Raw genomic sequence first — 112,957 nt, forward strand, 5'->3', positions numbered from 1 at the left:
GATCCCCTTGCCGTCGGCCACCCGGATCCAGAGGGCCACGCCGAGGAACACCGGCGACAGCAGGAGCAGCGCGACGGCGGCGACGAGTTGGTTGAGAAGGTTCCAGATCGGGCGCAGGTGGTCCACGATTCCCCCAGCTCAGAGCGATTCCACTGTGTCGCCGGTGAGGCGGTGACGGGTGTCCAGCACGTACCTGGCGTGCTCGACGACGAGGTCCAGGTCGAACGCGTCGTGGTCGGCGAGCAGCACCACCGCGTCGGCGGCGGCGAGCACCTCCGGGCTCAGCCGCACCCGGGTGACCCGCTGGTCGACGCGGGCGTCCTCGACCACGTGCGGATCGGCGGCGAGCACCTCGGCGCCCATCTCGAGCAGCAGCGTGGCGACCCGCCGGGCCGGCGACTCGCGGGCGTCGCCGCTGTTCTTCTTGTAGGCCAGCCCGAGCAGCAGCACTGTCGAGCCGTTCACCGCCTTGCGCCGCTCGTTCAGGGCGGCGACCAGCCGGCGGACGACGTAGTCGGGCATGTGGTTGTTGATGTCGTTGGCCAGCTCGACGAAGCGGAAGCTCTGTCCGAGCGTCCGCTGCACCCGCCAGGACAGGTAGGACGGGTCGATCGGCAGGCAGTGGCCGCCGACGCCGGGCCCGGGCACGAACCGCATGTAGCCGAACGGCTTCGAGGACGCGGCGTCGATCGCCTCCCAGACGTCGATGCCCAGGTCGTGCGCGTACACCGCGAGCTCGTTGACCAGCGCGATGTTGACGTGCCGGAACGTGTTCTCGAGCAGTTTGGCCAGCTCGGCGACCTTGGGGTCGGAGACCGGCACGATGGTCTCCACCACCGAGGCGTAGAAGGCGCGGACCCGCTCCAGCGACGCTGGGTTGATCCCGGAGACCACCTTCGGCGTGGTGACCAGGTTCCACTGCTGGTTGCCCGGGTCGATGCGCTCCGGGCTGAAGCCGAGGAAGAAGTCCTCGCCGGCGATCAGGCCGGAGCCCTCCTCGAGCAGCGGCGCCACCAGCTCGGTGGTGGTGCCCGGATAGGTGGTCGACTCCAGGGCCACGGTGGCGCCCGGCCGCAGGTAGCGGGCCAGGGTGCGGGCCGACTCCTCGATGTAGCGCAGATCCGGGGAGCCGTCGCGCAGCGGGGTGGGCACCGCGATCACCGCGATGTCGAAGCCGGCGCAGGCCCGCGGATCGGACGACGGCAGGAAGCCGCCGCCGGCCAGCACCGCCTGCAGCTGGGCCGAGCCGACGTCGTCGACGTAGGACTCGCCGGCGGCGAGCCGCTTGATCCGGTCGTCGTCGACGTCGAAGCCGACAACGGTGTGCCCGACCTCGGCGGCCCGGACGGCGAGGGGCAGTCCCACGTAGCCCTGCCCGGCGACGACTACTCGCATCGGTGCGCTCCTGTCCCCCGTACGAAAAGTGGGTGTTGATCTGGCTTTTCTCATGGATGCCGGCCCAGGCGCATGGTGAACTCGGCCTGGCGCCTGCCGGAGCGCCCGCCGGAGCGCGGCGCCGGAGCGGGCGTCTCGGCGCGGCCGGGCAGCGCGGGACTCTCGGCGAGCCAGCGCAGCACGGCGATCAGGTCCTCGCGGGGCGCGGCCGGGTCCATCAGCGAGAGCACCGCGCCGTCCAGCGGCGGCACCGGCGCCTGCGAGATCAGCGGATGGTGCGGCCGGTGGTCGGGCTCGGCCGGGCCGAGCAGCACCTCGGCCAGCTTCTCGCCGCGCCGCAGCCCGGTGTAGACGATCTGGATGTGCCCGCCGGCGCTCTCCGCGATCCGCTTCGCCACGTCGGCGATCCGGACCGGCTCGCCCATGTCGAGGACCAGCACCTCACCGTGGCTCTCCACCGCGCCGGCCTGGATGACCAGCCGGACCGCCTCCTGGACGGTCATGAAGTACCTGGTCACGTCGGGGTCGGTCACGGTGATCGGGCCGCCCGCCTCGACCTGCGCGGCGAACGCGGTGAGCACCGAGCCGCGGCTGCCGAGCACGTTGCCGAACCGGACGCTGGTGTAGGTGCCGGGGGCTGCCGCGTCGGCGGCGGCGGTGAGCCGTTCGGTGATCCGCTTGGAGTAGCCGAGCACGCTGCACGGGTCGGCGGCCTTGTCGGTGGAGATGTTCACCAGGCGGTCCACGTGGTGCCGGATCGCGGTCTGCAGGATCTGATAGGTGCCCAGGATGTTGGTCTTGAGCGCTTCGGACGGGTGCATCTCCAGGAGCGGCAGGTGCTTGAGCGCCGCGGCGTGGAACACCACCTGCGGCTGGTGCTCGGCGAACACCTCGTCGAGGCGCTGCTGGTCGCGGATGTCGGCGACGACCAGGTTGCGGTCGTCGAGCATGCCCCGGCCGTCCAGCGAGAGCTGCACCGCGTGCAGGCCGGACTCGTCACGGTCCAGCATCACCAGCCGGGCCGGGTTGAACTGGGCGACCTGCCGGCACAGCTCGGAGCCGATCGAGCCGCCGGCGCCGGTGACCAGGACCCGGCGGCCGGCCAGGTAACCGGCGACCGCCGCCAGGTCGATGCTGATCTCCCGGCGGCCGAGCAGGTCGGCGTGGCTGACCGGGCGGATGTCCTCGACCCGTACGGTCCGGCCGAACAGCTCGACCACCGGCGGCACGACCTTGACGTCCACGTTGAGCGGGGCGGCCAGGTCGGTCAGGTTGCGGACCAGGTCGGCGCCGGCGCTCGGGATGGCGATCACCACGGCCTCGGCCCGGAACCGGCGGACCACCTCGGCCATCGCGTGCCGGTTGCCGGCCACCGGCACGCCCATGATCTGCAGGGTGCGCTTGGTCGGGTCGTCGTCGAGCAGGGCGACCGGCACGTACGGGCTGGACGGGTCGCGCAGCATGGCCCGGATGACCTGGGTGGCGCCCTCGCCGGCGCCCATCACGACGATCCGGGTGCCGGACTCCGGGCTGGGCCGCAGTCGCTGGTCCTGCAGCAGGCGGACGGCGTACCGGACGCCGGCCGCGAGGACCAGGCCGATCAGCCCGGCCGCGATGATCGCCGAGCGCGGGGCGAGCCGGCCCAGCACGGTGTCCAGGGCGAACACCACCGGGATGGTGACCGCCGTGGTCTTGGCGAGCGCCAGGATCTCCTCGAAGCAGCCGTACGACCAGCGGCCGGTGTAGAGGCCGAACCGCAGCCCGGCGACGGTCTGCACCGCCACGGCCACCGCGGTGAGTTCCGTCAGGCCGCCGCCGTCGAGGTACGCCAGGTGCCCGTCGTAGCGGAGCAGGGTGGCCACCAGCAGGGCGGTGGCCAGGGCGAGCGCGTCGGCGCCGGCCCGTGCCGCCCGGCCGGGCAGCGCCGCGCGGAACCACGGCGCCGCCCGGCCGGGCCAGGCGCCAACTGATGCGTCCGCTGCCGGTTCGCCGGCAACGGCTCGCCGTGTCTGCATGGGATTCCCCCTCGTACGATGCCGGCGACAACCGGCCGTGGATCCGTTGCTTCGGCGTATTTCCAGGAGCCGGAAATGGCGTTTCAAGATTCGCTTCGGCCGCACTCAGGGCCATTCGTGGCATTCAGCGTTCCAGCCGCTGGGGAGTCGATTACAGTAGCAATTGTCACGGCCTACGCGAGAACTTCTCATGTTCCGCTATCTGTCCAGGGCAGGCCCTCGATCGCTATTTCGCCAACACCATTCGGAGCCGCCGCACCGGCCATTCGGCGGAGGATGTCATATCGACGGTGAATGATCCTCACCTTAGACGTGACATCTGCGACTTCCGCTTCGAGTTCCATTCCGGCACCGTTCTCGAAGGAGCCGTCGCAAGCGTTCTGTCGTCTATGCGACTGGGGGAACGACATGAGGGTGCTGCATGTGATCAGCACTGCGGCGGAGGGCGGTGCCGAGCATCAGCTGCGGCTGCTGCTGCGCCGGCTGCCCCACGACAGCGAGGTGGTCACGCTCTCCCCGCCCGGTACCGAGGCCCGCGCCATCCAGGCCGGCGGGATCCCGGTGCACGAACTGAACACCGGCTGCGACCGGGACCTGGCGGCGATCGTACGGTTGCGCCGCCTGATCCGCCGTGGCCGTTTCGACCTGGTGCACACCCACCTGTACCGGGCGTGCGTGCAGGGCCGGATCGCGGCCCGGCTGGCCGGCGTCCCGCACATCGTCGCCACCGAGCACCACCTGGGCCGGGCCGGCGCCACCCGGCTCGGGCCGCTCTACCTGCTCAGCGAGCGGCTCGGACAGATGACCATCGCGGCCACCGCGGCGATCGCCGGCCGGCTGCGCGGCTGGGGTGTGCCGGACGAGCGGATCGCCACCATCCCCCGGGCCATCGACCCGGCCGAGTTCCGGTTCGACCCGGCGCTGCGGGCCGCGGCGCGGGCCCGGCTCGGCGTGGCCGGCGACGTCCCGGTGATCGGGGTGACCGGCCGGCTCACCCCGGCCAAGCGGTTCGACCTGCTGATCCGGGCGGTGGCCGAGGTGCCCGGCGCGGTCCTGCTGCTGGTCGGCGACGGCCCGGCCCGGCTCGCCCTGGAACAGCTCGCGATCATCGAGGGGATCGCCGACCGGGTGCTGTTCGCCGGCACCGTGCGGCACCCCCGCGAGATGCTCTGCGCGATGGACATCTTCGCCTCACCGGACCGCAACAGCTGGGGACTGGCGGTGCTGGAGGCGATCGCCGCCGGGCTGCCCGCCGTCTACGCCGCCTGCCCGCCGCTGGAGGAACGCGCCGCCGCCCGGGCGCCGGTCCGCGGCACCCACCGGCTCTCCCCGTACGACAGGGAGTCGCTGCCCCGGTCGCTGCGCGCCGAGGTGCTCTGCCACCAGGAACGACGCGGGGCGCGGTTGCCGGCCCGCACGGCCGGTCCGCGGTACGACGCGGACCACCTGGCCGCCGCTGTCGAGCAGGTCTACGAGCGGCTCACCCTGACCGCACCACTTCCCGGGTGCCCGTCACTGCCCGGCGGAGGCGGGTGGAACGCATGAGCCGGTGCCAGGCGACGTACCCGAAGATCGTGCCGATGGTGTTGGAGAGCAGGTCGTTCACGTCCGTCCACCGGGTGCCGTGCACGGTCAGGATCAGCACCAGCTGCGTCAGCTCGACGCACAGGCTCAGGAGGAAGCCGATCCGGACCACCCGCAGCCGGCTCACGATGCCGAAGTTGAGGTGCAGCAGCGCGGCCAGCGGCAGGGTCATCAGGGTGTTCAGGACGAAGTCGCGGCGGCGCATGCTGAGCGTCGGGACCAGCAGGATGCGGTAGGTGTCCGCCGGGCCGGAGTCCGGGCCCCAGACGAAGTGCGCGGGGAGCATGGTGGCGCCGAGCACCGCCACCGCGTACCACGACAGGGCCCAGGCGGCGAGCAGGCGGCGGGTGGTGAGCCGATCCCGCCGGCGCAGCCACCACCAGGACAGGACCATCAGGATGCCGCCGAGTGGCAGCAGCACCGGCAACGCCGGGATGTCGAACTGTTCAACGCGCATCGAAACCCACGCTACGCGACCCCGGTGGCGTCGCTCCTCGCGCTCGCGAACCCCACCCCGGCGCGCCGGGTGAGCTCCCCCACCGAGTCGGTCCGTCGCTCTGAGGTCACCGGAGCCAGCCCTCCTTGCGGGCGATCCGGATGGCGTCGAGCCGGTTGCGGGCGCCGGTCTTGGCGATCACCGCGGACAGGTAGTTGCGGACCGTGCCACCGGAGAGGTAGAGCCGGCCGGCGATCTCTTTCACCGACTCGCCCTCCGCGGCCAGGCCGAGCACCTCCAGCTCCCGGGTGCTCAGCCCACGGTCGGTGTTCAGCGAGGCGGCCTGGAGCATCGGCGAGACCACCCGCTCGCCGGCGGCCAGCCGGCGCACGGTGTCCGCCAGCGAGGACGAGGCGGCGCTTTTCACCAAGAAGTTCATCCCGCCGTTCCACCGGCGGGGCGGGAGCATGCCGCGCTTGGACGGGTCGCAGAGCAGCAGCATCGCGCAGGACGGGATGGCGGTGTGCAACTCGTCGGCGATCGGCAGCACCTGACTCACCATGTACTCCGTGTCGATCACGATCACCGCCGGCCACAACTGCGCCGCGCGGGGCGCGAGATCGGCATTGATCGGCAAGGTGGTCACGTAATGCATGTCCGGTTCCGTCTCCAGGAACGTGCGCACCGGGACGCCGAAGTACCCCTCGTCTCTGACCACCACGACCCGGATCATCACACCACCCATCGTCGATGGGCACCGGGCCGAGACCCGGCGCCGAACCGTCTGGAACGCTCGACGCACCAATTCTTAGACGACTCGCGGTCCATTCTGCGAGTGCGGCACAAGTCGATCCGATAAAGATCTTCAACGGTACGCCGTGGGGCAGGTCAAAAGGGTTTCGTGCCACCGCCGACGAGCGCGGGTCACCTACCTAACGTAACCGCCGGGCACACTCTGCGCACCTTCTGTCGGCCGTTCGACGGAGTCAGGTCCACCGGATCAACGAATCCGGCGACCGGAACAGGCGGTTCATCCCGACTCCCCCTTCCGCATTTGCCCACCAAGCTATACAAATAGGGGGTTCCCGGACATCGGTCGTTGATCAGGCCCCGCCGGAAAAGAACCGTCCCGGCGCACATTCCACGAAAGAGATCACCCTTTCGCGACCGTTTTCGATAACCATATTGATCATTTCTCGGGCCGCCGCCTCGCGCCCTGGTCAGGTCGAGCGAGCACATCGGAAGCCGATGTTGCCGGTGCTGCTGTCCGGGGTGTTGCCCATCCGGGCCGAGACCCGGTAGCGGAAGCAGTAGGAGGAGTGGCACAGGTACGACCCGCCGCGCAGCGCGCGACGATCATCCGCGAGCCGGTCGCCGCCGAACCGGTCGGCCGTCCACTCCCAGACGTTGCCGGTCATGTTGTACAGGCCGTAGCCGTTGGGCGGGAACGCGCCGGCCGGGGCGGTGCCGAGGTAGCCGTCGGCCAGGGTGTTGCGGGCCGGGAAGTCGCCCTGCCACACGTTCATCCGGTGCTCGCCGCCGGGCCGCAGCTGATCGCCCCACGGGAAGCGCATGCCGTCCAGGCCACCGCGGGCGGCGTACTCCCACTCCGGCTCGGTCGGCAGGCGCAGTCCCGCCCAGCGGCAGTACGCCACGGCGTCGTCCCAGCTGACGTGGACGACCGGATGGTCACCCCGGCCGTCCAGCGTCGAGGCGCCTCCCTCGGGACGCCGCCAGCACGCTCCGGGCACCTCCCGCCACCAGGGTGCCGCGGCCACCGCGGCGGTGGGCGGGAAGTCGTCCGGGAGCAGGCCCGCGAAGACGAACGACGTTCCGCAGCGCTCGGCCGTCGTGCGGTGGCCGGTCGCGTCGACGAAGGCGGCGAAGTCGAGGTTCGACACGCAGGTGGCCGCGATCTCGAAGGGCGCGACCCGCACCCGCCGGACCGGTCCCTCACCGTCCTCCTGGTAGGCGTATCGGTCGTCGCTGCCCATCCGGAACGTCCCCCCGCCGAGCGCGACCAGGTCCGCGACGACGGACCCGGCCGGCGGGGGCGACGGTGGAGACGTCCCCGCTCCGTCCGTCACCACGCGCGCCGGGCCGCAGCATCCTCCGGGACCGTGTTCCGCCATCCCGCTGACCTCCCTCGGTGGCTACTGGCGCGCCAGCGCCACCCGGATCTCGCTCTCGGTGTCGACGATGAGGTCGCCGCTCACGTCGACCGTCACGCTGTGCAGGGTGCCGGTGAACCGGAACGGCGACCGGTAGGCCGGGGTGACCGGCGACCCCGGGTTGGCGCCGCAGGCCATGCCACCCGGGCTGAACATGATCGGGGTGGTCACCGGCAGGTCGGACTGAGCGATCAGCTCACCGTCGATGTAGAGCTGCGCCCGCCCCGGCGTCCCGATGCCTCGCGCGATGTCCGGCTTGTCGGTCGGCTCGAACTCGAAACGCAGGGTGTGCCGTCCCTCCGGCACCCGGTCGGGCGACGAGACCGAGTGGACCGCCCGGCCGACGTAGTTGTGGTCGTAGTGCAGCCGGCCGTCCTTGAGGTAGAACGAGTAGCCGCCGGTGTTGGCGCCCTGGCTGAGCAGCACTCCCTCGGCCCCGCCGGCCGGGATGTCGACGTCCGCGCTGATGTGGTGCGGGCGGTTCAGCACCCGGGGGGCGACCGCGTACGGCAGCGACTCGGTGCCCGGCCAGAACGTGTAGCTGGTGCGGTCCCTGGTGAGCTGCGGACGCTCGGTCATCAGCCGCTCCACGGCGCTGCCGTCGATCGGCAGGACACCGAACTGTCCGGCTTGGACGTACCACAGTCCGATCAACGCGATCAACCGGTCCCGATGCCGGTCGGCGACGTTGTGGTTCTCGGCGAAGTCCTCGGCCACGTGGTAGAGCTCCCACGATCCCGCGTCGAGCCGGCTCAGGGCCTCCGCGGTGATCGGGGCGCCGAACGGCCGGCCGGCCTCGGCGAACGAGGGTCCGGGCCACGGGCAGACGGCTCGCCACCCGTCGTGATCGATGGCCCGGTGACCGAACATCTCGAAGTACTGGGTGTGGTGCCGGGTCGCGGCGGAACCGTCGTCGAAGGTGTGCGCGAAGCTGACCCCGTGGATCGGCGCCTGGCTGACGCCCCGGATGGTGGGCGGCGGCTCGACGCCGAGCGCGTCCAGCACGGTCGGCACCATGTCGACGATGTGCGCGTACTGGTACCGGATCTCGCCGCGGGCCCGGATGCCACGCGGCCAGTGGACCAGGAACGGGTCGCATGAGCCACCCCGATAGGTCTCCCGCTTCCAGCGGCGGAACGGCGTGTTGCCCGCCCAGGCCCAGCCCCACGGATAGTGATTGAAGGTGCTCGGGCTACCCAGCTCGTCGATGCGCGCCACACTGTCCTCGACCGGCTCGGGGGCGTTGTTGAAGAACTGCGTCTCGTTGGTCGTGCCGCCCGGCCCACCCTCGGCGCTCGCGCCGTTGTCGGAGACCACCATGATCAGCGTGTTGTCCAGCTCGCCGATCCGGCGCAGGAAGTCGATCAGGCGGCCGATGTGGTGGTCGGTGTGGGACAGGAAACCCGCGAAGACCTCCATGCTGCGGATCGCCAGGCGGCGGGCGTCCGCCGGCAGCGAGGACCAGTCCGGTACGTCCGGGTCGTGCCGGGACAGCTCCGCGTCCGCCGGGACCACGCCCAGCTCCTTCTGCCGGGCGAAGACCTGCTCGCGGTACGCGTCCCAGCCCTCGTCGAACCGCCCCCGATAGCGGTCCGCCCACTCCCTGGCCACGTGATGCGGGGCGTGCGTCGCGCCGGGGCAGAAATGGAGGTAGAACGGCTTGTCCGGGGCCACCTGCTTGGCACCGGCGATGTAGGAGATCGCCTGGTCGGCCAGGTCGGCGGTCAGGTGGTAGCCCTGCTCGGGGGTGGCCGGCGGCGCGATCTGCTGATTGTCGCGGACCAGGTCCGGGTACCACTGGCTGGTGTCGCCACCGAGGAAGCCGTAGAACCGGTCGAAGCCCCGGCCCAGCGGCCACCGATCGAACGGCCCGGCCGCCGACTCCTGCTCGGACGGCATCAGATGCCACTTGCCGACCAGGTACGTGTTGTAGCCCTGCTGGCCCAGGATCTCCGACAGCATCCCGTTCTCGAACGGGATCAGCCCGTCGTACCCCGGATAGCCGGTCGCCAGCTCGGTGATGGCGGCCATCCCGTTCGCATGGTGGTTGCGACCGGTGACGATGCACGAGCGGGACGGCGAGCAGAGCGCCGTGGTGTGCATGTTGCTGTAGCGCAGGCCGTTCGACGCGAGCGCGTCCAGATGAGGCGTCTCGATCGGGCTGCCGTAGCAACCGAGATGCCCGAACCCGGTGTCGTCCAGCACCACCACCACGACGTTGGGCGCGCCGGGTCTTGCCCGCCGCGGCCGCGGCCACGCCGGACTCGACTCGTCGGTGGTCCGTCCGATCACCCCGGTGAACGCGCTGCCTGGCTGGTACTCGGTGAATGCCATCTGAGCCTCTCCCCCACGGCCGGGCCCGGCCTCTCCCGCTCACCGAACACCTGATGTCCCGGCATCACCTCACCCCGTCGGGACGAATCGGGGAACGACGAAGGCGCCCCCGGCCGGAGCCGGGAGCGCCTTCGTGGTGAAGCCGTCAGTGCAGGACGATCGGGGTGGCCGCGGCGGCACCCTGGTCGTCGAGCAGCTGGGCCGCCTGGCGCCTGCGGGGCAGGAAGAACGCCGGGATCAGCGTCAGCAGGGTCAGCGCGAAACCGACCCAGAACGTCGTCGCGAACGAGTCGGCGGCGAAGTTCAGCCCGCGCTCCAGCAGGTCGGGCGGGACGGCGGCGGCGATCTGCGGGTTCTGCTGTGCGGCGATGGCGGCACCCGCCTCGGTGACCGGGTCGCCAGTCGGGGAGGCCATGCCGGGGATCACCGGGGAGTCGTTGAGCTGGTTGGTGAGGATCACCGACATCATCGCGGTTCCGACCGAGCCGGCGATCTGCTGCAGGATGTTCAGCAGGGTGGAACCCCGGGCCACCTCGTGGTGGGTCAGCGTCTTCAGCGCCGAGGTCATGATCGGCATCATGGTGCCACCCATGCCGAGGCCCATCACGAACAGCGAGCCGCACAGCAGCACGTAGGACGTGTCGGTGTCGACCTGGGTGAAGGTGAAGAAGCCGGCGGCGATCAGCAGCAGCGCGAACGGCACCGTCCGGCCCACCGGGATCTTGTCGGCGAGCATGCCGGCGATCGGCATGGTCACCATAGCGCCGATGCCCTGCGGCGCCATCAGCAGGCCGGCACTCAGCGTCGACTCGCCACGGATCTGCAGGAAGTAGCTCGGGAAGAGCAGGCCGGCGCCCATGAACGCGATGGTGAACACGGCGAGGGTGATCGTCGAGACACTCAGGTTCCGGTTGCGCAGCAGACGCAGGTCGAGCAGCGGGTGCTTCGGCTTGAACGAGTACACCACGAAGCCGATCACCAGCAGCGCGCCGGCGAGCATCGGCGCCCACACCTTGGTGGCGGTGAACTTGCCCTCCCCGGGCAGCGACGACACGCCGTAGAGGAACGAGGCGAGACCGGGCGAGAGCATCAGCATGCCGAGGAAGTCGAACGACTCGGACGGCTCCGGGCTGTCCTTCTCCAGCGCCCACCACGCGTAGACCAGCGCGACAGCGCCGATCGGCAGGTTGATCAGGAAGATCCAGTGCCAGCTGGCGGCCTCGATCAGCCAGCCACCGAGGATCGGGCCACCAATCGGGCCGAGCAGCATCGGGATGCCGAGCACGGCCATCAGCCGGCCGATCCGCTCCGGACCGGCGGCCCGGGTCATGATCGTCATGCCGAGCGGCATCAGCATGCCACCGCCCAGGCCCTGGAGCACCCGGTAGCCCACCAGCTGGCCGATGTTGTCGGCGGTGGAGCAGAGGACGGAGCCGATGGTGAACAGCAGCAGCGCCGTCATGTAGAGGCGCTTGGTGCCGAACCGGTCGGCCGCCCAGCCGGTCAGCGGGATGACCGTGGCCAGGGCCAGCGTGTAACCGGTCATGGTCCACGCGACCTCGGCATAGGTCGCGTCGAACTCGCTCTGGAACGTGGGCAGCGCGACGCTCACCACGGTGATGTCCAGAATCGACATGATGGCGCCGAGGACGACAACCCCGGCGATCTTCAAGACGGCCGCGTCGAGCTTGGCTGGCGCAGCCTGGGCTTGACTACTCAAAAGAAACTCCCATGGCCGCATGGGCCCATGCGGCGGATTGTCCGGACAGATGCGGCGGGCTCAGCCCCCTGGGCCCGCCATGTCACGGCGTGAGCGTAGTCCCCGCCCGCCGGGGGCCACCTCCCCATTATCCGGCACCGGACTGTGTCGCTCCCCACTGCGGCGCGGATTCGCGCACCCGGACCGCGGCCGCCACGCCGAGCCCGTCGGCGGCCCAGTGCACCAGGGCCGGAGCGAGCAATCCGCCACCGAGAAACCGCAGGGCACCGAGCACCACACCGGCCACACCGGTGACCACCGCGTCGGTCCACGGGCGTCCCGGACCCAGGTGCCAGAGCCCGAACAGCACCGCCGTCACCCCGGTGGCCCAGACCGGCCCGTGGTCCCGGTCGATCGTCCCCCACAGCACGCCGCGGAACGCCACCTCCTCGAAGACCACCGTGGCCAGCGGAATCGCGACCAGCGAGGTGTACCACGGGCGCTCGTAGGAGGTACCGAAGAAGCGCCGCGCCGCCGGCACCCGGATCGCCACGGCATAACCGAGCCCGATCGCCAGGACGCCGCCCAGCGCGTACCGAAAGCCGGAAAGCGCGAGTCCCACCTGCCCGGACGTGAGGCCGGAGACCGCGACCAGCGACGCGGCGGCCAGCGGCCCGGTGACGGGCTGGGCCCAGCCCGGCCCGAAGCCGGTCCAGAGGCGCACCGCCACCATGATCAGCAGGAGCACCGCCAGCGCGGAGGACATTCCTCAGAATAAATCGCTCGACTCCGGCCGGCCGGGCGCACTACCTTGCAGCGAGTTCGGAACAGCGGAGAGAGGGGGACCCGATCATGTGGACCCCCGTGTCGCGATACGACCTGATCCTCGTGTCTGGTGTGCCCGGTCCCGGCCGCGCCACCGGGGCTGGACGTCCCTGACCGCCTGAGTGTTCCGACCTCGGCGGCCGGGCGGGCGCGCGTCCCTCGACCGATCCGCATCGAAAGAACCGACCATCATGCGTGTCCGCAATCTCGGCATCCTCGCGCACGTCGACGCCGGCAAGACCACGTTGACCGAGCGCGTCCTCTTCGCCACCGGCACCACCCACAAGCGCGGTGAGGTGCACGACGGCACCACCGTGACCGACTTCGACCCGCAGGAGCGCGACCGTGGGATCACCATCTTCGCCGCGGCGGTCAGCTGCGACTGGGCCGGTCACCGGCTGAACCTGATCGACACTCCCGGGCACGTGGACTTCTCCGACGAGGTGGAGCGGTCGCTGCGAGTGCTCGACGGGGCGGTCGCGGTGTTCGACGGGGTGGCCGGCGTCGAGCCGCAGTCCGAGGCGGTCTGGCGGGCGGCGGACCGGCACCGCGTGCCGCGGATCGCGTTCGTCAACAAGCTCGATCGGGCCGGCGCCTCGCTGTCCGGCGTGGTCGCGTCCATCCGGGAGCGGCTGGACGTCGTTCCGCTGGTGGTGCAGGTGCCGATCGGCGAGGAGGCCGGGTTCCGTGGCGTCGTCGACCTGGTCGGCATGCGGACGCTGACCTGGGACGACGGCGTCCTGTCGGAAAGTCCGGAGATTCCGGCCGACGCCCGGGAGGCACGACAGCGGCTCGAGGAGCAGGTCGCCGAACTGCACCCCGATGTCCTGGCGGAACTGGGCGAGGTCGCGGACAGCACACTGCGCACCGCGCTGCGGGACCTCACCCTCAGCGGCGAGGCGGTGGTCGTCCTGTGCGGCTCCGCCTATCGGGACAAGGGCATCGAGCCCCTGCTCGACGCCGTCGTCGACTATCTCCCGGCCCCGGCCGGCGACCGGCACCACGGCCTGGCCGCGCTGGTCTTCAAGGTGGACACCGGGAGAACCGGCCGCCTCACCTACCTGCGCGTCTACGACGGCACGATCACGAAGGGGGACACCGTGGTGGACGTGGGCGCCGGTCGTACCGAAAGAATCGCCCGCATCCTGCGGGTCCAGGCGGACCGGCACACCGAGATCGACCGGGCCGTGGCCGGCGACATCGTCGCCGTCGCCGGGGTCAAGGCGGCCCGGGTCGGCGCCACGCTGGCCGGCCGGGACAATCCCGTGCTGCTGGAGGCGCCGCGCGGCAGCGAGCCGCTGGTCTCGGTCGCCGTCGAGGCCCGGACCCGCCAGGACGCCCTGCGACTTCCGGCAGCGCTGGCCGCGCTGACCGAGGAGGACCCCGCCCTTTCGGTACGCCTGGACGCCGAGACCGGCCAGACCCTGCTCTCCGGGCTGGGCGAACTACACCTGGAGGTGGCGGTGGAGAAGCTGCGCCGGCGCACCGGCGTCGCGGTGACCATGGGCCGCCCGCGGGTGGCGTACCGGGAGACCGTCCGGCGCGGCGTCACCGGCCTGCTCTACCGGCACGTCAAGCAGGACGGTGGCGCCGGCCAGTTCGCGCACGTCGTGCTGGACGTCGCCCCGGCCGAGGGGTTCACCTTCGCCTCGGCGGTGACCGGCGGACGGGTCCCGGCCGAGTACATCCGCGCGGTCGAGGCGGGCTGCCGGGAGGCGCTCGCCGAGGGGCCGCTCGGCGGTCACCCGGTGACCGGCCTGCGGGTCACGCTGACCGACGGCCAGACCCACCCGAAGGACTCGTCCGAGATGGCGTTCCGCGCGGCCGGCCGGTTCGGCCTGCGGGAGGCGCTGCGCGCCTGCGAGATGCGGGTGCTGGAACCGGTCGCGGAGGTGACGGTGAGCGCTCCGGCGGAGACGCTGGGCGCGGTCCTCGGCGACCTCGCGGCCCGGCGCGGCCAGATCGCCGATTCGGGGGTACGGACGGTGACGGCGCTCGTGCCACTGGCGGAGTTGTTCGGCTATGCGACGCAGTTGCTCAGCAGGACGCATGGCCGGGGGACGTTCACCAGCCGGCCGGCGGGTTATCGCCCGGCGGCGTGATCGGTTGGCCCCTCTCGTGTCTGGTGACTCGGGAGGGGCCTCTGGTGCGGCGCTGCTTTCGCATGGAGGCGGTTTCGCGCGGGGCACTCTCGCGCTTTCTCGCGCGCTGGCTCACTCGCGCCTTCACACGCGCTGGCTCAATGGAGGCGGTTTCGCGCGGGGCACTCTCGCGCTTTCTCGCGCGCTGGCTCACTCGCGCTTTCGCACGCGCTGGCCCACTCGCGTTTCTCGCGCGCGGGTCTTCTCAGGCCGCGGTGATGCCGCCGGTGGTGACCGGAGGGAACGTGGGGCCGAGGTGCACCTCGGTGCGGGCCGGCTCGACCGGGATCGGGGCCGCGCCCGCGCCGGCTTTCGGCAGCGGGCGGCGCGGCTGGACCCGGCCGGAGCTGCCACCGCGCCCCGGATAGACCAGCAGCCCGTTGACCGGATCGGGCACCGCGTCGAGGGCGGCACGCACGGCCGGCAGCGCACGGAAGTCCGCGAACCGCTCGTCCGTCCGGAAAGCGATCTCGAAAAGCACTCCCCAGGAGTGCCGATGCCAAGCCCAGTCGTAAGCCCCGTGCGTGACGGCGGCCTCGACCAGCGCGTTCCCATACGAGTCCTGCCAGCGGGCGGCGGAGAGCCGCGGCCCGTCGAAGACCTCGATCGACCACCAGTGCAGCTCCATGCGATCCAGCGTACGACCGCGGCGCATCGATGAACGCGCCAAATAATCTGTCGCAGGCCCCGGTGTCGATCCGGGCGAACCACCCTTATGAGGGGCGGGTGGGCAGCCGGCCCGCCTGCGGTGATCCCACAGTGGATGACACACTCCGCGCCCCGGCCGGACTCGAACCGGCGAGGCATCGCCGCCTTCCACCGCGTACGCGGCGGCGGCCGGCGCCCATCGGCTGGCGTCTCCGACGTCGGGCCGACCGGATGCGAACCGGCGGCCTCTCGCTCCCGGGGCGAGCGCGCTGCCAGGCCGCGCCACGACCCGTTCCTTCTTCTGCCACGTCGGGATGGCGGGATTCGAACCCACGGCCCCCGGCACCCAAGGCCGGTGCGCTGACCAAGCTGCGCCACATCCCGTGCGGAGAGTGAGAGATTCGAACTCTCGGTGAGGGTCGTGACCCCCACTACGGATTAGCAATCCGCCGCCTTAGACCACTCGGCCAACTCTCCCTGTGGACCCGGCCGGATTCGAACCGGCCACCTCCGCTGTGCGAGAGCGGCGCTCTACCAAGAATGAGCTACGAGCCCTTGCGTACCCGGAGCGCGATTCGAACGCGCACTTCCACCGTCCTGAGCGGTGTGCCTCCTGCCGTTTGGGCTACCCGGGCATTGCTGCGAGCGGAGGACTCGAACCTCCAACCTTCCGGTTCAGAGCCGGACGTGCTGCCAGATTGCACCAGCTCGCAATGCGTGGAACCAAGTCGTCACCGGCGTTCACCGTGCCCACCACGCGAGCCGGTGACGGCTCGCTGTCGCGTCGCCCGTCCGGTGGTCCGGCCTTTCGCAGCCGCGGGCGATGACATGTGACGCGTCCCCGGAGAGATTCGAACTCCCGACACCCGGATCCGTAATCCGGTGCTCTGTCCGCTGAGCTACGGAGACTTGAAAGAGTGCGTGGACCTGGGCGGATTCGAACCGCCGACCCCCGGTCTGCCGAACCGGTGCGCTACCGGACTGCGCTACAAGCCCATTGTTCCGCCCGGCCGCCGGCGGGATGCCGGCGACCGGAACCGATGATGATGTGTGTCATCCACTGTGGAGTTGTCAAGGATCACGAGCACCGGCGAAGAGCCGGGATCAGACGCACGGGCAGCAGGATTCGAACCCGCATCCAACAGATTTGGAGTCTGTCGCTCTGCCGTTGAGCTACACCCGCAAGGGAAAAGGAAAACCGCCCGGTCCCGGATCGGGAGGGCGGCTGATCGACGCTAGCGGGATTGCTAGCCTCGCCACCACTCCGGACCACGCCACGGCTCACTGAGAACCGGCAGGCCGACGATCAGGGCTGCCTGGAGACGACCGGGTCGCGCCATGGCACTCGCACCGCGCGGCATCTGTCGCTGCGCCATACCGGCGATCGGCCACCGCATGATCGTCTCACCCCTCCCCTGATCGGTTCGCCGCCGGCCTTTCGGCCCGTCCGGCTCGCTGTTGAAGCACACAGTATTAGCGGCCTCCGGGACCGGCAACGCATTTAACCGGCGGTATCCGGTGAGGTATCCCGGATCAACGCATCGCCGCGGGCCGGCTGGGGTATATCGGAGGCATGAGCGATCTTGAGCCTGAGAGCTTCGCCGAGTTCGTGACCACTGATGGGCCCGGTTCGGCGGATGTCAGTGAACAGCCGGTGGACGGCGAGGACAGTGCGCGGCCGGAGCCGACGGAGGACATGATCGAACGCGGCGCTGCCGACGACTCGGTCGAGCGCGGTGCGGCGGCCGACTCCGGTGAGCCCGGTGGAGGTGGCGCGGTCGAGCCCGAGGCCGCTGACGACCTGATCGAGCGGAACACGGAAGAGCCGGATGACGAGGGGTCGTACCGATGAATTGACGCCGGGCCCCTGAGCCGGGGCCCGGCGTCGCGGTGCGGCTCAGACCTCGACCGGAGTGAGCTCCGGGAGGGTCGTCGGCGCGGGGGCCGGGGACGCGGTGACGGCGCGCCGGGCCGGGACCAGCAGGGCGACCAGGAAGGCGGCGGCGCTGGCGGCCGCGAGCAGCAGGAACGCCTCGGTGTAGCCGGACTCGGCGGGCAGGCCCTGCGGGCCGTGATGGCCGGTCACCACGGAGCTGACGACGGCGGTGCCGATCGAGGCGCCGATCGTCCGGATGTTGGTGTTCATGCCGCTCGCCACGCCGGTCTGGTGCATCGGCACGCTCTGCACGATCAAATTGATCATCGACGAGTAGAGCAGGCCGAGGCCGATGCCGAAGACCGCACCGGTGACCGCGACGACGGCCCGGTCGTGGTGGGCGAGCGCCAGACTCAGCGCGGCCAGCGTGCCGAGACCCGCCCCGATGAGCAGCTGCGCCTTGTTGCCGACCCAGCGGGTGAGCGGGCCGCTGAGCGAGCCGAACACCGCCATGGTCACCATCATCGGCAGCATCAGCAGGCCGGCGGTGGTGACACTGGCGCCGAAGCCGTAGCCGGTGCTGGACGGGACCTGCATGAGCTGCGGGACGAAGGCGAAGACGCCGAACATCGCGGCGCCGAACAGCAGCGAGACCAGGTTGGTCGTCCAGACCGCGGGCAGGCGCATCATCCGCATGTCGATCAGTGGCTCGGCCGAGCGCAGCTCGGTGACCATCCAGGCGGCGAAGAACACCACGGCGAGAGCAAAGGATCCGACCGTACGCGTGGCGGTCCAGCCCCAGGTGGTGCCCTTGCTCAGCGGCAGCAGCAGGGCCACCAGCCAGCCGGCCAGCAGCCCGGCGGAGATCCAGTTGATCCGTCCACGCACGCCGGCCGGGGACGGCGGGATGACGCGCCAGGCGGCGATGCCGACCAGGGTGACGGCGACCATCGGGATCCAGAACAGCCAGCGCCAGTCGAGCCAGCCGACGATCGGGCCGGCCAGCACGATGCCGAGCCCGCTGCCGCTGGCGATCACCGCGGCGAGGATGCCGATCGCCGAGGAGACCCGGTTCGGCGGATAGACGTCCCGGATGATGCCGAACGAGACCGGGAAGACAGCGGCGCCGAGGCCCTGCACGACGCGGGCCACGATGAGGACCGTCACGTTCGGGGCGACCGCGGCGAGCAGGCAGCCCACCGCGATGGCGGCGAGCGCGACGAGCAGGGTGCGGTCCTTGCCGATGGTGTCGGCGATCCGGCCCATCAGCGGGGTGGCCACCGAGGCGGCGAGCAGCCAGGCGGTGAGCACCCAGGTGACCGTACCGGTGCTGGTGTGCAGGTCCTGCTGGATGGTCGGCAGCACCGGGGTGACCAGGGACTGCATGAGGGCGAACGCGGCAGCGGCAGCGGCCAGCACCGAGAAGGTGACTCGCGGGGTCGCCTGATAAAGTCGAGGCATGCCTCCAGATTAGTGGAGGGGTGCCTCCGTTTTGCAAGTCGACGGCGGCCGGAGTGATGTGAGGAGGGTCTCCATGCCTGACGTGCCGGTCGCGGTGCGGCGCCCGCAGCGGGCGGACGCGCGGCGCAACTTCGACGCGCTGCTCGCCGCGGCCCGGGAGATCTTCGCGGAGCAGAGCACCGACGCGTCGCTGGAGGAGATCGCCCGGCGGGCCGGCGTGGGCATCGGCACCCTGTACCGGAACTTTCCGACGCGGCGGGATCTGTTCGAGGCGGTGTACGTCGAGGAGATCAGCCAGTTGAGCGCGGCGGCCGAGACGGTGGCGGAGCTGCCGCCGTGGGACGCGCTGCGCGCCTGGCTGGACCGGTTCGTGGGTTACGTGGTGACCAAACGCGCCGTGGTGGACGCGCTGAACCGGGACTCGGAGCTGTTCCAGGCCTGCCGGGTCACCATGTACGCCGCCGGCGAGCCGCTGATGGCGCGGGCCCGGGAGGCCGGCGCGGTGCGCGCCGACGCCAGCTTCGACGACGTGCTGCGGATGATCTCCGGTCTGGTGTCCGGCGCGTTCGTCGACGAGGCGCAGCGTGACCGGGTGCTGAATTTCGCCCTCGACGGGATCCGCGCGCGGCCCTGACAAAGCCCCGACGCATCCCCGCGCGACCACGGCTCGCCACCCACGGTCCGCTACTCGCAGTCCGCCGCCAGCTCCGCTGCCCACGGCCCGTGTCTCGGCCCGCGCGCCAGCCCGTCGCCCCAGCCGGACAAGAACTCGCCGCACCAGCCAACCCCGGGCTGGTCCTCACGGTCCCCTCCCGGACCCTGACACCACCACCACGACCAGCCAAGACCACGGCTGGTCGCCACGACCCCCTCCCGGGCCCCGACACCACCACCACAACCAGCCGGGCAGTGCGGAGTGGGCCGGACAGCGCTGGGCCCTACCGGGTGGACGGGAACCGGGTTGCCTCGGGCCGGCACCGCATTGGACATCTCGGGCAGCAGCCGACGAGAGCGGCACCCGCCCCGACAAATACACGAGGCCGGCTCACTCCCGGGACGGCCTCGTGACTCGCGCCGGCATCACCTTTTCGGACCGGTCAGGCGCTGTGGGCGTACGCCACATCGGGTTTCCGGGCGGCGAAGCCGGTGACGATCAGATAGAGGGCGGCGGCGTAGGTGGTCATGATCAGGACGCCGGAGGCGGGGAGGTGCAGACCGGCGGCGCCGACGCCGATCATCAGGTCGGAGAGCAGGAAGAGGGCGCCGCCGAGGGCGGTGCGGCGGGAGACGCCGACGGCTGCGGCGGCCATCGCGGCCAAGGCCAGGCTGTAGATCAGGATGGGGAGGCGCAGGGCGCCGAGGCGGCTCCAGAGCAGCGCGTTCACGGCGGCCCAGACGATCGCGTAGGCGGCGAAGGCGGGTACCCGCGGCCGGGCGCGGCGCAGGAACGCGGTGAGGAAGCAGAGCTGGGCGCCGAGGAAGAAGAGCATCCCGGCCAGGAAGGCCGGCCGGCCGTCGAGCAGCAGGGCGACGTCGCCGAGGAACGCGAAGGCGAGGGCGGCGCTGAGCCGGTTCCGCTCCCCGACATACCAGATCAGCAGGGGCGCGAGCAGGGGCTTCGTGAGCCACTGCAGGGCGGGCCAGTCGGCCGCCACCGCGATCACCTCGAGGATCGCGACGGCGATGAAGACTTTCCGCTTCATCCGGCCGGCTGCCAGCCGGGACGGCCGAACACGTAGCCGAGACGGTTCCGCCAGGTCGTCGCGGCACGCAGGTCGCGCCAGATCGCCGCGTACTCATGGGTCGCCACCTTGAGCGGGTTGTAGGTGGTGATGTTCGTGGTCAGACCGTAGGTGACCGGCTCGCCCTCGGGCTCGAAGCTGCGGAACAGCCGGTCCCAGATGATCAGGATGCCGCCGTAGTTGCGGTCCAGGTACGGATCGTTGGACCCGTGGTGCACCCGGTGGTGCGACGGCGTGTTGAAGAACCACTCGATCGGCCGGGGTAGCCGGTCGACGCGCTCGGTGTGCAGGAAGAACTGGTACGCCAGGCTGATCGACTGCTGCAGGAAGATCATCCACGGTGGGAGGCCGAGCAGCGCCAGCGGCAGCCAGAACGGCAGCGACGTCATCGGGGTCCAGCTCTGCCGCAGCGCGGTGGACAGGTTGTAGAACTGGCTGGAGTGGTGCACCACGTGGCTGGCCCAGAGCACCCGGACCTCGTGATGCAGCCGGTGGAACCAGTAGTAGGCGAGGTCGTCGGCGAAGAACAGCAGCACCCAGACCCACCAGTGGTGCGGGTCCAGCTTGATCGGGCTGAGCACGTAGAGGCCGGCGTAGACAACCGCGGTGAACAGCTTCCACGGGAAGCCGATCACCTGGCTGCCGGCGCCCATGGTCAGGCTGGTGGCGGTGTCGCGGGCTTCGTAGCCGCGCTCCTCGTCGTCGGGCAGGAAACGGTAGGACAGCGCCTCCATGACGATCAGCAGCAGGAACGCCGGGACGGCGTAGAGGACGGCGGGGATCATCGGACGGTCTCCTTCGCTTGCAGGAGGCCGCGCGCGGCCTCCTCGGCCTCGGCGGCGTCGCCGGCCTCGATCAGGGCGGCGAGCTTGCGGTGGGCGGCCACGTTCAGGACTTCTTCGGTACGCAGGTGGGCCGGCACCTGCCCGACCGCCAGCGTCCCGGCGGTGAGGCTGTTGAAGGCCAACAGGTACGCGATGTTGCCGGAGCCCTCGATGATCCGCCGCCACAGCGCGAGGTCGGCCAGTCGCATCGTGGGCAGGTCGGGAACCGCGGCGGCGTAGGCCTCCACGGCGTCGCTCACCCGTCGTTTCGCCTCCGGCGTCGCCCGCAGCGCACAGAGCCGGGCGGCGTCGGCGCCGATGCAGGCGCGCATCTCCAGCACGTCGCGGGCCAGGGTCTCGACGGGCAGCACGTCCTCGGCCGTGGTCAGCGCCATGGCCAGGTCGAGCCCGGCGGTGGCCCGCCAGTCCAGCACCCGGGTGGCGCCGCCCTGGCTGACCTTGACCAGCCCGAGCTGCTGCAGCCGGCGCAGTGCCTCCCGGATCGCGTGCCGGTTGACCTCGAAGGTCGCCGCGAGCTCACGCTCGCTGGGCAGCGCGTCGCCGGCCGGGTAGCGGCCGCTCACGATGGCGTCGCGCAGCTGCCCGAACACGTGGTCGGAGACGGACTGCCGGGGTGCGGGATCGAAATCCATGGACGGCAGTGTGCCGGGCGACACATCAACCCGTCAACTGGTTGGACCAGTCGAGGCACGAGAAAGCCGGGGTGTCGCCACCCCGGCTGTCGTGTCGGCGGCGGATTCCGATCAGCCGCGGCCGAACCAGCGACGCCACCCACCGGGACGCCGTTCCCGCTGGACCGGCGCCGGCTCCGCCGCCACCTCGTCCTCGTCCTCGTCGTCCGGCTCGCTCTGCCGCAGGACCGCGCGGGCCAGCTCCTTCTCGCCCTCGGCCGCGCCCGGCGTGATCAGCATCAGGTGTGCCAGCGACGTCCAGATCATCACCGGCCGGGGCGCCTCGGTCGCCGCCACCAGCCGGTCCCGGACCAGCACCCGCACCTCGTCCCGCAGTCCCGGTTCCCGGTAGGCGGCGGTGACCAGAGCGAACAGGGCCGCGTCGGAAACCCAGTCCTCCACACCGAAGGCCAGGTCGACCAGCACCTGCCGCCGGGTCGAGGTCTCCCACGGCTCGTCCGCGCGGTGGTGCAGGATGCCGAGGCAGACCCAGGGCTGCAGCAGCCGGTACCAGTACACCGGGTCGGACTTGGCCAGGATCTGGTAACGCCTGATGTCCGGCGCCTGTGGCGGATGCACCAGCAGGCCCAGCAGGTCGTCCAGGCTCAGCTCGCCGAGCGGTTCCGCCTGCAGGTAACCGGAGAGCGGCGACGGCCACGGCTCCGCGCCGACCCGGTAGAGCGTCTCGACGGCCGCCGCCGAGGGCGGGGCGACAGCGGGTACCGCGTCGTCGCCCTCGTAGCGCCAGACCGCGTACTTGCCGGGCCGCAACGGGACCCGCATGTCCGGCTCGCCGAACTCGGCGATGCCAACCTTCACCGGCGCGCCGGCCGCCCGCAGGAACGCGGCGAGCGCACTGGCCGGCTCGCCACCGGAGAGCCCCAGTTCGGTGATCGTGCCGGTCTCCCCGGCGGCCTGGCGGCGGGCCATGTCCCGGGCCATGTTGCTGACCGCCTCCTCGGGCATCGGCACCCAGTTGAGCCAGGTCTTCCGCTGGCCGGCCATGGCGAACAGCATGTCGGTCGTCGCGCAGCCGTGCGGGTCGTCGGCGATCGCCACCAGATCGGCCACGTCACCGGACTCCCGGAACCGCAGCGCCCGCCGGGCCGCCTCCTGATGCGGGAACTGCGCGTCTCCGGCGAGCTCCCGGAGTTTGACTTCCACGTCTTCGCTGGCCATGGCGGCAGAGCCTAGACGATCAAAAAGGCCGGCCGCCAGCGAATGTATCGGGAGTGGACGGACCACTCTCCCGCCGTACGCGGTGCCCGGCGCCGGGCCGTGCACCGGGGGGAGGCGCCGCCTGCCGGAGCGCGCCGACCGGCGTACCGGAAACCGCTCTTGATCGTGATGGTCGGCGGACCGTCAGGCGCGGCGGGTGAGCTGCTCGATGCAGCGGGCCTCGTGCTTGTCCAGCAGCGGGCCGAGGTCGGTGGTGGCGGACGCCTCGAACAGCTCGAACACCTTGTGGTAGTGCCGCACGTCGGTCGGCCCCCGGGACACCAGCCCGGTGTTGTACACGTCGATCAGGACCAGCCGGTCGTCGAGCAGCGTGAACCCGTGCAGCGGCGGGAACGCCAGCGGCCCCTCGTCGGGGATGACGGCGAACCGCACGTTCGAATGCCGGGCCAGCAGCGCGCGCAGGTGACTGAGCTGCGCCAGCATCTCGGCGGGCGGGCACACCTGGCTGCGCAGCACCGACTCGGTGATGACGAACCGGAACGACTTGGCCGGATCGCCGAGCACCTCCTGGCGCCGGATCCGCGCGGTGACAGCGGGCAGGATCGCGGTCTCGGCCGGCTCGTCGTCCACCGGCCGGGCCAGGGTCTGGAAGGAGAGCAGGGCTTCGCGGGCATATCCGCTGGTCTGCAGCAGACCGGCGAGCAGGGCGGGCTGGAAGTCGCGGACCTCGACGGTGTCCGCCTCCCACTCCGCGAGGCTTTCCTGCCGGCTCACCAGCGGCGACACCGTCGGACGCCAGTCGGTCATCCGGTCCTGAGCGTCCTCGGCCCGCCGGACGAGATCCCTGATCTGCGCCTCGTCGGCACCGAGCGCCCGGGCCACGGTCGCCACGTCGGCCGGGTCGGGCAGGCCCTTGCCGCGCTCCAGGCGGGAGATCTTCGGCTGGCTCATCCGGACCATGTCGGCCAGCTGGGTACCGGTGAGCCGCCGGGCCCGGCGCATCCGGGCGAGGGTGGCGCCGACCGGCTCCGGTTCGAAGGGGGCGTCATCACCGATCGACAAGGCGCCCCCTTCGCTTCACGTCACGACAGGCTGCCGAGCACCTCGCGCAGCAACTCGGCCGGGATTTCCACCAGCATCTCACCTTCCGGCAGATCAATGCCGGCCCGCTCAGCGGAGACGGTGAATCCCTGGACCACATAGCGCCCCGAATCGGTCCGATAGATGGTCGGACAAGATCCGGCGGAACAGCGGTTGGCCACCACTTGAAGGGAGAGCGGCGCCTGCTTGCCGCTCTCGCACGACGCATTATTCACAAGGGGAGAATAGGGCATAAGCGACAGCCTCCGCGGTAGAACGCTCCAGACGGGCCCAGCGTGTCAAGAGCCGCCCGAGGCGTTGCGCACAGCCTGTCCGTCCCGGCCACACCCTCACCGACCTGGGTAATACCGCGGTAAAGTGCCACCTGCCTGTCCGCCACATTGCCAGATCGAAATATGGAGAACGGGCTTCATTTTTTGCAGTCCATGAATGTGGGTGGAAATTCACGAGCCGTGAATAGAGGATCGGCGTATCACTTCGCCGCACCCTCCGGGGGTCGCAATGATCGGCACGTTGTCACCTTTCTACCTGGCACTGGCCGGACTACTGCTCATCATCGGACTTCGATACCTGAAACGGGCGCTCGCGCCGATCGGGGTGATCGTCGAGGTCGTCGCCTCGGCCGCCGTGGTCGCGTTCGCGCTCGGCGCGGCACTGGCGCTCATCGTCGCCGCCGCGTTCGCCGGCTGACCGGCGCACCGGAGCCGCGCACCGGGAGCTGGCATCGCCGTGACAGCGTGCTGTGCGGATCATGCCAGCGGGCCGGCCCATCCTCGATCCGGTAACCACATGAGGGGGAGCGAGGATCGTGGACGATCTCGTAGTGCGCGCCGAGGGCTTGCGCAAACGCTTCGGTAAGACGCAGGCGCTCGACGGGGTGGACCTGGCGATGCGCCGGGGCACGGTGCTCGGCGTGCTGGGGCCCAACGGGGCCGGCAAGACGACCGCGGTGCGGGTGCTGGCGACCCTGCTGCGCCCGGACGAGGGCACCGCGTACGTCGCCGGTGTCGACGTGCTGCGCGAGCCGCAGAAGGTACGCCGGCGAATCGGCCTGACCGGCCAGTACGCCTCGGTCGACGAGGACCTGACCGGCACCCAGAACCTGGTGCTGATCGGCCGGCTGCTCGACCTGCGCGGGCGGGAGGCCCGGAAGCGGGCGGCCGAGCTGCTCGACTGGTTCGACCTGACCGAGGCGGCCGGGCGGCCGGCCAAGACGTACTCCGGTGGCATGCGCCGCCGCCTCGACCTGGCCGCCAGCCTGGTCGGCCACCCCGAGGTGATCTTCCTGGACGAGCCGACGACGGGTCTGGACCCGGCCAAGCGCGAGGACATGTGGGGTGTCGTGCGCACCCAGGTCGCGCAGGGCTCCAGCGTGCTGCTGACCACGCAGTACCTGGAGGAGGCCGATGCCCTCGCCGACGAGATCGTGGTGGTCGACCACGGCCGGGTGATCGCCCAGGACACCCCGGACGGTCTCAAGCGCCGGGTCGGCGGGCAGACCCTGCGGATCCGGCCGGCGGATGCCGCACGGCTGCCCGACGTACTGAAAATCCTTGACGCGGTGGCCGCGCCCGGCACCAACGCCGCGCCGGACGACGCGGCCGGATCCCGGCCCGGTGCCGGGTCGGTGCCGGTCGCCTCGGACAGCGCGCTCGACGACGTGATCCCCGCGCTGCGCCGGGCCGGCATCGAGGTGAACGAATTCGGGCTGCACCTGCCCAGCCTCGACGAGGTGTTCCACACCCTGACCGGGGGCACCGGCGAGCACAAGAAGAAGACGGAGGCCCTGGTATGACCACGGCAGTTCTCGCCGGGCCGGTCGGCTCGGACACGCCGCGGCGCGGCGGGCTGTTCCGGCACAGCGCCGCGCTCGCCCAGCGCAGCCTGATCAAGACCATCCGCACGCCAGAAGCCCTGATCGACGTCACCATCCAGCCGGTGATCTTCCTGCTGATGTTCACGTACCTGTTCGGCGGCGCCATCGCCGACGGCAACCGGCACGGATACCTGCAGTTCCTGCTGCCCGGCATGCTCGCCCAGTCACTGGCGATGGGCGGCATCGCGCTCGGCCAGAACCTCAACGCGGACATCGAGAAGGGCGTCTTCGACAGGTTCCGGTCCCTGCCGGTCTCCCGGTCGGCGCCGCTGGTCGGCGCGGTCGGCGCGGACATCGTCAGGTACATCACGGTGTGCCTGGTGACCCTCGGCGTCGGCACCGTCATGGGCTTCCGGATCCAGACCGGCGCGGTGCCCACCCTCGCCGCCGTCGCCCTGGCCATCGGGTTCGGCCTGTGCTTCGGCTGGGTCTCGGTCTGGGTCGGCATGCTGGTGCGCACCTCCGGCGCGGTGCAGGGGGTGATGTTCCTGCTGGTCTTCCCGCTGTCGTTCGGCAGCAACGTGTTCGTCGAGACCAGCACGCTGCCCGGTTGGCTGCAGGGCTTCGTGCACGTCAACCCGATCACCCACCTGGTCGGGGCGGAACGCGGCCTGCTGGTCGGCGGGCCGGTCGCCGACCACCTGCTGGCCACCCTGGCCTGGATGGCCGGGCTGCTGGTGGTCTTCGTACCGCTGGCGCTGCGCGCTTACAACAAGCGCACCTAGGAGTTCAACGCGCGGTTCAGCTGGCCCGGGTCGATCCGGGCCAGTGCCGTGTTCGGGTCCAGGCCGAACCCGGCGGCGTAGGCCTCGGCGAACGCCTCGTCACCCAGCACCGCCCGGTTGCGCCGGGTCAGCTCGGCCACCTGCAGGTCGGTCGGGTCGTGCGCGCCGCGCAACCGGGCGCCGGCACCCAGCAGCTGCACCGCCTCCCGATGCCGGCCGAGCAGGTCGGCCAGGCTCGCCGCGCCGATCGCGACCAGCGACAGGATCGGCATGTCCCGGGTCGCCTGGGCCGCGGCGTAGGCCTGGACCAGCGCCTGCTCGGCCCGGACCGGGTCACCGCGGCGCAGCGCCAGCGCCGCCCGCACCCCCTCGATGATCGCGGTGCCGTGGTCGCCGTTCATGAACTCCAGCTCCTGGACCCGCAACCCGGACTTGGCCTTGCCGACCAGTTCCTCGGCCCGGTCCAGCTCGCCCAGCGCCACCATCATGCCGGCCTCCAGGGCGTCGATGAGCAGCATCATCTCCGGGGAGGCCGCCCGGCCGGCGCGGTCCCGGGCGGCACGCAGCGCGGCTCGGGCCTCGTCCTCCTCGCCCCGGCGCAGGTGCAGGTCGGAGCGGCGCAGGTCGATGAACACCTCGTCGCCGAGGTCCAGCGACCCGAACTCGGCGGCCAGCGCCTTGGCGGTGGTCAGGTCGGCGAGCGCGCCGTCCAGGTCGCCGTCGTACTGGCGGAGCAGGGCGCGCAGCGGCAGCACGGTGGCCTGGCCCCAGCGGTCGCCGGCGGCCCGGAACCCGGCGAGCGCGTCGGCCACGTCGATCCGCACCTGGGCCACGTCGCCGTTGTTCTCCGCGACCTGGGCCCGGAACAGCATGGCCAGCGCGGTCACCCAGCGGTCCGGCCCGGCGACCAGCTCGTCCATCCGGGCGCGGGCCGCCTCCGGCTCCTCGGCCATGTAGAGCACCACCGCGACCAGCGCGCCGACCAGCCCGGGCAGGTGCGGGTGGGCGACCAGCCGCTGGGCCAGGTCACGCAGCCGCTGCCGGCGCCGCTCGGCGGTCTCCATCGCCATCGTGGACTCCGAGCCCACGCGGTTGAGGACGAGCACCGCCTCGGCGCAGTCGAGGGTCAGCGGGTCCCGCTCGCCGGGCACGTTCAGCGCCTCGCGCAGCCAGAACGCGGCGTCGGCGTGCCGGCCGAACATCTGCCAGTACCAGACCAGGCTCATCGCCAGGCGCAGCGCCCGCTCGGCCTCGCCCTCGTCGCACAGGTGGCGCAGGGCGGCCAGCGCGTTGTCGTACTCGGCGCGCAACACCCGCAGGGCGTCCAGTTGCTCGGCGGTACGCAGGCGCGGGTCGTGCTCGGCGACCAGGGCGGCCAGGTAGCGCGCGGCCAGGCCCCGGACGGCGGTGAGGGTGCCCTGTTCGGCGAGGCGGTCGATGCCGTACTCGCGGAGCGTCTCCAGCATCCGGTAGCGGCCCTCCGCGGCCCGCTGCAACAGCGACTTGTCGACCAGGGCGGCCAGCAGGTCGTGGATGTCGGGCGCGTCCGGGCAGACCGCGCTCGCCGAGCCGGCGGTCACCCCGCCGGGCAGCACCGACACCCGCTCGGCCAGCGCCCGTTCGTCGTCGGCGAGCAGGTCCCAGCTCCAGGCGATCACCGCGCGCAGCGTGCGGTGCCGGGGCAGCGCGGTGCGGCTGCCGGTGGTGAGCAGCCGGAACCGGTCGTCCAGGCCGTTCGCCAGCTCGGTCAGGCCCAGCGTGCGCAGCCGGGCGGCGGCCAGCTCCAGCGCCAGCGGCAGCCCGTCGAGCCGGCGCACGATCTGGACCACCGGTGCCACCGTCGTCTCGTCGACGGTGAAGCCGGGCAGCACCGCGGCGGCCCGCTCGGCGAACAGCCGTACCGCGGGTGACCGGCCCGCCTCGTCCGGCTCGGTGCTCTCCGGCACCCCGAGCGGCCCGAGCGGGACCAGCGACTCCCCGTCCACCGCCAGCGGCTCCCGGCTGGTGGCCAGGATCCGCAGCCCCGGGCAGCGCACCAGCAGCGCCGTCACCAGGTGCGCCACCGCGTCGATCAGGTGCTCGCAGTTGTCCACCACGAACAGGCACTCGCGCCCGGCGAACTGGTCGACCAGCACGTCGACCTCGCCGCGCCCCTCGAACCGGATCCCGGAGTTCTCGAAGATCGCCGCGGCGCGCAGCCCGGTCGCGGTCAGCACCGCGGCGGGCAACTCGGCCGGCGCGGTCACCGAGGCCAGGTCGATCAGCCACACGCCGTCCCGGTACTCACCCCGCCGCCGGCGCGCCGCCTGCGTCGCCAGCCGCGTCTTGCCCGCCCCGCCCGGTCCCAGCACGGTGATCAGCCGCCCGCCGGTCAGCAGCTCGTCGACCCTCTCCAGATCGGCCTCCCGGCCGATGAAGCTGGTCAGCGGTTCCGGCAGGTTGCTCGCCGCCGGGTGCGCTTCCCCGCTTTCCGGTACGCCCTGGGCCTCGTCCCGCCACGCCCCGGATTCGCGCGTGTCGCCGCGTCCCCTGGTGTCGTCACGTCCCCTGGTGTCGTCACGTCCTTTGGTGTCGTCACGTCCTTTGGTTTCGTCACGTCCTTTGGTGTCGTCCGGCCGCGCCCCGGGTTCGCCCCGGTCCCCCGCCGCCCCGCCTCGCCCGCCGGCCTCGCCCCGCCAGCCGGGCGCCTCCGCCGGCTCGGCACCGCGCAGCAGGCGCAGGTGCCGCTCCCGCAGCGCCGCGCCCGGGTCCGCGCCCAGCCGGTCCGCCACCTGCTCGCGCACCCGCTCGTACAGGTCGAGGGCCTCCGCCTGCCGCCCCTGCGCGGCCAGCGCGTCCATCAGCAGGGCCACCACCCGCTCGTCCAGCGGATGCTCCTCGCGCAGCCGGCTCAGCCGCGCCTCAGCCACCTCCGGCCGGCCCAGCCGCAGGTCGGTCTCGGCGGCGTCGGCAAGGGCCGCCGCGACCGCCCGCCCGAGCCGCACCCCGACCGCCTCGGCCACCGCGCCGACCTCGGCCGCCACCGCCCCGCGCACCAGCGCGGCCGCCTGACCGAGCAGCTCGCCGGCGCCGGCCACGTCACCGTCGCGCAGCCGCTGCCGCCCGGACGCCGCCAGCCGCTCGAAGCGGATCACGTCCACGTCGTCGCCGCTCACCGCGAGCCGGTAGCCACCCTCGTCCTGACTGACCGCGTCGGCGTCACCGAGCACCCGCCGCAACCGCGACACCAGGGACTGCAACGCGTTCGCCGGATCGGCCGGCCGGTCCTGCGGCCACAGCGCGTCGACCAGCGTCGCGGCCCCCACCGGCCGCCCGGCGGCCAGCGCCAGCCGCACGAGCAGCCCCCGCAGCCGGGCACCCGGCACCGCCAGGTCGGCCGCACCCCGGCGAACCCGCAACGCCCCGAACAGCTCGACCCGCAGCCGGCCGGCGCCCTCCCCGTGCTCGCTCACACCGCCGATCCTCTCGCGCCCGGCCAGCCCGGACCAAACCGGTTCCGGCCGTGGCTGAGGTTGTCCACAGCCACGGGTTGTCCACAGGCGGCACGGCCAGGTCCCGGATTCTCCGCCACACTGTCTTGCGGGGGTTCCCCCAGGGAAGGGCGGGGTCTGACGATCTTGCGTTTGAGCTGTTCAGAGCTTTTTGGAACCGCCTCATTCGGGGATTGAGCAGCGCCGCCCCCGCCGTGGGCCACGCAAGTAGCCAGCCACGGTCCGGCCGCCAGCCACGACCCCGGGCATCAGCCGGCCGCGACCCCGGCCGCCGGTCTCGGCCGCCAGTTGGCCGGTCAATGCGAGCGGCCACGGTCTGTCACTTGGACAGTCGATGCGACCGGTCACGGTCTGCCACCTGCGCCGTCAGTGCGAGCGGTCACGGTCTGCCACCTGCGCCGTCAATGCGGGCGGTCACGGCCGCCAGCCGAGCGGTCCATGCGAACAGTCACGGCCGCCAGCCGGGCACTCAGTCCGCCCTCCACCCCGGATCGCGGTCCGGTTCCCGGTACGCCCGCAGCACCCGAAGCGACCCCCAGCCCAACTGACCATCCGGACCAGGGATGTCACACCGGCCAGCATCCGGACCGCGGCGAGCGATCCGGCTTCACACTGCCATCCACCGGCGGGAGTACAGGGTGATGGCGACCGACGTGGCCAGGTTCAGGCTGGACACGTCCGCGCGCATCGGGATGCGGACCCGCACGTCCGCGCGGGACAGCAGTTCCGCGGAGAGGCCGTCGCGTTCGGTGCCGAAGGCGAGGACGGCCCGGTCCGGGATCGCCGCCGGGGAGATCTCGACGCCGTCCGGATCGAGCGCCACGATCGGGCGGCCGGTCAGTGCGGCGACGTCGATCCTGGCGACCGGGAGGGCGTAGTGCAGGCCGGCCGCGCCGCGGATGGCCGCCGGGTCCCAGGGGTCGCTGACGCCGCTGGTGAGGACGGCGGCGGCACCGGCCGCGGCGGCCACCCGGATGACAGCGCCGACGTTGCCGAGGTTGCGGGGATCCTCGAGGAGGACGATCGGCTCGGCGGACGTGGCGCGCAGCACGGCGGCCACGTCGACGGGCGGGCGGTCCGCGACGGCGATCACCTCGGTGCGGACCGGGTTGCGGGACAGCCGGCGGAAGTCGTCGCGGGACACCGGGCGGGCCAGCTCACGGAAGCGGCCGAGCAGGTCCGGGGCCAGGCCGGCGGCCATCGACTCCAGTTGCTCCGGGTCGACGGCGAGCACGGTGCGGACGGTGGCACCGAACCGGAGCGCGTGCTTGAGGGCGTGGAATCCCTCGAGCACCGCTAGGCCACGGTCGGCGCGTGCCTGGGTCAACTCGGCGGGGGTCATCGCTGACGAGTATGACGAGCGTGTTCGGACCGTACGCCAAAAGGGGGTTGCCGGTCACCCGGAAGTCACTTTCGATAAATAACGTGCCCCGCCGTGACCAGCGTGGATCGACGTAAATTCTTGCAGATGCTGGGTGTACCGGCGGTCGCCGCCGCCATGCCCGCCGGGCTGGAGAAAGCCCTCGCCATTCCGGCGAACAATCGCACCGGGTCGATCGAGGACGTCGAGCACGTCATCTTCCTGATGCAGGAGAACCGTTCCTTCGACCATTATTTCGGTACGCTGCGCGGCGTGCGCGGGTTCGCCGACCCGCACCCGGCGACCCGGCCGGACGGGCGCAGTGTCTGGCATCAGGCCGATCTGCTCCCGTTCCGTCCGGAGGTCAAGGACCTGGGCGGCGCCTTCCTGCCGGACCCGCCGCACGGCTGGAACGACGGGCACGCGGCCTGGAACGCCGGGCGGTTCGACCAGTGGGTGCCCAACAAGGGCGTGCAGACGATGACCCATCACACCCGCGCCGACCTGCCCTACCATTTCGCCCTCGCGGACGCGTAGTACTACAAACGCAAGCGTACACTATCGGGGTGCCAATGCCTCCAACGCTTGCGAAACCCCAGGTCATACCGTCAGGCCCTAAGGTCACAGCGATCTACCTCCGGCTCAGCCGCAAGTCCAAGCGGTCCGTATCCCTGGAGGTCCAGGAGCAGGAGTGCCGGGCGCTCATCGAACGGATGAATTGGCCGGAAGCCATCGTCATCTTTGCCGACAAGAAGTCGGCATCCGACAGGTCAAAAACCCGTGAAGGGTATGACCTGCTACTTGCATGGTGTAAGGCCGGCAGAGTCGCCCGCATCGTTAGCCGCGACGATGACCGACTAGTTCGGCAACCGCTTGAACTAGAAGGCTTGATCGACCACCTTGAGCCTCATGCTGTACCTGTCTACTTCTACGTTTCCGGCTACCTGGACCTCGCATCGTCACCAGGTCGGGCAAATGCTCGGATCCGAGGTGCCATCGCTCGTCAGGAAGTAGAGCGCAAGTCGGAGCGGCAAAAAGAAAACAATCTATTTCGCGTAAAGCATGGAGAGCCAATAGGCGGACCTTCCCCTACAGGCCTCCAGTACGTCAAGCGTGACGGGGATTCCCCGGCGACGTATAGGCATGAGCCGAACGGCGCAGACGCAATCCGCTGGGCACATGACTTCGTCATGCGAGGCGGAACCGTCACTGATGTATGCCGGGAGTGGGAACGACGGGGCATCACTACAAAGACGGGAAAACCCCACACATGGAGGTCCGCGAAAAACGCGTTGTGCAATCCGGCAATCGCTGGCTATCTCGCCTATCAGCCTTCATCCATTCTCAGTGACACCAATCGTCCCGGCGGAGAGAGGTGGGTTTCTCACCGCCACAAGCTCGAACTAACCAAGGGCAATTGGGAACCGGTGATCAGTTCTGACGACTGGCACGCAATGGTTGCCGTTCTAACCAACACGCGTCAGCAACCGGGCAATAATCTTAAGTGGCTTCTGTCTGGGCAAGCATTGTGCGGGGTATGCGCCGGAAGCGAGAAGATCGTGTGCAGAAACTACAGCGATGGCCGGCAGGCGCGGATGTATATCTGCAAAAAAGGCCGACACATTGATATTCCCGCAGAGCCGATCGATGACTACATCATCTCAATTGCCGTAGAAATAGTGCGCTCGCGCGACTTTCACGACCAGGGCAAGGAGGAGATCGATCTAGCGAGACGGGAATTGCTTCTCACCAGAAAGCATGACCTGGAAGGCGAGCTTGAGGCTCTAACACGAAGCTATACACAGCGAAAGATCAAGCTTCCCCAGTTAGTCTCAGGCAGCGAATCGCTTAATGCACAGCTCGACCGCGTCGTTCAAGAGCTAGAAGGCGGTATTGAGGCGCATCCAGCGGCGAACTATTCAGAAGGCTTCAGCCGTCAAGATTTCCAGGCGTTGTCACTGGAACAGAAGCGACTTCTGGTCGCCGATGTACTCCCTGAAATTCGGATTTTCCCCCCATTACGGGAGCGCGGAGGTCCGTACCCACCTGTCGCTAGCTACGTTCACGCCTACGACCGACGCGGCCGGTTGCGCCCGCTCCCCACCGATCAGGACATCTACGACCAGGTCACCGTGAAGCAGTACGAACATGCCGCCCGCTACGGCCGGCCGGTACTGATTGACGGCGAGCCGGCTACTGGTGAAGCCGTTCCATCGACGAGCCAGCGTGAAACACTCGCCGAGTAGAATCCTCATCCGAGTTTGTGGGTCTGCTGTGCCAAAACTGCCAACGGACTCCAGGAGCTTAAACGGATAAAGCTCGCAGCAAGATCAGAAGGGCACGCTTCGGCGTGCCTTTCCTTAACTCCAGGGAGGAAAGCTGTTCACCGAAGACGCACCGTGGCCTGATGACGCTACAGATAACGAGGTTGCAGTGGCGCCGGTCACTGCCGCTGTGGTGGCTGATGCTGGTCACTATGGCGAGCCACCTTTGTGCGGCCACCGGAAGCCGAAGAGGCTTGAAGAGTGGATGCCAGGCGTGGTGCGTTGGTGTTGCTCACACGGCGGAGATGGTGGGCCGGCATGTTTTCCTACTGGAGCTACGAAGGCGCAACCAACTGACACGCAATTTAAGGTGCCTGAGAGGGAAGCTGGAGACGTAAAAGCTCACGGTGCACCCGAGGTGTCCATGGGGGCGGTAAGCCGCTCTGAGGGCGTTTCAGAGGCTACGGGTGGAACCGATGACGACGGCAATTCGGATGTCGTTGTTTACGGACCGGTTCAGACGCTGACTTGGCAACGCCATGTTAGGGAGTCCAAGACTCTTCGCGGTCAACTCCTGGCAACCGCTTTCATCGTCAGCACCTACTCAACCGGGAACACTGGCCGTGACGTTCGGCCGGCCATGGCGACCGTGGGCGAAGCGTTGGGGATCAACCGGACGGGTGCCGGACGGTATGTCAGCCGGTTGGTCACGCTTGGATGGCTTCGTGAGGTCGGTAAGCACGCTAAGGGCGTCAAGGTCTACGAACTGACCTCACCGACGCCTATCGGTAGCTAGGTGTGCAACAACTACGCACACTCAGGTGTGCACCTAGAGCGCACACAACCTCCTCAGAGACCCCCTCAGGGGTCTCTATTAGTAATGACTAAGGGGACCCCAGGTCCCCAACTGTTGAGTAGTGGTGCCTCAGGGCGGCACCATCTGAGTAAGGCAGACCTCGAAGGTCTGCTACCTAAGTCAGTAATCAGGCTTGATGCCTGAGCATCACAACACTTAGGGAACCTCAGTACCTTCGGCTTCGGTTCTGCTGCCTTTCGCTGCCTGTCGGCACCTCAGGGTTACTTCACCTCGGCCAGCATTCCGCCTCAGGTGCTGGGTTAGCACCCTCAGTTTGCCTTAGAGGGGCGAACGCTAAGCGCTCTAGGATTCTAACCTCCTCGGCCCTTTGCTGCCTCAGAGAGGCTTACAGCGGCCTTGTTGCTAGAAGTCTGGGGACCGAAGGCAAGCTCACTGCCCTCGGTCCACCTCTAAGGCTACCGCCGGCCAGTGGCTAGTACCAGGGGGGATCGAAACTTTAGAACCAGACATTCCCCCACCCATCGAATTAGGGAAGTTTGCGTGCTCGCGGTCGCCTGTCTTTGTGGGAATTCAAACGGCGTACAGAAGCGTAACCGTAACTGTGACCCAAGTCATGATGGAAAGTGACTCCAGACGTCAGTGCTTGGAGTCCGAACGTCTAGGTGAGGAGGCCAAATGAAGCCTCGTTACTTCCTGAGGAGGGAACTCATGGAGCCTTCTCGGCTTTGCTTCGTCTGTAACGGTCCTGTGCAGCGTGCCGGATCAACCGGTCGCATCCCCCGCTTCTGTTCCGCCGAATGTAGGCGCCGCGCTCGTGCGCTCCGTGCTGCGGAAAGCCGGCGACAGTACTGGGATGCCGTCTACGGCGTAGACCGTCTCAAGTTTCGTTCCAAGTTCGTAGCCGCTGAGCGGCCACCAGCTTAGGGACGACTTCTAAGCTTCCCGGTCCAATGCCGGGAGGAATGCACAAGATGAGAATAGGCCGTTGTCGTGACTGCCTTCTGATGTTGTGTCGAACAGGTTGCCGTCACCGCGCCACGTGATTTAGAGCAGCCGGTGCACCCGTCTGGAGTGCCGCCAAAATCCAGAATCGCCGCAGTCGTGCTCGGCGTAAGAATAAGCCGAATACGCAGAGCATCGGGTTCTCTTCGGAATCCTCTTTCGCCCCTTGTTCGCTAAGCCCGACTTCACGCGGGTGCGGATTCGTGAAGCCTTAGAAGGGCCAGCCATGCTGGCCCTTCTTCGTATATACGCCCGGACTGCGCGCCTAAGCAGCCAACACCCTCAAAGGGCCAGCCATGCTGGCCCTTTTTCTTTTCCCGCTTTCCGGCTGATGCCGAAAGATCACCCCTGGAGTAACACCTATGAGCTTTGTGGCTCAGGCTGAGGCTGCCCTGGAGCAGCGTGCCGCACTTTTTGAGCAACGTAAGGCGGTTGCTGCGGATACCAGTATTCCGCGTTCCGACATCCTTACGAAGCTGAAGGCCATTGATGACCAGATGGACGCCCTTGAGGCTGAGGCGCGTTCCCACTTCGAAGCGCATAAGCGCGAGGTCAAGCTGATTGAGGAGCGCGCCGACGCGGCGCGTCTGGCCGCTGGCCGCGACATTTCGACGTTCAATCGGTACGCCCCCTCCGTTAATCAGTGGAGGAGCCTGTTCCCGACGGAGCAGGAATACCGGGCGACCGTCGCTGAGGCGACTTCAACGACCGGCGGCGTAACTGTTCCGGCCCAGGTTGCGAACTACTGGATTGACAAACTGCGATCCCAAAGCGTCTTCATGAAGGCGCCTGGACTCAACGTCATCCACTTCAATACCAACAACTTCACCATTCCTCAGCTTTCAACCAGTACCGACCTGAGCGGCACCACCTACTCTGAGGGTGCGGTCATTGGTGAGGGCGCCATGACGTGGAGTGGCGTTCAGCTCGCCCCGGTCAAGTATGGTCGAATCTACGTTGCATCGAGCGAAATCATCGAAGATTCGGCGATCAACATTGAGCAGATGGCGGCTGATGTTGTCAGTCGTGACCTGGCTCTCGCACTCGATAAGGATTGCTTCCAGGGTGCTGGTGGCACCACTGCTTTGGGTGGCCTGTCGCTGCCGGCCAACTCCACCGCTACCACGTTGTCCACGGGCAATACCTCGGTGACCTGGGACAACATCATCGATGCGTACGCTGCGATCGTTTCGACCGGCGCCACTCCCACCGTGGTTTGGGCGAGCCCCGACATGTTCAAGGGTCTCGCAAAGGCTCGCGAGAACGGCTCGACCGGTGGCTATCTCGCGGCTTCGGTTACGTCGAATCCGGTCAGTGAGGCTCTGGGGCTGCCGCTTCTGGTGAGCGGCAATCTTCCGGCCCGGACGGTCATCGTTGCTGATGCTACTCGTCTTTACATCGGTATCCGGCGGGACGTGAAGGTGGAGCGTTCTTCGGACGCTCGTTTTGCTGAGGACCTGGTGAGCTTCAAGGCCACCTTCCGGGTGGCGGGCGTAAAGGCGGCTGAGGCCACCTCGATTCAGCGCATCGTCGCGAGCGCTACCTAAGATTTTTGGATTGGCCCCGGGATTCTGTCCGGGGCCTTTTCTATGCCTTCTCATCGCATCACAGGCCTTCCGTCTGTGGCGTGTTGTGGGCGCATAGAACGCCCGGGGTGAGGGTCAGGGTGGGGATCGGTGGAGAGCTTCGGCTCTCCACCCTTTCTTTTTGAGTCCTTGAGTTGTAATCGAATGCAGGAGAAATGATATGGGTAGGGGCAGGAAGGTCATTGAAACTCCGATTGTTGAGCGGATTATGGCCAAGGTTGTAAAGACTCCTGGTGGATGCCACCAGTGGGAGTACACAACCAATCATGGTGGCTACGGTGTAATCAGTTGGAACAGGAAACAGTACTATGTGCATCGGTTGATCGCTGAGCATGCCTACGGCTGGAAGATAGACGGATTGACCATTGATCATCTGTGCCGCAACCGGACATGCGTTCGTAGGGAACATCTTGCGGTCGTTCCGAACGAGGTCAACTCTTGGAGGAGGAACAATAAGGCTTTCCAGGACATGATGAACGCCCACCTAGCGGAACTTCACGCCTTGGAGCTAGCCGCTGAAGAGGATTCGAACGGCGGCAACAAGTGAGCCACCGAGACGGTATCCGCAGCAAAGCGGCTGAGGATGGGATATTCCAGGCTGCGAAGACAGCTCAGCATGATTCGAGCTACGGGGTCCGAACTTCGAAGGAGATCGAAGAAGAGTATCTTCGCTCGGCCGGCTGCCCCTGTCATTCGTGGTGGCCTCGGTCACGATGCCACCAGCTCCAGGAGGAGCAGTCTTCTGCATATGTTGCTGATAGACGGCTGATTTACCGCTAATGAACGTAGATGGCGTCTTTGACTATGTGCTCGCTGCGGCGAACGGGAGGCTTGCGGCGGGCAAGCCGATTAGTCCGGCTCAAAAAGCTACGCTCGATAAGCTTTTGATCGGCTTAGAGGTATGTGACCGCTGCGGTCGGGACTTCTACCGATTCCTCGGCCTGGTTCTGCTCGATCGGGAGTGGGCGTGCCCTGAATGTGACCCGCTTTTGAACGCCTGAGAAGGCTAATGGGGGCATAGAAAAGCCCCGGCTACGGGGCTTCGGCCGGGGCTTTCTGATGAGCGTAGCGAGACGCTCAAGGCGTCTCACAGGGGGTTCAGATATGCTCTCACGAAGAAGTCCCTAACCCATAGTTCGTGAGCGTGACCGGCCACAATCAGATCCTCGCCGGCTAACCATGCGTGGATGTGGACTTCGCCGTTCACGATTTCGCCGGTACCGCTCATTTCAAATGGCTGAGCGTATGAACGCATCCGATCCACCATGGCATCGTCGCGATGCATCACCGAGACCCGTGCCTCATGGACGGCCCCAATGAGGGTTAGCGATCCGTTCGTTACGCCTAGGTTGGCGACTGCTTCCCCGATCGTGGCTAGCACTTCCTGATCTTTCTCGACCTTGATTAGGTGCACATGTTCCCCTAGATGTTCAGTGGGCTGATCCCGGCCAAAGCTGCGCCGATGGCCCGGATATTTTCGCTGGAAGCTTCGGTTCTGAGGGCAGCAAAGAGAGAGGCGTTCACCGCTCCCATGTCAGCCTCACGGTCCCGGTAGAGGGCAACAGTGGCGCACCACCTTGCCCCGGCGTCGTAGTTATTCGACAGTTCAGCGGCTAGCCGGCTGACCTGGACGTCTGAGAGGCCTCCAGAGGTTGCCAGATTGGCGGCTGCATCCCAGGGGACGCCCAGGACCCGAGACAGCACAGCGGTCAAATACAGGTCTCTGACGTCACCATCACTGCGAAGCACGGCAACTGCCTCGGACCCGATGGCGGGTGAGGGCACCTTGGCCAGGATCCCAGCGGCATTGACCCTCAGGACCGGCTTGCCGCGACTGCTCCATTTTGACAACGACGCCAGGGCGGCTGTGTCCTGACCAACCAGGGCAGCAACGCCCTTGTCTGTAGCGTGGCTTGTTTGTAGCTCCATCAGGAGATTGCTTCGACCATTGGTGATTTCATGGGCAATAGCGGTTGCTGTTTGGTCTGCCGGACCGGCGGCCAGAATGCCGAGAGTGCCTAGCAAGAGGCTACGGCGGTCCAAGTCTTCCCCTAACGCCTTCTCGTACGCTCGAATGACGTCAGGGGTTGCCTGACGGGTGCCGTTTTCCACGTTGCCGATATGCGAACGGCTGTAGCCTGTCCGCTTCGCCATGCCGGCCAGTGACAGGCCGGCTGAGGTTCGGGCCTCTTTCAAGATCCGCCCTAGCTCGCTCATGCCGCTACCCCTGCTGCCGGTTTGAAGCACGCTGAAGACACCCGCTGCCTGGCTTCCGACTGTCGCTCGGAAGACGCTGTGTCCACAACGAATCTTCACCCGCCGGGGGGCGGCGGGGCTAGTAGGTCTTCTTGTGTTGGCTCAGGGGTGGTGGCGCGATGCTGGTAGTGGGACCACGAGAGTTACCGGATGACGGTCACGTGACTGTCTGGATTGACACCGGTAGCGGCCCCGGCCGTGAGATCACGGTGCCGGTGAATGATCTTGATGCGACTGATGACCACCAGGACGACGGTCGCGCAGCTACCTACGTTCTCGGCGATCGCGAGTGCGAGGGATGAACAGCGATGGGCGTTCACAATCCGATGCCACGAGGGCCGATTCAGGGTGCGAGGCAGAACGCGATACCGCCGGAGAGGTTCCCGGACGTCAGCCGTAAAGAGTCGGTATGTCAGTGCCAAGCCGCCATCGTAACGACGTGCTTTGGCTGGGTGCACAAATCGAACATGTGGGTCAACACCGACAGGTGCAGTAAGGCGGAACCACGTGCCGCTTCCAGGGCGCCGAGGTCTGAGGGTGAGAGACCCCCGGAGTCCGAGGGTCTCCGTTAATCAGTCGTCTTCGGGCCGGACCCGCCACCAGCGATACCGGCCGGGAGTGCCGTCCTTCACCTGGATCAACTGGCCTGCCCTGCTGCGCAACCATTGCTCAACGGTGGCGACTTCTGCTGCATCCACGTCAGCAGTGAAGCTCAACTGGAAGGCCGTACCTTCGGCTGCCTCCCAGGACTCCAGGGTGTAAACCGGCCCATCCTCGATGTAGATGTGGCCGGCTGCTTCCATGGCTTCCGGGTACCCGTCGATGATGGCGAACAGGTAGGGGTCGGTGCGGTCGGTAGAGGGAGTCACAGTTAGGACGCTCCGGAGCTAGCTAGGACAGCACGGACACGGCGTGCACTGAGCCCCAAACGATCTCCCAACTCGGCCTGAGTCAGGGTCGGCTCTGCGGTCAGAAGATCGTCAACCAGACGGCGGGTTACATCGATCGGCCGGCGTACACGCGGCCGCTTCGGTCGATCCACAGCCACCGGTTCCGCTTGTTCCGCTTCTTCCTGTGGCGCTTGAAGGTCGCCCCGAGGGAAAGGCTCGGGGCGACCAGGTGCAACGTAGCCGGTCACATCCTGGTCCTCGGCGACTACCGGCGCTGTTTCCGGTGTACCCCCGGAACCTGAGAGAACAAGCTTCGTCAACGCCATGAAGGCGACGGCTGGAATGGAGGACAGCACCCGTCCGGAGATGCTTGGTTCCGCCACCGCCAGTTGGGCAGCCAGCGACAGGCCACCAGCGGCGAACACGAGGAACAGCGGGTAGCGGAACTTCTGTCCTACCCTCCGGCGTCGCCGGATCTCCAGGAGTGCAGCGACAGGTACCAGGTCTGCAACGGCGCTGTTGACCCAACCGAACGCCTCCGGGGTTTCGGCAGGGCTGTGAGCCAAGGTCCAGTCCTTCGTATGCGTGAAGGACACCCAAGCTGCCGCACCACCAACCCCCAGGAGGATCAGCACCAGGACGACACGTTCCGCTCGTTCGGTGCGACTCACAGCCCACCTCCCAGCGCCTCGGCGCGGCAGGCTCCGCAGTTCCGGGCGAGTTGACCGGGGTGCCGGTGGCACTTCTGTTCACCAGCCGCTGGGGGGAGCGCAGCGCCTCGCCGTTCCCATGGCTTCACCGGTGAGGTTTGGGGGTTGGATACCCGCGAGGGGAAGAAGCGGCGGAAGCCGCCCTTAGAGCTTCCCAACTTCGAACCAACTTCGGGCGACACCTCTTGAGTGTCGGGGGTAGTTGCTTGATCTGTTGGGGGTGTTGCCTCGTTCTGACGGGGCTTGACTACGCGATTGATGGCCTCCACGGTCAGCCGGTAGACCGTCGTGGCGCCCTTGCGGATCCGGGCGACCAGCCGACCGAGGGCAACCAGCTTCGCGAGCACTCGGGACACGGTGCGCTCACTGACCCCTACGTAGTCGGCGATTGTGGCGACCGAAGGGAACGCGTCGCCCATCCCATTGCCGTGTGCTGCAACGGTCACGAGGACTGCCCGCTCTGTCTTGCCGAGGTCTTTGGATGCCAGCAGGGCGGCTTTCACTAGTTGGCCGCTGGCGTACGGCTGAACTGCGGTCACTTGGTCACCGCCACGAGGCGGACCACAGCGGCGATGTCGTCGGCCGTCAGCCTCTTACGGTTCTTCCAGCACTCCAGGAGTGTCCGGATACCGTCTTCGTCCAGTTGGCCAAACGGCTTAAGCGCAGTAGCGGCCTGGCTCACGTTAGAGTCGTGCACGTCGGGGCTTCCTCCCGGCTACTGCCCTGGTCGACGCTGCAACGTCGGCCGGGGCTTCTCATTTCGCGCTTCAGAGCGCATGATGACAGTCTGTCGTAGTACGCGGACGCGTTCACCGTGTGCGACAGCTACCACTGTTCGCTGCTCGGGCCGACCGACCCGAACCGGTATCACATGTGGACCGGCTGGGTCGGCAACGACGGCAAGGGCGGCGGCCCGGTGATCACCAACGCCGAGGCCGGTTACGACTGGACGACCTATCCGGAACGGCTGGAGAAGGCCGGCGTCTCCTGGAAGGTCTACCAGGACATCGGGCTGGGACTGACCGCCGCCGGGTCCTGGGGCTGGACCTCGGACCCGTTCATCGGCAACTACGGCGACAACTCGCTGCTCTACTTCCACCAGTATCAGAACGCGACGCCGGGCAACCCGCTCGCCGACCGGGCGAAGACCGGCACCGAGGTGAACAAGCTCGGCCGCAGCCCCGACCAGTTGCTCACCGACTTCCGCAGGGACGTCGAGAACGGGACGCTGCCGCGGGTCACCTGGCTGGTGGCGCCGGAGGCGTACACCGAGCACCCGAACTGGGAGCCGCACAACGGCGCCTGGTACGTCTCCCAGGTCATCGACATCCTCGCGTCGAACCCGGCGATCTGGTCGAAGATGGCGCTGTTCGTCACGTACGACGAGGAGGGCGGCTTCTTCGACCACCTGGTGCCGCCGACCCCCGACCCGGCGCGCTCGACCGTGTCCACCGTCAACGAGATCTACCCGGGCGGCGACGGGCACCCGGCCGGCCCGTACGGTCTCGGCATCCGCGTCCCGATGATCGTGGTGTCGCCGTGGACCCGGGGTGGCTGGGTGAACTCGCAGACCTTCGACCACACCTCGCTGATCCGCTTCCTGGAGCGCCGGTTCGGCGTCACCGAGCCGAACATCACCCCGTGGCGACGGGCCGTGGCCGGCGACCTGACCAGCGCGTTCGACTTCAGGACGCCGAACCGCCGGCCGGTCGACCTGCCGGACACCACCAGGTTCAAGCCGGCCGACCTGACCCGGCAGCCGGACCTGGTCCCGGTCCCGCCGGCCGACCCGGCGCTGCCCAGGCAGGAGCGCGGGGTGCGCCCGGCGCGGGCCCTGCCGTACGCCCTGCACGCCGACGCCGTCGCGGACACCGTCGAGCTGCGCAACACCGGTAGGGCGACAGCGGTCTTCCAGGTGCGGCCGGCCGGCGCCGACCCGTTGTCGATCACCGTCGGTCCCGGGAGGCACTTCGCCGAGAAGCTCACCGCCGGCGACGTGGAGGTGCACGGCCCGAACGGCTTCTACCGCCACTTCCGGCGCGGCACCTCGGCCGTCCAGGTCCGGGCCCGCTACGACGAGCACCGCGACACGGTCTTGCTGGAGATCCGCAACGCCGGCCGGGGGCGGGCCGAGGTGACTGTGGCCGACCGCTACACCGGCCACGCCGCGACGCTGTCGCTGCGCCCCGGCACCGCCCGGACCTCCCAGGTCACCGCGGCCCGCACCCGCGGCTGGTACGACGTCACCGTCACCTCGGGCGACACTGTCGCGCAGTACGCCGGCCACCTGGAGAACGGCCGGGACAGCATCACCGATCCACTCATGGGCGGCCTGGTCTGAGGGCTGGACGACCTGCTCCGCGGCCGTCGCCGCCGGGACTCAGCCGAGCTGGGCCCAGGCGCCGGGCGCGGAGCGGATCGCCTGCACCACGGCCGGCGCGGCGCGGTAGGTGACGTGCCCGCGCGGGCAGGTCAGCTCGTAGATCAGGTCGGCGTGGTGGCGCAGCAGCATGTCCCGGAGGGTGTCCGGGTCCGGGTCGCCGGGCAGGCTCCCGGCGAGCAGCTCCCGTTCCAGGGCCGCGCTGCGCCGGGGCATCACCTCGTAACCGGCCGGGGCCCGCACCGTGAGCATCGCCGGGAACCGCCGGTGGACCGCCTCGGCGATGAGGTCCCCGCAGGCCGGGCAGAGCAGTTGCTTACGCACCGTCCATCCCATCCGTCCAGGGTGCCCTCCCGGCCCGCCGCCCGCCACCGGGCGGCGGGTTGACGCCGCCGGGGGTGGGGTATCCGGAGATCGTCAGTGATCTTCACCAGGACGGAGGTGGGCGCCGTGACCACGCCGAGCGCCGGCATCGCGCTGATCGAGCTGGGTGACAGCGACCCGGTGGTGGCGGATCCGGCCGAGGACATCCGGGGCCGGCCGGTGCGCGACCGGGACGGGCACGAGCTCGGCCGGATCGACGATCTGCTGATCGATCCCGAGGAGCGCAAGGTGCGGTTCCTGCGGGTGGCGCACGGCGGGATCCCCGGGTTCGGGGCGACCGCGTCGTTCGTGCCGGTGGAGGCGATCCGGGCGATCGACGACGAGGTCGTGCACGTGGCCGAGCCGAAGCAGATCGTGGCCGAGGCACCCCGGTACGACCCCGGGCTGGTGGACGCCACCGAGTACTACCACGACCTGTACCGGCATTACGGGTACTCGCCGTTCTGGAACGCCGGCCACACCCACCCCGGAAACCCGTATTACCGCATCTGATCCGCCCGGTGCCAGGAGCGCCACAGCGACGCGTACGACCCGCCCGCCGCGAGCAGCTCGTCGTGCGTGCCGAGCTCGATGATCCGGCCGTCGTGCATGACGGCGACCCGGTCGGCGTCGTGCGCGGTCTGCAGGCGGTGCGCGATGGCGATCACGGTACGCCCGTGCAGCACCGCCGCGAGTGCCCGCTCCGCGTCCCGGGCCGCGGTCGGGTCGAGCAGCGCCGTCGCCTCGTCCAGGATCACCGTGTGCGGCCCGGCGAGCAGCACCCGGGCCAGCGCCAGCTGCTGCGCCTGCGCGCCGTCGAGCGGATGTTCACCCAGGTCACGGTCCAGGTCGTCGGCCCAGTCCGCGCCGACCGTGGCGAGCGCCCGGCGCAGCTCGTCGTCCGGCGCCGGCACCATCAGGTTGTCCCGCACCGTCTCCCGGAACACGTGGAGTTCCTGGGTCACCAGCACCACATGCTCGCGTAGCGACTCCGGGGGCAGGTCGGCGATCGGCACCCCGCCGACGGTGACGCTGCCCGCCGTGGGCCGGTCGACGCCGGCCAGCAGGCGACCCAGCGTCGACTTGCCGGCCCCGGAGAGGCCGACGACGGCGAGGCGCTCCCCCGGGCGTACCGTCAGCTCGATGTCGTGCAGGACGTCGCGGCCGCCGTCGTAGGCGAAGCGGACGCCGCGCACCTCGATCCGGTCACCATCCGGCGGGTCCGGTGCGTAAGCCGGCGGCGTCGGCGCCGCGGCCAGCCCCTCGACCCGGGCGAACGACGCGGCCGCCGCCTGCAGCTGTTCGATCCGGATCAGCAGGGTGTCCAGCGGGTTCGCCAGCTGCCGCAGGTAGAGCACCGCCGCGCTGAGCACCCCGAGGCTGATCCGGTCGTGCAGGTAGAGCAGGCCGCCGGCCAGCAGCACCAGCACCAGCGGGACCGCGTAGGACGCCTCGACGCCGGGCAGGAAGACGCTGCGCAGCCCGAGGGTGACCAGCCGGGTGCGGCGGGTCTCGGCGATCGCCGCGTTCCCGGCCGCGAGCCGCCGGCCGGCCAGCCCGAACGCCTCGACGGTGCGCGCGCCCGAGGTGGTCGCGGCCAGCTCCTCGGCCAGCCAGGAGTTGGCGTCGCCCTCGCGCAGGTACGCGTCCCGCGCCCGCTTCAGGTACCACCGGGTGACGATCCAGATGCCGGTCAGGCCGAGCACCCCGAGCAGGCCGAGCAGCGGGCTGAGCAGGCACACGGCGATCAAGATGAAGATCATCTCGACCAGGCCGATGAGGATCCGCGGCAGCAGGTCGCGCAGCGTGCCGGCGACCGTGTCGACGTCGGTGGTGCCGCGGGCGGCCACGTCACCGGCCGGGATCCGCTCGATGACCGACGCCGGCAGGTCGAGCGCCCGCCGCAGGAACGTCTCGCGGATCCGGGCCGAGGTGCGCTCGCCGAAGCGGTAGGACTGGGCGAGCGCCAGCCGGGCGACAAGGGTCTGCGCCAGCGCGCAGACCAGCACGGCCAGGGCGAGCCGGTCCACGGCGGCCACCCCGCCGCCGGCGGCCACCGTGTCGATCACCCGGCCGAGCAGCCACGGGCCGCCCAGCCCGGCGATCGCCGCGAGCGAGTTCAGCCCGATCATCACGAGCACCGAGCGCCGGTCGGCGGCGATCAGGCGCAGCGTGGCGCGCAGGACGAGGCGCTGGTCCGCGATCGGCAGGGTGGCGCTCATCCGGCGAACACCCGGGTCACCAGGGCCCGGTAGCCGGGTTCGGCGGTGAGCAGCTCGTGGTGCGTTCCGGTGGCCGCGACCCGGCCGTCGACCAGGTAGTGCACGGTGTCGGCCTGCTCCAGCAGCACCGGCGAGGTGGTCGCCACCACCGTGCCACGACCGGCCCGGTGCCGGGCGAGCCGTTCGGCGATCGCCGACTCGGTGTGCGCGTCGACCGCCGAGGTGGGCTCGGCGAGCAGCAGCATCTCCGGGTCGGCGTGCACCGCGCGGGCCAGCCGGACCCGCTGCCGCTGCCCGCCGGAGAGGTTGCGGCCACCCCACTCGACCGGGTGGTCCAGGTCGCCGCCGGCCACGTCGCCGGCGACAGCGGTGTCGATGGCGGTCCGGATCAGGTCGTCGTCCGGATCGTGCCGGCCGGCCACCACGTCGCGCAGCGAACCGGCGAACAGGTCGGCGCCGTTCTCGGCGACCAGGATCCGCTCCCGCACGGTGTCCCGCGCCAGGGTGTCCAGGCGGCGGCCGGCCCAGGTGGTGTCGCCGGGCAGGTACCGGCCCAGGCGGTCGAGCACCTCGACGGCATCGGCGGGGCGGGCGCCGGCCAGGGCGGTGAGCCGGCCCGGCTCGGCGGTCACCCCGGACACCGGGTCGTGCAGGCCGCCCGGGGCGGGCGGGCCGGCGTCCCCGGCCGGGTCCTCCAGGGGCAGGCCGAGGAAGCTGATCACGCGGCGGGCGGCGACCAGGCCGTACGTCAGGTCGAAGCCGCAGAAGATCAGCACGCTGATCGGGACGACCAGCAGCGCGGTGTAGCCGTACACCCCGACCAGCTGACCCACGGTGATCTCGCCGCGCGCCGCCATCCGGGCGGCCACCCAGATCACCGCGGCCAGGAACACCATCGGCAGGCCGTCGCCGAGCGCGCCGACCCAGCTGGCCGGCCGGCCCACCCGGTAGCCCTGGTCGCGCAGCGTGGTGGAGTCGCGCACGTAGCGGGCCAGGTGGGTGTCGGCGCCGCCGAGCCCGTTGAGCACGCGCAGGCCGCCGAGCACGTCGACCAGCCGGGCGTTGAGCGCGCCCTGGCGTTCCCGGTACCGCGAGCCGGCCCGCTGGGTGGCCAGCAGCAGTGGCGTGATCAGCAGACCGAAGCCGGGTACGCCGAGCGCCACGACCAGCGCGAGGGCCGGAGCGGTGCGGTACAGCATGGTCGCGACGACGGCGCAGGAGCAGAGGCAGGCGATGCCGATCCCGGCGACGTTCATGGCCCGGCCGATCAGCCACACGTCGGAGATGCCGATGGTGACCACCTCGCCGGCGGTGATCCGGCGGGGCAGGGACGCGCCCAGCCGGGTGGCGTGGGTGAGCACCAGGTCGGCGGTACGCAACGCGGCGGCCAGCCGCAGCTTGGTCATGTTCCGGTGCCGCAGGATGCCGAGCACCGCGTTTACCAGGCCCATCACCAGCACCGCAGCGGCCCAGGCGACCAGCGGGCCGGCCCGGCGCGGGGTCAGGCCCCGGTCGATGGCCTGGGTGAGCAGCCACGGCATCGCGGCCAGGCTGGCGAACCAGAGCGCCCCGCACAGCCCGCCGAGCGCCACCCGGCCCGTCAGCTGCCGCGCCAACCACCAGAGGTAACGACCGGGTCCCCGTTCCACACCGACATCCTGCCGGTACCGCGGCCCCGCCGAAACCGATTAGTCGAGCAGGCGGCGCATGCGCAGGCTGCGGATGTGGTCGTCGGCCCGGGACAGGCCGGCCTGCACCGTCTCCATCGGCTGGAAGCCGCGCGACCGGTAGAAGCCGATACCGGCCGCGTCACCCAGGAACACCGACAGCCACACCTCGGTGCCACCGGCCGCCCGGATCTGCTCGATGACCCGGTTCAGCAGCAGAGTGCCGAGCCCGCGGTGCCGCTCCCGCGGATCCAGGTAGATCAGATACAGCTCGCCGACGCCGGGGCCGGTCAGCCCACCACCCGCCGCACCGACCAGCCGCCCGCCCTCCTCGGCCACCTGGTAGCCGAACCACCTCGGCGGGTCGGCCGGCACCTGCCGGGCCACCCGCTCCGCACCGAAGTAGACGGCGACGGTCCGGTCGATGTAGCCCGGCGGCAGCAACTCGCGGTAGGCCGTCCGGTACGCGGTAACGCAGATCTCCGCGACGCGGGAGGCATCGGCGCTGGTCGCGGGACGGGCAACGGCGGTCAACGAGGTTCCGGGCACGCGGATGAGGGTAGATCACCGCCGACTGGCGGCCAGTGCCTCGCCCAGCGCGGCGACCACCCGGTCGGCGTCGGCCTCGCCGGTGCGCCAGTTGGCGAAGGCGGCGCGCAGGGCCGGGACGCCCTGGTGGACGGTCGGCGTCAGGAACGCCTCGCCGGAGCGGGCCACGGCGGCCAGGACCTCGGGTGCGCCGTCCACCGCGAAGCAGACGACATTGAGACGTACGGGTGCCAGCAGCCGTACCCCGGGCAGCGTCGCCACCCGCGCGCCGAACCGGCGTGCCGCCGCGACGTTGCGCTCGACGATCTCCCGGTGGCCGTCGGCGCCGTACGCGGCAAGCGTGAACCAGGCGGTGAGGGCGCGCAGCCGGCGGGAGTTCTCCGGGGTGAGGTGGAACAGGTCGGGGTCGCCCTCGGGCGGGGTGAGGTACGCGGCCGCGTTCTGGAAGACGTTGAGCTGCAGGTCGCGGTGGCGGGTGAACTGGACCGCCGCGTCGTACGGGACGTTGAGCCACTTGTGCAGGTCGACGCAGACGGAGTCGGCTCGGTCGAGCCCGGCCACCAGGTGTGCGTGGTCCGGTGACAGTGCCGCGAAGCCGCCGAACGCCGCGTCGACGTGCAGCCAGAACTGATACTTCTCCTTGAGCCGCGCGACAGCCCGCAGATCGTCGAAGTCGACGGTGTTCACCGTCCCCGCGTTGGCCACCACGATCGCCGGGCCGTCCAGTGCGGCCAGAGCGGCTTCCAGCGCCGCCACGTCCACCGCTTCCCGGTCCGGCAACAGCGGGACGGTCCGGAGCTGATCACGCCCGAGGCCCAGCACGGCGAGCGCCTTGTAGATGCTGGAGTGCGGCGCACCGGACAGCACCGGGACGTCGCCCAGCGCGCCGACCCCCTGCCGGGCCACGCTGACCCCCTGCCGCGCCCCGAGCCACTCCCGTCCGATCGCCAGCCCGACCAGGTTCGACATGGTCGCCCCGGAGACGAACGTCCCGCTGTGCCCGTCGCCGAGCCCGAAGAGCGACCGCAGCCACCCCACCGTCTCCCGCTCCAGGTCGACAGCCGACGAGTCCTGCCGGGTCACCGCGTTCTGGTCGAACGTCCCGGTCAGCCAGTCACCCACCAGCGCCGCCGGCGTGGCCCCGCCGGTGACGAACCCCAGATAGCGCGGCCCGGCGCTGCCGGAGAACCCGGGCGCCCACCGCTCCCGGAACATCTCCAGGGCCCGGGCCGCACCCACCCCGGTCACCGGGAGCGGCTCGGGCACGAGGTTCGCGGGCGGCGCCGCGGCCGGCCGCTCGTCGAGGCCGTCCAGCACGCCGGCGGCGTAGTCACGGGCGGCAGTCAGCAGATCGGGCAGGCCGGCCAGGTCGGCGGCGAGGCGAGAGTCCACCAGGGCACGGTAGGCGGGTGCCGGGCACCGCGTCGCGGTCCAGTCCGGCGTCGCTGGCCTCAGTCCTGCGCCAGTGCCGGCACACCACCGGCGCAGGTCACCCGGATCCGCACGCGGACGTGGTGGTCCCGGACACTGCGGAACTCCCCTTCGCGATCGCGCTGCTCGTGCACGGCGAAGCCCTGGGCCGGCGCCATCGAGACGATCCCGCCGCAGCCGGCCACCACGATCCCGCCCCGGGTGGTGAAGGAGCGGCCGGTGTCGCGGACGGGCACGGCCGGTGAGGTGGCCACCGACCGCGACGGCAACGGCGACGGGGTCAGCTCCGCCAGCTTCCGCTCCACCTGCGCCTCGCTGACCGCGTCGTCGGCCCGGGTGGTCAGGTCCGCGCCGACCAGCCGGATCCCGATCACCCCCACCAGCACGGCGAGGACCGCCGCCACCACCCAGCCCGCGCCGATCACCACACGCTGCCCGATCCGACTCACCGGGCCACTATGCGTCAGGCGAGGTCAAGGCGTACCCAGGACACCGCTAAGAGAGGGTTAAGAACCGCCCGGACCCCCTGGTCAAGCCGTTACCGTGCAGCCGTGGCGAGACTTCTGCTGATCGAGGACGACCCGGCGATCCGGAACACCCTGCTGCGCGCCCTGAAGGAGCGCGGGCACGCGGTGGCCGCGTCGGGCGCCGCGATGGAGGGCCTGCGGACCGCCCTGGCCGACAAGCCCGACCTGCTCGTCCTGGACCTGGGCCTGCCCGACCTGGACGGGCGGGAACTGCTGCGGATGCTGCGCGCGGTCAGCCGGGTCCCGGTGATCGTGGCGACCGCCCGGGACGAGGAGAGCGAGATGGTCCGGCTGCTCGACGCGGGCGCCGACGACTACCTGGTGAAGCCGTTCACCGCCGCCCAGCTGGACGCGCGGATCCGGGCGGTGCTGCGGCGCGGCACGGCGCCCGGCGAGACGCCGGTGCTCGCCGTCGGCGGCCTGCGGATCGACCCGGCCGGGCGCACCGTCACCCTGGACGGCGCTCCGGTCGAACTCACCCCGCGCGAGTTCGACCTGCTGCACCACCTCGCCGGGCGGGCCGGTCAGGTGGTCACCAAGCGGGAGCTGCTCAGCGAGGTGTGGCAGGTGCCCTACGGCGGTGCGGACAAGACCGTCGACGTGCACCTGTCCTGGCTGCGGCGCAAGCTGGGCGAGACCGCGCAGGAGCCGCGCTACCTGCACACCGTCCGCGGGGTCGGGGTCAAGCTGAGCGAGCCGGCGTGAGGACCCGGCTGACGCTGCTGGTCGCGGCGACCACCGTGCTCGTGCTGCTGGCCTTCCTGGTGCCGACCGGCCTGCTGCTGCGCCAGGTCGCGCGGGATCGCGCGCTCGGTCAGGCGGACGACGTGATCCAGACGATAGTTCCGCTGGCCGGGAGCGACCCGGGGACGTTGCGGCTGGTGGTGACGGCTCAGGCCGTACCGGTGACGGTCTTCCTCCCGGATGGGACCACCGTCGGCGCGCCGGCGACCGCGACCCCCGCGGTCCGCCTCGCCAGAGGCGCCAACCAGGCGCTGACCGTGGCCACCGGCGCGGGCCGTGAGCTGGTCGTCCCGGTCGTCGGCGCGGCCGGTACCAGCGTGGTGCGCACCGTCGTCACCGACGCCGAACTCTCCCGTGGCGTGACCCGCTCCTGGCTCACCCTGGGCGGCCTCGGCGTCGCGTTGCTGCTGCTCGGCCTGCTCGTCGCGGACCGCCTGGCGCGCACCATCACCGCCCCGATCACCCAGCTCGGCGCGGTCTCCCACCGCCTCGCCAACGCCGAACTGACGGCCCGCGCGACCCCGGCCGGCCCACCCGAGCTGCGCGAGGTGGCCGGTGCCCTCAACCATCTCGCGGACCGCATCCACCACCTGCTCGCCGCCGAACGCGACCGGATCGCCGATCTCTCGCACCGCCTCCGCACGCCGCTCACCGCGCTGCGCCTGGAAGCCGAGTCGCTGCGCGACCCGGACGAGTCGGCCCGCGTCGCCGCCGCCGCCGACGGCGTGGCCCGCGCGGTCACCGCGATCATCCGGCAGGCCCGCCGCGACGTCACGACCCACCCGGCGAGCTGCGACGCGACGGCGGTGGTCCGCGACCGGGTGGCCTTCTGGCGCGTCCTGGCGGAGGACACCGGCCGAGCCGTCACCGGATCACTCCCGGACCGTCCGCTGCGTGTCGCGGTAGCCGCCGACGACCTGGCCGCCGCCCTGGACGCGCTGCTCGGGAACGTTTTCGCACACACCCCGGACGAGACGCCATTCTCGGTCACCCTCGCTGCCCGCCCGGACGGCGCGATCCTCACGGTCGCCGACCGGGGCCCCGGTTTCCCCGCGTCGGCCGCCGCCCGCGGCACCTCCGGCGGCGATTCCACCGGCCTCGGCCTGGACATCGCCCGCCAGATCGCGACAACCTTCGAGATCGCCGGTGGCCCGGGTGGCGCCGTGGTCTCGCTGTCCCTCCCCACCCCCTGACCCATTTCGTACGCCTGTGCACGGTCCCGTGGCCACCCGCGACGCCCGCCAGCACGCACGGCCCGCCCGGCGACCGCCGGGCTGAATCCCGGCGCGAGGAACCCACGCGCCGCCCGGCACGCGTCCGGGATGGACTTTCCGCATGCCTTCGCAGCCGATATATTGCCTCGCGTGGAAACGCCCCTGCGCGAACCGACCTTCCTGATCCTCACCGCCCTGGCCGGCGAACCCCTGCACGGCTACGGCCTGATCGCCGAAGTCGACCGTCTCTCCGAGGGCCGCATCGCCCTGCGCCCCGGCACCCTCTACGGCGCGCTCGACCGCCTCACCGACGCGGGCCTGGTCACCATCGACCACGAGGAGACCGTCGACGGCCGCCTGCGCCGCTATTACCGGCTCTCCGGCCAGGGCACCACCCTGCTCGCCGCGGAGACCGACCGGATGCGCCGCAATGTCGAAGCCGCCGCCGCCCGCCTCCGCACCCGCCCCGCCCCGGCCCCGCGCCTGGCCCGCCTCGCCCAGCACTCTCCCCGCCTCACCGGAGGAATGGCATGACCGAACTGGAACGCCGCTACTCCCGTCTGGTCCGCTGGTTCTACCCAGCCGCCTATCGCGAGGAGCGCGGCAGCGAGATCGTCGGCACCTACCTGGAGGTCACCGACCCGGCCCGCAGCCGGCCCGCGCTCGCCGACGTGGCCGACCTGGCCGCCGCCGGCATCCGGGAGCGGGTCCACGCCGCCGGGATCACCGACCTGGCCCCGGCCTTCCGCCTGGCCGGCACGCTCGCCCTGATCACCGCCACCGGGGTGGCCGCCGCCTGGACCGTCCTGGAAGTGGCCCCCCAGCCGCCGGAATCACGCGCCTTTCATTGCGGCCCGTTCGCCTCCCTCGGCGCCGTCGTCTGGCTCGCCTGGCTGCTCGCCGCGATGGTGCACGTCGTCGCCCCGGGCCGCTGGACCCGGCTCACCATCGGCGCGGCCCTGCTGGTCACGGTCGGGATCGTGCCGATCACCCCGCTCACCACCGAGTTCCGGCCGCCGCTGTTCGTCCTGCTGCCGCAAGCCGCCCTGGGCGTGGTAGCGCTCGCCGGAGCCGGCCGCCGGCCATTGCCGATCCGGTTGCTGCCCGTGGCCGTCGCCGCCACGGTCTTCACCCCGAACGCGATCGCGATGACCCGCGACTACTTCGACCTGAGCTACTACGGCCAGACCGGGGAACAGGTGCTGTCCTCCACCGGCACCGCCCTGCTGACCGTCACCCTGCTGCTCACCGTCAGCCTGGCCATCCGCGGCGACTACCACGGCGGCTGGACCCTGCTGGTCCTCGCCGCCCCGATCGCCACGCTCTACCTGCAGCGCCTGGCCGCCATCGTCAACGACGACCTCACCGGCTCCCCCAACCCCACCTACCGAACCATGGCCGCGATAGCCGCCGTCACCACCCTGCTCGGCCCAGCCCTGCTCCTGCTGGCCCTCCGCACCCGCCGCCCTCGCCGCACCTCCACGCCCACCCCACCCGTCTGCACCTCCTGCGGCGCCCACCTCCAGTCCACCGCCGAACCCCACTGAGCCCCGACAAGTCACCGCACCGCCGCCGTCGGACGACCCGGCGCCCCGTCGACCGACCGCACCGGCTGGAACACGCGGTGACGTCCCTGCGAGAGTGGCAGTCCCCGCAGTGCCGCCTCGGGAAGCCGGACGAACCCGCGCGGCCGACCGACCCGGCCCGGCCGGCGTTACGCACCGCCTCGAGAGCTGCCCCCGTGCTCGGCGACGGGCATGACCGGGCACGGCCCCCGGACCCGGAGATCCGGAGCAGTACCGATGACAGGCCCGCCGGCGAGCCCGCGGACGGTGGTCAGGCGTCGGGGGCGGTGGCGCTCAGGTAGGTGAGGACGGCTCGGACTCGGCGGTTGGTGTCGTCGTCGGCGTGCAGGCCCAGCTTGGCGAAGATGGACGTGGTGTATTTGCTGATGGCGCCCTCGCTGAGGAAGAGCCGGGCGGCGATCGCGGTGTTCGAGATGCCCTCGGCCATCAAGGACAGCACCGAGCGTTCCCGCTCGGTGAGGGTGGCGAGCGGGTCGGCGCGGCGGGGGCGGCCGAGCAGTTTGGCGACCACCGCCGGATCGAGGGCGGTACCACCGGCGGCGACCCGGGTGAGCGCGTCGATGAACTGGTCGGCGTCCAGCACCCGGTCCTTGAGCAGGTAGCCGACGCCGCCGTCCCGGTCGGCGAGCAGCTCGCCGGCGTAGAGCTGCTCGACGTGCTGGGACAGGATCAGCACCGGCAGGCCGGGGACCTCCCGACGAGCGGCGAGCGCGGCCTGCAACCCCTCGTCGGAGAACGTGGGCGGCAGCCGGACGTCCACGATCGCCACATCCGGACGCTCCTTGAGCAGCGCCTCCAGGGCAGCCGGCCCACTGTCGACAGCGGCTACCACCTGATGGCCGTAGGACTGGACCAGGCGCACCAGCCCGTCCCGCAGCAGGAACAAGTCTTCAGCGATCACAACACGCATGGCACCGACACCGTAGCGCGCGTCGGCCCGCCCGCCGGACTCGAGATCTCCAGCCGCCCACCGAAGGCCGCCATCCGCCGCGCGATCCCGGCCAGCCCCGACCCACCCGAGGACGAGCCGACGCGGGAGGACGAGGTGGCCGGGGCGGGGACGCCACCGACGCCGTTGTCGGTCACGGTGGCGGTGAGCTCGCGGCCGGCGTAGCCGAGGTCGATGGTCACCTGGGAGGCGTGGGCATGCTTGGTGACGTTGGTCAGGAGCTCGGCCACCGCGAAGTACATCGCCGACTCCACCGGGCGCTCGGGGCGCGACGGGACCGCGGCGTGCACCGTCACCTGGACCGGCACGTCCAGCGCCAGCGCCCGGACCGCGTCGACCAGGCCCCGCTCCACCAGCACCGGCGGGTTGATCCCGCGCACCAGCGACCGTAACTCCTCCAGCGCCACCCGCGACGACGCCCGCGCCTCGGCCAGGATCGCCTTGGCCGCCTCCGGATCCGCGTCGACCATCCGCTCGGCCGCCTGCATCGACATCCCCATCGCCACCAGCCGCGCCTGCGCCCCGTCGTGCAGCCCGCGCTCGATCCGCTCCAGCTCGGCCGCCTGGGTCTGGGTCAGATCGGCCTGCAACGTCTCCAACTGCCGCAGCCGCGCCCCCGCGGCCGGCCCCAGGAACCGGACCGCGACAGGCCGGAAGACGCCCCCGGCGAACACCCCGGCCACCAGCGCGACGATCAAGATCAAAAGCCCGATCACGGTACGCCCGGAGCCCGCCAGCCACACCCCCACGCCCGCCGCGACCAGCGGCAGCGCCGTCACCGGGAACACGGTCACGCCCGCCACGAGCGCCCACAGCCCGTCCCACTTCACCTGCGGGTCGTGGAAGCGGGCGTTCATCGCCGCCCGGCGCCGCGCCTCGCGCTCCGACTTGTGGTACTCCCGGCCATCCCACCAGAACCCGGTGGCCATCCGGGTGACCGGGGCGGGCGCGGCGTACCCAACCGTGAGATCCAACCCGAACCACCGCCGCGCCCGCCGCCGCGCCGCCTCCGCGAGCGGCCGGCTGGTCAGCGCGTGGGTCATCCACAGCGCCGAGGCCACCCACAGCAGCACCACCAGCACCTGACCGATCGTGACCAGCGCCCGCACGGCCCACGGCGCGTGCCGGCCGTCCGTCCAGGTCGCCACGAACAGCGTCCCGAACCACCCGACCGGCACCGCGACCACCGGCAGCGGCGCGGTGAGGCCGGCCAGCACCAGCGACCGATGAAGCCCCTGCCAGGCGTGCCGCAGTCCCATCGTCCCCTCCATGTCCACGTTCGACATCGGAGGTGCCCGCTGTCGACATCCAAGAAGGTACGGCCGAGCGGCGCCGCTCGACACCCGCTGAGCCCCCGGCTTCGGTGGGCCCAGCCCCACCGGGCCGGCCCCGCCACCGGAACAGCTGCTGGCCCTCGCCGCCGGGCTGACGGCAAGCGCGTTCCTGGCCCGGCGGTTCGGCACGCTGCGGACGTACCTGACGGCTCTCGCCGGTTTCGTGGTCGCGTCCGCGGCCTGCGCCGCCGCGCCCACCCTGCCGCTTCCTGCTCCCGGTCTTCGCCCAGGCGGTGCCGGGGCACTCCACGCTGACCACCGGCCTGGCCCTGCTCCCGCAGGGTCTGATCACCGGGATCGGCACCGCGATCGGTCAGCGGCTGGCCACCCGGATCTCGGTGCGCACGCTGGTCACCGGCGGTTTCCTGGTGCTCGGCGGGACGAGCGCCGGCCTGCTGCTGCTCCGGGCGGACACCCCGCTCTGGGTGACCGCGATCATCCTGTCCGGGCGGGCCGTGGCGATCGGGTTCGGGATCACGCCGCTGCTGTTCGCGATGCTCGCCCCGCTCGGCGACGCCCAGCTGGCCGACGGCAACACCATCTTCAACATCGCGCAGCGGCTCGGTGGCGCGCTCGGCGTCAGCCTGCTCTCCACGGCGTACGCCGCGCAGGTCGCCGCCACCGATCCGGTGACCGGATTTCATCACATTGGCGTGATCCTCACCGGTGTCGCGCTCGCCGCCGCCCTGCTGGCTCTGTTGCTCGCCCCGATCCGGCAACCAAGCACCTGACCCGATCGTTTCCGAGCACGTGAACCTCGCGATCTTGCTGTCCACCGTCCTGTTGGCGGCCCCCGTACCTCATGGATCTGCAATGCCGGATCTGCGGTGCACCGGCAACCCCGCGGCCAGCGCCCGAGCCGGCCGCACCCCGGTCCTGCTGATCCACGGCACCACCTCGAACTCCCGGGCCAACTTCTCCTGGAACTGGGCCCGGGCGTTCGACCGCGAGGGCCGCGCGCACTGCGAGATCGACCTGCCGGACAGCGGCAACAGCGACATCCAGGTCGCCGCCGAACGGGTCACCCACGCGATCCGGCACCTGTACCGCGCCGCCGGGACCCGGATCGACCTGGTCGGGCACAGTCAGGGCGGGATGATCGGCCGCTGGGCGCTGAAGTACCACCCGGACACCCGCCGGATGGTCGACGACTACGTCTCGCTGGCCGCGTCCAACCACGGAACCAACGAGTTCGTGGTGCAGTGCGCGGCGCAGACGGTCTGCTCGGCGGCGTACTGGCAGCAGCGGACCGGCTCGGCCTTCCTGTCCGCGCTCAACAGTGGCCCGCAGACCTGGCCGGGCATCGACTACACGCAGCTCTACACCCGCTACGACGAGATCATCCTGCCCTACCGCCGATCCGCGCTGCCGCCCGCGCGCAACGTCAGCAACCTCGCCGTCCAAGATCTCTGTCCCACCGAGACGGTCGAGCACTTCGGGATGGCCTACGACAACGCGGCCTGGCTGCTCGGCATCGACGCGATCCGGCACCCCGGCCCGGCCCGGCTGTCCCGGGTGAGCCGCGCGACCTGCGGCTGGCCGCTGATGCCGGCCGTCGACCCGATCCAGTTCCCGTCGAACGCCTCGGCCGCCCTGGTACAGAGCGCCCGATCGATGCTGACCACCCCGCAGCTGACCGCGGAGCCGCCACTTCGGCGCTAATCACCTTGACTTCAACCAAGGGTCAGGTGCCACCGTGGCCGGCATGAGCATGGAGATGGCGGCCTGGAACTCGATGTATCACGCGATGAACCAGCAGGACGACAGACGTCCGTTCTCGCTGGCGACCCTGCGGCGAATAGCCGGGTTCGCCCGGCCACACCGGCGCGCACTCACCGGCTTCCTCCTGGTCAGCGTGGTCACCGCGGTCCTCGCGGTGGCCGGCCCGGTGCTGGCCGGGCGGGTGGTGGACGCGATCGTCGAGGGCCGGGCCACCGACCTGGTGGTCAAGCTCGCGGTGGCGATCGCGCTGGTGGCGCTCGGCGAGTCCGGGCTCGGCCTGGTGCAGCGGTGGTACTCCGCCCGGATCGGCGAGGGGCTGATCCTCGACCTGCGTACCGCGGTCTTCGACCACGTGCAGCGGATGCCCATCGCGTTCTTCACCCGGACCCGTACCGGCGCGCTGGTCAGCCGGCTCAACAACGACGTGATCGGGGCGCAGCGGGCGTTCAGCGACACGCTCTCCGGCGTGATCGGCAATCTCGTCACGCTGATCCTCACGCTGATCGTGATGGTCGGCATCTCCTGGCAGATCACCCTGCTCGCCCTCGCCCTGCTGCCGGTCTTCGTGCTGCCCGCGCGGCGGATGGGTGGCCGGCTGGCCAAGCTGGAGCGGGAGGCGGCCGAGCACAACGCGGCGATGAACACCCAGATGACCGAGCGGTTCTCGGCGCCCGGCGCGACGCTGGTCAAGCTCTACGGCCGCCCGGAGGCGGAGTCCGCCGAGTTCGCCGCCCGGGCCCGCCGGGTCCGCGACATCGGGGTACGCACCGCGATGGCCCAGTGGGTGTTCCTCACCGCGCTGGTCTCGGTCTCCGGGCTGGCGGTCGCGCTGGTCTACGGGCTCGGCGGCTACTACGCGCTGCGCGGCACCCTCGAGCCCGGCAACGTGGTGGCCCTCGCCATCCTGCTCACCCGGCTCTACGCTCCGCTCACCTCGCTGGCGAGCGCCCGGGTGGAGGTGATGAGCGCGCTGGTCAGCTTCGAGCGGGTCTTCGAGGTGCTGGACCTCAAGCCGCTGATCGAGGAGAAGCCGGACGCCCGCGCGGTGCCGGACGGGCCGGTGTCGGTGGAGTTCGACGCGGTGACGTTCGCCTACCCGGCCGCCGACCAGGTGTCGCTCGCCTCCCTGGAGGAGGTGGCGACGCTGGACAGCCGGGGCGGGGCGGAGGTGCTGCACGGGGTGTCGTTCAAGGCCGAGCCCGGGCAGATGGTCGCCCTGGTCGGCTCGTCCGGTGCCGGCAAGTCGACGATGGCCGGCCTGCTCCCCCGGCTCTACGACGCCGGGTCCGGCGCGGTCCGCCTCGCCGGGGTGGACGTGCGCGACCTGACCGCCGCCTCGCTGCGCGCCACGCTCGGCATGGTCACCCAGGACGGGCACCTGTTCCACGACTCGGTCCGGGCCAACCTGCTGCTGGCCCGCCCGGACGCGACCGAGGAGGAGATCTGGGAGGTGCTGCGCCGGGCGCACATCGCCGACCTGATCGCGTCGCTGCCGGACGGGCTCGACACGGTCATCGGCGAGCGCGGATACCGCCTCTCCGGGGGCGAGCGCCAGCGGCTCACCATCGCCCGCCTGCTGCTGGCCCGCCCCCGGGTGGTGGTCCTCGACGAGGCCACCGCGCACCTGGACTCGACCTCCGAGCAGGCCGTCCAGGCCGCGCTGGGCGAGGCGCTGGCCGGCCGCACCGCGGTGGTCATCGCGCACCGCCTGTCCACGGTCCGCGCCGCCGACCAGATCCTGGTGATCGAGGACGGCCGGGTCGTCGAGCGCGGCACCCATCCGGAGCTGCTGGCCGCCGGTGGCCGATACGAGGAGCTTCACCGCACTCAGTTCGCCGCGGTCTGATCCCGGAAGCCGTCCGGGCGGACGCGGATCCCGTCGATCACCTTGCGGCGGCCGTCGTGCAGCAGGCTGAGGTCCAGGCCGGGCACGCGGTCGCCGTGGTCGAGACCGGCCACCCGCTCGGCGAGCGCGCGGGCGTCGATCAGCTCGGTGAACACCTCGCGCAGCGCCACCACGTCCTCGTCCGGCAGGAACAGCACCCCCTGCGCGCGGCTCGCCTGCAGGACCCGGGCGGCGACCGGATGCCGTTCGGCGTGATAGGTGTCGAGCAGTTCGTCGCCGGACTCGCCGCGGATCACCTCGGCGAGTTTCCAGCCCAGGTTGACGGCGTCCTGCAGGCCCAGGTTGAGGCCCTGGCCGCCGGCCGGCGAGTGGATGTGCGCCGCGTCGCCGGCCAGGAACACCCGTCCTGACCGATACCGCACAGCCTGCCGGGTGGCGTCGGTGAACCGGCTGGCCCACCGCACCCCGGTCAGCGTCAGGCCGTCGCGGGCCAGCGCCTCGGCGAGCTCGCTGTCCGGGATCGGGTCGTCCCGCCCGGCGGCCGCCTGCGTGGGCCCGGCCGCGAGCATCCGGAACACGCCGTCGCCGAGCGGCAGCACGGTCAGCAGGCCGTCACCCCTCGGCGCCGGCAGCTCCCACTCGCTCGGCCCGGTTTCGGCCAGCGTCACGTCCGCCACCAGCGCACACACCCGTGCGTCCCGACCTTCAAAGGCCACACCCAACTGCTTGCGTACGACGCTCCGCGCCCCGTCGCAGCCGATCAGCCAGGATGCCCGTTCCCCGTCGACTGTCACTCCCGCCTCGTCCTGCTCGAACGCTGTCACCGCGGTGCCGTAGCGGATCTCGGCGCCGAGCGAGACCGCCCACTCGGTGAGCCGCTCCTCGACCCGGGCCTGCGGGATGCCGACCTGGTAGGGATAGGGGGTGTCCAATGTCGAATAGTCCAGTGGGATCCCGGCGAAGTGACCGCGGGGCAGCAGGACCGGCGCCTGGGCCAGGATGTCGTCGAGCAGCCCGCGCGCGGCGAGCACCTCGGCCGAGCGGGGTTGCAGGTTCAGCGCCTTGGACTGCCCGGTGCGGGCGGTCAGCCTCTCCCGCAACGACACCCGGGCGCCGCCGAGGGCCAGCTCGCCGGCCAGCATCAGCCCGGTCGGCCCGGCGCCGGCGATGATCACGTCGTAGTCGTTCATGCGATGCTCCTCTTGACCTGCGGCTGCGGCGGTCATGCCCGCAGGCCCGCCTTCTTCGTGTAGTAGAGGTGGAAGATCAGGGTCGGGACGAGAATCACCGGCCAGCTGGCGTTGAGCACTGCCGGCGCGAGGTCCAGCGGCAGGAGGTAGGCCGCGAGCAGGGTGACGACCACGTTGACCACGCTGGCGCAGCCCCAGACGAAGGTGATCACCCGCAGGCCGTGCCGGAAGGCCGGGTCGGTGTCCCACCTGGCCTGCCACGCCCGCAGGCCGTCCGGGCCGACCTTGGCGAGCACGAACGCGCGGAACAGGTACATCAACGCGGGACGGCCGACCCGGACGGAGGCCAGGAGCCAGACCCCGATCAGGCCGCCGAGCAGGCCGCCCCAGGCATCACGGATCAGCATGGTGCGCGGGTCCCCGGTCATCGCCGAGACGCCGACGCTGAGCGCGACGACGGAGAGCACGAAGAGGGCCAAGAAGTCGATCTCGCGGGAGCGGAGGAACCGGATGACCACCACGGCGGCCGGGACCAGCGCGGACAGCAGCAGCGACCACCACTGGTCGACGCCGGCGGCGCGCAGGCCGTAGAAGACGGCCAGCGGCAGGCCGAAGTCGACGATCAGCGGGAGCAGGAGGGCGACGCGTCTCGGCGTCTTCACGGGAGTGGCTGACGGGGTCATGCGGGACTCCTTCAGGAGGCAGTGGTGTGGCGGCGTCGCTCCGGTGTGGCGGCGTCGCTCCGATGGCTCAGGGTGTGGCGGCATCGCCCCGGGTGGCTCAGGGCGTGGCGGTGTCACCCCGGGTGGCTCAGGGCGTGGCGGCATCGCTCCGGATGGCTCAGGGCGTGGCGGCATCGCTCCGGATGGCGCGGGTGAAGAGGGCGACCAGTTCGGCCGCGTAGGCGTGCGGGTCGAGGTCGGGCTGCTGGGCGGCGGCGTCGATGGCAGCGCGCACGGTGGTCGCCATGACGACCGGGTCGAACCGGCGGAACTCGCCCGCCTCCTGGCCCTCGCGGAACATCGCGGCCAGCCGGGATCCCGGGTCGTCGACCTCCTCGGGCCGCACCAGCGGGGCACCGTCGTCGGTGCGGGCGCTCATCGCGATCTCCAGGTACGCCCGGATCGCTGCCGGGCGCTCGGCGAAGAACTCAAGGTTCGACTCGATGTAGGTCGCCAGCAGCTCGGAACGGTCGCCGGTGACCGCCCGGAGCCGCTTGCCCATGAAGTCGGCGGCGTCCGCGAAGACGGCGGCGACGACGGCGCGCACCAGGTCGGCCTTGTCGTCGAAGTGATACGAGATCAGCCGGGTGCTGCTGATCCCGGCCCGCTTGGCGATCCGGGCGAACGAGGCGTTGCCATAACCCAGCTCGGCGATCGTGTCGATCGCGGCGGCGACGATCTGCGCCCGGCGCGCCCCGGCGGTCACCGTGTCGTTTACTCGCATGAGTAATTTTTTACTCGCTCAAGTAACAGATGTCAAGCCGGTCGATGCCTCCGCCACTCACGCGCGTCATCGAGAGCAGTGCTCTTGACAGAGAGCGTCGATGCCGATTCACTGTTAACGAACGAGAGCAGTGCTCTCGCCAATGCGGAACGAGGAGGACCACATGCGGTATCTGGCCCCGAAGCGTGCGTCGAACGCGTTCAACGACCTCGCGAAATGGCTGACGGCGCACGGGATCAGCCTGCTGGGCAGCCGGGTGCTGGCGGTGCGCGGGCGCAAGAGCGGCGAGGTGCGGACCACCATCGTCAACGTGTTCGACCACGACGGGCAGCGCTATCTGCTGGCACCGCGAGGACACACGCAGTGGGTGCGGAACCTGCGGGCGGCCGGGACGGGCGAGTTGCGGCTCGGGCGGCGCAGCGAGCGGTTCACGCCGGTCGAGGTCGCGGACCGGGAGAAACCCGAGCTGATCCGGCTCTACCTGCGCAAGTGGGCGTGGGAGACCGGCGCGTTCTTCGACGGGCTCAAGGCCGACTCGCCGGCAGCCGACATCGAGGCGGCGGCTCCCGGCTTCCCGGTGTTCCGGATCGTGCCGAGCTGAGGCTCAGCAGACGGCGTTCACCTTGCCGTCGTTCCAGTACCAGATGGTGCCGTGCTGGAAGTGCTGGTAGCGGCCACGGCGATCGGGGGTGTCGGACTCGTCGTCGACGGGGTAGCCGACGCAGCCGGTTTCGCCGCGGGTGCCCTGCCAGAGTTCGAGGATGCGACCGGAGACGGCGTGCGCTCCGGTGGCCTGGGACCAGTAGATCGAACCACCGTCGAACTGCTGCATGCGGCCACCACCGGCGGCGGCCTGCTCGATGCCGAGCGGGCAGCCCAGGCGCCCCCGGTCGGCGCCGAAGCTCACATACCTGGCCAGGATCCCGCCGTGCACCCGGAGCCGGCAGTAGGTCGCGCTCGGGTCCCAGGGCTTGCTCGCGCCGGCGTGCGCGGCCGGAGTCACGCAGATCACAGCGGTGAGTCCGAGCGCGGCGGCGGTCAGTGCTCTGAGTTTCATGAGGATCCATAGTGGTTTGGGGTTATTACCCCCCATTCGTACCATCGACCGCCGGGTGAAGTGCGAGTTTCGTCCCTGGATCATCCGACTTGTCGCTCGGTGGGCGCATGGCCGGCGACCAGGGATTCAGCCCGGCGGTCGCCGGGCGGCCCGGTGTCCGGCGGACCTCGCGGGTAGGCACGGGCGGGGATGGTGCGGTGGGGGCGGCGCCAGGCGTACCGAAAGGGCGGGTTTGGCGTCTTGCGGAGTGATCACCGGAACCATCGGCTTGGCTCCGGCGACTAGCATGGCCCGGTGCTTGCCCCGGGGATTGTGCTCAACGGCCGCTATCAGCTGAACCAACGCGTCGCGGCCGGCGGGATGGGCGAGGTGTGGCGCGGCGAGGACCTGCTGCTGCGCCGTGAGGTCGCGGTGAAGGTGCTGCTTCCGGCGCTGATGAACGACAGCGAGTTCATCACCCGGTTCCGGTCCGAGGCGCGGATGATGGCCCAGCTGCGGCACCCGGGGATCGTGCAGGTCTACGACTACGGCGAGAACGCGGTGGTCGACGGGGAGCGGTTCGACTACCTGGTGATGGAGTTCATCGACGGGACGTCGCTGTCGAAGAAGATCCAGCAGGCCGGGCGGCTCAGCCCCGCCGAGACCATGTCGATCATGGCGGGGATGGCCGACGCGCTGCACGCGGCGCATCAGGCCGGGATCATCCACCGGGACGTGAAGCCGAGCAACCTGCTGGTCCGGCCGGGCGGCGCGCTCGTGCTCGTCGACTTCGGGATCGCGCGGTCGGTCGGGATCAGCGGGATCACCAGCACGAACGTGGTGATGGGCTCGGCGCACTACATGGCGCCGGAGCAGGCGGAGGGGTTGCCGGTGACGGCGGCCACCGATGTCTACGCGCTGGGGGCGGTGGCGTTCACCTGCCTGGCCGGCCGCCCGCCGTATGTCGGGGACAATCCGCTCGCGGTGCTGGCGCAGCTGGTGCACGGGCAGCCTCCGGTGCTGCCGCCGGACGTGCCCCGGCCGGTGGCGTCGGTGGTGCTGCGGGCGCTGGCCAAGGATCCGGCTCAGCGGTTCCCGAGCGGGGCGGCTCTCGCGGATGCGGCTCGGAGCGCGGGGCGGCCGGCGGGCGGGCCCGGGGGCTGGGGGACGCAGACGGTTCGGCAGCAGATGTCCGCACCGACTTTCCCGACATTTCCGGTTCAGCAGCAGGGTGGCGGGTTCCCGCCGGGGTCGGCTACACCTCAGGGCGGGTTCTCCGGTGCGGCTACACCTCAGGGCGGGTTCTCCCCGACGGGTACACCTTCGGGTGGCTACTCCTCGACTGGCACTCCTCAGGGCGGGTTCGCCTCGGGGAGCGGCGGGTTCTCCGGGGGTGCTACGCCCGGCTCCGGGGTTCGGGCAGCACCGCCTTCCCGCCCCGACAAATCCGGCAAGTCGCGAAATCTCGCGCTTATTGGTGGCGCATTGGTGCTTGTCTTTCTCGGTGTCGGCATCATGCTGGCGACCAAGCCGGACATGAGCGAGGCGGGCGACCAGGGCGGCCCGGTCGGCGGGATCGAGGCGCAGGGCGGCGGCGATCAGCAGGTGCAGGACCCGACCGGCGACGACGTGCTGCCGGCACCGAACCAGACCCGCAAGAACGGGAAGCGGGACAAGGACCAGAAGCCGAAGCCGGGCACCAGCCAGCCGTCGCCCGACCCGGTGCCGTCGCAGTCGCCGTCGGAGTCCCCGTCGACCGACCCGGCCACGGCCGGGCCGGAGGAGACCGAGGAGCCGAACAGGTACCGCCCCACCGACGTGTGCGGCAACGACTTCACCGTCGCCGACCAGCACAACCTGAAGTCCGCCGCCGGGGTGGTGAAGGGCAAGATCTTCCTGCTCTACCGCGCCTCGGACGGGGCGAACTGCGTGGTGACGCTGCGGACGGCCGGGCTGGACCGCAAGGGCGCGGCGTCGGCGTACCTGGAGGTGCAGGGCAAGGGCGCCAAGACGGACAGCGGCTCGTTCCAGTACTACGCCGGGCCGGTCACCGCGGTGGCCAAGGCGACCTGCGTGAAGTGGGGCGGTTCGGTGGGCGCCCTGTCCTGGACCAGTGGATTCGAGCACTGCGGGTAGTTCTCTCAGGGCCGCCGGGTGCCGGCCGATCAGAGCGGCATGAGCGGTGGACGGGTGCGTGCGGCGCGGGCCGCGCTGATCGGCCTGACCGTCGGACTGTTCGCGCTGGCCGCCGCGGGTGGGGCCGGTCGCTGGGTGCTCGGCGGGGTGCTCGCCGCCGACCTCGTGCTGCTGGCCGTCTGTGGCCGGGCACTGTTCCACCGCCCGGCCGACGAGCGCCAGCTACCCTCCCACGACGGGCTGACCGGCCTGCCGAACCGGGCCATGATGGTCGCGACAGTGGAACGCGCCCTGCCGGTCGCCGCCGCCGAGCAGCAGTCGGCGGGCCTACTGGTGTTCGACCTGGACGACGTGGGCGACGTGAACTACGCACTCGGCCAGCGGATCGGTGACCTGCTGCTGGCCGAGGCGGCGTCCCGGCTGTCCGCCGCGGTGCGCGACACCGACACGGTGGCCCGGATCGGCGACGACGAGTTCGCGGTACTGCTCCCCCGGATCGGCTCGGCGGCGGCCTGCCTGGAGACCGCCCGCCGTCTGCTGGACGCGCTGCGGGGCCCGGCCGACCTGGACGGTTTCCAGGTCCGGATCGACGCCGCCGTCGGTGCCGCCGTCTATCCGGCGCACGCCGCGACGCCGGCGGAGCTCTTCCAGCGGGCCGAGGCGTCGACGCGGGCGGCCAAGCAGACGCGGTCGGCCACGGCGATGTTCGGCTCGCCGGCTCCGGGGGATCGCCCGGCCCTGCCGTTCCGCTAACCGAGCAGTTCGGGGCGCTGCCAGGGTGCGCCGTGGACATGGTGGTCGAGGAAGGCGAAGACGGTCTCGTACCAGACCTTGGCGTGGCCCGGTGTCATGATCCAGTGGTTCTCGTCCGGGAAGAAGAGGAAGCGGTGCGGGGTGGTGCCGTCCGCCGCCTTGGACCGGGAGAGCAGATCCCACCAGAGGCGCAGGGACTCACCGATCGGTACGCGATAGTCCTTGTCCCCGTGGATGATCAGCATCGGCGTGGTCACCTCGTCGGCGAACCGGTGCGGTGAGTTGGCCAGCATCGCGTCCGGGGTCATCTCCCGAACCCAGTAGTACGACAGGTCCGTGGTGCCCCACATCTGGTCGAGCGCCCACAGCGAGGCGTGCGAGACGATGGCCGTGAACCGGTCGGTGTGCCCGGCGATCCAGTTGGCCATGTAGCCGCCGAAGCTGCCACCCATCGCCGCGGTACGCGTGGCGTCGACGTCCTCCCGCTGCTCGGCGGCGTCGGTCAACGCGATCAGGTCGGTGTACGGCGCCGCGCCCCACGCCCCCCACCCCCGCTTGACGAACTCCACCCCGTAGCCGGTGGACAGGGCCGGGTCGGGCAGCAGGACGGCGTACCCCCGGGCCACCGCGAGCCACGGGTTCCACCGCCAGGACCAGGAACTCCACGAGGCCAGCGGCCCACCGTGGATCCACAGCAGCAGTGGTGCCGGGTTCTCCGGGCCGGCCTCGCGCGGCAGGGCCAGCCAGGCGCGCAGCGGGGTGCCGTCGGCGGCCGTGGCGGTCACCTCGGTGAGGCGTCCCGGGACCGGCACGTCCGGACCCGGGCCGAGCAGGCGCTCCACGGCCGGGGTGCCCTCGACCGTGACCCGGACCGGGGCGGGCGGGCTGTCGCCGGCCGACCGCAGCGCGTAGATCGACCGGCCGTCCGGCGCCACCGTGAAGTCGGTGTAGCAGCCGTCGTCGGTGGTCAGCCGGGTGATCTGCCCGGTGCCGGCGTCGACCCGCCACAGCGGGGCGCGTCCGTGATGGTCGGCGGCCACGATCAGCGCGGTGCCGTCCGGCATCCAGCGCATGTCGGTCGGCCAGCGGTCCCACGAGGCGGTCAGGTCCCGGACCGGGCCGCCGTCCAGCGGCACCAGGGCCACCCAGCGATCGCCGGGATCCGCGGCGGTCGACCGGCGGTAGACCACGACGGCGACCTGGGTGCCGTCCGGCGAGATGCGCGGCGACTCGTACTCCTGCTCCGGGTCGTCGGCCAGGGTACGGCGCTCGCCGGTCGCCACGTCGACAGCGACCAGCGTGTACCGCTGCGAGCCGGCCGGTTCGGCGACCGCCCAGGCGGCGACGACGGTCTCGCCGTCCGGGGTGAGATCCCAGGCGGCGTCGTCGCCGAGCGCCCGGCCCACGTGCCCGGTCAGGTCCCGCAGCTCCAGCCGGCCGTCGCCGTCGACGTCACCGGTGAGCAGGCGGGTGCGGTCCGGGCCGAACGCCTGGTCCCAGAAGCGGATCGGGTAGTCCTCGTAGAGCACCGCGTTGACGCCGGCGTCCTTGCGCCTCTTGCGGAACTCCCGGTCGGCCTCCGGGTCGGCGGAGGTCGCGGCCAGCGCCGAGCCGAACACCACGGTGCCGCTCGGACCGGTCACCAGCCCGCGCACGCCGCCGGGCGGGGACGCCAGCACACGGGCGTCCCCGCCGCCGGACGGCAGCAGCCACAGCGCGGTCACGGGTTCTTCACCGGGATCGGCCTCCGGATCCGGCCGGGCCGAGGTGAACAGCAGATCGCCGGCCGGGGTGAAGGCGGCAGCGGTCTCGCCCCTGTCGCTGCGGGTGAGCCGGCGGGCCGGCCGGACGCCCGCCGGGTCGACCTCCCACAGCGCGGTGGTGTAGCGGTTGTTCTTCCGGTCCGGGGTACCCACGCCGACGACCAGCCGGGTTCCGTCCGGGGAGAGCCGCAGGCCGGCGACCCGGGGCAGGGCGACGTAGGCGTCGAGGTCAGCGAAGGGCGCCGAAGGATCGTCGGTGATCATTCGGTCTTTCTATCACCGGACGGGCCGTTCCGGTGGAGAGGTCAGTCGTCACCGCCCCGGCCCCGGCCGTGGCGCCCCTCGCCAGATTCGCCACGGCCACCCTTGTCGTCCCCCGGCTCCGCGTGCCGCGACCGACCACCCCTGTCGTCCCCCGGCTCCGCGTGCCGCGACCGACCACCCCTGTCATCGCCCGGCTCCGCGTGCCGCGACCGACCACCCCTGTCGTCCCCCGGCTCCGCGTGCCCCGACCGACCACCCCTGTCGTCCCCCGGCTCCGCGTGCCCCGACCGACCACCCTTGTCGTCATTCCGCCGGCCGCCGTGGTCGTCGGCGCTGGCCGAGACCCGGGGCGACGCCGAAGTAGGAGCCGCCGAGCCCCCATCGGCAGCGAGCGCGGTACCCGCAACACCGAGGACAGCCAACACGCCGGTAGCCAGCACAATCGCGGTGCGAACCTGCAACATCTCCGAAACCTCCAGTCGATCCGTTGCGACAGACCATCGCCTCAAGATCGCTATCCGCACGCTGTCCGACCGTTAAGACCAAGCTAAGACCCGATTTGCGTACGCCCTGAGCACACTCCCGCCCAGCCCGCACCCCACCCGCACCGCGGCAACCGCCCGGTTTCGGAGGATCCGTGACTTTCGCTCAGTTTCGCCGAGCGGGGTGGAGCGGCGCGTAGCTGCGGCTGTCTGCGCGGGCGCCGACACGGACGCGGACGCGGACGCGGGCACGGACGCGGACAGCAACAGTCGACAACAGCAGCCAGCCCGCCGCGGACAACGTGATGGCGGGCCCGGCGGCGACGTTCCCGCGAGCGGAGACGTAAAGCCCCGCAATCCCGGCAGTGCTCCCGAAGACCACAGCCAGCGCGGTGATCACCAGAATCCGGTCGGACCAGAGACGAGCCGCGGCGGCCGGGGCGACGATCAGCGCCACCGCCAGGAAGGTACCCACCGCGGGAACCATCGTGACCACCGTGACCTGCACGGTGAGCAGCAGCATGAGGTCCCAGAACGGCACTGCCAGACCGGCGGCCCGGGCACCGGCCGGATCGAACCCGCTGTAGGCGAGCGGCCGGGCGAAGACCAGCAGCACCGTGGTGACCAGGGCCAGGACAACCGCCGTGGTGATCAGGTCCCGGTCCCCGACGGTGAGGATCGAGCCGGTCAGGAAGGCGGACAGGTCCCTGCCGAACCCGTTCCGGGTGGCGACCAGCGCCGCGCCCAGGGCGAACCCGGCGGCCAGCAGCACACCGGTCGCCGCTGTCGCACCCTGACCCCGGCGGCGGCTGAGGGCCACCACGCCCAGGGTCACCGCGGTTCCGCTGACCACGCCGCCGACCAGGATGTTGACGCCGAGCAGCGCGGCGGCCACCACCCCAGGGAAGGTCGCGTGGGTCAGCGCCATCGTGAAGAACGACAGCCGCCGCACCACCACCCGCACTCCGACGAGCGCCCCCAGCGCGCCGGCCAGGACCGCTTCCACGGCCGCCCGGTGCACCGCGTCATCCCACCAGCTCACGCCGGCCCCACCACTCGAACCGCCCCCGGCTGGCGCTGACAGCCCCTTCCGCACCAGCGACACCACCGTCACGACCAGCCCCACCATCCCGGCTGGCGCTCACCGTCCCTTGAACACGCACGACACCACCGTCACCACCAGCCCCTTCCACGCGGCTGGCACCCACGGTCCCCTCCCCGCCCCGGACACCACCGTCACCACCAGCCGGACCCACCCGGCTGGCACCCACGGTCCCCTCCACACCCCGAACACCACTCTCACCACCAGCCCGGCCCACGCGGCTGGCACCCACGGTCCCCTCCCCGCCCCGAACACCACCGTCACCACCAGCCGGACCCACCCGGCTGGCACCCACGGTCCCCTCCACACCCCGAACACCACTCTCACCACCAGCCCGGCCCACGCGGCTGGCACCCACGGTCCCCTCCCCGCCCCGAACACCACCGTCACCACCAGCCGGACCCACCCGGCTGGCACCCACGGTCCCCTCCAGGCCCTGCACACCACCGTCACCACCAGCCGGACCAACCCGGCTGGCACTCACGGTCCCCTCCAAGCCCCGGACACCACCGTCACCACCAGCTCGGCTCACGCGGCTGGTGCTCACGGTCCCTTCCGCGGGCTCGGGACCACCCTCACGGCCAGCCGGGACTGCGTGGCCGGGGCTGGCGGGGACCGGGGCGGGTGGGTCGGGACGCAGGACGCGGGCCAGCGGGAGGGCCGCGAGGTAGGCCACCACCAGGAGCAGGACGACGGTGGGCGCAGCCCCGAGCGGAATGCCGTGATCGACCGAGGCGACCCAGCTCAGCCACAGGCCCGTGGGACCGGCCAGCATGATCAGGGCGGTGCCGGCCAGCACCATCGGAACCGGGCGGCTGGACAGCAGGCGGGCCGCGGCGGGCGGGACCACCAGCAGCGCGACGACCAGGATGGTGCCGACGGCCCGGACGGCGGCCACCACCACCAGGGCCACCAGGATGTTCAGTCCGAGGTCGAGCCGGAAGGCGCGGTACCCGGCGGCAGCGGCGCCGACCGGGTCGAAGGCGCGGAACAGCAGCGGGCGGGCGAGCACGGCGAGACCGCCGAGGATCACTACGGTCAGGACGGCGGTCTCGGCGAGCTGGGCCGGCGAGACGGTGAGCAGCCGGCCGAACAGGAAGGCGGTCAGGTCGGCGGTGTAGGACGGCTTCCGGGAGACCAGCGCCACCCCGATCGCGAACATCACGGTGAGCAGGACCGCGGTGGCGGCGTCGTCGGTGACGCCGCCACGATAGGTGATCAGGGTGAGCACCACGGCGGTCAGCAGCGCCGCGATCAGGGCACCGGCCAGCAGCCCGGTGGTGCCGCCGGCCAGGAAGCCGATCACCACGCCGGGGAAGACCGTGTGGGTGAGCGCGTCGGCGGTGAACGACAACCGCCGGGCGAAGACGAAGAAGCCGACCGGACCGCACACCAGGCCGAGCAGCAGCAGCTCGGCGAGCGCCCGGCCGATGAACGGCACGGCGAACACGTCGATCACGTGCCGACCGCCAGGACCCGGTGGGCGAACCGATGGGCCAGCGGCTCGTCGTGGGTGCTCAGGATCAGGGCGGCGCCGGCGGCGGTGAGTTCGGACAGGACGGTCAGGATGGATCGCTGGCTGTCCGCGTCCACCCCGTTGAACGGCTCGTCCAGCAGCAGCAACGCGGCTTCGCCGACGATCGCGCGGGCCAGCAGCACGCGCTGGCGCTGGCCGCCGGAGAGCAGTCCGAAGCGGACGCCGGCCCGGTCGGCGAGCCCGACCCGGTCGAGGGCCGCGCGGGCCGCCCGGCGGTCGGCCGCCCGGGTGGGACGCCACCAGCCGGTACGCCGGTAGCGGCCCATCAGCACCACCTGCCCGGCGGTGACCGGGAAGTCCGGGTCGAGGTCGGCGGCCTGCGGGACGTATCCGCACAGGCCGCCTGCCCGGCCGGGGGAGCGACCGAACACCTCCACCGCGCCACCGAGGACGGCGGCGAGTCCGAGGACACTCTTGATCAGGGTGGACTTGCCGGCGCCGTTCGGTCCGGTCAGGGCGAGCCGCTCGCCGGCCCGCAGGTCCAGATCCAGCCCGATCAGCACCGGATTTCCCGGATACCCGATCGTGGCGTGACGGAAACGCACGACGGGCTCGACGGTGCTCCCGCCGTACCGGGAACGCGCCGCGGGCCGGGTGACAGTGGGCGCGTCGGCGGTCCGGAGTGGAGCGGGCATCAGCGGCCGGCCAGGGCGGCGGTGATGACGCGGGTGTTGTGGCGCTCCGCGCCGAGGTAGGTGCCCTCCGGGGTGCCGGGCTCGCCGAGGCTGTCGCCGAACAGCGCGTCCGCGCCGCCGACCACCCGGACGCCGGCCTGTTCGGCTATCGCCTCGGCGGTCTTGCGCGGCAGGGAGCTCTCGGTGAAAACGGCCTTGGTGCCGGTCGCTCTGATCTTGGCGACCAGGTCGGTGAGCTGCCGGGCGGAGAGTTCGGCCGAGGTGTCCATGCTGGGGATCACCGAGCCGACGAACTCCAGCCGGTACCTGTCGACGTAGTAGCCGAACGCGTCGTGGTCGGTGACCAGCTTGCGGTCCGCGGCCGGCAGGGCGTCGAAGGCGGCCTGGTTCTCCCGGTCCAATCTGTCGATCTCGGCGGTGTAGGCGGCGCTGTTCCGCGCGTAGTCCGCGGCGTGCGCGGGATCGGCCCCGGCCAGGCCTTTCGCGATGGTGCCGACCATCAGCCGGGCGTTGCGCGGGTCGTGCCAGATGTGCGGGTCGCCCGGGCGCAGCGGGACACCGCTGCTGGTGTCGACGACCGGGCCGCGGAAACCGGCCGACGAGATCGTCTGGCCGAGCCACTCCTCGAGTCCGGCGCCGTTCTCGACGAGCAGCCTCGCGTCGGCGATGGCCTTGATGTCGGCCGGGGTCGGCTCGTAGTCGTGCGGGTCGACGCCGACCTTGATGAGCTGGGTGACCTTGACGTGCTCGCCGCCGACGGCGCGGGCGAAGTCGGCGACCTCGGGGGTGGTGGCCACCACGGTGAACCTGGTGGGGCCGGCGCTCTCGGCCCGGTCGCAGGCGGTCGAGGAGAGCAGGGCCGTCGTGGCGGCGAGCAGGGCGAGGATGCGGTGCCGGTGACTCATGGCTGGAAACGCTAATGGGATTCATTTTCAATTGTCTAATGCGCACCCGTTCATCTGAGCTGGGCGGCGAGGGCCGCGTGCCGCCCCTCCCGCCAGAGTGCGCCCGCCTCGCCGAAGCCGGCCGCCCGGGCCGCGGCCGCGTGCCAGCCCAGGTCCGCCGTGAAACCGGCCGGCGGCCGATCTCGGAAGAGGTCCGCGCGGGCCGCGAGCAGACCGGCGATTTCCGGTACGGCGCCCAGCCCACCCCACCACTGCGCCCACGCCAGCTCGGCGGCACCCTCCCCCGGCCCCGGATCGAGCGCCCGCATCACGTACGGCAGGCCGTCGTCCGGCATCAGGTCGGCGACCACCAGCAGCCCGCCCGGGGCCAGCGCCTCCCGCGCCGCGGCGTAGAGCGCCCGGATCGCCTCCGGCACCAGGTAGTGGACGGTCATCACCACTGTGATCAGGTCGTATCCGCCACCGGTGACGGCCGGCCAGGCGGGCGACGCGAGATCGGCGCGGACCACCTCGACAGCCGGCGGCAGCCCGGCCCGGGCCAGTTCGAGCAGGACCGGGTCGAGATCGAGCAGGGTGACGGCGGCGGCCGGCCAGCGGCGGGACATCCGCTCGGCGAGCAGGCCGGGCCCGCCGCCGAGGTCGAGAACCCGGGCCGGCGGGGCACCCCGGGCAGCCTCGGCGGCGGTGGCGACGACGCGTTCCAGGGCGGGCAGGCCGGGAACGAAGCCGAGCATCACCGCGTCCCAGGTGGTCCGCCAGCCGGCGACGCGGGTGGGATCGAGGGCGACAGGCGTCATGGCGGCTGCTTTCGTGGCTTCACGGAAATGACAACCGTTTCTAACAGACGCCGGTTGCGTGTCAGCCGGAATTCAGGTCCGCGAGCCGGTCGAGCAGGCGCTCGATCTCCTGGGCCGTGTTGTAGGCGTGCAGGCTCACCCGTACCGAAGAGGTCTTCTCGCCTTGATCGCCCTGGCAGTGGCCGTCGGCCCGGACGAGCAGGCCGTCGGCGGCCAGGATGAAGCCGAGGTCGGTGGAGCCGATCGCGCGGTGCCGGAAGGTGACGATGCCCTGCCGGCGCTGCACGCCGGAGGTGGCGGCGAGGCTGCTCTGGCAGCCGAGGACCTGGTAGGCGTCGAGGCGGGACAGGCCGTCGGTGAGGCGGGTGCCGAGGTCCCGGGTCCAGCGGGCGATCCGGTCGACGCCCGCCGCGTCGAGCCAGTCCAGGGCGGCGACCAGGCTGACGATGCCGCTGGTGTTCGGGGTGCCGGCCCAGCCCGCCGGGACATAGCCGGGGCCGCGACGGTTGCCGGCCCAGAGCACACCGATGCCGGGCAGCGCCATCGCCTTGTGCCCGGAGAAGACCAGGAAGTCGACGTCCAGGTCGGCGACCGAGATCGGCAGGTGGCCGGCGCTCTGCGCGGCGTCCAGGCAGATCGGCACGTCCGGCCCGGCCGCCGCCCGCAGCCGGGACACCTGCATGTCGTTGCCGTAGACGTGGTGCACGTGGGTCGCCGCGATCATCCGGGTCCGCGGGGTGACCAGTTCGGCGAGGCGGGCGGCGTCGTAGTCGTGGGCGGCGTCGTAGGGCATGGCGCGCAGGGTGACCCGGGCGCCACGGGCGTGGGCCAGGGCGGCGGCCTCGTGCCAGCAGACGATGTTGGCGTTGTGGTCGGCGTACGGCACGACGATCTCGTCACCGTCACGCAGCCGCGGGGCGAGCCAGTCCCGGGCGACCGCGCGCAGCCCTTCGGTCGCGCCGCTGACGAAGTGCACCACGGAGCGGTCCGGGGCCGGGTCGCCGAGGAAGGCGCGGACCCGGTCGCGAGCCCCCTCGACCCGGGCCGTGGTGCGGTTGGCCCACGGGTACGTGCCCCGGGCGGCGTTCGCGTTCTCGCTGGTCAGATAGTCCAGGACGGCGTTCAGGACGGGTTGCGGCTTCTGCGCGGTGGCGGCGCTGTCCAGGTACGCGATCTCCGGGTGCGCGGTGACGATCGGGAACTGGGCGCGCAGCTCCCGTTGCCAGCCGGTCATCGGACCAGCTCCAGGCCGGCGTCGCGCCAGGCGATCACGCCGCCGGCCAGCGACCGGGCGTCGGGGTGGCCCATCCGGCGCAGCAGGGCCGCGTACCGGGCGGACCTCTCCCCCACCGGGCAGACCAGCAGGACCGGGCGGTGCCGGCTGATCGGCAGGCCGGCGTGCAGCAGGTCGGCGAAGACCTCGTCGGCGATGTTGACAGCGCCCGGGATGTGCAGGGCCTGGAACGCGTACGGGCTGCGCAGGTCCAGCACCAGGGCGCCGGTCGAGGCGATCCAGCACTGGGCGGCGCGGGCGTCCAGCACCGGGGCGGCGGCCACCTCGGCGTCGGTCAGGGTGCCCGTGGAGTTGCGCCGCGGCGGGCGGCCGAACAGCTCGGGACGGCGGTCCCGGACGTACGAAAGGTAACTCTCCAGCCGGTCGCAGACGATGAAGACGGCGGTCTTCCGGCTGGTCAGGGCGGCATCGAGGGGACTCAGGTGGCGGACCGCGCCGCGGAACGCGCCGCCACCGGTCGGACCGGTCAGGATCCCGCACCGGCGGACCAGGGTGAGCAACCCGTCGATGGCGTCGTCGGCGGTGATCGTCTCCAGGGCGTCGTAGACGTCCGGGTCGAAGAGGCCCACCTGCCGCACCTCGTCGAGGGTCCGGATGCCCGGGATGAAGTCGTTCTTCGCGGCGACCAGGCCGACCACCTCGACGTCCGGGTCGTGCTGGCGCAATGCCCGGGCCACCCCGGTGGACGAGCCGGCGGTGCCGACGCAGGCCAGGAAATAGTCCGGGGCGCTGCCGTCCAGGTCCTTGATGATCTCCGGGCCGGTGCCGTGCAGATGGGCCTCCACGTTGCGCTCGTTGAAGTACTGATCGGTGTGCAGGTACCTGCCACCGGCCGCGGCGAGCCGCTGGTGCATCCGGGTGAGCGGGTCGCCGGTGTCGGTCGGGTCGAGGCACTCGGACTGGCCGGGCAGCTCGTCGATCTCCGCGCCGAGCAGCAGCAACAGCTCCTTGATCTCGGGGACCTTCATCCGGTTGGTGACGCTCTTGAACGGCAGCCCGTGCATCCCGGCGAGCAGGGCGAGCGCCTTGGCGGTGTTGCCGCTGGACAGCTCGACCAGGGTGGCGTCCGCGGGCGCGCCGGCCAGCAGCGGGCGGGCCATCTGCCAGGCGGCCCGGTCCTTCACCGAGCCGAACGGGTTGAGCAGCTCCAGCTTGGCGTAGAGGTCGATGTTGCGCAGGCCGTGCACGGCCGGGTCGATGCGCACGAGCGGGGTGTTGCCGATCGCGTCGGTGATGTCGTCGTGTCTCATGGAGTCTCCTGCCGGGGGTGGACAGGCCAGTACCGGTCGTCGAGGCACCATCGGCGGACGCCGCCGGACCGGTAGACCGCGACCTTGCGGGCGACCGGCTGGTGCAGGGCGTTAGTAGCGCTGAAGTCCATGAAGTAACCGGCCGTGTTGACGAAGGCGAGCAGGTCGCCGGGCCGCGGCACGACCGGCAGGAACACCTTGCGGCGAGTGATCAGGTCGGCTTCCAGGCAGAGGTTGCCGAGCAGGTGGACGCCGGCGTGGCTCCTCTCGATGCGACGGTTGTCGGTGCGCGGGATCACCACCGGGTCCATCTGGACGCCGTGCTCCTCCAGGCTGACGTCACGAGCGTTGAGGTCGAGCCGGACCGTCTCGCCGGTGACCGAGAGGACCCGGGCCAGGATCACCCCGCACTGGTCCAGCAGGGCACGGCCGGGCTCGATGTCCAGGTCGTACATGTGGTCCAGCAGCAGGCGGCCGAGGGGCTGGCCACGCTCCGGAGCCGGAGTGCCGAGCAGCCGGTCCAGATAGGCGGCTCCGGCCACCGGCCGATACGCCGGATACAGCGCGAGGTCGCCCCGCAGGGTGCCGCCCTCGGCGCGCAGCCCGTACCCGTGCCCCTCCCAGGTCAGCGGCGGCCGCCGGCCCAGCACCGCCTGGCCGAGCTCGGTCGTCCAGCGCTCCCACTCGGCGCCGTCGGCGAGGTAGTTCACCCCGAACCCGCCGCCGATGTCGAGCGAGCGCGGCCGCAGTCCGCGCGCCCGGCACTGGTCGAGCGCGACCAGGCAGCCCTCCACCGCGACGGCCTTCTCCGGCAGCCCGATGGTGTCCAGGTGGTAGGCCACCCCGGTCAGCTCCACCTGATCGGCCCGCTTCTCGAGCAGGTCGAGCAGGTCGGCGAGCGCCCCGGCCGGGGTGCCGAAGCGGCTGCGCCGGGTCAGCACCCGCACCCCCGCCGAGGTGAAGCCGGAGAGCCGCAGGCTGACCGGGACCCGGGGCAGCCGGTGCCCGGCCACGATGCCGGCCAACTCGGCGAGCTCGTCGGCGGAATCGACGCTGACGGTCACCCCGGTGCGGGCGGCCAGCCAGAGGAATTCGCGGTTCTTCGGCCCGGTCGCGACGATCCGGCCGGGGGTGAATCCGGCACTCAGCGCGTGTTGCAACTCGCCGAGTGAGGCCACGTCGACATCGGCGTCGCCGGCCGCCAGTTCGCGCAGAATCGCGCTGGATCGATTGGCCTTGTGCGCGTAGTAGAGGCGGCCGGTCAGCTGGTGGCGGCGGTAGGTCTCCCGGAAGGCCTGCACATTTCTCATCACCCGTTGCGGCAGGACCAGGGCGAGCGGCGAGCCCAGCGCGTCCAGCAGTTCGGCCAGGAAGTCACGGTCGTCGAGCAGGGACTGGATGGTCGGATCGATTTTCGGCGTCAGACTGAGCATCTGCCTCTCCCGATTTCACCGGCGTTTTTTCAACGTAACCGAGAACCGGATTCATCGCCAGTCCGGGATCGGGTGAATACCGTGTCAACAGTTCTGTCGGTGATTCATTCGAATGCTCATATGAGCACGTACTAATAGATGTGAACGGCGTCCCTCCCGCTCATTCATTCATCTTTCGGAGGTATTGCCGGGACGGGCCGCGCGCCGGTATCCGCTTGAAAACCGTACGTACGTCTTGTTGAATTGCCGGTATGCGTGTGCTCCTCCTCGCCACCCTGGTCAACGCGTTCGGCAACGGCGCGTACCTGACCACCAGCGTCCTGTTCCTGACCACCGTCGCCGGGCTCAGCCCCGCGATGATCGCCATCGGACTCAGCACCGGGGCGGCGGCGGGCGTGCTGGCGATGACCCCGCTGGGTTACGTCGCCGATCGGTACGGCCCGAAACGACTGTCCATCCTGGCCATGGTGGTGCTCGCGGGTGCGTACACAGCCCTGCTCGCGGTGCACTCGGTGGTGCCGTTCGCGCTGCTCTCCTGCGTGATCGCGGTGGCCACCGCGCTGGCCAAGGGCGCCAACGGGGCACTCGCCGCCGGTGCCGTGCCGGCCGCCGAGCGGCTGCGGATGCGGGCCCGGATGCGCAGCCTCACCAACGCGGGCATGGGCGTCGGCACACTCGCCGGAAGCGGCCCGCTGCTGCTGCGGGGCGACACCGGGTACGTCGTGATCCTGCTTGCCAACGCGCTGACCTTCCTGGTCGCGGCCCTGCTGCTGACCCGCGCCCCGCAGGTCCCGCCGCAGGTGGCCCCGGCTGGCGGACCGCGCCTGGTGGCGTTGCGGGACCGGCCCTTCCTCTGCTTCGCGGCGCTCGACGGGCTGCTCAGCAGCACCTACAACGACCTGCTCGGGCTCGGCCTGCCGCTGTGGCTGGCGACCGGGGCACACGCCCCGCTCTGGCTGATCTCGGTCGCCCTGGTGATCAACACGGCCGGCTGCGTGCTGCTCCAGGTCCGGATGGCCAGCGGGGTGTCCGGGTTGCCCGCCGCCCACCGGTCCGCGCTGCGCGGCAGCCTGGTGGTGGCGCTGTCCTGCGGCGTGCTCGCGGCCGCCAGCGGACGGTCACCATGGCTGGCCGCGACGCTGATCGCGGTGGCCGCGGTGATCCACGTGGTCGGCGAGGTGTGGCTGTCCACCGGCAGCTGGGGCATCGTCTTCGAGCTGGCACCCCCCTGGGCGCAGGGCCAGTACCAGGGCACCTACTTCGCCGGCCGCGGCCTGGGCGACATGATCGCGCCACCCCTGGTCACCGCGTGCGTACTCGGCCTGCACGGCTACGGCTGGCTGGTCCTGGCCCTGTTCTTCGCGGCAGGCGGCCTCCTCTACCGCCCCGTCACCAGGTGGGCCGCCCGAACCCGCCCCGCCGACCACCCCGCCCTCGTCTGACCGCCCACCCTCACCCGACCACCCGCTCTCACCTGACGGCCCGCTCTCACCTGACCGCACGCTCTCGCCCGACCGCCCTCGCCGACCGCCCGCTCTCGCCTGACCGGCCGCCCTCGCCCGACCGGCCGCCCTCGCCCGACCGGCCGCCCTCGCCCGACCGGCCGCTCGCGCTTGACCGGCCGATCAGACGCGAGGCCGCGCCCGCCCTGGATCGAGGCGCGCCGCAAGACCGTTATTTCCCATCAAAACCATTCACGGTACGACTTGGAGCCCCGTGGCAGTCGGCTCGCGAGGCCGCGGCCACTCCGGGCCGCGGCGCGTGTCGTGCGGGTTCGCTGCCGGTCACTGTTTCCCCCACCGGTTCGCGGCGGGGAGCGGCATCCGGGCGTACCGGAAACGGGTTTGATTCAGCAGGTGGGTGACCAATCGTCGGGGCCTCGCAGGAAGGCGGCGACGGTGCTGGTGGCGGCTGCGGCGGGGGTGAGCTGGGGGCGGTCCGGGGAGACGACGGCGCCGGGACCGCTGTTGCGGAATTCGGCAAAGCGGGCGCCGGTCCAGGGCCAGGTGCCGAAGTCGCTCCACGCGGTGGCGCCGATGTGCGCGCCGATCCAGGAGTTGCGGATGATCGTCTGGCCGACGGCGTTCGGGTCGTTGCCCGGGTGCCAGGGGCGGCCCAGGTAGACGGTGCCGGCGGGCGCGTCGGACGTGAGGCGGCAGTGCGTGAAGAGCAACCCGTGCGGGTTGGCGAGGTCGGTGCTCGGCGCGGTGACGTAGCCGTTCGGGGAGCTGCCGCGGTTGAGCGAATGGATCCGGCAGCGATCGAAAACGGCCGTGGCGCGGCCGAAGATGAAGTCGACGTCGCCCTCGACGTAGCAGTCGCGGAAGTAGGCCCGGGCGATGACACCGGCCGCGGTGCTGTTCACGTAGAGGGTGTCCTGGTTCGCCAGGAACCGGACCCGCTCGAAGACCAGCCGGTCGGCCCGGGTGAGCACGGCTACCGCCTGCCGGTTGGCGATCTCCGGGTGGGCTGCCTCGTCGAACAGGTTGGCGAAGGTCAGGTTCGCCGCGCGGAATCCGGCGCCACTGATGGTGACCGAGGCGCTGCCGGAGGTGCCCCACGGGGTGCCGTCCGGTTTGAGCGTGCCGTTGGCGCGGTCGTCGGCGATCAGGACCTCGGCGGGCGCGCGGCCGAGGCCGCGAAGTTCCAGGTTGGTCTTCTCCGCGGGGACGATGACCTGGCCCCGGTAGCTGCCGGGTCGGACACCTATGGCGTACGGCGTGGTGGCACCGGCCGGCGCCGCGTCGATCGCCGCCTGAATGGTCGTGACGTCGCCGGAGCCGTCGGCGGCCACGATCAGGTCGAGGTGCCGGTGGGCGCTCGCCGGGGCGGACCAGGCGACGGCGGCACCGGCGCCGAGGGTGGCGGAGAGTTCGAGGAAGTGTCGTCGGCGCATCGTGGCCTCCCGGCCCTAGCTGGGGGAAAGGGCTTTCCTCACGGCACCGTAGGCGATCCGATCCAGCCTCGTCAATGACCCGATCCCGCGATCGAGACGGGCGACGGCCCGGGCAGGGGGCGGAGGCGGGCGCGGGGCGGGCCGGCGAGTCCGCCCCGCTTCGCCGGTGGGTCAGCAGTATTCGCGGAAGCCCGCGCGGAAACCTCGCGCGAATCCGTGGTCGTACCCCTTCTCGTAATCGCCGTTCCGGGCACGCAGGCCCATGCTGCCTTTCATCGGCTCCTGGCAGTCCCGTTTGGCCTGCCGCCAGCCGTCGCCGTAACCATCCCGGTAGCCCTGCCGGTAATCCCGGTCGCCGGTGCCGACACCGGTCGTCCCGCCGCCGGCGAGAACCACGGACGGCACGGGTGCGGCCGCGGCGGGCGACACGGCAAGGCCCTGCACCATCCCGATCCCGCCGAGAAAAAGCAGGGTGCCGGTCACGGCGCCCATTGTGCGGATGCTCATCGTCACGTCTCCCCCCGAAGTGTTCGCCCGGGCCGTCGGGCCCGGCACCTGAGAACTTACGCCGCTGTTTCCGGGGCGCTGGGAAATGACAAATTCCGAGCCGTTCCGCGGAGACGGAAAGCGCAATTCAGGACACCGATCCCAGCCCGGCCGAATTCCGGTTCCGCCATTCGTACGGAGCGAATGGCCGATCATCGGATCGGGGGTAGGTTGACGGTATGACCGCCGAACGGGTGCGCGTGCGCGGGGACCTCTACCACGGCGAGGTGCCGGACGGGGCGATCTATGTCGGGCGTGCGGCGCCGGGGCTGAAGGCGAGTCCGTTCCACAACGGGCACAAGGTCGGCGGGACCTGCCGGATCTGTGGCCGGACGCATGATCGGGCGGACTCGGTGACCACCTACAGCCGTGAGCTGGCGGCCGACCCGGAGCGGATCGAGCGGGTGCGCGCGGAGCTGGCCGGGGCGGATCTGGCCTGCTGGTGCTCGCTGGACGGGCCGTGTCACGGGGACGTGCTGATCCGGGTCGCGGCGGGCGCCGATCCGATCGACGCGGCCGCCGCGGTGCTCCGGGAGAGTTCCTAGGGCGCCGGGTTGCCGCGGGGCGCTGCCGACCGCTGATCAGAACCGGGCAACGGCGGGGAAGGCTGCTGGGGGTCAGCCTGCTGCTCGGCATGCGGCCACCCCGGCGCGGGCGGCACCGGCTGCTCGGCACCAGCCTGCGGCTCGGCACGCGGCCACCCCGGCGCGGGCGACGAGCCGGGCGGCGCCGGGAAGGGCTGCTGGGGGTCAACTTGCTGCTCGGCGTGCGGCCACCGAGGCGCGGGTGGCGACCCGGGCGACACGGCTGACGAGCCCGGCGGCGCGGAGGGGTAACCGGGCGGGCCAGGCGACCAACCCGGCGGCACGGGCGACGGGCCGCTCCCCGCGACGGCCCGCGGGGCACTCCCGGCGCCGGGCGGTATGTCCGCCGGAGCCGCACCCTGCGGAACGGCGGGAGCCGCGCCGATGGGCGCCCAGGCGAAGGCCAGCGCACCACCCACCAGCGTCAACAGCAGGCCGATGAGGAATCCGCCCATGTTCGAGGTGAGGAACGAGGCGAGCGCGCACACTATCGCGATCAGCGAGTAGAACAGGCGCTGCGCCGGATTGAAGATGAGCAGCACGCCGAGCAGGATGATCACCAGCGGCAACAGGTAGCCGATGAAGTTCTGCATGCCGACGTGCAACACCACGCCCAGCGGCGCCCAGACCGTCATCAGGATCTCGACCCCGCCGAGCAGCACCAGCAGCCCGCCCCAGAACGGCCGGCTGCGGCGCCAGGTCCGGAAGCCCCGCCAGGCGCGGACGCCCGGCGAGGCCTGCTGTGCTCCGGCCGTCGACACGGTCAGCAGCCGTCCGAGGTGAACGACATGTGCAGGCTGGGCAGGTGGAACGTGACCGCCGTGGTGGCGTAGTTGTTCTGCCGCAGGTTGTTGATGGTGACCTCTTCGGCCTGCTGACCGAAGACCCCGACGGCGCCCTGCTTGCCCGGGACGCGGTTGAGCGTGCTGGCGTCCTGGCCGATGTCGATGTTCTTGAAGTCGGCGTTACCGCTGATCACGTCGGAGTCGACGACGAGCGTGTCGGCGGTGACCTTGTTGGTGGGGCTGCCCGCGGTGAGCTTCAGGTTGATGCCGCCGAGCGCGATGCTCTGACACAGCCCGTCCAGCTGGGCATCCCTGATCGCGGAGACGATGACGACGACCTGGCCGCCGGTGTCACCCTCGTTGGGGCTGTCCGGCGCCATGTGGTCGAGCTCCGCGTACTGCTCGAAGCCGTAACCGTGCAGTTTGGGCGAGGTGACGACGAACGGCATGCCGGAGATCGAGAAGGAGGCCGCGAGCACCCCCTTGCCGGTCAGCAGGATCAGGGCGGTGGTGGCCACGAGGCCGCCGAGCAGCATCGCGCCGAACCGGCGCCAGCGGGTCCGTCCGAGACGTGTGGGGGACATTCACTCTCCTCTTAAGCGCCCGGCCGGCACTGCGGATGCCGCCCGACGCCTCGTTATTGGCGTTTCTCGATGGATTTCGGGAAAGTTACGCCGCAGTAACAGAGGCGTCAAGCGCAGGCACCCTCGATTCAGTCAGTGAAAAACCCCGTCGGTATCTGACGCCACGCAGGGCGGGACGACCCGTTCTCCAGCAGGCCGGACGGCCAGTTCGGCGGCCGCCACGTCCCGGCCCACGAAGGGCGCCATCATGAAGTAGCTGAGCATCGGCAGCAGTTCCGGCAGCGCCTGCGCCCGGCCGGCCGAGACGTACCCGTAGATGGTCGAGTAAACGCCGCCGACAACCGTGTCGACCAGCCCCTCCGGCGCGTCCGGCGCCTCCTTGAAGAACCGGGAGAACCGGCCGAGCAACTCGGTCCGCTCGCGCCGGGCCAGCGGGCCGGCCGCGTCGATCTCGACGATCGCCATCGCGGCGAACGCGGGCACGCTGGCCAGCACGTCGAGCAGCACCTTGAGCGCCGCCCGGGCGCCGCTGCGCCAGTCCTCGGCCGCCGCGTACGCGTCGTCCATCAGCCGCAGCACCACCTGGGTCCCGTGCCGGTAGGTGTCCAGGAACGCGTCCTCCTTGCCGGCGAAGAGCGCGTAGAACGCCGGGCGGGTGACGCCGGCCGCCGTGCAGATGTCGCTGACTCGGGCATTCACGTACCCTTTCTCGGCGACCGTGTGCACCAGCGCGTCGAACAGCCGCTCCCGCTGCGTGGCGGCGATGACCTCGGGCGGCAATGATCGCGGGCCGCGTTTGATGGCGCGGGCCGGATCACGTCCGGCACGGGCGCCCGGCAGCGGGCTGAGTACTGGTTTCGTCATCGTCGTCCCTCAATGTCTTGACATGGCATACCGCCGGGGTTTTTTATACCGGGAGGTACGGATCTCGATGGTGCGTGAGGCGGGGTTCCCCCAGTATCGCCTCCCACTCAAGTCCCGGAACGCTGCGGAAACGGCCGGGCCACCGTCCCGCCGACCCCCGAAGGAGTGACGCATGAAGGCGTCACAGGTCCTCGTCGCCGTGGCCGCAATCTTGGCACTCACCGCGACTCCCGCCCAAGCCGCACCGGGCGGCGCCTACGCCGGCCTCGACCACTGCCCGCTCAGCTCACCCACCATGAAGGACCCGACGAACCTCCAGGTGGGCTGCGTCTACTCGGTCACCAAGGGCGGCAGCGTGACGATCGGCTCGAACGTCGTCCCGCTGGCCAGCCCGATCACCATCCAGTTCGGCGTCTACTGGCCGGCCGGCGGGCCGGTCCGCGAGTTCCCGGACGGCACCGTCGCCAACGTCTACTCCACCGTCCCCGCCGCCAACGGCAAGACCCTCGTCGCCAAGCCCCTGCAGGTGTCCATCCCCGGCATCGTCAACATCATCCCCGGGGTGACGAGCGTCTTCGCCCAGGTCGAGCTGGCCGGGCCGATCACCGAGTTCGTGCCGCTGGCCACCGGCGAGAACACCCCGGTGTTCCGGCTGCCGATCAAACTGCACCTGTACAACGCGCTGTTCGGCACCCGGTGCTACATCGGCTCGGAGAGCAGCCCGATCATCTTCAGCCCGACCACCGGCACCACCAGTCCGCCGGCCCCGAACAAGCCGGTCACCGGCGACCCCGGCACGCTGAACGTGGTGCCCGACCCGAACGGGTTCCAGACGCTGGGCGTGGGGTTCACCGGCGCGACGCTGGTGGACAACGCGTACGCCGTACCGAAAGCGAATGGTTGCGGCCTGATCCCGGGCAGCCTGGACGGACTGATCAACCTGGCCTTCGGACTGCCCTCCGCGGCCGGCAAGAACGCCGTGGTGTTCGCCGACAACGACACCACCTTCGCCCTCTCCCCGAGCCTGGACGACCTGACCGAGGCGCTCGCCGCCTCCTGAATGAAAGGTGCACCCCCATGCACAAGTCCCGGATCACCGCAGCCGTCCTGAGCGGCGCCACCGCCGTCCTGCTCCTGGCGTCACCGGCGCTGGCCGACGACGCCACGGTGCTGACCACCGACAGCCTGGCCGGCCCCGCGGTCGCCGTCGGTGACACCATCGCGGCCGGCATCGTCAGCGGCACCCAGGCGGTCTTCGCCACCGCGCCGGGTGGCAGCAACGGCATGAAGTGCAACACGTCGAGCTTCAGCGCCGTGGTCAACGACAACCCGGCAGCACCCGGCGCCGCCTCGCTCGGCTCCACCCTCGCCGTCGCCAGCTGCACGGTCAGCGGCGTCCCCGGGGTGACCGGCGTCAACAGCGTGACGATCAACAACCAGCCGTACGCCACCACTGTCGCCAGCGACGGCACCGTCACGGTCACCGGCACCGACGCCGCGCCGATCTCCGCGACGCTCAACCTGAAGTCCCTGCTCGGCTCGGTGACCTGCAACTTCGTGGCCAACGGCAACAGCATCACGGCGGTCGCCGACAACACCGACAACTCGATCACGTTCACCGACCAGCAGTTCAACAAGTCGAGTGGACCGGCCGCGTGCGTGGCCAACGGCTACTTCAGCGCGAAGTACACCCCGGTGCTGAACTCCGCCTCGTCCCCGGTTTTCGTCAACTGATCGCCCGGTGGCCCGCGGGTCTCACGACTTGCGGGCCACTCCGCCGTAGAGCGCCACCTGCGCGTCGGTGAACGGCGTCGGCTCCTCGGGACGCCACCGCAGGATCGGCACGACGCCCGGCTCGACCAGCTCCAGCCCGTCGAAGAACCGGGCCACCTCGTCCCGGCTGCGCAGCCGGGTGGCAATCCCCTGCGCCCGCATCACCTCGGCGAACCTGCCCCAGGCCTCCTGGTCGTAATCCGCGGTGATGTGCGACACCACCAGGTAGCTGCCGCGCGGCACGGCAGCCATCAGACGAGAGACGATGTCGTACGGGTGAGCACCGTCCTCGATGAAGTGCAGCACCGCGAAGAGCAGCACCCCGACCGGCTGCGTCAGATCGAGGGTGTCCCGCAGCTCCCGCGCGTCCAGGATCTCCCCGACCCGGTGCAGGTCGCCGTCGACGTAGTTGGTCATCCCCTCCGGCGTGCTGGTCAGCAGCGCCCGCCCGTGGGTCAGCACGATCGGGTCGCGATCCACGTAGACCACCCGGGCCGACGCGTCCCGCTGCTGCGCCACCTCGTGCACGTTCAGCGAGGTGGGCAGCCCGCTCCCGATGTCCAGGAACTGCCGGACCCCCTGGTCGGCCAGGTACCGCACGGTGCGCCGCAGGAACGCCCGGTTCTGCAGCGGCGCGGTCGCCGCGTTCGGATTGACACGCAGCCCCTCAGCCGCCGCCGCCCGGTCCGCCGCGAAGTTGTCCTTCCCGCCGAGCAGCACGTCGTAGACCCGCGCCGGATGTGGGCGCCCGGTGTCCAACTCCTCCGCCACAACGCCCCTTTCGAAGATCCACGACCAGCGATCCCGACCAGGATAGTGCCCGGCGCCGCCCGTACGATGCCCGCTCGTGAGCCACTCCGACACCCTTGCCGGCAACACCCTGATCGTGGCGGTGTTCGCACTGCTGATCGCCGGCACCGTCCGGCACCTGCGCATCCACAAGCAGCTGCTCGCCACGCTGGCCACCGAGCCCGGCGCGCGGGTCAGGTTCCACCGCAACACGATCCTCGGCAACGTGATCTTGGTCGGCCTCGTGGCGATGGCCACCGGCCTGCACCCGGAGCTGTCGGCGGCGGCTCTCGGCTGGGCCCGTCCGGACGGCCACGGCTTCGACTATCTGGTCGCCGGGGCGATGTTCCTGCTGATGGGGGCCGTCTGGGTGCGCAGCCGGATCAGTCCGCAGCCCTCGCCGGCCGTGCTGCTGCTGCCGCGGACCCCCGGCGAACGCCTGCTCGCCGCGGCCATGGCGATCACCGTCGGGATCGGCGAGGAGGTGGTCTACCGGGCCTTTCCGCTGGCGGTCGGCGTGCGGCTCGGCCACCTGCCGATCGTCCTGGCGGCGGCCGCCGCGCTGGTGCTCTTCGCGGCGGCGCACGCCTACCAGGGCCGGCGCGGCATGATCAGCTCCGGGCTGCTGGGCTTCCTCTTCACCGACCTGTACGTGCTCTCCGGCAGCCTGCTGCTGCCGATCGTGGTCCACGTCTGCTGGGACCTGGTGTTCCTGCTGCTGTACAAGCCCGCGCCGATGCCGCAGGTCCCGGCGCCCGGGGCCGCGCTGGAGCAGGCCGGGCCGGAGAAGGCCGCGCTCGAGGAGGCCGCGCTTCAGGAGGCCGGGCTTGAGGAGGCCGCGCTCCAGGAGGCCGTCGCACCCGCGGCCGTTCCGGTGCCCGCGGCTGTCCCCGCGCCCGGGGTCGCTTCCGGCACGGCGGCCGCGCCCGTTCGCCAGATCCGGCCGCCCGTCCCGTCCTGATCGCCGCGGCGCCGGTCAGCTCTTGCCGTCGGCCTGCTCCTGCCGCAGTTTGCGCTGGAGGCGGCGTTCCTGGAGGCGGCGCCAGCGGTCGTAGACCTCGAAGGCGGCGACGGCCGGCTCGGAGGCCCGGCCGGCGTGCCACTGGCGGGGCAGGAAGGCCTCGGCGCCGGCCCACAGCAGCTCGCTCATCGGCACGGTGCCGCCGTGCAGTCTCATCAACTCGGCGGCCACCGCGACGGCGTGGTCGCTGCGCCGCCAGCGTTCCACCATCGACTGGCCGTGCAGCAGGTCGTCGTAGTCCTGCGGATCCAGGTCCATCCCGGTTCCCCTCACCGTGTGTAACCATGTGCCAACTGGCGGGTTGCCGGGAGCGCGCGCGAAGACATCCGAGATCAACCGGCCGTAGGCGCTACACCCTGCTGGGATGGGCCGCGCCTGTCAAGGTCGCAGGTCACGCCGCGGTTACTCGTAGCCAAACAGTCATCCGTACGGTCAGTGACGCTGAGGCTCAAGGGTCTGACCGGATTCGGACAGCGACATCGCCCGAAAGGATCGAAAGTCACCGTTCGGGGTACCACCGGCGAGCGATTACCGAAAGACCCGAACTCCCTTACGGTTCTTTCTCATCCGACTCGTTCCCGGATCGCACCGGTTTCTCGGATCGCACCTCGTTCCCGGATCGCAAGGAGCACCGCCATCGCCACCACCCCCGAGCCCGCCGGGCACGGCCACCGCGTCGCCGTCGTCGGGCAGGACCGCGCCGGACTCGTCCTGGCCCGGACGGCGGTCACCGCCGGGCACACGGTCGCCGGCTTCGACAACGATCCCGGGCTCGTCGCGAAGCTGCGGGCCGGCCGGTCCCCGCTCGGCGACGACCTGACGGCCATGCACGAGACGGGCCGCTACCACGCGACAGACGATCCGGCCTGGCTCGCCGGCCGTACCGTCTACCTGATCGCCGCGCCGGTCCCGCTGCGCCGCGGCCGGCCTGACCTGAGCGTCGTGCTCGCCGCCGCGGACACCGTCGCCGTCCATCTGCGCGACCACGACCTGGTCGCCCTGGAGTCCTGGGTGGCGCCCGGCACCACCCGCGGGGTCTTCCAGGACGCCCTCGCGGCCCGCAGCAGCGCCCGCTACCACCTGGCGTTCGCCCCGCAGTGCCAGGGCCGCGCCAAGCTGGTCGGCGGCGTGGACCGGCGGTCGACGCTGGCCGCGACGGCGTTCTACCGGACGATGTACGACGTGGTCGTCGCCTGCGCCGGCACCGAGGAGGCGGAGTCGGCGAACCTGACCGCCACCTCCGAACGCCGCCCCGCCTGACACCCTCCTCCCGGTCCCCGGGGTAGCCGTCACCACTCCCCGATCTCAGCCCTGGTGACGGCCTGGGCCGGGCGGGCCGTCGTCGCGGTCCCGGCGACGGTGGCCCGCCCGGCCGGACGGAATCCGGCCCGCGCTCGCCAGCTGAGGGGGCGAGCGCGGGCCGGGCTCCACCCGCCGGGTCGCGCGCGGCGGCACCGGCCGGGCCGGCGTTCGCGATGTGCCGGGACACACCCGTGCGTCGCCGGTCGGTCCCGGGCGGGACCGCCTCGCGGGGCCGGCCCGGGCGAAGCGATTGCGGTGGGGGCAGCCCGAGGTCGTACCGGAGAATGGGGTTGTCAGTAACCGATGCGGAAGGTCGCGTCCTGCTTGTCGGCGCCGGCCGAACTCGACGTGATCGGGTCGATGCGCAGGACGTAGTTGCTGTGGCGCAGGTAGCGGTCCGGGTAATTGTGCGACCGGAAGGACGTCCAGGTGGCATCGGCGAGACCGGCCACCTTGTGGAAGGTGGCATCGGCGGCGAAGGTGCCGGTGCCGTCGTTGGCGGCGAGGACCATGGCGTAGTTGTAGTGGCGCAGGTAGCGGTCCGGATAATTGACCGAGCGGAACGAGACGCCGGACGCGTCGGCCAGGCCGGGCACCAGAGTCCAGAGCTGATCCTGGTACGGGTCGAACGGGTAGGCGTCGATGCGGCCCACATTGTCGGCGTGCCTGATGTAGCGGTCCGGGAAGTTGTACGACTTGACCCGGTTCCAGGTCGGCGTGCCCCATGTCGCGGTGAGGTTCGACAGTTCGGTGGCGCTGATCGGGACGATGCCGCAGTGCTTGGCATTGAGCGGCTGGGTGTACGCCCGGTCGTTGAGCAGCGTCCACGAACCGCCCGCGACGTCGGTGGTCTGCCAGCAGAAGAACCGGCCGTTCGGGCTCCACGTGTCGCCCCACATGTGCCAGGTGTTCGACGTGTTCGACTTGCTGATCTGCGGGGCTTCGACACCGCGGCCGGGCGTGATCGCGCCGGTGTAGACGCCGAACGAGCCGGCGTTCAGCGAGGAGGATCTCGTGCCCAGCAGCGTGCTGTTGGTGTTGTTCTTGTAGTACATGTAGTTCACGCCGCCGACCGTCACGAACGAGCCGTCGATGGCGTCGTATCCGGGATCGTAGAAGACCGCCGGCGACCCGGCGGTCACGAAGTCGCCGGTGTAATTGACCATCAGGACGTTGTGGCCGGTGCTGTTCACCGCGGAGTAGACGATGGCGTACTGGCCGCGGGACGCGTCCCAGAACGCTTCCGGCGCCCAGGCGTGGGTGGCCATCGAGTGCACCTTGAGCAGCCGGTAATTGGTGAAGGTGCGCAGGTCGGCGGAATCCCAGACGTGCAGGTACTGGCTCTGGTACGACCAGTCGGTGCCGTTCAGGTCGGTGGCCAGGACGACGAAGGTGCCATCCTGTTTGCGCAGCAGGAACGGGTCGCGTAGGCCTTTGCTGCCGAGCGTGGGGGTGGCCACGGCGTTGTTCTGGTTGAGCGGCGTCCAGTGCAGACCGTCGCCGCTGACCGCCAGGTGCAGGCCGTAATTGGCGGCGGTCATCGACGGGGACTCGGTGAAGTACGCCATGGCGTAACCGGAGTAGGTGGCGGCGCGGGCGCCGGCGGGCAGCAGCAGGGCGCCGGCGGCGGTGCCACCGACGGCGGCGAGCAGATCGCGTCGCTTCATGAATGCTCCTTCGAGGCTGTTAGCGCTAACAATTGCGCGCACACGGGGAGGTGCCGGAGTGAAGGCATGCCGGGGGCGACCTGGGGGATGGAGGCGCCCGGTGTTCGAAGTTTCTGAATGATTGCGCTCAGCTGACAACCCTGTCAAGAACAACGCCGCCCGGCTCGATCCCCCGCCTGGAGGGCCCGGAAGCGGCAACGGACGTTGACGTGGCGGCGCGGACCGTTCACTCTGTAATGCAGAGTTTTCTGCATTGCAGAGGAGAAGGATGAGTACCGACGCCCCCGACGCCGCCGCCGTACTGGCGGAGATGAACGCGCTCAGATCCAGGAGCCGGCGACTGGCCCACGGCGGCCTCTGGCTCCCGTCCCTCGTGCTGGCGGCGTTGCCCCTGCTGAGCATCGCGCTCTACCGGGACCCGTTCTCGTCGATCTCCGATACCGGCGGCGTCATCGAGTACCCCTATTGGGCCGGGCTGCCGGAGCGGCAACGTGCCGGCCTGGGTTCCTACCTCTTCTGGCTGGTGGCCGCGCCGCTGGCGGTCGGTCTCGTCGCGCAGTGGTACCGCCACCGTGAACGCCGGCATGGGGTCCGCGTGCACTGGCGCGTCCCGGTGGCCGCCGGGGTGGCCGGGCTGCTCTGCCTGCTGGCGCTGTTCGCCGCACCGACCGGACGGCACGGACTCGGCTCGGCCCCTTACGCACTGTCGTGGTGGCAGGGCCTGCTCACCCCGCTGCTCATCGTCGCCGCCGTGACGGTCGCCCTGGGTGTCGTCGAGCGCAGCACCGGCATCATCGTCTCCGGCGCCTGGATGGCGGCCCTGGCCTGGCAGTTCTGCGCGACCGGACGCGTCGGAGGGCTTCTCGGCTGGCAGTCGTGGGCGCTGGGTGGCGGCTCCGGACCCGCGCTGGGTGGCCAGCTGACACTCCTCGGCCTGGACCGTCCCGCGCCCGCCCTGCTGCTGATCAGCCTGCCGCTGGCCGTGGTCGGCGCCTACCACGCCGGACGCGCCCGGAAAGCCGGCTGAGATGGACGAGACACCGCCACACCCGGCAGTCGGGCTCGACGACGTCACCCACCAACGCGTACGCCTGGGCGTGCTCGTCATGCTCGCCGAGATCCCCGAGTGCGCCTTCGCCACCTTGCGGACCGAACTCCGGCTCACCGACGGCAACCTCAACCGTCACGTGCAGGTGCTCGTCGATGCCGGTCTGGTCACCCTGACCAAAGGGTACGAGGGCAACCGGCCCCGGACCTGGGTCAAACTCACCCGTGAGGGTCGCCGCGCACTCCGCGCCGAACTCTCCGCGCTGGAGCAACTCACCGCCCGCCTCAAAGCGGCCGATCTCGACGATCACCCGTCCTGACTCCGCACGCCGGGTTCGCTGCCGCGGGGCGCCGGGGGACGGCGCCCCGCGGGGCATCCCGGGTCAGTTGCGGCCGACCGCCGCCGGCAGCTCGAGCACCGCGAGGTCCTCGTGCGCCGCCGCCCCGGCCGGCGCCGGATGGGCTCGATGGTCGTCCGGGCGGTACGTCGTTCGCCCCAGGGGGTTGCCCTGGCCGGTACCCCCGGGGTCCCGGGGTGCCATCGGCTCGATGTCGGCGAAGGTGTAGCACGCCTCGTCGTCGGTGGCGTCCGGGAGCGGGTCGATGCTCAGCCGGGCGGGCCGGCCGGCCGCGTCGGTCTCGAACCCGATCACGGCGTCCGGCCCGGCCGTGTCGACCTCGGCGAGCAGCTCCGCGATCGCCGGGAAGTGCGTGACGCCCGGGTCGACCTCAGCGCCGACCGGCTCGCCGGTGGCCACCTGGCCGTCGACGGTGATCCGGAACCTGCCGATCAACGCACGCTCGCCGCAGTTCGAGGTGAGGACGTAGGTGTAGGCGCCGGGCAGGTTCGCGGCGGCCGCGTGGACGGCGTCACGGGTGGCTGTCGCCGTACCGGAAAGGGTGTTGCCGCACGCGGAGAGCGTGAGCGCGGCGATCGCGGTGAGCAGAGCGGTCCGGCGCTGTGGGGAATCGGCCATGCGCTGTCCGACGCGCCGTGAGCGGCAGCGGTTCCGCCCGATGTGCCGGTCATGCGGCATGCCGGGGAGACGGGCGGATGACCGTTTTCGGAAATGCCTCGCTTTCCGGGGCAGGAACAAGATCAAATCGGGCGAATACCGTGAAGAACGTCACTATGGGACATCGAAAACTTGGCTGACCGACCCGGGGTGTGGTTACCGTCGATCGTCCCGCGATGGCGGGCACTGTGGACGGACCGCCGAATCCTGCCGCCGATCCACAGACGCGATGAGACGGCAGGAGCGGGGGACCCACCGTTTCCGGCGCTGACGACAGCGCCTCGGGGTGAAGCCGCGTGTGATGCGGCCGGGCCGATCTGCCCGAACCCGACAGCTCACCTCGCAGGCGTGGAGGATCATCCATGTCTCGGATCGGTAGACGAACGCGCCTTGCTGCCCTCAGCCTGGTGGCCGCCGGCGTGACCGGAGCGGGCGTACTGCTCGCCCCGGCCTCCCCGGCGATGGCATCCAGCGTCAACTGGGACGTGGTCGCCAAGTGCGAATCGGGCGGCCGCTGGCACATCAACACCGGTAACGGGTATTACGGCGGCTTGCAGTTCAGCCGCAGCACGTGGAAGGCCAACGGCGGGGGCAGGTACGCCTCGACCGCGGACAAGGCCAGCAAGGCCGAACAAATCAAGATCGCCGACCGGCTGTACGCGAAGCGCGGGCTGAGCCCGTGGCCGGTGTGCGGCAAGAAGTCCGGCGTCCACCACAAGGCGACGTCGCACGGCTCGAAGGCGAAGAAGAAGGCCACGTCGTCGGGCCGGACCTACGTGGTCAAGTCCGGTGACACGCTCGCCAAGATCGCCCGGAAGTACCACGTCAAGGGCGGCTGGCGGACGCTGTACCAGCTCAACAAGGGCAAGCTGAAGAGCCCGAGCCGGATCCACCCGGGGCAGCGGATCCGGCTCTGACGATCGATGTCGTCAGGCGACGGCGGTCAGGCGGGGCGGAAAAGCACCGCCTGACCGCCCGGACCACCTGCCCACGCGGTGATTCGCGTCCTTGCTGACCACATCCGCAGCACTGCGGATGTGAGGATGTCCGGCGGAACGCGGGTCGGGCAACGGGGGAACAGATGCGGTGGGATGGTGCGGCCGGGCTGGCCGGGGGCGTGATCCTGCTGCTGGCGGGGTGCGGCGCGGTGTCCGCCTCGCCCCCGGCAACCGTTGCCGGCTCGGTTCCGGCATCCCCCTCGGCCGGCGCCGCGGCGGAGGGCTGGGTCGCCACCTGGGGTGCCGCGATGACCGACGGCGGGCAGTCCTTCCACCGGCAGACCGTCCGGCAGATCGTGCACACCAGCGTCGCCGGCGACGGGGCACGGCTGCGGCTCTCCCACGCGTTCGGCACCACGCCGCTGGTGATCGGCGGGGTGCACGTGGCGCGGCGGGCCACCGGGAGCGGGATTGAGCGGGCGACCGACACCGCGGTGACGTTCGGCGGGAAGGCCACCGTGACCATCCCGGCGGGCGGCTCGGTGACCAGCGACCGGGTGGACTTCGCGGTGCCGGCGGACGCGGATCTGGCGGTCAGCGTCTACCTGCCGGCGACCACCGGCGAGACGACCCGGCATCCGCTCGCCACCCAGCACACCTACATCGGTACGGGCGATCAGCTCACCGCCACCACCGTGTCCGGCGCCACGACGTCGAGCAGCTACTTCTTCCTGACCGGCCTCGACGTGTTCGACAGCGGGGCCGACGGGACGATCGTGGCGTTCGGGGCGTCGATCACCGACGGGCTGGGCTCGACGGTCGGGGCCGCCCGCCGGTGGCCGGACCTGCTCGCCGACCGGCTGCGGGCGGACGGCCGGACGATCGGCGTGGTCAACACCGGGATCAGCGGCAACCGGCTGACCGCCGACGGCCGGGACGGGCGGGGCGAGAGCGCGGCGCACCGCTTCGACCAGGACGTGCTCCAGCGCACCGGGGTCCGCTGGGTGATCATCTCGGACGATCCGCTGAACGACCTCGGCAGCACACACCCGCCGGCCACCGACGAGCTCATCGGCGCCTATCGGCAACTGATCGATCGCGGTCACGCGGCCGGGATCAAGGTGATCTGCTCGACGCTGACGCCGTTCCACGGGGCCGCATACTGGTCGAGTGCCGGGGAGCGGGGCCGGACCGCGGTGAACGCCTTCGTCCGGGGCGCCGGGAGCGGCTGTGACGCGGTGCTCGACCAGGACACCGCGACGCACGATCCGGCGGCACCCACCCGGTACCTGCCGGCGAACGACTCCGGCGACCACCTGCACCCTGGCGACAAGGGCATGCAGGTGATCGCCGAAGCTGTCGACCTCGACTGGCTGGACTGAGCCAAACAGTCCCACTCAGGAAGCTCGACCTGCGGGAATACGCTTTCCGAAGGAAACTCCACGGTAGCGATCCGGGTACGTCGATGCCGATCGGCCGGCACCAGCCCCGAAGGGCAGCGGGGTATCGGGTTGAACCGGAACCGTCACACGCCGGTACTCCTCGATGTCTTCCATCCGTCCGCTCGAGCGACGAAGCAGGTGCACCATGACGTACCCGGACCCGACCGGCTACCCGTCCCCGGCTGACCAGAACGGCTGGCCGGCGCCGAGACCCCGCTCCGCCCCGCCGGAGGAGTACTCCGCGTCCCATCCGGCGCAGCCGCCGGGCCCCTTCCCGCCCACGCCCCAGCAGTATTCGGGTGGCTCCTATCCGCAGCCCGGCTCGGCTCCCTATCCGCAGTCCGGCGCCGCTCCCTATCCGCAGCCGGCAGCTGCTTCTCACCCGCAGCCCGGCGCCGCTCCCCACCCGCAGCCCTTCGCCGCTCCCCACCCGCAGCCCGGCGCCGCTCCCCACCCGCAGCCCTTCGCCGCTTTCGACCAGCAGCAGCTCGGCTCGCCATGGCAGTCCGACAACCCCCCGGCGAGCCAGTACCCGCAGCAGTTCAGCGGGGCGGCGGCTGACCAGTACCCGCAGCGATACAGCACTCCCCCAGCCACCCAGTACCCGCACCAGTACAGCGCGCCTCCTGCCGACCACTACCCGCAGCAGACCAGCACTCCCCCGGCCAACCTCTACCAGCAGGGCGCCCATCCGGCCGCGCCCGGCCCGTATGGGCAGCAGCCGGGCCCCTCACCCGCGCCGTATCACCAATGGACCGCCGAAGGCGACAGATCCGACCCGGTGCAACAGCAGATCAAGCGGGCCGAGGCCGCCGCCCAGGGCAAGCGCGACATCACCGTCGGCGCCATCTGGCTCGGCGCGGGCATCTTCATCACGCTCGCCACGATGGCCTCGGGCGCCGCGGTCTACGTGGTGGCGTGGGGCCCGATGCTCTACGGGCTCTACCGCGTGATCAAAGGCATCCTCGCGGTCCGCCGGACCCATTGACCCCGATTTTCTACGATCTGGCCCTCCTCCAACCGCACCAGCCCGCTCCCGTGGCTAAGCGCACGGTGATCCCGGCGCGAGACCGCGAGGCCGCGCCGGGCTGAGCTGGCCGGGCCCACCGGCCCGGTCCGACGGGAATCGGCTGAATGGCTGGTCACGGGCTTGCCGGGGTGGGAAATACTCGCCGGGTGATGAAGATCCACTCGACCGGCGGCACGGTGACCTATCGGCTCCGCCGCTCGGGAATGGTGCTCCGGATGCTGACGATCGCGCCGTTGGTGCTTCTCGTCGGGTCGGGCCTCGCCTTCGCGCTGCTCTCATATCTGGGAAAGTCCGCGCATTTCGGGCGAGCCATGGCAGACATCGCTCCTTTTCTGGCGCTTTCGCTGGCCGGCGCCACGGGTTCGACGGTGATCGGCCGGGCGGGGCGGCGGCTCGCCCGGGTACGGGTGTCCGACTCCGGGATCGAGTTCGCCAGGACCCGGCACGCCGCGCTGTTCGTGCCCTGGGCAGCGGTGCGTTCGGTGCGCCGGCGGTATGCGGGTCCGCTGACCGAACTGGTGATCACGCCGGACTCGGTCGACTCGGTGATCGTGACCCAGCGCGGCGCACCGGTGCAGCGAGCGATTCGGCGGGCGGGGGCCCCGGCGTTCGTGGTGGACATCGGCATGATCCGCCCCGGAGCCGCGGCACTGCTCGCGGACATCAGTGGTCGCTTGACCCCAGAAGCCGGCGGGTGACCGTCGCGGCGACGGGCGGCTGGCTGCGGCTTGACTGATGTGGCATGTGGGGTGGGGACGGAGAAGCGACGCGGGCCCGCGGGACACATGAGCCGTGAGCGGGGATTCAGCCCGGCGGTCGCCGGGCGGTCTTGAGGTGAGGCGGCCTCGCGTGTAGGCACGGGACGGGATTGTTGCGGTTGGGTCGGGGGTAGCCGTACAAAATCGGGTTGGTCAGGGAGAATCGCCTACCGTTGGCGAAAAGCGGGATCGGCCGGAAGAATCCCGGACCGGGAGTTCCTAGCGGTCCGGTGACCAGAAACCGGCCGGCGTGAGCGGCGAGAAGGGTCAGCGGGCGTCAGATGAGTGTCAGCAGTAACGAGTCCACGCGCCTCGCTGTCTTGATTGACGCGGACAATGCGCAGCCGGCCATTGTCGAAGGGCTGCTCGCCGAGGTGGCGAAATACGGGACCGCGCATGTGAAACGGGCCTATGGCGACTGGACCGGGATGAATCTGCGCGGGTGGAAGGAACACCTGCTGGCCTACAGCATTCAGCCGATTCAGCAGTTCGCCTACACCACCGGGAAGAACGCCACCGACGCGGCGATGGTCATCGACGCGATGGACCTGTTGTACTCCGGTCGGCTGGACGGGTTCTGCATCGTGTCCAGCGACAGCGACTTCACCCGGCTGGCGGCTCGGATCCGGGAGTCCGGGCTGATCGTCTACGGTTTCGGGGAGCGGAAGACGCCGAAACCGTTCGTGGCGGCCTGCGACAAGTTCATCTATACCGAGAACCTGACCGCGCCGCACAGCGCCGCGGAACCGGCCGATTCACCGGCCACGCCGCGGCCCGCCGTGGGGACGGCGCCGCTGCGGTCGGACAGTGCGCTGGTCAACAAGCTGCGAAATGCCGTCGAGGCGGCCTCGGACGATGACGGCTGGGCGGCTCTCGCGGCCGTCGGGCACATCCTGACCAAGCAGAGTCCCGATTTCGACGCGCGGAACTGGGGTTATACGAAACTGAGCGACCTGCTCACGGCTACCGGGCTGTTCGAGTCGGAGCGCCGGCCGACGGAGAAGAGCAAGACGTCGGTCATCTATGTGCGCGATCGGCGGCGGCGGAAAACTGCCGAGCCGGCCTGACCGCTACCGCGGCGATGCCAGGCCGGGGCGGGTCGGCGGCGGGATGGTCCGATGAGGATCGGCGGCGGCACGCGACGACCAGCCCGTGGCGGCCCAGAACCGAGGCCGGTGACGGATCGAGACCGAGGCCCGTGACGGATCAAGTCCGAGGTGGCAGATCGGGGCCGGGGATCGACAGCTTCAGCTCAGGGCCGGCTGTTCGAGGTCGAGCTGGAGGTGGCCGGGCAGGCGGTAGCCGTGGGCGTCCAGGTGGCAGGTCGCGCGGACCCGGGTGGTCTGGCCGGTCGGCAGGGTGACCAGCGAGCCCGGTGGGACGTCGGTGTCCGGTGGGCAGAAGACGACGGTCCGGGCGGGGTTGACCACGCAGGGGCCGATCACTGTGGGTTCGGCGTAGTGGTTGCCGTACCGCGGCGTGACCCGCACCGTGGTCGGTGCCGGCGTGTGCAGCAGCGCGAATTCCAGCCAGGTCATTCTCTGATCATTGCCCGGTTCGGCAAGGAACAAGCATCCGGCCCGGCTGGCGGCGAAGCCGGCGAGAGACGAGCATCCGGCCCGGCTGACGACCAAGGACGACCAAGCCGTCGAGGACAAGCATCCGGCCGGCTGCACACGAAGACGGCGAGGACCAAGTGTCAGGCGCGGCTGACGACGAAGTCGGCGAGGGCCTTGGCGTTGCCCGGATCGATCCACTCGAAGGTGCCGCGCAGCTGATCCGAACGCTGATCGATGGTGGCCACCGCGGCGGTCAGCTCGCCCCACGGCATGGTGACGTGCAACAGCGTCCGCAGGATCGCGGTCGGCAGGTGCGGGCTGTCGCCGGCAGCCGTCGCCCGCAGCAGCAGCCCGCTGGTGGAGATGTCCTGCACCTCGCCGGAGAGGGCGACCAGCCGCTGGCTCGGGCCGGTGTCGACCTGCGCGGTGCCGGTCGCCGGATAGGCGCCGGGCCGCCGGGGCGAGTCCCGCCGCTGGACCACCCCGGTCGGGGAGTCGCCGAGCACGGTGATCAGGCCGCCGCGCAGTTCCGCCTCGACCCAGGCGACGCCGGCGTTGCTGGTCAGCTCCAGGATGCCGTAACGGCGGACGCCGGGGCCCGGGTCGTCGAGGCTGAGCACCGGTATCGGCGGCAGGTTGGCGATGAACGGGGCCTTCGCGTCGGCGAGGCAGATCAGCGGGACCGTCTGCATGTCCGGGCAGCGCAGGGTGAGGGTGCTTCCGGCGGACACCGTGATCATCGTTGCCTCCTCCGACGTTCCCCTCTGACGTTCTCACGAGGGCGGGCCGGGCCGGGGCGGTTCCGCGCGGATCCCGGCCGCCGGGGCGGTTCCGCGCGGATCGCGGCCCGCCGAGGCGGCTCCGCGGATCGCGGCCCGCCGGGGCGATTCCGCCGGGATCGCGGGCCGCCGGGGCTCAGGAGTGCTTGACGGTCAGGCTGTAGAACTTGACCTTCGCGCCGTTCGAGGTGCTGTCCGAGGAGGACTGGTTGTAGGAGCCGGCCTTGAAGTACTGCCGGTACGGGTTGAACGACGACGGGATCGCGTAGCTGGTCCTGGTGCCGTTCACGGTCAGGTTGACGGTGTTGCCGGTGACGTTGATGACGTAGGTCCACTTGACGCCGAGCGCCACGTTGCCGACCTTGTGCAGCGTCTGGCCACCGTCGGGCGAGTTCTCGGTGCCGAGGTGGATGTCCCCGTTCGGCCGGTAGTAGAGCTCCAGCAGCGGCTTGGTCGACGAACCGCCGGAGCCCAGGTGCACCTGCCCGACGCAGACGTTCTTGGTGACCGACGGGATCCGCAGCTGGGCACTGAGCGTGTGGTTGCCGGCCAGGGTCCAGTCCGCGGCGCTGCCGTTGGCGTTCATCTCGCGCAGCTCGGAGCGGGCGTAGTGGGAGTTCGGCGTGGTGACGCCCTTCTCCGGTGCCCAGAAGGTCATCGACCCGTCGTTGGAGTCGGTCCAGAAGTAGGCCGGATTGCTGTACCCGTTCGCGCCCTTGAGCCGCGCGGGCTGAATGGTGTCCGGTTTGCCGGGCGACCCGGTGGGCAGTTGGAGCTGCCAGACGGACAGGTCGAAGTTGCCGCCCGGCGGCAGGGCCGGGTCGAGGGTGGCCGCGGAGGCGGTGGTGATGCCCGCGACGCCGAGCCCGCCGACGACGACCGAGACGGCGAGGGCCAGCAGAGTGCGCTTGCGCATGGGAGAGACCTCGATGCGATAGGGGATCGGCCTTGCCTGAGGGGGAATTGGCAAGATGGTTGCCAATAAAGCAGGCGGTCGATGTCCGGGTCAATCGATCGGTCCCGGTTACACCCTTAAAAAACCTTAAATCGATTTCCGGTACGCCCATCGCACCCGCCCGGGGCTGGGCGGTGGGTCGGGGCGATGGGTCGGGTGGAGCGGCGGGTCAGGGGTGGAGCAGCAGGTCAGCACCGAGCCGCAGGTCGCGGAGCGGCGGGTCAGGGTGGAGCGGCAGGTCAAGGCGGAGAGGCGGGCCCGGGTGCAACGGCGGGCCGGGCCGAGCGGCGATCGGCGGGCCCGGGCCGAGCGGCGATCGATCGCTGCTCGGCCCAGGCGGTGGCCGGTCAGCTCGGGTCGGGCGGGACCAGCAGCGGCCGCGGGTGTCCGGCCGGCCGGACGGCGCGGGACGGGCCGGGGCGGAACGGGCGGGTGACGGGCAGGCGACCGGCGACCAGGCCGGCCGGGATGGCCATCAGGACCGCGATCATGTCGGTGTCGGCGCCGTTGACCGGTGGGTTGCCGGCCAGGGCGGTGAGGATGCCGGCGATCGGCAGGGCGATGGACGCGTAGAGCAGCGGCACCAGCACCGCCGGGACGACGAGCGCGGCCAGTGCCGTCCACACCGGGTACCGCAGCCAGTCCCGCCAGTGCCGCGGGCGCGGACCGGCGAGCACCACGACAGCGAACAGCAGCAGGCCGAGGAGCAGCAGGATGCCCTGGAACCGGGCGTCGTCCGGCCGCGGATGGCGCAGCCGGATCAGCCACGGCCCGGCCCCCGCGAGGGCACCGAAGACCAGGGCCAGGACCCCGCGGAGCCGGCTCACCGCACCGGCCGCGCGGGTCGCGGCGGCGACCGCGACCACGGCCAGCAGCGAACCGGCAGCGGCGCTGCCCAGGTTGAGCGCCCGCTCCACGTCGGTCGGCGACTCGGTCTCGGTGGCCAGCGCGGACATCACGGCGGCGACCAGCGCCACGGTCACCAGGAACCGATGCCGGAGCACGACCGGAACCGTTCCGGCGGCGGCGCAGGCCACCAGCGCGCCCACGACGGCGGCGGCCGCGAGCAGGACGGTGCCCGAGGCCGGGTCGATCCGGTCGAGCTGGATGTCGACCACCAGCCAGAGCAGGCCGCCGAGCAGCACGCCGCGGGTGGCCCGCCGGTCGCCGCGCACGTAGACCAGCAGCACCATGATGACCGCGAAGAGCGCACCCCAGCGCAGCTCACGGGCCCAGTAGGTGTTGTTCTCCCCGGTCGCGTCCGGGTCGTGGGCGGGCTCGCTGAGCGGCTGCATCACCGTCACGCCCACCGCCCACAGCGCCGAGCCGGCGGCGGCCAGGCCGGCGAGCAGGACACGTTCCACCGTCAGCCGCCACCAGGGCGACTGGACGGCGACCTGGTCCACGGCGACCGGCTCGGGCTCCGGCTCGACCGGCACCGTCGGGGTCGCCCACCGGCGGACCGTGGCGCGGGCGAACACCACGGCGCACACCGACCAGGGCAGCAGGAAGCTGACCGTGTCGACCACACTCGCCAGCACGTAGATTTCCTCGTCCGCCAGGGTGCCGCCGAGGAAGAGCGCGCCGAGCGGCAGGCCGGAGGCGAGCGGGACGCCCACCGCGGCCAGCGCCCAGGCCCGGGTGGGCCGTCCGGCGCTGAGTGCCCGCACCGTCGCCGCCACCAACGGGATCATCAGGATCGCCCAGCATCCGGCGGCCAGCAGGCAGTTCAGGAAGATGCCCTCGGTGTGCACCACCAGGAAGAACGAGTGCAGCACGGCGAGCGGGAGCACCACCGTGGCGGCGACGCCCAGGCTGCCGGCCGGGCCGGGGTCCGGTGCCCCGCGCCGGCCGATCCACCGGCCGGCCAGCACGGCGTACCCGGTCATCAGCACCGCGATCGCGATGTCCACCAGCGCCCCGGTGAGCAGCCAGGAGTTCTCGCTGTCGCCGAAGTCGGGGAGCACGCCGCCCAGCATCGACCTGACGACCATGGCGAGGCCCATCCCGAACGCGCCGGCCAGCGCCACCCGGGACGCCGAGCGCAGCGCGGCGCCGGCCCGCAGCCACTCCCAGCCGCCGCGCGGCGCGCCCTGCTCGTCGAAGGTCAGCGGCGTGACGGCCAGGCTGAGCGCGAAGGCGAGGCGCCGCCAGGCGGTGCCGGGCTGCCCCTCCAGCGCGGCGAGCTCGGCGGCCCACTCGCGGGCCAGGTCGTCGCGGAAGTCGGCGGGCCAGCGCCGGGCCGCCGCGCGCAGGCAGGCGGCGATCAGCCGGTTCAGGAAACCCATGTCGGCCTCGCCTTCACCGCGGAGCCGGCCGTCGCGTGCCGCCGGCGGTACGCCGTGAGCTCGGTGCGAGCCGTGGTGGCGGCGTCCGGGGCGAGCCGGTACCACCGGCGGGCCGGCCGGCCGGCCAGCGACGGGTCGATCTCCTCCCAGTGCGACTCGAGCCAGCCGGCCCGCTGCAGTCGCATCAGGATCGGGTAGACCGTGCCGCTGGGGCAGCCGGTCGCCTGCATGATGTCGAGGCCGTAACGCTCGGCGGCGGGGTCGTCCAGGAACGCCTGGAGAACCCCGGCCAGAGCGGCCGTCATACGTAGGGGTGACGCCATGCCGGCTTACGCTACATAGCCCTCGCTACTTTTTCTACATAGGGGTCGATCAGCTTTCCAGCGTGTGCCGCACCATGGCGACGAGGGCGTCCACGTCGCGCTCCGCCATCGGCTCGCCGGTCATGCCCAGCCGGTGCAGCAGGGTGCCGACGACCACGTCGATGAGGAACAGGACGCGGTGCTCCGGCTCGCCCAGCGCCTCCTGCAGGGCCAGCCGGTACGGGTCCTGGAACCGGGTGGCCAGGACCTCGCGCAGGGCCGGGTCGTTGACCGCGTCGGTGAAGACACCGGCGAAGGCCGCGCCGATCCCGGGCTCGCCGATCCGGGCGGCGATCCACCGGATCCCGCCGGCCAGGATCTCGCCGCGGGTGGCGCCGGCCAGCGGCACCGGACCGAAGGCGTCCAGCAGGCAGGCGACGACCAGCTCGCCCTTGGACGGCCAGCGGCGGTAGATCGTCGTCTTGGCGACGCCGGCCAGCGCGGCGACGCGGTCGACGGTGGCCCGGGTGTAGCCGAGCTCGTGGACCGCGCGCAGCGTCGCGGCGAAGACTGTCGCGTCGACGCCGGAGCGGGGGCGGCCGGGCGAGCGGGCGGGTTCGGCGGTGGCGGGCATGGCGGCACTCTATCAATTACGCTACCTTGAGTATCGATACCTCTAGTAGCGTAATGGGGAGGGCAGATGCGGGACACGATCGAGGCGCCGCTGGTGGTGCGGTTGCTGCAGCGGGTCCGCACGGAGCCGGACTGGGCGGCCATCTCGGCCGGCGAGCTGGCCGCCATCCAGGCGGCGGAGAACCGGCGGCGGGCATCCCGGCTGATGCGGCTGATCACCGGGTGGCCGGAGCCGGGAGTGACGATCGGATGGGAACGGGTGGCGCTGTCCGGGCGGGACGTGCCGGTCCGGGTCTACCGGCCGCAGCCGGCGACGGGCGAGCTGCCGTTGGTGCTGCACGTGCACGGCGGCGGCTTCGTGGGCACCGCGGCACAGAGCGACTGGATCAACAGCGCGCTCGCGGCCCGGCTGCCCGCCGTCGTGGTGTCGGTGGAGCATCGCCTGGTGTCGCCGGAGGTCCCGCTGCTCGCCGGCGTCGACGACGCCTGGGAGGTGCTGCGCGAGGTGTTCCGGCACGCGGCGCGATGGGGCATCGATCCGGGGCGGGTCGCCCTGTTCGGGGAGAGCGCCGGCGCGGCGATCACCGGGACCGTCGCGCTCCGGGCGCGCGACGCCGGGCTGGCACTGCGCGCGCAGGTCCTGGTCAACCCGTGCACCGACCTGACCGCGACGGCGTTCGACTATCCGTCCATGCGGGAGCACGCGGACAGCCCGACGCTCACCGTCGGGCAGATGCGGTTCTTCCGGCGGATGGCGGTGCCGGACGGGACCGACCCGCGGGCGGTGTCGCCGTTGCACGCGTGGGACGCGGCCCGGCTGGCCCCGGCGCTCGTGGTGGTGCCGACAGTGGACCCGGTGGCGGATCAGGGGCGGGCGTACGCGCAGCGGCTGCGGATCGCCGGCACGCCGGTGCGGCTCACCGAGCATCCCGGGGCCACGCACGCGTTCGTCAGCATGCCGGGCGTGGTGCCACAGGCTCGGGCCGCCCGCGCGGAGATCGTCGGTTTCCTGCGGGAGCGGCTCGGAAGCTGACGAGTCGGGGAGCGGACCCGGCGTACCGGAATCGGGGTTGCTCCTGAGGTTTGCGGGGCAACCGGGAAACATGACGAAAGAGGGCTCCGCTCAGACATTGATGATTCTGGGTGCTTCCGGGGACTTGACGGCGCGGCTGCTGCTGCCCGGGCTCGGAGCGTTGCTCGCGGCCGGTGACGCGCCGCCGGTGACGCTGGTCGGGGCCGGCATGGACGAGTGGGACGCCGGGCGCTGGCAGGACCGGGTGCGGAAGGCGTTCGGGGAGCACGCGGACGCCGGGCAGGCGGCGCCGACCCTGGCCGGGACGCGGTACGCGCGGGCCGACGTGACCAGCGCCGACGACCTGCGCCGCCTGCTCGACGGTGCGGACGGCGCGGTGTCGATCTTCTTCGCGCTGCCGCCGGCGGTGACCGTGAAGGCGTGCGAGGCGCTGCTCGAGGTGGGGTTGCCGGAGGGCACCCGGCTGGTGCTAGAGAAGCCGTTCGGGACCAGCGCGTCGTCGGCCGCGTCGCTGAACCGGCTGCTCAACCGGCTCGCGCCGGAGGAACGGATCCACCGGGTCGACCACTTCCTCGGCAAGTCCACCGTGCTGAACATCCTCGGACTCCGGTTCGCCAATCGGATCTTCGAACCGCTGCTCGGCTCGGAGCACGTCGAGTCGGTCGACATCGTCTTCGACGAGCAGCTGGCGCTGGAGGGGCGGGCCGGCTACTACGACAAGGCCGGCGCGCTGGCCGACATGATCCAGAGTCACCTGCTGCAGATCCTGGCGCTGCTGACCATGGAGGCGCCGCTGTCACTGGACCCGGCGGTGTTCCGGGACGCGACGGCGGAGGCGCTGCGGGCCACCCGGCTGTGGGGCGGCGACGCGAAGACGTCGAGCCTGCGGGCGCGGTACGCGGGGTATGCCGGCGAGCCGGGGGTGGATCCGGCGCGGGAGACCGAGACCCTCGCGGAGATCGTGCTGGCGGTGGACAACTGGCGGTGGGCCGGGGTGCCGTTCCGGCTGCGATCGGGCAAGGCGCTGGGGACCGGGCGCAAGGAGGCGGTGGTCACGTTCAAGCACCCGCCGCGGATCCCGAGCGGGTTCCGGGGACCCGACCAGCCGGACCGGTTGCGGATCAGTTTCGGACCCGACCGGCTGGCGCTGGACTTCGACATCAACGGGCCGGGTGACCCGTTCGTGCTGGACCCGGTGACGCTGGAGGCCGAGTTCGGCCCGGGTGGCCTGCCGCCGTACGGCGAGGTGCTGCGCGGGGTGTTCGAGGACGATCCGCTGCTGTCGGTGCGCGGCGACACCGCCGAGCAGTGCTGGCGCATCGTCGAGCCGGTCACCTCGGCGTGGCGGGCCGGGCAGGTGCCGCTGCTGGAGTACGAGGCGGGCGGCTCCGGGCCGGAGGAGTCGCTGCTTTCACCCACCCGTACGGCTGGGTGATCGTTGCGTGGTCGCCGGTCCGGCGGGAACGCTGGGTCGGGTGGCTGACTGGATGCTGGTCCCGTGCCTGGTGGCGTTGCGCGCCGAGTTCGACGTGCTGGCGCCGGGCCGGGACCGCGCCTCGGACGGGGCGCTCGGTGACCGCGCGCACGCCCGGACGAGTTCGGACCACAACCCGGACGAGACCGGGGCGACGCCGTACGAGGACGCCGACCACCTCGACGAGGTGCACGCCATCGACGTGGACGACGACCTGCGTACGTCCGGCTGGAGCATGAACCGGGCGCTGCGGATCATCATCGAGCGCCACCGCGCCGGGCACGACGACCGCCTGCAGAACGTCATCTACGACCGGCGCATCTGGTCACGCAGCTGGGGCTGGACGGCCCGGGCGTACCGGGGGGCCAGCTCGCACACCGAGCACGCGCACTTCTCCGCCCGATACACGACCGCGCAGGAGCGGGACACCCGCGCCTGGGGACTGCTGGAGGACGACATGACCGAGGCCGACGTGATGGCCGCCGTCTACAAGGCACTGGAGTCGGAGCGCGGGCAGCGGGCGCTGGGCGCGGGCGCGTGGAACCACGTGGAGGTGGACCCGTCCAGTGGCCGCCGGGACTTCCGGATGGGCGGCTGGGCCCGCAACGACCTGGCCCGCGCCAACCAGCGGATGGACATCCTGACGGCCCGCCTCGACGCGATCCTGGCGGTGCTCGGCCAGCGGCCGGCCGAGGAGATCGCCGCGACCCTGCGCCGGACCCTGGGCGACCGGGCGGCCGAGGTCGGCCGGCTGCTGGTCTAGCCGGTCGCCCTCGACACCCGCGGTTGGCGCGGTCCGGGAGAATGGCGCGGTGATCACACCCGCCGCCGCGCCCCGCCGCCGTGAGCCCGCCGTCCTGCTGACCGTGGGCCTGATCGCCCTGGCGGTCTCCGCGATCGGCGCCAAGTCGCTGGGCACCTGGTTCCTGGAGGTGTTCGCGGCCATCGTCGCGGCGGTGATCCTGGTCGTCACCTATCGCCGGTTCCCGCTCAGCCCGCTGGCCTACCGGCTGATCCTGGCCCACGCGCTGGTCCTGATGATCGGCGGCCACTGGACCTACGCCGAGGTGCCGGCCGGCGACTGGGTGCGCGACGCGCTCGGGCTGACCCGCAACCCGTACGACCGTCTCGGCCACTTCGTCCAGGGGTTCGTGCCGGCCATCGTGGCCCGGGAGGTCCTGCTGCGCCGCACCCCGCTGCGGCCCGGCCGCTGGCTCACCGCGCTGGTGCTCTGCGTGGTGATGGCGGTCAGCGCCACGTGGGAGCTGTTCGAGTGGCTGTCCGCCGTGGTCGGCGGCTCCTCGGCCGACGACTTCCTGGGCACCCAGGGCGACGTCTGGGACACCCAGTGGGACATGTTCATGGCCGGCGTCGGGGCGAGCGTCAGCCTGTTGCTGCTCAGCCGTCCGCACGACCGTCAACTCCGGGACCGGTTCCCGGCACCCACGCCGGCCGTCCAGGTCTGACCGGCCCCGCGCGAGCGACTCGCACGGTCACGAGCGCGGCCGTTCGCTTGCCGGTTGCGGCGGCGCGAGTGCTCACGACGCGCTCGCGCCGCCGTGACCCGGTCAGCGTCGCGGGTACGGGTCCGCCCAGGTGGACCGGTCCGCCGCGTCGAGGCGCTCGACCTGCTCCGGGGTGAGTTCCAGGGCCACCCCGTCGAAGGCGCTGTCGAGCTGGTGCACCTTGCTGCCGCCCAGCATCGGGCGGATGTCGTGGCTGAGCAGCCAGGCCAGCACCACCTGGCCGCGGGACGCGCCGAGCTCGGTGGCGACCTCGTCCAGCACCTTCAGCCGGGCGGTGTTGCCGGGGTGGTCGTACACCTCCGGGATGGGCTTGGCCGGGTTGTCGTAGGCGCCGGACAGCAGCGGCGTGTACGCCCACAGGTCCATCCCGTGCTCCGCGGCGTAGTCCGCCTGCTCGTCGCTGAGCACCCCGAACCGGTGCACCACCCCGGGCGGCAGCGTGCCGGGCCGGGCCCGCAGATACGTGGCGTTGAGCTGCATCGCGTCGAACGGTCGCGCCCCGATCGCACGGGCGTGTGCCCGCCCGCGCTCGACCCGCCACGCCGGGTGGTTGGAGACCCCGAACCGGTCGGCGGCCAGCCCGGCGAGCGCGCCGACAGTGTCCTCGATGGGCGTCGAACGGTCCTCCTGGTGCAGCCAGAGCAGGTCGACCCGATCGACGCCGAGCCGTCGCAGGCTGCCGGCGAACGCGGTGCGCACCGCGTCCGGGGACAGGCCCTGGCGACCGTCCGGCCATGAACCCGGCTGGAGCGGTTCGGCTCCCAGCTTCGTGGCGATCCGGACCCGGTCGCGGACGCCGGGACGGGCCGCGAGCCACCGGCCGAGGACCCGCTCGCTGGCGCCACCGAGCCCGGTGTCGCTGGCCCAGAAGGAATAGCAGTCGGCGGTGTCGATCCACTCACCACCGCGTTCGACGAAGCGGTCGAGCAACGCGAACGACGTCTGCTCGTCGACGGTGGTACCGAACATCATCGCGCCGAGCACGAGTCGGCTGTGCGTCTTGTCGATCATGTCTTGACCCTGGCACCTGGAGCGCGCTCCAGGTCAAGGGCGAACCGGGGATCAGGGCAGCGGCCCGGCCGGAAGGTCGCGGCGGATCACCTTACCGGTCGGGTTACGCGGCAGCTCGTCGATGAACACCACGTCGCGCGGCACCTTGTACCGGGCCAGCAGCGCCTTCACATAGTCCCGGATCTCCTGCGGGTCACGGGCGGCGTCGGCGGTCGGCACGACGAAGGCGCGCAGCCGCGTACCGAAGTCCGGGTCGTCCACGCCGATCACCGCGGCCTCGACCACGTCGTCCCGTTCGGCCAGCAGGTTCTCCACCTCCAGCGGGTAGACGTTCTCCCCACCGGAGATGATCATGTCGTCGGCCCGGCCGTCGATGTGCAGCAGCCCGTGCTCGTCGAAGTGGCCGCGGTCCCCGGTGGACATGAAGCCGTCGATGATCTGCTTGTGCTGCCCGTCGGTGTAGCCCTCGAACGGGATGCCGGTACGGACGAAGACCCGGCCGGTCGTGTGCGGCCGGTCGATCCGCTCGTCCCGGTCGTCGTAGACGGCGACGTGCACGGTGACCGGCGGCCTGCCGACCGTGCCGGGCGCCCGGCGGGACTCGGCCGGCTGGGCGACCGAGGCGACGGCGACCTCGGTGGAGCCGTACACGTTGTAGACGACCTCGCCGAACTGGTCCTGGAACCGGTTGGTGAGCTCGGGGGCGAGCGGCGAGCCGGCCACGAAGACGGTACGCAACGCCGAGGTGTCGTACTTGCCGATGACGTCCGGGCCGAGTGACAGGATCCGGGTGAGCATCGTCGGCACGGCGACCAGCATCTGCGCCCGGTGCTCGGCGAGGGCCCGCAGGATGCCCTCCGGGTCGAAGCGGCGCAGCAGCACGGCGTGGTCGGCGAGCGACATGCCTACCGTCCAGGCGCCGAATCCGGTGCTGTGGAACAGCGGGGAGGCGACCACGATGGTGCCCTGCCGCGGGAACGGAATCCGGTCCGCGATCAGCGCGCTGGCCAGCGGGGAGACCTTGGTGCGCGGGGCGCCCTTGGGCAGCCCGGTGGTGCCGCTGGTCAGGATGATGAACCCGGCCGGGCGGTCCGGCAGCGGCAGCGGGGTGATCGGCCGTCCGGCGCTCAGCATGTCGATGGTCTTGTCGGCGGCGCCCTCGTCGGCCCAGGTCAGGTAGCGCGGGACGGTGTCCGGCAGGGCGTCGATCAGGGTGGCGAACTCGCTGTCGTAGAACACCGCGCGCACCTTCTCGCGGGCCACCACCTCGGCGAACTGCTGCGGAGCGAGGCCGGTGTTCATCAGCGCGAGGCGCAGCCCGGCGCGGGCCGCGGCGCTGATCGTCAGCACCAGGCCGCGATGGTCCCGGGCCAGCACTCCAATCACCGATCCGCCGGGCAGGCCGAGATCGGTGAAGCTGTGCGCCAGCGCGTTGGACTGCTCGTCGAGCTGCCGGTAGTCGAGTGTGCCGCGCTCATCCGTAAGGGCCGGCGCGTGTGGATGCTCGATGGCCGCCTTCATGATCAGAGCGGCCTGCGGGCCGAGCCGGGCGTTGCGGATCGCGGAGCCGGCCAGGCGGTCCGGCCGGAGCAGGTTGACGATGCCGATCTGGTGCATCCGCAGCACCGCGTGCAGGTTCTCAAGAGCGCTCACGATCAGCCTTCCGTAGGTCGGAACTCGCGGAGCCGAGGACCTGGGCGGCGATCTCGGACAGGTGCTCGAAGGCCTCCGCCGTCGACCAGTCGGACTGCTCGTCGACGATGCGTCTGGCGGCGAGGACGGCGGGCTGCGGGTGGCCGGCGATCGAGGCCGCCAGATCACGAGCCGTTTCGTACGCCTTCCCGACCGGCGTCACGCGATTGATCAGCCCGAGGTCGTGCAGCCGCCGGGCCGGCATCGGCTCCCCGGTCAGCGCCAGCTCCAGCGCCGTGGCCCGGGGCAGGCCGCGCGCCAGCCGCAACACACCGCCGGCCGCCGCGACCAGGCCGCGCTCGATCTCGGGGAGGCCGAACAGCGCGTCCTCGGCGGCGACGATCAGGTCGGCGGCCAGCGCGAGTTCGAACCCGCCGGCCAGGGCCGCACCCTCGACCGCCGCGATCAGCGGTTTGCCCGGCCGCCTGCCGGCGAGCCCGAGCAGCCCGCACCCCTCGGTGACCGGGAACTCGCCACGGGCGGCCGCTTTCCGGTCCCTCCCGGCGCAGAAGATCGGGCCGTTGCCGGTGAGCACGGCGACCCGGGCGTCCGGGTCGGCCTCGAAGTCGTCGACGGCCCGTTCCAGGGCGCGGGCGGTGGCCAGGTCGATGGCGTTGCGGACGGCGGGCCGGTTGAGCCGGATCACGGTGACCGGGCCGTGCCACTCGACCAGCACCGGCGGCTCCCCGGGCGGCGGCAGCGGCACCGGGGGGTGATCGAACGGATCCCCGTCGAGGGGCTCGGTGGCCCGCACCACCCGGGTGCCATCGCCGAGGATCTCGGTGACGATCCCGGCCTCCGGCGTGCCGTCGCGGCGATACGTGACGGTGTAGGCCTCCAGCACGCCCGGCTCCTCGGCGCTCGCCACGGCTCTTCGCGTCGGACGGCGCAGCCGCACGTCCGCGTCGATGTCCCGGAACGGCGAGACCGGCGGGTCGGTGGAGAGCACCGTGGCGGCGTGCTTGGTCAGGTACCAGCCGACCGCGGTGGCCAGGCCGTAGCCGCCCGGCTCGTGGCGCAGCCGGTGGTGCAGGTTGGCCAGCGAGTGACCGGCGTAGTTGTTGCCCGGGCCGCCGGCGAAGGTGAGGCCGCCGGTGACGGTCAGCGGCCGCCGCGGATCGTCGATCGGCAGGCCGAGCTCGGCGGCGGCGATCTGCACCGCGGCGGGGAAGCAGGCGTACAGGTCGAGGTACCCGATGTCGTCGATGGTGAGCCCGGAGTGGCCGAGCACGGCCCGGCCGACCGCGCGCAGGGCGGGCGAGGCGGTCAGGTCGGCGCGTTCGGTCACGTACCACTCGTCGGTGGCGTGCGCCCCGGCATGCGGGAAGACCCAGTTCTGCTGCGGGATCCCGGCCTCCCGGGCCGCCTCGGCGGTGCACAGGATCAGGCCGCTGGCCAGGTTCACCTGCAGGTTCGCGGTGAGCAGCTTGGTGTAGGGCGCGCAGACCCAGCGGTTGCCGGCGTCGGCGGTGGCGAGTTCGGCGGGGGTCCGGGACTCCCGCAGCCAGGCGTACGGGTTCCCGGCGGCCGTCTCGGACAGCCGGGACCACAGCTCGGTGATCTTCTTCCGGTGCTCGGCCACGCCGAGCCCGTCGCGGCGCCGCAGCGCGGACTCGATCAGGGCGTACACGTGCAGCGGGGCGACCAGGCCGGCGGCGGTCTCGGCGGCGCTGTTCGGCTCGCGGTCGGTGCCGAGCACCCGGGTGGGCGCCGTACCCTCGGGTTGGCGCGGCCAGTTCAGCGGCGTGCCGGCGCGTTCCGCGGCCGCCGCCGTCGCGGCCGCCTCGGCGCCGGCCAGCAGCGCGATCCGGGTCTCGCCCCGGGCGATCGAGGCGGCGACGTCGTTGAACAGCCGGAGCGGGCCGTCCCCGCCGAAGAGGCCGGTCTGCACGGTCCGCGCCGGGCGGGCCCCGAGACGTTCGGCGAGCAGCGCGGCGCCGTCCGGGTACTGCCAGGAGACGCTGGCCACCCAGCCGACGGTGTCGGCGGCCGTCAGCAGGCCGCTGACCTCGCGGGTGTCGCCAGCGGCGTCGCGCAGCGCGTGGCCGGCGAGGCCGACCGGGTCGCCCGAGCCGGGATCGGTGGACCGCCCGCGATGCTGCCCGGCGCCGACGATCACCGGGGTCGACGGGTCGATCCGCCGCCCGGTCCGGCGATGGACGATCTTCCCGGTGGCGGCCCGGCGCATCGGTGCGGCCGCCGGCAGATCCGCTCGCGTCAGCCGCCGCAACGAGGTCCGCAACGCGTCGGTGAGGCTCCGCGCCACCATCGGCCCGAGCGGCCCGTCCGTCGGCCCGCCCTGCACCCCGCCGTCGAGCTGGACCCGCGTGCCGGTGCCGTCCGGCGCGAGCGACAGGTAGAGCCCCACCTCGATCCCCATCGGCCCGGTCCCGTCCAGCCAGACGCTGCGCGACGAGAGCCCCCGGACCGTCCAGCGCACCTCGACCGGCGTACCCATCAGCTTGACCCGCTGCGCGAACCGGCCGCCCTCGGTCAGCGTGTCCGGCGGGGTGCCCGGCCACCCGGTGTGCATGACCAGCCAGTCGGCCATCCGGGCCGGGGTGGCGAGATAGGCGAGCACCCGCTCGGGCGGTGCCGGCAGCACGGCGGACAGGGTCCAGGGCCGGTTCAGCCGGCGCGGCGGCTGCACGGCGGGCGGTGCTGCGGGTACGGCTCGGCGACCGAAACGCATCGACATCCCCCAAACAGTCTCGCGTGACGGTAAGCCAGTGACCTGGGTCACGACAAGACAGCGAACGGCCAGGAAAATCGACAGTGGACCAGATTAACCGTCAGGTCGTACGGTAAGTGCCGTGAGGCGCACGCAAGCCCAGCGCAGCGCGGCCACCCGGGCCCGGATCCTCGACGCCACCTGTCAGTCGATGGTCGAGCGGGGTTACGCCGAGACCACCACCGCCGAGGTGCTGGCCCGCGCCGACGTGCCGCGCGGCACCCTGCTGCACCACTTCCCCACCAAGGTCGACCTGCTGGTCGCCGCGGTGCGGC

At 71.1% G+C, this 112,957-nt stretch carries 104 protein-coding genes, 9 tRNA genes and 1 riboswitch (2 of these 114 cut by a window edge); of the genes, 41 read left to right on the forward strand and 72 right to left on the reverse strand.

Annotated elements, in window-relative coordinates; translation table 11 throughout:
• The 3 genes in view from Actob_RS31195 to Actob_RS31205 are tightly spaced (at most 50 nt apart) and all read right to left on the reverse strand, a layout consistent with a single transcriptional unit that may run on beyond the window.
• A protein-coding gene (locus Actob_RS31195) for a sugar transferase (protein ID WP_284915437.1) crosses the window boundary here: on the reverse strand, window positions 1-126 show its 5' portion. The gene continues 546 nt to the left of window position 1, outside the view; the window shows 126 of its 672 coding nt (coding positions 1-126); it begins with the start codon at window positions 124-126; the stop codon falls past the left edge of the window.
• A gap of 12 nt (window positions 127-138) precedes the next feature.
• Complete coding sequence (locus Actob_RS31200) at window positions 139-1,395, reverse strand: nucleotide sugar dehydrogenase (protein ID WP_284915438.1); 1,257 nt, start codon at window positions 1,393-1,395, stop codon at window positions 139-141.
• 50 nt (window positions 1,396-1,445) lie between these two features.
• Complete coding sequence (locus Actob_RS31205; protein WP_284915439.1) at window positions 1,446-3,410, reverse strand: nucleoside-diphosphate sugar epimerase/dehydratase; 1,965 nt, start codon at window positions 3,408-3,410, stop codon at window positions 1,446-1,448.
• Window positions 3,411-3,818: 408 nt separating this feature from the next.
• On the opposite strand from Actob_RS31205, the gene Actob_RS31210 reads away from it, so the two are divergent.
• The gene (locus tag Actob_RS31210; protein ID WP_284915440.1) at window positions 3,819-4,955 is read left to right on the forward strand and encodes a glycosyltransferase; all 1,137 of its coding nucleotides are present in this window, start codon (window positions 3,819-3,821) and stop codon (window positions 4,953-4,955) included.
• Here the strand turns inward: Actob_RS31210 and Actob_RS31215 are convergent.
• The 6 genes from Actob_RS31215 to Actob_RS31240 all read right to left on the reverse strand — a co-directional run bounded on the left by Actob_RS31215 (window position 4,891) and on the right by Actob_RS31240 (window position 12,400).
• Complete coding sequence (locus Actob_RS31215) at window positions 4,891-5,451, reverse strand: VanZ family protein (RefSeq protein WP_284915441.1); 561 nt, start codon at window positions 5,449-5,451, stop codon at window positions 4,891-4,893. The genes Actob_RS31210 and Actob_RS31215 overlap by 65 nt on opposite strands.
• Window positions 5,452-5,557: 106 nt before the next feature.
• The gene (locus Actob_RS31220) at window positions 5,558-6,163 is read right to left on the reverse strand and encodes a helix-turn-helix transcriptional regulator (protein WP_284915442.1); all 606 of its coding nucleotides are present in this window, start codon (window positions 6,161-6,163) and stop codon (window positions 5,558-5,560) included.
• Between the two features lie 487 nt (window positions 6,164-6,650).
• Complete coding sequence (locus tag Actob_RS31225; RefSeq protein WP_456319230.1) at window positions 6,651-7,562, reverse strand: formylglycine-generating enzyme family protein; 912 nt, start codon at window positions 7,560-7,562, stop codon at window positions 6,651-6,653.
• 21 nt (window positions 7,563-7,583) lie between these two features.
• Entirely contained in the window at window positions 7,584-9,935 is a 2,352-nt protein-coding gene (locus tag Actob_RS31230) for a sulfatase-like hydrolase/transferase (RefSeq protein ID WP_284915444.1), read from the reverse strand.
• A 145-nt stretch (window positions 9,936-10,080) separates the two neighbouring features.
• Window positions 10,081-11,655, reverse strand: a complete 1,575-nt coding sequence (locus Actob_RS31235; RefSeq protein WP_407653418.1) for a DHA2 family efflux MFS transporter permease subunit — start codon at window positions 11,653-11,655, stop codon at window positions 10,081-10,083.
• A gap of 127 nt (window positions 11,656-11,782) precedes the next feature.
• The gene (locus Actob_RS31240; protein WP_284915446.1) at window positions 11,783-12,400 is read right to left on the reverse strand and encodes a CPBP family intramembrane glutamic endopeptidase; all 618 of its coding nucleotides are present in this window, start codon (window positions 12,398-12,400) and stop codon (window positions 11,783-11,785) included.
• A 250-nt stretch (window positions 12,401-12,650) separates the two neighbouring features.
• Here Actob_RS31240 and fusA point away from each other — a divergent pair, with 250 nt between their 5' ends.
• Window positions 12,651-14,561, forward strand: coding sequence for an elongation factor G (gene fusA, locus Actob_RS31245; protein ID WP_284915447.1), 1,911 nt, complete (start codon window positions 12,651-12,653; stop codon window positions 14,559-14,561).
• A gap of 244 nt (window positions 14,562-14,805) precedes the next feature.
• On the opposite strand, the gene Actob_RS31250 is transcribed toward fusA, so the two are convergent.
• From Actob_RS31250 to Actob_RS31295, 10 genes are all read right to left on the reverse strand, one after another.
• Window positions 14,806-15,228: a hypothetical protein gene (locus Actob_RS31250; RefSeq protein ID WP_284915448.1), complete on the reverse strand. Its 423-nt coding sequence runs from the start codon at window positions 15,226-15,228 to the stop codon at window positions 14,806-14,808.
• Window positions 15,229-15,466: 238 nt separating this feature from the next.
• Window positions 15,467-15,540 (reverse strand) — tRNA-Pro (locus tag Actob_RS31255).
• Between the two features lie 17 nt (window positions 15,541-15,557).
• Window positions 15,558-15,632: transfer RNA gene (locus tag Actob_RS31260), tRNA-Pro, on the reverse strand.
• Between the two features lie 2 nt (window positions 15,633-15,634).
• A tRNA-Ser gene (locus Actob_RS31265) sits at window positions 15,635-15,725 on the reverse strand.
• A 3-nt stretch (window positions 15,726-15,728) separates the two neighbouring features.
• Window positions 15,729-15,803, reverse strand: a tRNA-Ala gene (locus tag Actob_RS31270).
• A gap of 5 nt (window positions 15,804-15,808) precedes the next feature.
• Window positions 15,809-15,883 (reverse strand) — tRNA-Leu (locus Actob_RS31275).
• Between the two features lie 4 nt (window positions 15,884-15,887).
• Window positions 15,888-15,961 (reverse strand) — tRNA-Gln (locus Actob_RS31280).
• A gap of 123 nt (window positions 15,962-16,084) precedes the next feature.
• Window positions 16,085-16,157 (reverse strand) — tRNA-Arg (locus tag Actob_RS31285).
• A 13-nt stretch (window positions 16,158-16,170) separates the two neighbouring features.
• Window positions 16,171-16,244 (reverse strand) — tRNA-Ala (locus Actob_RS31290).
• Window positions 16,245-16,359: 115 nt separating this feature from the next.
• A tRNA-Trp gene (locus tag Actob_RS31295) sits at window positions 16,360-16,431 on the reverse strand.
• Between the two features lie 390 nt (window positions 16,432-16,821).
• On the opposite strand from Actob_RS31295, the gene Actob_RS31300 reads away from it, so the two are divergent.
• Window positions 16,822-17,100 (forward strand): hypothetical protein, encoded by a 279-nt coding sequence (locus Actob_RS31300; RefSeq protein ID WP_284915449.1) that lies wholly within the window; start codon window positions 16,822-16,824, stop codon window positions 17,098-17,100.
• Between the two features lie 45 nt (window positions 17,101-17,145).
• Here Actob_RS31300 and Actob_RS31305 read toward each other — a convergent pair whose 3' ends face one another.
• Window positions 17,146-18,585 (reverse strand): MFS transporter, encoded by a 1,440-nt coding sequence (locus Actob_RS31305; RefSeq protein ID WP_284915450.1) that lies wholly within the window; start codon window positions 18,583-18,585, stop codon window positions 17,146-17,148.
• A gap of 73 nt (window positions 18,586-18,658) precedes the next feature.
• Here Actob_RS31305 and Actob_RS31310 point away from each other — a divergent pair, with 73 nt between their 5' ends.
• Window positions 18,659-19,219: a TetR/AcrR family transcriptional regulator gene (locus Actob_RS31310; RefSeq protein ID WP_284915451.1), complete on the forward strand. Its 561-nt coding sequence runs from the start codon at window positions 18,659-18,661 to the stop codon at window positions 19,217-19,219.
• Between the two features lie 463 nt (window positions 19,220-19,682).
• On the opposite strand, the gene Actob_RS31315 is transcribed toward Actob_RS31310, so the two are convergent.
• The 6 genes from Actob_RS31315 to Actob_RS31340 form a co-directional block, all read right to left on the reverse strand.
• Entirely contained in the window at window positions 19,683-20,288 is a 606-nt protein-coding gene (locus Actob_RS31315) for a lysoplasmalogenase (protein ID WP_284915452.1), read from the reverse strand.
• On the reverse strand, window positions 20,285-21,112 hold the full coding sequence (locus Actob_RS31320; protein ID WP_284915453.1) for a sterol desaturase family protein: 828 nt from the start codon (window positions 21,110-21,112) through the stop codon (window positions 20,285-20,287). Before Actob_RS31320 ends, Actob_RS31315 begins: the two co-directional genes overlap by 4 nt.
• Window positions 21,109-21,804: a FadR/GntR family transcriptional regulator gene (locus Actob_RS31325; RefSeq protein ID WP_284915454.1), complete on the reverse strand. Its 696-nt coding sequence runs from the start codon at window positions 21,802-21,804 to the stop codon at window positions 21,109-21,111. Before Actob_RS31325 ends, Actob_RS31320 begins: the two co-directional genes overlap by 4 nt.
• Before the next feature lie 111 nt (window positions 21,805-21,915).
• The gene (locus Actob_RS31330) at window positions 21,916-23,022 is read right to left on the reverse strand and encodes a hypothetical protein (protein WP_284915455.1); all 1,107 of its coding nucleotides are present in this window, start codon (window positions 23,020-23,022) and stop codon (window positions 21,916-21,918) included.
• A gap of 183 nt (window positions 23,023-23,205) precedes the next feature.
• Entirely contained in the window at window positions 23,206-24,084 is an 879-nt protein-coding gene (locus Actob_RS31335; protein ID WP_284915456.1) for a helix-turn-helix domain-containing protein, read from the reverse strand.
• Between the two features lie 20 nt (window positions 24,085-24,104).
• Window positions 24,105-24,338 (reverse strand): hypothetical protein, encoded by a 234-nt coding sequence (locus Actob_RS31340; RefSeq protein ID WP_284915457.1) that lies wholly within the window; start codon window positions 24,336-24,338, stop codon window positions 24,105-24,107.
• Window positions 24,339-24,636: 298 nt separating this feature from the next.
• Here Actob_RS31340 and Actob_RS31345 point away from each other — a divergent pair, with 298 nt between their 5' ends.
• From Actob_RS31345 to Actob_RS31355, 3 genes are all read left to right on the forward strand, one after another.
• Window positions 24,637-24,813 carry a hypothetical protein gene (locus Actob_RS31345; RefSeq protein WP_284915458.1) on the forward strand — a complete coding sequence of 59 codons (177 nt, stop codon included), beginning with the start codon at window positions 24,637-24,639 and terminating at the stop codon, window positions 24,811-24,813.
• 118 nt (window positions 24,814-24,931) lie between these two features.
• Entirely contained in the window at window positions 24,932-25,918 is a 987-nt protein-coding gene (locus Actob_RS31350; RefSeq protein ID WP_284915459.1) for an ATP-binding cassette domain-containing protein, read from the forward strand.
• Complete coding sequence (locus tag Actob_RS31355; protein ID WP_284915460.1) at window positions 25,915-26,724, forward strand: ABC transporter permease; 810 nt, start codon at window positions 25,915-25,917, stop codon at window positions 26,722-26,724. Before Actob_RS31350 ends, Actob_RS31355 begins: the two co-directional genes overlap by 4 nt.
• On the opposite strand, the gene Actob_RS31360 is transcribed toward Actob_RS31355, so the two are convergent.
• Window positions 26,721-30,176, reverse strand: coding sequence for an AfsR/SARP family transcriptional regulator (locus Actob_RS31360; RefSeq protein ID WP_284915461.1), 3,456 nt, complete (start codon window positions 30,174-30,176; stop codon window positions 26,721-26,723). The two genes, Actob_RS31355 and Actob_RS31360, sit on opposite strands and share 4 nt — an antisense overlap.
• 646 nt (window positions 30,177-30,822) lie before the next feature.
• Window positions 30,823-31,557, reverse strand: a complete 735-nt coding sequence (locus Actob_RS31365) for a TrmH family RNA methyltransferase (RefSeq protein WP_284915462.1) — start codon at window positions 31,555-31,557, stop codon at window positions 30,823-30,825.
• A 126-nt stretch (window positions 31,558-31,683) separates the two neighbouring features.
• Between Actob_RS31365 and Actob_RS31370 the strand changes: the two genes are divergently transcribed.
• From Actob_RS31370 to Actob_RS31385, 4 genes are all read left to right on the forward strand, one after another.
• Window positions 31,684-32,112: an alkaline phosphatase family protein gene (locus Actob_RS31370; RefSeq protein WP_284915463.1), complete on the forward strand. Its 429-nt coding sequence runs from the start codon at window positions 31,684-31,686 to the stop codon at window positions 32,110-32,112.
• Window positions 32,113-32,147: 35 nt separating this feature from the next.
• Window positions 32,148-33,821, forward strand: coding sequence for a recombinase family protein (locus Actob_RS31375; protein WP_284922408.1), 1,674 nt, complete (start codon window positions 32,148-32,150; stop codon window positions 33,819-33,821).
• A 2,199-nt stretch (window positions 33,822-36,020) separates the two neighbouring features.
• A complete protein-coding gene (locus Actob_RS31380; protein WP_284915464.1) occupies window positions 36,021-37,205 on the forward strand; it encodes a phage major capsid protein in 1,185 nt (394 codons plus the stop codon).
• Window positions 37,206-37,404: 199 nt separating this feature from the next.
• Complete coding sequence (locus Actob_RS31385) at window positions 37,405-37,791, forward strand: HNH endonuclease signature motif containing protein (RefSeq protein ID WP_284915465.1); 387 nt, start codon at window positions 37,405-37,407, stop codon at window positions 37,789-37,791.
• Between the two features lie 540 nt (window positions 37,792-38,331).
• Here Actob_RS31385 and Actob_RS31390 read toward each other — a convergent pair.
• From Actob_RS31390 to Actob_RS31410, 5 genes are all read right to left on the reverse strand, one after another.
• A complete protein-coding gene (locus Actob_RS31390; protein WP_284915466.1) occupies window positions 38,332-38,658 on the reverse strand; it encodes a PCC domain-containing protein in 327 nt (108 codons plus the stop codon).
• Between the two features lie 8 nt (window positions 38,659-38,666).
• On the reverse strand, window positions 38,667-39,461 hold the full coding sequence (locus Actob_RS31395; protein WP_284915467.1) for a helix-turn-helix domain-containing protein: 795 nt from the start codon (window positions 39,459-39,461) through the stop codon (window positions 38,667-38,669).
• A gap of 611 nt (window positions 39,462-40,072) precedes the next feature.
• Complete coding sequence (locus Actob_RS31400) at window positions 40,073-40,369, reverse strand: hypothetical protein (RefSeq protein WP_284915468.1); 297 nt, start codon at window positions 40,367-40,369, stop codon at window positions 40,073-40,075.
• A gap of 2 nt (window positions 40,370-40,371) precedes the next feature.
• The gene (locus Actob_RS31405) at window positions 40,372-41,061 is read right to left on the reverse strand and encodes a hypothetical protein (protein ID WP_284915469.1); all 690 of its coding nucleotides are present in this window, start codon (window positions 41,059-41,061) and stop codon (window positions 40,372-40,374) included.
• Entirely contained in the window at window positions 41,058-41,639 is a 582-nt protein-coding gene (locus Actob_RS31410) for a helix-turn-helix transcriptional regulator (protein ID WP_284915470.1), read from the reverse strand. The genes Actob_RS31405 and Actob_RS31410 overlap by 4 nt, the downstream gene beginning before the upstream one ends.
• A gap of 275 nt (window positions 41,640-41,914) precedes the next feature.
• On the opposite strand from Actob_RS31410, the gene Actob_RS31415 reads away from it, so the two are divergent.
• Window positions 41,915-43,441 carry an alkaline phosphatase family protein gene (locus Actob_RS31415; RefSeq protein ID WP_284915471.1) on the forward strand — a complete coding sequence of 509 codons (1,527 nt, stop codon included), beginning with the start codon at window positions 41,915-41,917 and terminating at the stop codon, window positions 43,439-43,441.
• Window positions 43,442-43,480: 39 nt separating this feature from the next.
• Here Actob_RS31415 and Actob_RS31420 read toward each other — a convergent pair whose 3' ends face one another.
• Window positions 43,481-43,804, reverse strand: coding sequence for a hypothetical protein (locus tag Actob_RS31420; protein WP_284915472.1), 324 nt, complete (start codon window positions 43,802-43,804; stop codon window positions 43,481-43,483).
• A 126-nt stretch (window positions 43,805-43,930) separates the two neighbouring features.
• Here Actob_RS31420 and Actob_RS31425 point away from each other — a divergent pair, with 126 nt between their 5' ends.
• A complete protein-coding gene (locus Actob_RS31425; protein ID WP_284915473.1) occupies window positions 43,931-44,356 on the forward strand; it encodes a PRC-barrel domain-containing protein in 426 nt (141 codons plus the stop codon).
• Here the strand turns inward: Actob_RS31425 and Actob_RS31430 are convergent.
• The 5 genes from Actob_RS31430 to Actob_RS31450 form a co-directional block, all read right to left on the reverse strand.
• Window positions 44,344-46,065 carry an ABC transporter ATP-binding protein gene (locus Actob_RS31430; protein WP_284915474.1) on the reverse strand — a complete coding sequence of 574 codons (1,722 nt, stop codon included), beginning with the start codon at window positions 46,063-46,065 and terminating at the stop codon, window positions 44,344-44,346. The two genes, Actob_RS31425 and Actob_RS31430, sit on opposite strands and share 13 nt — an antisense overlap.
• Window positions 46,062-47,657: an ABC transporter transmembrane domain-containing protein gene (locus tag Actob_RS31435; protein ID WP_407653725.1), complete on the reverse strand. Its 1,596-nt coding sequence runs from the start codon at window positions 47,655-47,657 to the stop codon at window positions 46,062-46,064. Before Actob_RS31435 ends, Actob_RS31430 begins: the two co-directional genes overlap by 4 nt.
• Window positions 47,658-47,753: 96 nt before the next feature.
• Window positions 47,754-48,281, reverse strand: coding sequence for a GNAT family N-acetyltransferase (locus Actob_RS31440; protein ID WP_284915475.1), 528 nt, complete (start codon window positions 48,279-48,281; stop codon window positions 47,754-47,756).
• A 15-nt stretch (window positions 48,282-48,296) separates the two neighbouring features.
• Complete coding sequence (locus tag Actob_RS31445) at window positions 48,297-49,673, reverse strand: pyridoxal phosphate-dependent decarboxylase family protein (RefSeq protein ID WP_284915476.1); 1,377 nt, start codon at window positions 49,671-49,673, stop codon at window positions 48,297-48,299.
• 59 nt (window positions 49,674-49,732) lie between these two features.
• Window positions 49,733-50,161 (reverse strand): hypothetical protein, encoded by a 429-nt coding sequence (locus tag Actob_RS31450; protein ID WP_284915477.1) that lies wholly within the window; start codon window positions 50,159-50,161, stop codon window positions 49,733-49,735.
• Window positions 50,162-50,263: 102 nt separating this feature from the next.
• Here Actob_RS31450 and Actob_RS31455 point away from each other — a divergent pair, with 102 nt between their 5' ends.
• The 4 genes from Actob_RS31455 (at window position 50,264) to Actob_RS31470 (ending at window position 53,744) form a co-directional block, all read left to right on the forward strand.
• The gene (locus Actob_RS31455) at window positions 50,264-50,944 is read left to right on the forward strand and encodes a response regulator transcription factor (protein WP_284915478.1); all 681 of its coding nucleotides are present in this window, start codon (window positions 50,264-50,266) and stop codon (window positions 50,942-50,944) included.
• Complete coding sequence (locus Actob_RS31460) at window positions 50,941-52,176, forward strand: HAMP domain-containing sensor histidine kinase (protein WP_284915479.1); 1,236 nt, start codon at window positions 50,941-50,943, stop codon at window positions 52,174-52,176. Before Actob_RS31455 ends, Actob_RS31460 begins: the two co-directional genes overlap by 4 nt.
• Before the next feature lie 171 nt (window positions 52,177-52,347).
• Complete coding sequence (locus Actob_RS31465; protein ID WP_284915480.1) at window positions 52,348-52,731, forward strand: PadR family transcriptional regulator; 384 nt, start codon at window positions 52,348-52,350, stop codon at window positions 52,729-52,731.
• Window positions 52,728-53,744 (forward strand): hypothetical protein, encoded by a 1,017-nt coding sequence (locus Actob_RS31470; protein WP_284915481.1) that lies wholly within the window; start codon window positions 52,728-52,730, stop codon window positions 53,742-53,744. Before Actob_RS31465 ends, Actob_RS31470 begins: the two co-directional genes overlap by 4 nt.
• A 289-nt stretch (window positions 53,745-54,033) precedes the next feature.
• Here the strand turns inward: Actob_RS31470 and Actob_RS31475 are convergent, their stop codons facing one another.
• Both Actob_RS31475 and Actob_RS31480 read right to left on the reverse strand, forming a co-directional pair.
• Window positions 54,034-54,693, reverse strand: coding sequence for a response regulator transcription factor (locus Actob_RS31475; protein ID WP_284915482.1), 660 nt, complete (start codon window positions 54,691-54,693; stop codon window positions 54,034-54,036).
• Window positions 54,681-56,018 (reverse strand): sensor histidine kinase, encoded by a 1,338-nt coding sequence (locus tag Actob_RS31480; RefSeq protein WP_284915483.1) that lies wholly within the window; start codon window positions 56,016-56,018, stop codon window positions 54,681-54,683. Before Actob_RS31480 ends, Actob_RS31475 begins: the two co-directional genes overlap by 13 nt.
• A gap of 281 nt (window positions 56,019-56,299) precedes the next feature.
• On the opposite strand from Actob_RS31480, the gene Actob_RS31485 reads away from it, so the two are divergent.
• The 3 genes from Actob_RS31485 to Actob_RS31495 all read left to right on the forward strand — a co-directional run bounded on the left by Actob_RS31485 (window position 56,300) and on the right by Actob_RS31495 (window position 59,634).
• Entirely contained in the window at window positions 56,300-56,797 is a 498-nt protein-coding gene (locus Actob_RS31485; protein WP_284915484.1) for an MFS transporter, read from the forward strand.
• An 82-nt stretch (window positions 56,798-56,879) separates the two neighbouring features.
• Window positions 56,880-57,728: an esterase/lipase family protein gene (locus Actob_RS31490; RefSeq protein ID WP_284915485.1), complete on the forward strand. Its 849-nt coding sequence runs from the start codon at window positions 56,880-56,882 to the stop codon at window positions 57,726-57,728.
• Between the two features lie 43 nt (window positions 57,729-57,771).
• Window positions 57,772-59,634 carry an ABC transporter ATP-binding protein gene (locus Actob_RS31495; protein WP_284915486.1) on the forward strand — a complete coding sequence of 621 codons (1,863 nt, stop codon included), beginning with the start codon at window positions 57,772-57,774 and terminating at the stop codon, window positions 59,632-59,634.
• On the opposite strand, the gene Actob_RS31500 is transcribed toward Actob_RS31495, so the two are convergent.
• The 3 genes from Actob_RS31500 to Actob_RS31510 form a co-directional block, all read right to left on the reverse strand.
• Window positions 59,616-60,824 carry an FAD-dependent monooxygenase gene (locus tag Actob_RS31500; protein WP_284915487.1) on the reverse strand — a complete coding sequence of 403 codons (1,209 nt, stop codon included), beginning with the start codon at window positions 60,822-60,824 and terminating at the stop codon, window positions 59,616-59,618. The genes Actob_RS31495 and Actob_RS31500 overlap by 19 nt on opposite strands.
• A gap of 32 nt (window positions 60,825-60,856) precedes the next feature.
• Window positions 60,857-61,507, reverse strand: a complete 651-nt coding sequence (locus Actob_RS31505; protein WP_284915488.1) for a VC0807 family protein — start codon at window positions 61,505-61,507, stop codon at window positions 60,857-60,859.
• A 157-nt stretch (window positions 61,508-61,664) separates the two neighbouring features.
• Window positions 61,665-62,270, reverse strand: coding sequence for a TetR/AcrR family transcriptional regulator (locus Actob_RS31510; protein ID WP_284915489.1), 606 nt, complete (start codon window positions 62,268-62,270; stop codon window positions 61,665-61,667).
• 163 nt (window positions 62,271-62,433) lie between these two features.
• Between Actob_RS31510 and Actob_RS31515 the strand changes: the two genes are divergently transcribed.
• Entirely contained in the window at window positions 62,434-62,871 is a 438-nt protein-coding gene (locus Actob_RS31515) for a nitroreductase family deazaflavin-dependent oxidoreductase (RefSeq protein ID WP_284915490.1), read from the forward strand.
• Window positions 62,872-62,874: 3 nt separating this feature from the next.
• On the opposite strand, the gene Actob_RS31520 is transcribed toward Actob_RS31515, so the two are convergent.
• Window positions 62,875-63,327 (reverse strand): LGFP repeat-containing protein, encoded by a 453-nt coding sequence (locus Actob_RS31520; protein WP_284915491.1) that lies wholly within the window; start codon window positions 63,325-63,327, stop codon window positions 62,875-62,877.
• 294 nt (window positions 63,328-63,621) lie between these two features.
• Here Actob_RS31520 and Actob_RS43935 point away from each other — a divergent pair, with 294 nt between their 5' ends.
• Both Actob_RS43935 and Actob_RS31530 read left to right on the forward strand, forming a co-directional pair.
• Window positions 63,622-65,442 carry a serine/threonine-protein kinase gene (locus Actob_RS43935; protein ID WP_328518394.1) on the forward strand — a complete coding sequence of 607 codons (1,821 nt, stop codon included), beginning with the start codon at window positions 63,622-63,624 and terminating at the stop codon, window positions 65,440-65,442.
• 39 nt (window positions 65,443-65,481) lie between these two features.
• Window positions 65,482-66,195 (forward strand): GGDEF domain-containing protein, encoded by a 714-nt coding sequence (locus tag Actob_RS31530; RefSeq protein WP_284915492.1) that lies wholly within the window; start codon window positions 65,482-65,484, stop codon window positions 66,193-66,195.
• On the opposite strand, the gene Actob_RS31535 is transcribed toward Actob_RS31530, so the two are convergent.
• The 9 genes from Actob_RS31535 to Actob_RS31575 form a co-directional block, all read right to left on the reverse strand.
• Window positions 66,192-68,222 carry a S9 family peptidase gene (locus tag Actob_RS31535; protein ID WP_284915493.1) on the reverse strand — a complete coding sequence of 677 codons (2,031 nt, stop codon included), beginning with the start codon at window positions 68,220-68,222 and terminating at the stop codon, window positions 66,192-66,194. The two genes, Actob_RS31530 and Actob_RS31535, sit on opposite strands and share 4 nt — an antisense overlap.
• A 648-nt stretch (window positions 68,223-68,870) precedes the next feature.
• Window positions 68,871-69,746 carry a metal ABC transporter permease gene (locus tag Actob_RS31540; RefSeq protein ID WP_284915494.1) on the reverse strand — a complete coding sequence of 292 codons (876 nt, stop codon included), beginning with the start codon at window positions 69,744-69,746 and terminating at the stop codon, window positions 68,871-68,873.
• Entirely contained in the window at window positions 69,730-71,265 is a 1,536-nt protein-coding gene (locus Actob_RS31545; protein ID WP_284915495.1) for a metal ABC transporter permease, read from the reverse strand. Before Actob_RS31545 ends, Actob_RS31540 begins: the two co-directional genes overlap by 17 nt.
• On the reverse strand, window positions 71,262-71,888 hold the full coding sequence (locus Actob_RS31550; RefSeq protein ID WP_284915496.1) for a metal ABC transporter ATP-binding protein: 627 nt from the start codon (window positions 71,886-71,888) through the stop codon (window positions 71,262-71,264). The genes Actob_RS31545 and Actob_RS31550 overlap by 4 nt, the downstream gene beginning before the upstream one ends.
• Before the next feature lie 89 nt (window positions 71,889-71,977).
• Window positions 71,978-72,883, reverse strand: coding sequence for a metal ABC transporter substrate-binding protein (locus Actob_RS31555; RefSeq protein WP_284915497.1), 906 nt, complete (start codon window positions 72,881-72,883; stop codon window positions 71,978-71,980).
• 50 nt (window positions 72,884-72,933) lie between these two features.
• Window positions 72,934-73,680, reverse strand: coding sequence for a class I SAM-dependent methyltransferase (locus Actob_RS31560; RefSeq protein ID WP_284915498.1), 747 nt, complete (start codon window positions 73,678-73,680; stop codon window positions 72,934-72,936).
• Between the two features lie 61 nt (window positions 73,681-73,741).
• A complete protein-coding gene (locus tag Actob_RS31565) occupies window positions 73,742-74,914 on the reverse strand; it encodes an aminotransferase class V-fold PLP-dependent enzyme (protein ID WP_284915499.1) in 1,173 nt (390 codons plus the stop codon).
• On the reverse strand, window positions 74,911-76,224 hold the full coding sequence (locus tag Actob_RS31570; RefSeq protein WP_284915500.1) for a pyridoxal-phosphate dependent enzyme: 1,314 nt from the start codon (window positions 76,222-76,224) through the stop codon (window positions 74,911-74,913). Before Actob_RS31570 ends, Actob_RS31565 begins: the two co-directional genes overlap by 4 nt.
• Complete coding sequence (locus tag Actob_RS31575; protein WP_284915501.1) at window positions 76,221-77,657, reverse strand: type III PLP-dependent enzyme domain-containing protein; 1,437 nt, start codon at window positions 77,655-77,657, stop codon at window positions 76,221-76,223. Before Actob_RS31575 ends, Actob_RS31570 begins: the two co-directional genes overlap by 4 nt.
• Before the next feature lie 251 nt (window positions 77,658-77,908).
• Here Actob_RS31575 and Actob_RS31580 point away from each other — a divergent pair, with 251 nt between their 5' ends.
• Window positions 77,909-79,099 (forward strand): MFS transporter, encoded by a 1,191-nt coding sequence (locus Actob_RS31580; protein WP_284915502.1) that lies wholly within the window; start codon window positions 77,909-77,911, stop codon window positions 79,097-79,099.
• A 407-nt stretch (window positions 79,100-79,506) separates the two neighbouring features.
• Here Actob_RS31580 and Actob_RS31585 read toward each other — a convergent pair whose 3' ends face one another.
• Together Actob_RS31585 and Actob_RS31590 are read right to left on the reverse strand one after the other, a co-directional pair.
• Window positions 79,507-80,553 carry a pectinesterase family protein gene (locus Actob_RS31585; protein WP_284915503.1) on the reverse strand — a complete coding sequence of 349 codons (1,047 nt, stop codon included), beginning with the start codon at window positions 80,551-80,553 and terminating at the stop codon, window positions 79,507-79,509.
• A gap of 171 nt (window positions 80,554-80,724) precedes the next feature.
• Complete coding sequence (locus tag Actob_RS31590; protein ID WP_284915504.1) at window positions 80,725-81,036, reverse strand: hypothetical protein; 312 nt, start codon at window positions 81,034-81,036, stop codon at window positions 80,725-80,727.
• Between the two features lie 242 nt (window positions 81,037-81,278).
• Between Actob_RS31590 and Actob_RS31595 the strand changes: the two genes are divergently transcribed.
• On the forward strand, window positions 81,279-81,644 hold the full coding sequence (locus Actob_RS31595; protein WP_284915505.1) for a DUF4326 domain-containing protein: 366 nt from the start codon (window positions 81,279-81,281) through the stop codon (window positions 81,642-81,644).
• Here the strand turns inward: Actob_RS31595 and Actob_RS31600 are convergent.
• The 3 genes from Actob_RS31600 to Actob_RS31610 all read right to left on the reverse strand — a co-directional run bounded on the left by Actob_RS31600 (window position 81,641) and on the right by Actob_RS31610 (window position 83,916).
• On the reverse strand, window positions 81,641-82,444 hold the full coding sequence (locus tag Actob_RS31600) for a DUF6114 domain-containing protein (protein WP_284915506.1): 804 nt from the start codon (window positions 82,442-82,444) through the stop codon (window positions 81,641-81,643). The two genes, Actob_RS31595 and Actob_RS31600, sit on opposite strands and share 4 nt — an antisense overlap.
• Window positions 82,445-82,446: 2 nt before the next feature.
• Window positions 82,447-83,052, reverse strand: coding sequence for a DUF6230 family protein (locus Actob_RS31605; protein ID WP_284915507.1), 606 nt, complete (start codon window positions 83,050-83,052; stop codon window positions 82,447-82,449).
• Between the two features lie 132 nt (window positions 83,053-83,184).
• Window positions 83,185-83,916 carry a TetR/AcrR family transcriptional regulator gene (locus tag Actob_RS31610; protein WP_284915508.1) on the reverse strand — a complete coding sequence of 244 codons (732 nt, stop codon included), beginning with the start codon at window positions 83,914-83,916 and terminating at the stop codon, window positions 83,185-83,187.
• 172 nt (window positions 83,917-84,088) lie between these two features.
• Between Actob_RS31610 and Actob_RS31615 the strand changes: the two genes are divergently transcribed.
• Together Actob_RS31615 and Actob_RS31620 are read left to right on the forward strand one after the other, a co-directional pair.
• Window positions 84,089-84,976: a hypothetical protein gene (locus Actob_RS31615; RefSeq protein ID WP_284915509.1), complete on the forward strand. Its 888-nt coding sequence runs from the start codon at window positions 84,089-84,091 to the stop codon at window positions 84,974-84,976.
• A gap of 17 nt (window positions 84,977-84,993) precedes the next feature.
• The gene (locus Actob_RS31620; protein WP_284915510.1) at window positions 84,994-85,650 is read left to right on the forward strand and encodes a Tat pathway signal sequence domain protein; all 657 of its coding nucleotides are present in this window, start codon (window positions 84,994-84,996) and stop codon (window positions 85,648-85,650) included.
• A 21-nt stretch (window positions 85,651-85,671) separates the two neighbouring features.
• On the opposite strand, the gene Actob_RS31625 is transcribed toward Actob_RS31620, so the two are convergent.
• Window positions 85,672-86,460, reverse strand: coding sequence for an SAM-dependent methyltransferase (locus tag Actob_RS31625; RefSeq protein WP_284915511.1), 789 nt, complete (start codon window positions 86,458-86,460; stop codon window positions 85,672-85,674).
• 76 nt (window positions 86,461-86,536) lie between these two features.
• Between Actob_RS31625 and Actob_RS31630 the strand changes: the two genes are divergently transcribed.
• Window positions 86,537-87,439: a CPBP family intramembrane glutamic endopeptidase gene (locus Actob_RS31630; RefSeq protein ID WP_284915512.1), complete on the forward strand. Its 903-nt coding sequence runs from the start codon at window positions 86,537-86,539 to the stop codon at window positions 87,437-87,439.
• Between the two features lie 15 nt (window positions 87,440-87,454).
• Here the strand turns inward: Actob_RS31630 and Actob_RS31635 are convergent, their stop codons facing one another.
• Window positions 87,455-87,757, reverse strand: coding sequence for a hypothetical protein (locus Actob_RS31635; protein WP_284915513.1), 303 nt, complete (start codon window positions 87,755-87,757; stop codon window positions 87,455-87,457).
• A gap of 177 nt (window positions 87,758-87,934) precedes the next feature.
• Between Actob_RS31635 and Actob_RS31640 the strand changes: the two genes are divergently transcribed.
• Entirely contained in the window at window positions 87,935-88,759 is an 825-nt protein-coding gene (locus Actob_RS31640; RefSeq protein WP_284915514.1) for a nucleotide sugar dehydrogenase, read from the forward strand.
• A 335-nt stretch (window positions 88,760-89,094) separates the two neighbouring features.
• Here the strand turns inward: Actob_RS31640 and Actob_RS31645 are convergent, their stop codons facing one another.
• A complete protein-coding gene (locus tag Actob_RS31645) occupies window positions 89,095-90,468 on the reverse strand; it encodes a glycoside hydrolase family 43 protein (protein WP_284915515.1) in 1,374 nt (457 codons plus the stop codon).
• A 268-nt stretch (window positions 90,469-90,736) separates the two neighbouring features.
• On the opposite strand from Actob_RS31645, the gene Actob_RS31650 reads away from it, so the two are divergent.
• Window positions 90,737-91,495, forward strand: coding sequence for a hypothetical protein (locus Actob_RS31650; RefSeq protein ID WP_284915516.1), 759 nt, complete (start codon window positions 90,737-90,739; stop codon window positions 91,493-91,495).
• 1 nt (window position 91,496) lies between these two features.
• The gene (locus Actob_RS31655; RefSeq protein ID WP_284915517.1) at window positions 91,497-91,835 is read left to right on the forward strand and encodes a transcriptional regulator; all 339 of its coding nucleotides are present in this window, start codon (window positions 91,497-91,499) and stop codon (window positions 91,833-91,835) included.
• Between the two features lie 63 nt (window positions 91,836-91,898).
• Here Actob_RS31655 and Actob_RS31660 read toward each other — a convergent pair whose 3' ends face one another.
• Window positions 91,899-92,492, reverse strand: a complete 594-nt coding sequence (locus Actob_RS31660) for a hypothetical protein (RefSeq protein ID WP_284915518.1) — start codon at window positions 92,490-92,492, stop codon at window positions 91,899-91,901.
• 227 nt (window positions 92,493-92,719) lie between these two features.
• Window positions 92,720-92,895: riboswitch (cyclic di-AMP (ydaO/yuaA leader) on the forward strand.
• Between Actob_RS31660 and Actob_RS31665 the strand changes: the two genes are divergently transcribed.
• The 5 genes from Actob_RS31665 (at window position 92,894) to Actob_RS31685 (ending at window position 97,766) form a co-directional block, all read left to right on the forward strand.
• Window positions 92,894-93,448, forward strand: coding sequence for a LysM peptidoglycan-binding domain-containing protein (locus tag Actob_RS31665; protein WP_284915519.1), 555 nt, complete (start codon window positions 92,894-92,896; stop codon window positions 93,446-93,448). (Overlaps the previous riboswitch by 2 nt.)
• 164 nt (window positions 93,449-93,612) lie before the next feature.
• Window positions 93,613-94,851: a GDSL-type esterase/lipase family protein gene (locus Actob_RS31670; RefSeq protein WP_284915520.1), complete on the forward strand. Its 1,239-nt coding sequence runs from the start codon at window positions 93,613-93,615 to the stop codon at window positions 94,849-94,851.
• Window positions 94,852-95,056: 205 nt separating this feature from the next.
• A complete protein-coding gene (locus Actob_RS31675; RefSeq protein ID WP_284915521.1) occupies window positions 95,057-95,899 on the forward strand; it encodes a chromosomal replication initiator protein DnaA in 843 nt (280 codons plus the stop codon).
• A 188-nt stretch (window positions 95,900-96,087) separates the two neighbouring features.
• Complete coding sequence (locus Actob_RS31680) at window positions 96,088-96,639, forward strand: hypothetical protein (RefSeq protein ID WP_284915522.1); 552 nt, start codon at window positions 96,088-96,090, stop codon at window positions 96,637-96,639.
• Between the two features lie 380 nt (window positions 96,640-97,019).
• Complete coding sequence (locus tag Actob_RS31685) at window positions 97,020-97,766, forward strand: NYN domain-containing protein (protein ID WP_284915523.1); 747 nt, start codon at window positions 97,020-97,022, stop codon at window positions 97,764-97,766.
• 180 nt (window positions 97,767-97,946) lie between these two features.
• Here the strand turns inward: Actob_RS31685 and Actob_RS31690 are convergent, their stop codons facing one another.
• From Actob_RS31690 to Actob_RS31715, 6 genes are all read right to left on the reverse strand, one after another.
• Window positions 97,947-98,237, reverse strand: a complete 291-nt coding sequence (locus Actob_RS31690) for a hypothetical protein (protein WP_284915524.1) — start codon at window positions 98,235-98,237, stop codon at window positions 97,947-97,949.
• A gap of 161 nt (window positions 98,238-98,398) precedes the next feature.
• Window positions 98,399-98,998 carry a PilZ domain-containing protein gene (locus Actob_RS31695; RefSeq protein WP_284915525.1) on the reverse strand — a complete coding sequence of 200 codons (600 nt, stop codon included), beginning with the start codon at window positions 98,996-98,998 and terminating at the stop codon, window positions 98,399-98,401.
• A gap of 175 nt (window positions 98,999-99,173) precedes the next feature.
• Window positions 99,174-99,953 (reverse strand): polysaccharide lyase family 7 protein, encoded by a 780-nt coding sequence (locus Actob_RS31700; RefSeq protein WP_284915526.1) that lies wholly within the window; start codon window positions 99,951-99,953, stop codon window positions 99,174-99,176.
• Window positions 99,954-100,339: 386 nt separating this feature from the next.
• On the reverse strand, window positions 100,340-102,280 hold the full coding sequence (locus Actob_RS31705) for a hypothetical protein (RefSeq protein ID WP_284915527.1): 1,941 nt from the start codon (window positions 102,278-102,280) through the stop codon (window positions 100,340-100,342).
• Window positions 102,268-102,603, reverse strand: a complete 336-nt coding sequence (locus Actob_RS31710) for a PadR family transcriptional regulator (protein WP_284915528.1) — start codon at window positions 102,601-102,603, stop codon at window positions 102,268-102,270. Before Actob_RS31710 ends, Actob_RS31705 begins: the two co-directional genes overlap by 13 nt.
• 49 nt (window positions 102,604-102,652) lie before the next feature.
• Window positions 102,653-103,216 carry a TetR/AcrR family transcriptional regulator gene (locus tag Actob_RS31715; RefSeq protein WP_284915529.1) on the reverse strand — a complete coding sequence of 188 codons (564 nt, stop codon included), beginning with the start codon at window positions 103,214-103,216 and terminating at the stop codon, window positions 102,653-102,655.
• A 66-nt stretch (window positions 103,217-103,282) separates the two neighbouring features.
• Here Actob_RS31715 and Actob_RS31720 point away from each other — a divergent pair, with 66 nt between their 5' ends.
• The 4 genes from Actob_RS31720 to Actob_RS31735 all read left to right on the forward strand — a co-directional run bounded on the left by Actob_RS31720 (window position 103,283) and on the right by Actob_RS31735 (window position 107,188).
• Complete coding sequence (locus tag Actob_RS31720) at window positions 103,283-104,248, forward strand: alpha/beta hydrolase (protein ID WP_284915530.1); 966 nt, start codon at window positions 103,283-103,285, stop codon at window positions 104,246-104,248.
• Window positions 104,249-104,318: 70 nt separating this feature from the next.
• Complete coding sequence (locus Actob_RS31725) at window positions 104,319-105,683, forward strand: glucose-6-phosphate dehydrogenase (protein ID WP_284915531.1); 1,365 nt, start codon at window positions 104,319-104,321, stop codon at window positions 105,681-105,683.
• A 40-nt stretch (window positions 105,684-105,723) separates the two neighbouring features.
• Entirely contained in the window at window positions 105,724-106,485 is a 762-nt protein-coding gene (locus Actob_RS31730; protein ID WP_284915532.1) for a hypothetical protein, read from the forward strand.
• Between the two features lie 49 nt (window positions 106,486-106,534).
• Window positions 106,535-107,188 carry a DUF2238 domain-containing protein gene (locus Actob_RS31735; protein ID WP_284915533.1) on the forward strand — a complete coding sequence of 218 codons (654 nt, stop codon included), beginning with the start codon at window positions 106,535-106,537 and terminating at the stop codon, window positions 107,186-107,188.
• Between the two features lie 102 nt (window positions 107,189-107,290).
• Here Actob_RS31735 and Actob_RS31740 read toward each other — a convergent pair whose 3' ends face one another.
• Genes Actob_RS31740 through Actob_RS31750 form a run of 3 tightly spaced genes read right to left on the reverse strand, consistent with a single transcriptional unit; the run spans window position 107,291 to window position 112,649 of the window.
• A complete protein-coding gene (locus Actob_RS31740) occupies window positions 107,291-108,259 on the reverse strand; it encodes an aldo/keto reductase (protein ID WP_284915534.1) in 969 nt (322 codons plus the stop codon).
• 51 nt (window positions 108,260-108,310) lie between these two features.
• Window positions 108,311-109,912 carry an acyl-CoA synthetase gene (locus Actob_RS31745; protein WP_284915535.1) on the reverse strand — a complete coding sequence of 534 codons (1,602 nt, stop codon included), beginning with the start codon at window positions 109,910-109,912 and terminating at the stop codon, window positions 108,311-108,313.
• Complete coding sequence (locus tag Actob_RS31750; RefSeq protein ID WP_284915536.1) at window positions 109,899-112,649, reverse strand: type II toxin-antitoxin system Rv0910 family toxin; 2,751 nt, start codon at window positions 112,647-112,649, stop codon at window positions 109,899-109,901. The genes Actob_RS31745 and Actob_RS31750 overlap by 14 nt, the downstream gene beginning before the upstream one ends.
• Window positions 112,650-112,764: 115 nt before the next feature.
• On the opposite strand from Actob_RS31750, the gene Actob_RS31755 reads away from it, so the two are divergent.
• A protein-coding gene (locus Actob_RS31755) for a TetR/AcrR family transcriptional regulator (RefSeq protein ID WP_284915537.1) crosses the window boundary here: on the forward strand, window positions 112,765-112,957 show its 5' portion. It continues 428 nt past the right edge of the window; 193 of the gene's 621 nt are visible here — the first part of the coding sequence; its start codon is at window positions 112,765-112,767; the stop codon falls past the right edge of the window.

Source organism: Actinoplanes oblitus (genome assembly GCF_030252345.1).
GTDB classification, from domain to species: domain Bacteria; phylum Actinomycetota; class Actinomycetes; order Mycobacteriales; family Micromonosporaceae; genus Actinoplanes; species Actinoplanes oblitus.

Excerpts from the sequence above, each read along its gene's own strand:
- Actob_RS31495 (WP_284915486.1), top strand. The coding sequence starts at position 57,772 with ATGAGCATGGAGATGGCGGCCTGGAACTCGATGTATCACGCGATGAAC.
- Actob_RS31365 (WP_284915462.1), bottom strand. The coding sequence starts at position 31,557 with ATGACCCCCGCCGAGTTGACCCAGGCACGCGCCGACCGTGGCCTAGCG.
- Actob_RS31395 (WP_284915467.1), bottom strand. The coding sequence starts at position 39,461 with ATGAGCGAGCTAGGGCGGATCTTGAAAGAGGCCCGAACCTCAGCCGGC.
- Actob_RS31575 (WP_284915501.1), bottom strand. The coding sequence starts at position 77,657 with ATGCTCAGTCTGACGCCGAAAATCGATCCGACCATCCAGTCCCTGCTC.
- Actob_RS31570 (WP_284915500.1), bottom strand. The coding sequence starts at position 76,224 with ATGAGACACGACGACATCACCGACGCGATCGGCAACACCCCGCTCGTG.
- Actob_RS31610 (WP_284915508.1), bottom strand. The coding sequence starts at position 83,916 with ATGACGAAACCAGTACTCAGCCCGCTGCCGGGCGCCCGTGCCGGACGT.
- Actob_RS31675 (WP_284915521.1), top strand. The coding sequence starts at position 95,057 with ATGACGTACCCGGACCCGACCGGCTACCCGTCCCCGGCTGACCAGAAC.
- Actob_RS31480 (WP_284915483.1), bottom strand. The coding sequence starts at position 56,018 with ATGTCGAACGTGGACATGGAGGGGACGATGGGACTGCGGCACGCCTGG.
- Actob_RS31605 (WP_284915507.1), bottom strand. The coding sequence starts at position 83,052 with ATGTCCCCCACACGTCTCGGACGGACCCGCTGGCGCCGGTTCGGCGCG.
- Actob_RS31300 (WP_284915449.1), top strand. The coding sequence starts at position 16,822 with ATGAGCGATCTTGAGCCTGAGAGCTTCGCCGAGTTCGTGACCACTGAT.
- Actob_RS31560 (WP_284915498.1), bottom strand. The coding sequence starts at position 73,680 with ATGACGCCTGTCGCCCTCGATCCCACCCGCGTCGCCGGCTGGCGGACC.
- Actob_RS31660 (WP_284915518.1), bottom strand. The coding sequence starts at position 92,492 with ATGGCCGATTCCCCACAGCGCCGGACCGCTCTGCTCACCGCGATCGCC.
- Actob_RS31210 (WP_284915440.1), top strand. The coding sequence starts at position 3,819 with ATGAGGGTGCTGCATGTGATCAGCACTGCGGCGGAGGGCGGTGCCGAG.
- Actob_RS31750 (WP_284915536.1), bottom strand. The coding sequence starts at position 112,649 with ATGTCGATGCGTTTCGGTCGCCGAGCCGTACCCGCAGCACCGCCCGCC.
- Actob_RS31740 (WP_284915534.1), bottom strand. The coding sequence starts at position 108,259 with ATGATCGACAAGACGCACAGCCGACTCGTGCTCGGCGCGATGATGTTC.
- Actob_RS31380 (WP_284915464.1), top strand. The coding sequence starts at position 36,021 with ATGAGCTTTGTGGCTCAGGCTGAGGCTGCCCTGGAGCAGCGTGCCGCA.
- Actob_RS31615 (WP_284915509.1), top strand. The coding sequence starts at position 84,089 with ATGAAGGCGTCACAGGTCCTCGTCGCCGTGGCCGCAATCTTGGCACTC.
- Actob_RS31330 (WP_284915455.1), bottom strand. The coding sequence starts at position 23,022 with ATGGCCAGCGAAGACGTGGAAGTCAAACTCCGGGAGCTCGCCGGAGAC.
- Actob_RS31665 (WP_284915519.1), top strand. The coding sequence starts at position 92,894 with ATGTCTCGGATCGGTAGACGAACGCGCCTTGCTGCCCTCAGCCTGGTG.
- Actob_RS31375 (WP_284922408.1), top strand. The coding sequence starts at position 32,148 with ATGCCTCCAACGCTTGCGAAACCCCAGGTCATACCGTCAGGCCCTAAG.
- Actob_RS31250 (WP_284915448.1), bottom strand. The coding sequence starts at position 15,228 with ATGGAGCTGCACTGGTGGTCGATCGAGGTCTTCGACGGGCCGCGGCTC.
- Actob_RS31510 (WP_284915489.1), bottom strand. The coding sequence starts at position 62,270 with ATGCGAGTAAACGACACGGTGACCGCCGGGGCGCGCCGGGCGCAGATC.
- Actob_RS31315 (WP_284915452.1), bottom strand. The coding sequence starts at position 20,288 with ATGAAGCGGAAAGTCTTCATCGCCGTCGCGATCCTCGAGGTGATCGCG.
- Actob_RS31240 (WP_284915446.1), bottom strand. The coding sequence starts at position 12,400 with ATGTCCTCCGCGCTGGCGGTGCTCCTGCTGATCATGGTGGCGGTGCGC.
- Actob_RS31490 (WP_284915485.1), top strand. The coding sequence starts at position 56,880 with ATGCCGGATCTGCGGTGCACCGGCAACCCCGCGGCCAGCGCCCGAGCC.
- Actob_RS31520 (WP_284915491.1), bottom strand. The coding sequence starts at position 63,327 with ATGAAACTCAGAGCACTGACCGCCGCCGCGCTCGGACTCACCGCTGTG.
- Actob_RS31695 (WP_284915525.1), bottom strand. The coding sequence starts at position 98,998 with ATGATCACGGTGTCCGCCGGAAGCACCCTCACCCTGCGCTGCCCGGAC.
- Actob_RS31555 (WP_284915497.1), bottom strand. The coding sequence starts at position 72,883 with ATGAGTCACCGGCACCGCATCCTCGCCCTGCTCGCCGCCACGACGGCC.
- Actob_RS31715 (WP_284915529.1), bottom strand. The coding sequence starts at position 103,216 with ATGCCCGCCACCGCCGAACCCGCCCGCTCGCCCGGCCGCCCCCGCTCC.
- fusA (WP_284915447.1), top strand. The coding sequence starts at position 12,651 with ATGCGTGTCCGCAATCTCGGCATCCTCGCGCACGTCGACGCCGGCAAG.
- Actob_RS31700 (WP_284915526.1), bottom strand. The coding sequence starts at position 99,953 with ATGCGCAAGCGCACTCTGCTGGCCCTCGCCGTCTCGGTCGTCGTCGGC.
- Actob_RS31320 (WP_284915453.1), bottom strand. The coding sequence starts at position 21,112 with ATGATCCCCGCCGTCCTCTACGCCGTCCCGGCGTTCCTGCTGCTGATC.
- Actob_RS31310 (WP_284915451.1), top strand. The coding sequence starts at position 18,659 with ATGCCTGACGTGCCGGTCGCGGTGCGGCGCCCGCAGCGGGCGGACGCG.
- Actob_RS31670 (WP_284915520.1), top strand. The coding sequence starts at position 93,613 with ATGCGGTGGGATGGTGCGGCCGGGCTGGCCGGGGGCGTGATCCTGCTG.
- Actob_RS31325 (WP_284915454.1), bottom strand. The coding sequence starts at position 21,804 with ATGGATTTCGATCCCGCACCCCGGCAGTCCGTCTCCGACCACGTGTTC.
- Actob_RS31430 (WP_284915474.1), bottom strand. The coding sequence starts at position 46,065 with ATGAGCGCCACCCTGCCGATCGCGGACCAGCGCCTCGTCCTGCGCGCC.
- Actob_RS31515 (WP_284915490.1), top strand. The coding sequence starts at position 62,434 with ATGCGGTATCTGGCCCCGAAGCGTGCGTCGAACGCGTTCAACGACCTC.
- Actob_RS31725 (WP_284915531.1), top strand. The coding sequence starts at position 104,319 with ATGACGAAAGAGGGCTCCGCTCAGACATTGATGATTCTGGGTGCTTCC.
- Actob_RS31215 (WP_284915441.1), bottom strand. The coding sequence starts at position 5,451 with ATGCGCGTTGAACAGTTCGACATCCCGGCGTTGCCGGTGCTGCTGCCA.
- Actob_RS31635 (WP_284915513.1), bottom strand. The coding sequence starts at position 87,757 with ATGGACCTGGATCCGCAGGACTACGACGACCTGCTGCACGGCCAGTCG.
- Actob_RS31475 (WP_284915482.1), bottom strand. The coding sequence starts at position 54,693 with ATGCGTGTTGTGATCGCTGAAGACTTGTTCCTGCTGCGGGACGGGCTG.
- Actob_RS31565 (WP_284915499.1), bottom strand. The coding sequence starts at position 74,914 with ATGACCGGCTGGCAACGGGAGCTGCGCGCCCAGTTCCCGATCGTCACC.
- Actob_RS31500 (WP_284915487.1), bottom strand. The coding sequence starts at position 60,824 with ATGAACGACTACGACGTGATCATCGCCGGCGCCGGGCCGACCGGGCTG.
- Actob_RS31205 (WP_284915439.1), bottom strand. The coding sequence starts at position 3,410 with ATGCAGACACGGCGAGCCGTTGCCGGCGAACCGGCAGCGGACGCATCA.
- Actob_RS31230 (WP_284915444.1), bottom strand. The coding sequence starts at position 9,935 with ATGGCATTCACCGAGTACCAGCCAGGCAGCGCGTTCACCGGGGTGATC.
- Actob_RS31595 (WP_284915505.1), top strand. The coding sequence starts at position 81,279 with ATGACCGCCGAACGGGTGCGCGTGCGCGGGGACCTCTACCACGGCGAG.
- Actob_RS31505 (WP_284915488.1), bottom strand. The coding sequence starts at position 61,507 with ATGACCCCGTCAGCCACTCCCGTGAAGACGCCGAGACGCGTCGCCCTC.
- Actob_RS31690 (WP_284915524.1), bottom strand. The coding sequence starts at position 98,237 with ATGACCTGGCTGGAATTCGCGCTGCTGCACACGCCGGCACCGACCACG.
- Actob_RS31645 (WP_284915515.1), bottom strand. The coding sequence starts at position 90,468 with ATGAAGCGACGCGATCTGCTCGCCGCCGTCGGTGGCACCGCCGCCGGC.
- Actob_RS31370 (WP_284915463.1), top strand. The coding sequence starts at position 31,684 with ATGCTGGGTGTACCGGCGGTCGCCGCCGCCATGCCCGCCGGGCTGGAG.
- Actob_RS31305 (WP_284915450.1), bottom strand. The coding sequence starts at position 18,585 with ATGCCTCGACTTTATCAGGCGACCCCGCGAGTCACCTTCTCGGTGCTG.
- Actob_RS31650 (WP_284915516.1), top strand. The coding sequence starts at position 90,737 with ATGAGTACCGACGCCCCCGACGCCGCCGCCGTACTGGCGGAGATGAAC.
- Actob_RS31470 (WP_284915481.1), top strand. The coding sequence starts at position 52,728 with ATGACCGAACTGGAACGCCGCTACTCCCGTCTGGTCCGCTGGTTCTAC.
- Actob_RS31655 (WP_284915517.1), top strand. The coding sequence starts at position 91,497 with ATGGACGAGACACCGCCACACCCGGCAGTCGGGCTCGACGACGTCACC.
- Actob_RS31200 (WP_284915438.1), bottom strand. The coding sequence starts at position 1,395 with ATGCGAGTAGTCGTCGCCGGGCAGGGCTACGTGGGACTGCCCCTCGCC.
- Actob_RS31355 (WP_284915460.1), top strand. The coding sequence starts at position 25,915 with ATGACCACGGCAGTTCTCGCCGGGCCGGTCGGCTCGGACACGCCGCGG.
- Actob_RS31385 (WP_284915465.1), top strand. The coding sequence starts at position 37,405 with ATGGGTAGGGGCAGGAAGGTCATTGAAACTCCGATTGTTGAGCGGATT.
- Actob_RS31710 (WP_284915528.1), bottom strand. The coding sequence starts at position 102,603 with ATGGCGTCACCCCTACGTATGACGGCCGCTCTGGCCGGGGTTCTCCAG.
- Actob_RS31225 (WP_456319230.1), bottom strand. The coding sequence starts at position 7,562 with ATGGCGGAACACGGTCCCGGAGGATGCTGCGGCCCGGCGCGCGTGGTG.
- Actob_RS31705 (WP_284915527.1), bottom strand. The coding sequence starts at position 102,280 with ATGGGTTTCCTGAACCGGCTGATCGCCGCCTGCCTGCGCGCGGCGGCC.
- Actob_RS31220 (WP_284915442.1), bottom strand. The coding sequence starts at position 6,163 with ATGATCCGGGTCGTGGTGGTCAGAGACGAGGGGTACTTCGGCGTCCCG.
- Actob_RS31530 (WP_284915492.1), top strand. The coding sequence starts at position 65,482 with ATGAGCGGTGGACGGGTGCGTGCGGCGCGGGCCGCGCTGATCGGCCTG.
- Actob_RS31535 (WP_284915493.1), bottom strand. The coding sequence starts at position 68,222 with ATGATCACCGACGATCCTTCGGCGCCCTTCGCTGACCTCGACGCCTAC.
- Actob_RS31620 (WP_284915510.1), top strand. The coding sequence starts at position 84,994 with ATGCACAAGTCCCGGATCACCGCAGCCGTCCTGAGCGGCGCCACCGCC.
- Actob_RS31580 (WP_284915502.1), top strand. The coding sequence starts at position 77,909 with ATGCGTGTGCTCCTCCTCGCCACCCTGGTCAACGCGTTCGGCAACGGC.
- Actob_RS31585 (WP_284915503.1), bottom strand. The coding sequence starts at position 80,553 with ATGCGCCGACGACACTTCCTCGAACTCTCCGCCACCCTCGGCGCCGGT.
- Actob_RS31720 (WP_284915530.1), top strand. The coding sequence starts at position 103,283 with ATGCGGGACACGATCGAGGCGCCGCTGGTGGTGCGGTTGCTGCAGCGG.